This is a genomic window from Mesoflavibacter sp. CH_XMU1404-2 (assembly GCF_037029465.1).
Lineage (GTDB): Bacteria > Bacteroidota > Bacteroidia > Flavobacteriales > Flavobacteriaceae > Mesoflavibacter.
Genome location: NZ_JAYMEM010000005.1, coordinates 115,344 through 230,686, shown reverse-complemented (window position 1 = coordinate 230,686; position 115,343 = coordinate 115,344). Strand labels below are relative to the sequence as shown.

Annotated in this window: 107 protein-coding genes and 4 tRNA genes (2 of these 111 cut by a window edge); 81 read left to right on the top strand and 30 right to left on the bottom strand. The window is 30.6% G+C overall.

The genetic code is table 11. The features are described from left to right. Both WA327_RS04440 and WA327_RS04435 read left to right on the top strand, forming a co-directional pair. Positions 1-873 carry the 3' portion of a TolC family protein gene (locus WA327_RS04440; protein WP_336066902.1) on the top strand. Its footprint begins 576 nt before the window's first position, so the window shows 873 of its 1,449 coding nt (coding positions 577-1,449); its start codon lies off the left edge, out of view; the stop codon is at positions 871-873. Between the two features lie 72 nt (positions 874-945). Then, positions 946-1,857 carry an ABC transporter ATP-binding protein gene (locus WA327_RS04435; protein WP_336066972.1) on the top strand — a complete coding sequence of 304 codons (912 nt, stop codon included), beginning with the start codon at positions 946-948 and terminating at the stop codon, positions 1,855-1,857. Here the strand turns inward: WA327_RS04435 and WA327_RS04430 are convergent. After that, a complete protein-coding gene (locus WA327_RS04430) occupies positions 1,836-2,846 on the bottom strand; it encodes a WYL domain-containing protein (RefSeq protein ID WP_336066900.1) in 1,011 nt (336 codons plus the stop codon). The genes WA327_RS04435 and WA327_RS04430 overlap by 22 nt on opposite strands. A 94-nt stretch (positions 2,847-2,940) precedes the next feature. Here WA327_RS04430 and WA327_RS04425 point away from each other — a divergent pair, with 94 nt between their 5' ends. The 6 genes from WA327_RS04425 to WA327_RS04400 all read left to right on the top strand — a co-directional run bounded on the left by WA327_RS04425 (position 2,941) and on the right by WA327_RS04400 (position 8,199). After that, complete coding sequence (locus WA327_RS04425) at positions 2,941-3,552, top strand: hypothetical protein (protein ID WP_336066898.1); 612 nt, start codon at positions 2,941-2,943, stop codon at positions 3,550-3,552. A 420-nt stretch (positions 3,553-3,972) separates the two neighbouring features. Further along, positions 3,973-4,521 carry a hypothetical protein gene (locus tag WA327_RS04420; protein ID WP_336066896.1) on the top strand — a complete coding sequence of 183 codons (549 nt, stop codon included), beginning with the start codon at positions 3,973-3,975 and terminating at the stop codon, positions 4,519-4,521. Between the two features lie 147 nt (positions 4,522-4,668). Further along, a tRNA-Pro gene (locus WA327_RS04415) sits at positions 4,669-4,741 on the top strand. A 9-nt stretch (positions 4,742-4,750) separates the two neighbouring features. Continuing rightward, positions 4,751-4,835: transfer RNA gene (locus tag WA327_RS04410), tRNA-Tyr, on the top strand. Positions 4,836-5,523: 688 nt separating this feature from the next. Further along, positions 5,524-6,624: a slipin family protein gene (locus tag WA327_RS04405; protein WP_336066894.1), complete on the top strand. Its 1,101-nt coding sequence runs from the start codon at positions 5,524-5,526 to the stop codon at positions 6,622-6,624. A 174-nt stretch (positions 6,625-6,798) separates the two neighbouring features. Next, positions 6,799-8,199: an RtcB family protein gene (locus WA327_RS04400; RefSeq protein ID WP_336066892.1), complete on the top strand. Its 1,401-nt coding sequence runs from the start codon at positions 6,799-6,801 to the stop codon at positions 8,197-8,199. A gap of 42 nt (positions 8,200-8,241) precedes the next feature. Here the strand turns inward: WA327_RS04400 and WA327_RS04395 are convergent, their stop codons facing one another. From WA327_RS04395 to WA327_RS04380, 4 genes are all read right to left on the bottom strand, one after another. Further along, a complete protein-coding gene (locus tag WA327_RS04395; protein ID WP_336066890.1) occupies positions 8,242-8,700 on the bottom strand; it encodes a 3-oxoacyl-ACP synthase in 459 nt (152 codons plus the stop codon). Continuing rightward, positions 8,681-9,382, bottom strand: a complete 702-nt coding sequence (mtgA, locus tag WA327_RS04390) for a monofunctional biosynthetic peptidoglycan transglycosylase (protein WP_336066888.1) — start codon at positions 9,380-9,382, stop codon at positions 8,681-8,683. The genes WA327_RS04395 and mtgA overlap by 20 nt, the downstream gene beginning before the upstream one ends. A gap of 3 nt (positions 9,383-9,385) precedes the next feature. After that, entirely contained in the window at positions 9,386-10,501 is a 1,116-nt protein-coding gene (locus WA327_RS04385) for an FAD-dependent oxidoreductase (RefSeq protein WP_336066886.1), read from the bottom strand. 70 nt (positions 10,502-10,571) lie between these two features. Then, entirely contained in the window at positions 10,572-13,304 is a 2,733-nt protein-coding gene (locus WA327_RS04380; RefSeq protein WP_336066885.1) for a reprolysin-like metallopeptidase, read from the bottom strand. Between the two features lie 35 nt (positions 13,305-13,339). Between WA327_RS04380 and WA327_RS04375 the strand changes: the two genes are divergently transcribed. Then, positions 13,340-13,915, top strand: coding sequence for a hypothetical protein (locus WA327_RS04375; RefSeq protein ID WP_336066884.1), 576 nt, complete (start codon positions 13,340-13,342; stop codon positions 13,913-13,915). A 31-nt stretch (positions 13,916-13,946) separates the two neighbouring features. Here the strand turns inward: WA327_RS04375 and accC are convergent, their stop codons facing one another. From accC to pdxA, 6 genes are all read right to left on the bottom strand, one after another. Then, entirely contained in the window at positions 13,947-15,299 is a 1,353-nt protein-coding gene (gene accC, locus WA327_RS04370; RefSeq protein WP_336066882.1) for an acetyl-CoA carboxylase biotin carboxylase subunit, read from the bottom strand. A gap of 84 nt (positions 15,300-15,383) precedes the next feature. Continuing rightward, entirely contained in the window at positions 15,384-15,869 is a 486-nt protein-coding gene (gene accB / locus WA327_RS04365) for an acetyl-CoA carboxylase biotin carboxyl carrier protein (RefSeq protein ID WP_336066879.1), read from the bottom strand. A 34-nt stretch (positions 15,870-15,903) separates the two neighbouring features. Then, entirely contained in the window at positions 15,904-16,899 is a 996-nt protein-coding gene (locus WA327_RS04360; protein ID WP_336066877.1) for a beta-ketoacyl-ACP synthase III, read from the bottom strand. A gap of 180 nt (positions 16,900-17,079) precedes the next feature. Further along, entirely contained in the window at positions 17,080-17,280 is a 201-nt protein-coding gene (rpmF, locus tag WA327_RS04355) for a 50S ribosomal protein L32 (protein ID WP_027879374.1), read from the bottom strand. Between the two features lie 9 nt (positions 17,281-17,289). Further along, the gene (locus WA327_RS04350; protein WP_336066870.1) at positions 17,290-17,829 is read right to left on the bottom strand and encodes a DUF177 domain-containing protein; all 540 of its coding nucleotides are present in this window, start codon (positions 17,827-17,829) and stop codon (positions 17,290-17,292) included. Between the two features lie 73 nt (positions 17,830-17,902). Further along, positions 17,903-18,949 carry a 4-hydroxythreonine-4-phosphate dehydrogenase PdxA gene (gene pdxA / locus WA327_RS04345; protein ID WP_336066868.1) on the bottom strand — a complete coding sequence of 349 codons (1,047 nt, stop codon included), beginning with the start codon at positions 18,947-18,949 and terminating at the stop codon, positions 17,903-17,905. Between the two features lie 68 nt (positions 18,950-19,017). Here pdxA and WA327_RS04340 point away from each other — a divergent pair, with 68 nt between their 5' ends. Then, positions 19,018-19,608, top strand: coding sequence for a riboflavin synthase (locus WA327_RS04340; protein ID WP_336066866.1), 591 nt, complete (start codon positions 19,018-19,020; stop codon positions 19,606-19,608). Here WA327_RS04340 and WA327_RS04335 read toward each other — a convergent pair. From WA327_RS04335 to mce, 3 genes are all read right to left on the bottom strand, one after another. Beyond that, positions 19,597-19,767 carry a PID-CTERM protein-sorting domain-containing protein gene (locus WA327_RS04335; RefSeq protein WP_336066864.1) on the bottom strand — a complete coding sequence of 57 codons (171 nt, stop codon included), beginning with the start codon at positions 19,765-19,767 and terminating at the stop codon, positions 19,597-19,599. The genes WA327_RS04340 and WA327_RS04335 overlap by 12 nt on opposite strands. 242 nt (positions 19,768-20,009) lie before the next feature. Then, positions 20,010-20,083: transfer RNA gene (locus tag WA327_RS04330), tRNA-Ile, on the bottom strand. 56 nt (positions 20,084-20,139) lie between these two features. Then, complete coding sequence (gene mce / locus WA327_RS04325; protein WP_336066862.1) at positions 20,140-20,541, bottom strand: methylmalonyl-CoA epimerase; 402 nt, start codon at positions 20,539-20,541, stop codon at positions 20,140-20,142. Positions 20,542-20,624: 83 nt separating this feature from the next. Between mce and rbfA the strand changes: the two genes are divergently transcribed. Both rbfA and WA327_RS04315 read left to right on the top strand, forming a co-directional pair. After that, positions 20,625-21,020 carry a 30S ribosome-binding factor RbfA gene (gene rbfA, locus WA327_RS04320; protein WP_336066860.1) on the top strand — a complete coding sequence of 132 codons (396 nt, stop codon included), beginning with the start codon at positions 20,625-20,627 and terminating at the stop codon, positions 21,018-21,020. Beyond that, on the top strand, positions 21,021-22,226 hold the full coding sequence (locus WA327_RS04315) for an FtsX-like permease family protein (RefSeq protein WP_336066858.1): 1,206 nt from the start codon (positions 21,021-21,023) through the stop codon (positions 22,224-22,226). It begins immediately after the preceding gene. 6 nt (positions 22,227-22,232) lie between these two features. Here WA327_RS04315 and dusB read toward each other — a convergent pair whose 3' ends face one another. Next, positions 22,233-23,228 (bottom strand): tRNA dihydrouridine synthase DusB, encoded by a 996-nt coding sequence (dusB, locus tag WA327_RS04310; protein WP_336066856.1) that lies wholly within the window; start codon positions 23,226-23,228, stop codon positions 22,233-22,235. A 67-nt stretch (positions 23,229-23,295) separates the two neighbouring features. Between dusB and WA327_RS04305 the strand changes: the two genes are divergently transcribed. Then, positions 23,296-23,835, top strand: a complete 540-nt coding sequence (locus WA327_RS04305; RefSeq protein ID WP_336066854.1) for a hypothetical protein — start codon at positions 23,296-23,298, stop codon at positions 23,833-23,835. Between the two features lie 158 nt (positions 23,836-23,993). Here WA327_RS04305 and WA327_RS04300 read toward each other — a convergent pair whose 3' ends face one another. Beyond that, positions 23,994-25,220, bottom strand: a complete 1,227-nt coding sequence (locus WA327_RS04300) for a M28 family peptidase (RefSeq protein WP_336066852.1) — start codon at positions 25,218-25,220, stop codon at positions 23,994-23,996. A 61-nt stretch (positions 25,221-25,281) separates the two neighbouring features. On the opposite strand from WA327_RS04300, the gene WA327_RS04295 reads away from it, so the two are divergent. Continuing rightward, complete coding sequence (locus WA327_RS04295) at positions 25,282-26,403, top strand: hypothetical protein (RefSeq protein ID WP_336066850.1); 1,122 nt, start codon at positions 25,282-25,284, stop codon at positions 26,401-26,403. A gap of 49 nt (positions 26,404-26,452) precedes the next feature. On the opposite strand, the gene WA327_RS04290 is transcribed toward WA327_RS04295, so the two are convergent. Next, positions 26,453-28,855, bottom strand: a complete 2,403-nt coding sequence (locus WA327_RS04290; protein ID WP_336066848.1) for an outer membrane beta-barrel family protein — start codon at positions 28,853-28,855, stop codon at positions 26,453-26,455. A 158-nt stretch (positions 28,856-29,013) separates the two neighbouring features. Between WA327_RS04290 and lepA the strand changes: the two genes are divergently transcribed. After that, positions 29,014-30,810, top strand: coding sequence for a translation elongation factor 4 (gene lepA, locus WA327_RS04285; RefSeq protein WP_336066847.1), 1,797 nt, complete (start codon positions 29,014-29,016; stop codon positions 30,808-30,810). A 56-nt stretch (positions 30,811-30,866) separates the two neighbouring features. Here lepA and WA327_RS04280 read toward each other — a convergent pair whose 3' ends face one another. After that, entirely contained in the window at positions 30,867-32,720 is a 1,854-nt protein-coding gene (locus WA327_RS04280; RefSeq protein ID WP_336066845.1) for a cation:proton antiporter, read from the bottom strand. A gap of 215 nt (positions 32,721-32,935) precedes the next feature. Between WA327_RS04280 and WA327_RS04275 the strand changes: the two genes are divergently transcribed. From WA327_RS04275 to WA327_RS04240, 8 genes are all read left to right on the top strand, one after another. Next, positions 32,936-33,796, top strand: a complete 861-nt coding sequence (locus WA327_RS04275) for an MBL fold metallo-hydrolase (protein WP_336066843.1) — start codon at positions 32,936-32,938, stop codon at positions 33,794-33,796. 24 nt (positions 33,797-33,820) lie between these two features. Continuing rightward, positions 33,821-35,434, top strand: a complete 1,614-nt coding sequence (locus WA327_RS04270) for a S8 family peptidase (protein WP_336066842.1) — start codon at positions 33,821-33,823, stop codon at positions 35,432-35,434. Between the two features lie 72 nt (positions 35,435-35,506). Continuing rightward, positions 35,507-37,330, top strand: coding sequence for a M1 family metallopeptidase (locus tag WA327_RS04265; protein ID WP_336066840.1), 1,824 nt, complete (start codon positions 35,507-35,509; stop codon positions 37,328-37,330). A 101-nt stretch (positions 37,331-37,431) separates the two neighbouring features. Further along, entirely contained in the window at positions 37,432-37,938 is a 507-nt protein-coding gene (locus WA327_RS04260; protein ID WP_336066838.1) for a hypothetical protein, read from the top strand. Between the two features lie 84 nt (positions 37,939-38,022). Then, complete coding sequence (locus WA327_RS04255) at positions 38,023-38,820, top strand: LexA family transcriptional regulator (RefSeq protein ID WP_336066836.1); 798 nt, start codon at positions 38,023-38,025, stop codon at positions 38,818-38,820. A gap of 4 nt (positions 38,821-38,824) precedes the next feature. After that, a complete protein-coding gene (rnpA, locus tag WA327_RS04250; protein ID WP_336066835.1) occupies positions 38,825-39,211 on the top strand; it encodes a ribonuclease P protein component in 387 nt (128 codons plus the stop codon). After that, positions 39,195-40,829, top strand: a complete 1,635-nt coding sequence (locus WA327_RS04245; protein WP_336066834.1) for a S41 family peptidase — start codon at positions 39,195-39,197, stop codon at positions 40,827-40,829. Before rnpA ends, WA327_RS04245 begins: the two co-directional genes overlap by 17 nt. 44 nt (positions 40,830-40,873) lie before the next feature. After that, complete coding sequence (locus tag WA327_RS04240) at positions 40,874-41,725, top strand: OmpA family protein (protein WP_336066833.1); 852 nt, start codon at positions 40,874-40,876, stop codon at positions 41,723-41,725. Positions 41,726-42,003: 278 nt separating this feature from the next. Here WA327_RS04240 and WA327_RS04235 read toward each other — a convergent pair whose 3' ends face one another. Genes WA327_RS04235 through rpiB form a run of 3 tightly spaced genes read right to left on the bottom strand, consistent with a single transcriptional unit; the run spans position 42,004 to position 43,825 of the window. After that, positions 42,004-42,468, bottom strand: coding sequence for a GNAT family N-acetyltransferase (locus WA327_RS04235; RefSeq protein ID WP_336066832.1), 465 nt, complete (start codon positions 42,466-42,468; stop codon positions 42,004-42,006). A gap of 6 nt (positions 42,469-42,474) precedes the next feature. After that, the gene (locus tag WA327_RS04230; protein WP_336066831.1) at positions 42,475-43,389 is read right to left on the bottom strand and encodes a cation diffusion facilitator family transporter; all 915 of its coding nucleotides are present in this window, start codon (positions 43,387-43,389) and stop codon (positions 42,475-42,477) included. Positions 43,390-43,393: 4 nt separating this feature from the next. Beyond that, positions 43,394-43,825 carry a ribose 5-phosphate isomerase B gene (gene rpiB / locus WA327_RS04225; protein WP_336066830.1) on the bottom strand — a complete coding sequence of 144 codons (432 nt, stop codon included), beginning with the start codon at positions 43,823-43,825 and terminating at the stop codon, positions 43,394-43,396. Between the two features lie 695 nt (positions 43,826-44,520). Between rpiB and WA327_RS04220 the strand changes: the two genes are divergently transcribed. The 4 genes from WA327_RS04220 to WA327_RS04205 all read left to right on the top strand — a co-directional run bounded on the left by WA327_RS04220 (position 44,521) and on the right by WA327_RS04205 (position 48,835). Next, positions 44,521-46,764 (top strand): RNB domain-containing ribonuclease, encoded by a 2,244-nt coding sequence (locus tag WA327_RS04220; RefSeq protein ID WP_336066829.1) that lies wholly within the window; start codon positions 44,521-44,523, stop codon positions 46,762-46,764. Positions 46,765-46,888: 124 nt separating this feature from the next. Further along, positions 46,889-47,182 carry a heavy metal-binding domain-containing protein gene (locus WA327_RS04215; RefSeq protein ID WP_336066828.1) on the top strand — a complete coding sequence of 98 codons (294 nt, stop codon included), beginning with the start codon at positions 46,889-46,891 and terminating at the stop codon, positions 47,180-47,182. Between the two features lie 142 nt (positions 47,183-47,324). Continuing rightward, positions 47,325-47,999, top strand: a complete 675-nt coding sequence (locus WA327_RS04210; protein WP_336066827.1) for a head GIN domain-containing protein — start codon at positions 47,325-47,327, stop codon at positions 47,997-47,999. 155 nt (positions 48,000-48,154) lie between these two features. Beyond that, on the top strand, positions 48,155-48,835 hold the full coding sequence (locus WA327_RS04205) for a LysE family transporter (RefSeq protein ID WP_336066826.1): 681 nt from the start codon (positions 48,155-48,157) through the stop codon (positions 48,833-48,835). A gap of 101 nt (positions 48,836-48,936) precedes the next feature. Here WA327_RS04205 and WA327_RS04200 read toward each other — a convergent pair. Together WA327_RS04200 and folB are read right to left on the bottom strand one after the other, a co-directional pair. Beyond that, positions 48,937-49,007: transfer RNA gene (locus WA327_RS04200), tRNA-Cys, on the bottom strand. Positions 49,008-49,051: 44 nt separating this feature from the next. Beyond that, positions 49,052-49,423 (bottom strand): dihydroneopterin aldolase, encoded by a 372-nt coding sequence (folB, locus tag WA327_RS04195; RefSeq protein ID WP_336066971.1) that lies wholly within the window; start codon positions 49,421-49,423, stop codon positions 49,052-49,054. Between the two features lie 155 nt (positions 49,424-49,578). Between folB and WA327_RS04190 the strand changes: the two genes are divergently transcribed. Together WA327_RS04190 and WA327_RS04185 are read left to right on the top strand one after the other, a co-directional pair. Continuing rightward, positions 49,579-51,579 (top strand): glutamine--tRNA ligase/YqeY domain fusion protein, encoded by a 2,001-nt coding sequence (locus tag WA327_RS04190; protein WP_336066825.1) that lies wholly within the window; start codon positions 49,579-49,581, stop codon positions 51,577-51,579. Between the two features lie 140 nt (positions 51,580-51,719). Then, positions 51,720-51,929, top strand: coding sequence for a hypothetical protein (locus WA327_RS04185; protein ID WP_336066824.1), 210 nt, complete (start codon positions 51,720-51,722; stop codon positions 51,927-51,929). 44 nt (positions 51,930-51,973) lie between these two features. On the opposite strand, the gene WA327_RS04180 is transcribed toward WA327_RS04185, so the two are convergent. Continuing rightward, complete coding sequence (locus WA327_RS04180; protein WP_336066823.1) at positions 51,974-52,900, bottom strand: SPFH domain-containing protein; 927 nt, start codon at positions 52,898-52,900, stop codon at positions 51,974-51,976. A 75-nt stretch (positions 52,901-52,975) separates the two neighbouring features. On the opposite strand from WA327_RS04180, the gene WA327_RS04175 reads away from it, so the two are divergent. After that, positions 52,976-53,656 carry a hypothetical protein gene (locus WA327_RS04175; RefSeq protein WP_336066822.1) on the top strand — a complete coding sequence of 227 codons (681 nt, stop codon included), beginning with the start codon at positions 52,976-52,978 and terminating at the stop codon, positions 53,654-53,656. A gap of 75 nt (positions 53,657-53,731) precedes the next feature. Here WA327_RS04175 and gltX read toward each other — a convergent pair whose 3' ends face one another. Then, a complete protein-coding gene (gene gltX / locus WA327_RS04170; RefSeq protein WP_336066821.1) occupies positions 53,732-55,243 on the bottom strand; it encodes a glutamate--tRNA ligase in 1,512 nt (503 codons plus the stop codon). A gap of 131 nt (positions 55,244-55,374) precedes the next feature. Between gltX and WA327_RS04165 the strand changes: the two genes are divergently transcribed. The 6 genes from WA327_RS04165 (at position 55,375) to WA327_RS04140 (ending at position 64,731) form a co-directional block, all read left to right on the top strand. Further along, positions 55,375-58,854, top strand: a complete 3,480-nt coding sequence (locus WA327_RS04165) for a DUF4175 family protein (RefSeq protein WP_336066820.1) — start codon at positions 55,375-55,377, stop codon at positions 58,852-58,854. Beyond that, positions 58,847-59,266, top strand: coding sequence for an rRNA maturation RNase YbeY (gene ybeY, locus WA327_RS04160; RefSeq protein WP_336066818.1), 420 nt, complete (start codon positions 58,847-58,849; stop codon positions 59,264-59,266). Before WA327_RS04165 ends, ybeY begins: the two co-directional genes overlap by 8 nt. 71 nt (positions 59,267-59,337) lie before the next feature. Continuing rightward, positions 59,338-61,209, top strand: a complete 1,872-nt coding sequence (gene mnmG / locus WA327_RS04155) for a tRNA uridine-5-carboxymethylaminomethyl(34) synthesis enzyme MnmG (RefSeq protein WP_336066817.1) — start codon at positions 59,338-59,340, stop codon at positions 61,207-61,209. A gap of 76 nt (positions 61,210-61,285) precedes the next feature. After that, positions 61,286-62,137 carry a class I SAM-dependent methyltransferase gene (locus tag WA327_RS04150; protein ID WP_336066815.1) on the top strand — a complete coding sequence of 284 codons (852 nt, stop codon included), beginning with the start codon at positions 61,286-61,288 and terminating at the stop codon, positions 62,135-62,137. Between the two features lie 232 nt (positions 62,138-62,369). Then, complete coding sequence (locus WA327_RS04145; RefSeq protein WP_336066813.1) at positions 62,370-62,882, top strand: OmpH family outer membrane protein; 513 nt, start codon at positions 62,370-62,372, stop codon at positions 62,880-62,882. 130 nt (positions 62,883-63,012) lie between these two features. Beyond that, entirely contained in the window at positions 63,013-64,731 is a 1,719-nt protein-coding gene (locus tag WA327_RS04140) for a hypothetical protein (protein WP_336066812.1), read from the top strand. Between the two features lies 1 nt (position 64,732). Here the strand turns inward: WA327_RS04140 and WA327_RS04135 are convergent, their stop codons facing one another. Together WA327_RS04135 and WA327_RS04130 are read right to left on the bottom strand one after the other, a co-directional pair. Beyond that, complete coding sequence (locus tag WA327_RS04135) at positions 64,733-65,128, bottom strand: DoxX family membrane protein (protein WP_336066810.1); 396 nt, start codon at positions 65,126-65,128, stop codon at positions 64,733-64,735. 55 nt (positions 65,129-65,183) lie between these two features. Beyond that, positions 65,184-66,338, bottom strand: coding sequence for a DNA polymerase III subunit delta' (locus WA327_RS04130; RefSeq protein ID WP_336066808.1), 1,155 nt, complete (start codon positions 66,336-66,338; stop codon positions 65,184-65,186). A 122-nt stretch (positions 66,339-66,460) separates the two neighbouring features. On the opposite strand from WA327_RS04130, the gene WA327_RS04125 reads away from it, so the two are divergent. Genes WA327_RS04125 through WA327_RS04110 form a run of 4 tightly spaced genes read left to right on the top strand, consistent with a single transcriptional unit; the run spans position 66,461 to position 71,874 of the window. Then, entirely contained in the window at positions 66,461-68,035 is a 1,575-nt protein-coding gene (locus WA327_RS04125) for an SPOR domain-containing protein (protein ID WP_336066807.1), read from the top strand. 17 nt (positions 68,036-68,052) lie between these two features. After that, positions 68,053-69,240 (top strand): phosphoglycerate kinase, encoded by a 1,188-nt coding sequence (locus WA327_RS04120; protein WP_336066805.1) that lies wholly within the window; start codon positions 68,053-68,055, stop codon positions 69,238-69,240. Between the two features lie 38 nt (positions 69,241-69,278). After that, positions 69,279-70,868, top strand: coding sequence for a LysM peptidoglycan-binding domain-containing protein (locus tag WA327_RS04115; protein ID WP_336066803.1), 1,590 nt, complete (start codon positions 69,279-69,281; stop codon positions 70,866-70,868). Between the two features lie 28 nt (positions 70,869-70,896). Next, the gene (locus WA327_RS04110; protein WP_336066802.1) at positions 70,897-71,874 is read left to right on the top strand and encodes a DUF4837 family protein; all 978 of its coding nucleotides are present in this window, start codon (positions 70,897-70,899) and stop codon (positions 71,872-71,874) included. Positions 71,875-71,944: 70 nt separating this feature from the next. Here the strand turns inward: WA327_RS04110 and WA327_RS04105 are convergent, their stop codons facing one another. Next, positions 71,945-72,124: a twin-arginine translocase TatA/TatE family subunit gene (locus WA327_RS04105; protein ID WP_336066801.1), complete on the bottom strand. Its 180-nt coding sequence runs from the start codon at positions 72,122-72,124 to the stop codon at positions 71,945-71,947. A gap of 119 nt (positions 72,125-72,243) precedes the next feature. Here WA327_RS04105 and WA327_RS04100 point away from each other — a divergent pair, with 119 nt between their 5' ends. The 39 genes from WA327_RS04100 (at position 72,244) to WA327_RS03910 (ending at position 112,197) form a co-directional block, all read left to right on the top strand. Next, on the top strand, positions 72,244-73,113 hold the full coding sequence (locus WA327_RS04100; protein ID WP_336066800.1) for a M23 family metallopeptidase: 870 nt from the start codon (positions 72,244-72,246) through the stop codon (positions 73,111-73,113). Beyond that, positions 73,113-74,615: a GH3 auxin-responsive promoter family protein gene (locus tag WA327_RS04095; protein ID WP_336066799.1), complete on the top strand. Its 1,503-nt coding sequence runs from the start codon at positions 73,113-73,115 to the stop codon at positions 74,613-74,615. Before WA327_RS04100 ends, WA327_RS04095 begins: the two co-directional genes overlap by 1 nt. A 28-nt stretch (positions 74,616-74,643) precedes the next feature. Continuing rightward, complete coding sequence (locus WA327_RS04090; RefSeq protein WP_336066797.1) at positions 74,644-76,332, top strand: DUF6909 family protein; 1,689 nt, start codon at positions 74,644-74,646, stop codon at positions 76,330-76,332. A gap of 9 nt (positions 76,333-76,341) precedes the next feature. After that, on the top strand, positions 76,342-77,400 hold the full coding sequence (locus WA327_RS04085; protein WP_336066796.1) for a hypothetical protein: 1,059 nt from the start codon (positions 76,342-76,344) through the stop codon (positions 77,398-77,400). Continuing rightward, positions 77,390-78,406, top strand: a complete 1,017-nt coding sequence (gene rfbB, locus WA327_RS04080; protein WP_336066795.1) for a dTDP-glucose 4,6-dehydratase — start codon at positions 77,390-77,392, stop codon at positions 78,404-78,406. Before WA327_RS04085 ends, rfbB begins: the two co-directional genes overlap by 11 nt. Beyond that, the gene (gene rfbA, locus WA327_RS04075) at positions 78,406-79,272 is read left to right on the top strand and encodes a glucose-1-phosphate thymidylyltransferase RfbA (protein ID WP_336066792.1); all 867 of its coding nucleotides are present in this window, start codon (positions 78,406-78,408) and stop codon (positions 79,270-79,272) included. Before rfbB ends, rfbA begins: the two co-directional genes overlap by 1 nt. Beyond that, positions 79,272-79,817 (top strand): dTDP-4-dehydrorhamnose 3,5-epimerase, encoded by a 546-nt coding sequence (rfbC, locus tag WA327_RS04070; protein ID WP_336066790.1) that lies wholly within the window; start codon positions 79,272-79,274, stop codon positions 79,815-79,817. The genes rfbA and rfbC overlap by 1 nt, the downstream gene beginning before the upstream one ends. Next, a complete protein-coding gene (gene rfbD, locus WA327_RS04065) occupies positions 79,814-80,674 on the top strand; it encodes a dTDP-4-dehydrorhamnose reductase (RefSeq protein ID WP_336066788.1) in 861 nt (286 codons plus the stop codon). The genes rfbC and rfbD overlap by 4 nt, the downstream gene beginning before the upstream one ends. A gap of 12 nt (positions 80,675-80,686) precedes the next feature. After that, a complete protein-coding gene (locus tag WA327_RS04060; RefSeq protein ID WP_336066786.1) occupies positions 80,687-81,955 on the top strand; it encodes a nucleotide sugar dehydrogenase in 1,269 nt (422 codons plus the stop codon). Between the two features lie 2 nt (positions 81,956-81,957). Then, positions 81,958-82,965: an SDR family oxidoreductase gene (locus tag WA327_RS04055; protein WP_407942437.1), complete on the top strand. Its 1,008-nt coding sequence runs from the start codon at positions 81,958-81,960 to the stop codon at positions 82,963-82,965. Beyond that, positions 82,958-83,767, top strand: coding sequence for a 3'(2'),5'-bisphosphate nucleotidase CysQ (cysQ, locus tag WA327_RS04050; protein WP_336066782.1), 810 nt, complete (start codon positions 82,958-82,960; stop codon positions 83,765-83,767). Before WA327_RS04055 ends, cysQ begins: the two co-directional genes overlap by 8 nt. Further along, positions 83,767-84,192, top strand: coding sequence for a DUF2061 domain-containing protein (locus WA327_RS04045; RefSeq protein ID WP_336066779.1), 426 nt, complete (start codon positions 83,767-83,769; stop codon positions 84,190-84,192). The genes cysQ and WA327_RS04045 overlap by 1 nt, the downstream gene beginning before the upstream one ends. Before the next feature lie 7 nt (positions 84,193-84,199). Next, positions 84,200-84,802, top strand: a complete 603-nt coding sequence (gene cysC, locus WA327_RS04040; RefSeq protein ID WP_336066969.1) for an adenylyl-sulfate kinase — start codon at positions 84,200-84,202, stop codon at positions 84,800-84,802. Further along, complete coding sequence (gene cysD, locus WA327_RS04035) at positions 84,795-85,700, top strand: sulfate adenylyltransferase subunit CysD (protein WP_336066776.1); 906 nt, start codon at positions 84,795-84,797, stop codon at positions 85,698-85,700. The genes cysC and cysD overlap by 8 nt, the downstream gene beginning before the upstream one ends. 15 nt (positions 85,701-85,715) lie before the next feature. Next, a complete protein-coding gene (gene cysN / locus WA327_RS04030) occupies positions 85,716-86,969 on the top strand; it encodes a sulfate adenylyltransferase subunit CysN (protein WP_336066774.1) in 1,254 nt (417 codons plus the stop codon). A 31-nt stretch (positions 86,970-87,000) separates the two neighbouring features. Continuing rightward, the gene (locus WA327_RS04025; protein ID WP_336066772.1) at positions 87,001-87,552 is read left to right on the top strand and encodes a hypothetical protein; all 552 of its coding nucleotides are present in this window, start codon (positions 87,001-87,003) and stop codon (positions 87,550-87,552) included. 47 nt (positions 87,553-87,599) lie between these two features. Then, positions 87,600-88,529: a lysylphosphatidylglycerol synthase transmembrane domain-containing protein gene (locus WA327_RS04020; RefSeq protein WP_336066769.1), complete on the top strand. Its 930-nt coding sequence runs from the start codon at positions 87,600-87,602 to the stop codon at positions 88,527-88,529. Positions 88,530-88,556: 27 nt separating this feature from the next. Further along, the gene (locus WA327_RS04015; RefSeq protein WP_336066767.1) at positions 88,557-89,282 is read left to right on the top strand and encodes a glycosyltransferase; all 726 of its coding nucleotides are present in this window, start codon (positions 88,557-88,559) and stop codon (positions 89,280-89,282) included. A 557-nt stretch (positions 89,283-89,839) separates the two neighbouring features. Then, positions 89,840-91,093 (top strand): DUF6056 family protein, encoded by a 1,254-nt coding sequence (locus tag WA327_RS04010; protein ID WP_407942435.1) that lies wholly within the window; start codon positions 89,840-89,842, stop codon positions 91,091-91,093. Between the two features lie 2 nt (positions 91,094-91,095). Then, complete coding sequence (locus tag WA327_RS04005) at positions 91,096-92,139, top strand: hypothetical protein (protein ID WP_336066761.1); 1,044 nt, start codon at positions 91,096-91,098, stop codon at positions 92,137-92,139. 3 nt (positions 92,140-92,142) lie between these two features. Beyond that, positions 92,143-93,438, top strand: a complete 1,296-nt coding sequence (locus WA327_RS04000; protein WP_336066758.1) for a flippase — start codon at positions 92,143-92,145, stop codon at positions 93,436-93,438. Positions 93,439-93,443: 5 nt separating this feature from the next. Beyond that, positions 93,444-93,998 carry an acyltransferase gene (locus WA327_RS03995; RefSeq protein ID WP_336066755.1) on the top strand — a complete coding sequence of 185 codons (555 nt, stop codon included), beginning with the start codon at positions 93,444-93,446 and terminating at the stop codon, positions 93,996-93,998. After that, a complete protein-coding gene (locus WA327_RS03990; protein WP_336066753.1) occupies positions 93,991-94,875 on the top strand; it encodes a sulfotransferase domain-containing protein in 885 nt (294 codons plus the stop codon). The genes WA327_RS03995 and WA327_RS03990 overlap by 8 nt, the downstream gene beginning before the upstream one ends. Beyond that, positions 94,866-95,786 carry a sulfotransferase gene (locus WA327_RS03985; RefSeq protein WP_336066750.1) on the top strand — a complete coding sequence of 307 codons (921 nt, stop codon included), beginning with the start codon at positions 94,866-94,868 and terminating at the stop codon, positions 95,784-95,786. Before WA327_RS03990 ends, WA327_RS03985 begins: the two co-directional genes overlap by 10 nt. Beyond that, complete coding sequence (locus WA327_RS03980; RefSeq protein ID WP_336066748.1) at positions 95,777-96,769, top strand: glycosyltransferase; 993 nt, start codon at positions 95,777-95,779, stop codon at positions 96,767-96,769. The genes WA327_RS03985 and WA327_RS03980 overlap by 10 nt, the downstream gene beginning before the upstream one ends. Beyond that, positions 96,762-97,808, top strand: coding sequence for a polysaccharide deacetylase family protein (locus WA327_RS03975; protein ID WP_336066745.1), 1,047 nt, complete (start codon positions 96,762-96,764; stop codon positions 97,806-97,808). The genes WA327_RS03980 and WA327_RS03975 overlap by 8 nt, the downstream gene beginning before the upstream one ends. Before the next feature lie 10 nt (positions 97,809-97,818). Then, entirely contained in the window at positions 97,819-98,664 is an 846-nt protein-coding gene (locus WA327_RS03970) for a sulfotransferase (RefSeq protein ID WP_336066743.1), read from the top strand. Between the two features lie 19 nt (positions 98,665-98,683). Beyond that, positions 98,684-99,778: a glycosyltransferase gene (locus WA327_RS03965; RefSeq protein ID WP_336066741.1), complete on the top strand. Its 1,095-nt coding sequence runs from the start codon at positions 98,684-98,686 to the stop codon at positions 99,776-99,778. A 6-nt stretch (positions 99,779-99,784) separates the two neighbouring features. Further along, positions 99,785-101,038 (top strand): hypothetical protein, encoded by a 1,254-nt coding sequence (locus tag WA327_RS03960; RefSeq protein ID WP_336066739.1) that lies wholly within the window; start codon positions 99,785-99,787, stop codon positions 101,036-101,038. Further along, the gene (locus WA327_RS03955) at positions 101,038-102,147 is read left to right on the top strand and encodes a DUF1972 domain-containing protein (protein ID WP_336066737.1); all 1,110 of its coding nucleotides are present in this window, start codon (positions 101,038-101,040) and stop codon (positions 102,145-102,147) included. Before WA327_RS03960 ends, WA327_RS03955 begins: the two co-directional genes overlap by 1 nt. Beyond that, positions 102,119-103,342: an O-antigen ligase family protein gene (locus WA327_RS03950; RefSeq protein ID WP_336066735.1), complete on the top strand. Its 1,224-nt coding sequence runs from the start codon at positions 102,119-102,121 to the stop codon at positions 103,340-103,342. Before WA327_RS03955 ends, WA327_RS03950 begins: the two co-directional genes overlap by 29 nt. Positions 103,343-103,464: 122 nt before the next feature. After that, positions 103,465-104,823 carry an exopolysaccharide biosynthesis polyprenyl glycosylphosphotransferase gene (locus tag WA327_RS03945; protein WP_336066732.1) on the top strand — a complete coding sequence of 453 codons (1,359 nt, stop codon included), beginning with the start codon at positions 103,465-103,467 and terminating at the stop codon, positions 104,821-104,823. Between the two features lie 13 nt (positions 104,824-104,836). Continuing rightward, entirely contained in the window at positions 104,837-105,412 is a 576-nt protein-coding gene (locus tag WA327_RS03940; protein WP_336066729.1) for a sugar transferase, read from the top strand. After that, positions 105,402-106,541, top strand: coding sequence for an aminotransferase class I/II-fold pyridoxal phosphate-dependent enzyme (locus tag WA327_RS03935; protein WP_336066726.1), 1,140 nt, complete (start codon positions 105,402-105,404; stop codon positions 106,539-106,541). The genes WA327_RS03940 and WA327_RS03935 overlap by 11 nt, the downstream gene beginning before the upstream one ends. After that, on the top strand, positions 106,541-107,572 hold the full coding sequence (locus tag WA327_RS03930) for a polysaccharide biosynthesis protein (protein WP_336066724.1): 1,032 nt from the start codon (positions 106,541-106,543) through the stop codon (positions 107,570-107,572). The genes WA327_RS03935 and WA327_RS03930 overlap by 1 nt, the downstream gene beginning before the upstream one ends. A 142-nt stretch (positions 107,573-107,714) precedes the next feature. Beyond that, complete coding sequence (locus WA327_RS03925; protein WP_336066721.1) at positions 107,715-109,013, top strand: UDP-glucose/GDP-mannose dehydrogenase family protein; 1,299 nt, start codon at positions 107,715-107,717, stop codon at positions 109,011-109,013. After that, on the top strand, positions 109,013-110,002 hold the full coding sequence (locus WA327_RS03920; RefSeq protein ID WP_336066719.1) for a UDP-glucuronic acid decarboxylase family protein: 990 nt from the start codon (positions 109,013-109,015) through the stop codon (positions 110,000-110,002). The genes WA327_RS03925 and WA327_RS03920 overlap by 1 nt, the downstream gene beginning before the upstream one ends. Positions 110,003-110,005: 3 nt before the next feature. Further along, on the top strand, positions 110,006-111,418 hold the full coding sequence (locus WA327_RS03915; RefSeq protein ID WP_336066717.1) for an exopolysaccharide biosynthesis polyprenyl glycosylphosphotransferase: 1,413 nt from the start codon (positions 110,006-110,008) through the stop codon (positions 111,416-111,418). After that, positions 111,418-112,197, top strand: a complete 780-nt coding sequence (locus tag WA327_RS03910) for a glycosyltransferase family 2 protein (protein ID WP_336066715.1) — start codon at positions 111,418-111,420, stop codon at positions 112,195-112,197. The genes WA327_RS03915 and WA327_RS03910 overlap by 1 nt, the downstream gene beginning before the upstream one ends. Here the strand turns inward: WA327_RS03910 and WA327_RS03905 are convergent. Beyond that, positions 112,181-113,488, bottom strand: a complete 1,308-nt coding sequence (locus WA327_RS03905) for a phenylacetate--CoA ligase family protein (protein WP_336066713.1) — start codon at positions 113,486-113,488, stop codon at positions 112,181-112,183. The genes WA327_RS03910 and WA327_RS03905 overlap by 17 nt on opposite strands. 287 nt (positions 113,489-113,775) lie before the next feature. Between WA327_RS03905 and purD the strand changes: the two genes are divergently transcribed. Next, complete coding sequence (gene purD, locus WA327_RS03900; protein ID WP_336066711.1) at positions 113,776-115,050, top strand: phosphoribosylamine--glycine ligase; 1,275 nt, start codon at positions 113,776-113,778, stop codon at positions 115,048-115,050. Here the strand turns inward: purD and WA327_RS03895 are convergent. Beyond that, positions 115,045-115,272 carry a DUF6341 family protein gene (locus WA327_RS03895; RefSeq protein ID WP_336066708.1) on the bottom strand — a complete coding sequence of 76 codons (228 nt, stop codon included), beginning with the start codon at positions 115,270-115,272 and terminating at the stop codon, positions 115,045-115,047. The two genes, purD and WA327_RS03895, sit on opposite strands and share 6 nt — an antisense overlap. A 38-nt stretch (positions 115,273-115,310) precedes the next feature. On the opposite strand from WA327_RS03895, the gene WA327_RS03890 reads away from it, so the two are divergent. Continuing rightward, positions 115,311-115,343 carry the start of a DUF6427 family protein gene (locus tag WA327_RS03890; RefSeq protein ID WP_336066706.1) on the top strand. It continues 891 nt past the right edge of the window, so the window shows 33 of its 924 coding nt (coding positions 1-33); the start codon lies at positions 115,311-115,313; its stop codon lies off the right edge, out of view.

Genomic DNA, 115,343 nt, shown 5'->3' with positions numbered 1-115,343 from the left:
AGTGCTTATTATGAGCTTTTAGCTTTAGATAATCAATTAACCATCATTCAGCAAAATTTAGAAATTCAGCAGAATGCGTTAAAGATGATTAAACTTCAAAAAGAAGCAGCAAGAGCTACAGAATTGGCAGTAAAACGTTTTGAAGCCGATGTGTATAAAAACCAAAGCAATAAGTTTCAAATTGAACAAAAAATTGTAGAAACCGAAAATCTGATAAACTTTTTGGTAGGTCGTTATCCACAACCCGTAAAACGTCATTCAGAAGCATTTTTAGAACGAAAAATAGACACTATTTTTACTGGTATCCCATCACAATTATTAACCAATCGCCCAGATATTAAACAGGCAGAACTTGAGCTTTCAGCTTCAAAATTAAACGTGAAAGTGGCTAGAGCTAATTTTTACCCATCAATTGGCATCAAAGCTGGTGTTGGTTTAGAAGCATTTAAAACTAAATTTATAACCGAAACACCACAATCTTTAGCCTATAATTTAGTTGGAGATCTTGTTTCGCCATTAATAAACAGAAACGCTATAAAAGCAGAATATGCTAACGCAAACAACAAACAATTGCAAGCTGTTTTTGAATATGAAAAAACAATTTTAAATGCTTTTTTAGAAGTATCTAATCACCTATCTGAAGTTAAAAACCTCAACGAAAGCTACTTACTAAAAGAAAAACAAGTAGACGATTTAACAAAATCTATAGACCTTTCTATACAACTATTTAAATCTGCAAGAGCAGAATATACCGAAGTTTTGCAAACACAACGCGAAGCTTTAGACTCTAAAATAGAAATTGTAGAAACTAAAAGGGATCAATTATTAGCAAACGTTAAGTTGTACCAAGCCTTAGGTGGCGGATGGAATTAGTCCATTATTAGTAAGTGTAAAAACCGCTTAAAAATTATTTTGAGCGGTTTTTTTTATGCTATTTTTGCACCTATGCTAAACGTACAAAACCTAACATTTTCCTATAAAAAAACACCTGTTTTAAAAGATGTTTCTTTTAAAGTTAAAGCTGGTGAAAACCTTGCTATTATTGGCGAAAGTGGCTCAGGAAAAAGTACGTTATTAAATCTTATTTATGGCGAATTTGATTTAAACCAAGGACACATTTTTTGGAAAGACACCGAAATTTTAGGCCCAAAATATAACTTAGTGGTTGGTTACGAATTTATGAAGTATGTCCATCAAGAATTCGATTTAATGCCATACATAACCGTTGCCGAAAATATTGCAAAACATCTGTCTAGGTTTTATCCTGAAGAACGAGAAGAACGTACCAACGAACTATTAAACGTTGTAGAATTAGAAGCTTTTGCAAACGTAAAAGTAAAAACGCTATCTGGCGGACAAAAACAACGTGTAGCACTAGCTAGAGCATTAGCAAAACAACCCGAAATTATCTTATTGGATGAGCCTTTTAGCCACATAGATAATTTTAAAAAACAAAGCTTAAGACGTAATGTGTTTAAGTATTTAAAAGACAAAAATATTGCTTGTATTGTAGCAACACATGACAAAGAAGACGTATTGGGATTTGCCGATAATATGATTGTTTTAGAAGACCAAAAGATTTTAGAATATGGTAAACCTGAACAGCTATACACTAATCCTAAAACACCATTAATTGCTTCTTTTTTTGGAGAATTTAATGTTATTAATAATCAGATTATTTATTCTAATCAATTAAAAGTTGTTGAACATTCTGAATTAAAAGCAACAGTAATTACAAGTTATTTCAAAGGAAGCCACTATTTAATTGAAGCTAATTTAAATGGCGACAAAGTGTTTTATGAGCATCATACTTCAATAGAAAAAGGACAAGAGATTTACTTATCAATTTCGGAATAATTTTTAACCGATTGTTTTAGTTTCTTCAAAATGCGATCTCTTAATTTTTTTGGTTTTAAAACTTCAATACTATCACCAAAGCCTAAAATAAGGCGCTCTAATTCAAAATTATGCTGAACAAAAATATTGAAAATTGTTCCATCTTTTCTGGTTTCAATGGTTCGTTGTGATGGATGAAACGGTTTAGTAACCACATAAGGTGCATTTTTTTTATCAACCCAAAATTGAATACGTTGCGCTCTAGAGTTTGATACCGTAACGCCAACCACATCTTTATAAAAGTTATCACCTTCAATTTGTAAATCAACATAATCTACGTCGTCTTCAACATCAATGTTTATTATTCTATCTAAAGCCAAAGTGATCATTTTTTGTTTATGAGATGCCAATAAAAACCAGCGATTATTATATTCTTTTAACAACTGCGGATGCACTTGCATAACACTAGCTTTTCTAGCAGAAAATGATTGATAGGTCACACTAATCACTTTTTTAGATTGTATGGCATTATAGATTACATCAATAAATTCTAAACCCTTTAGCTGTTCGTTTTTATCTAAATGAATAATAGCGCGATTGTCCTTTTGCGATGCATAAACCGAATCTTCCAAACGCTGTAAAACGCCATCCATTTCTTTAAATAACGAGAAGTCTTTAAATTGCCTTAGCACTTGTATGGCTTCGTTCATCACCTTAATATCTTTGTCGGTTACCGGTATGTTAACAATGCTGTAATCTGGATCTTCGTATTTATAAAATTTACGATTGTAAACCACTATTGGCGCATTATAGCCTAATTTATCACTACGCATCATTTGTATATCTAATTGCACAGTACGTTTACTAACATCTACATCTTTACCTTCATACTCGTATAGCGCATCAGAACAAGCAGTAATTAAGTTTTCAAGTGTCCATTCTCGATAGTTATTTTGAAGACATTTATCAATGGTTTTATATCTAATTAATGCATTTTTATTTACAGCCATTTTAAGTGGAATTTTAACCTAAAATATTAACATTTAATTTAATGCGCAAAAAGATTGCGTATTAAAATGAAAACTTTGCTTCAAATATTAAAAAATGGAAACTTTAAAACGAAAAATATTTGATGTGTTAACTGGAAAAATCACAGTTTCAGAATTTGAAAATTGGTTATACAATTGCGAAGAAATCTTAGAAAATTTGGACTCTAATTCTTTTTATTTTGATGTAATTGAAGTCAATTATAAATCAAATAAGTGGAAACAATTATTAACAAATATTTTCAAAGAATATATAAGCGAAGAACAAATTGAAGTATTTAGGATTGAAAACATTTGTGAAAAGATAATAAGCAGCAAAACTTTTGATGAAACACATCTAATTTTAAAAGAAGAATTTAACGGTTTTAATTTTGATACAAATTTTTCAATACTATGGAAATTGTACTTTTTGTATGACATCTTTGATCTTGTAAAGGAAGGATTTGAACAAGAAGGAGAACTTGAAGCTGAAGCTAAGTTTTACGCCGAAGAAACGCTTAATATTTTTGAAAAATCTGATGATTTTGAGATATTAAAAATAATGTTAGAACAAGAATTACCTTCTTTTAAACCTATCAAAATTGAGTCTAAAAAAGTTATAAAACCAATAATCAAACCTAAAAAAATAACGCTAAAACAAAAAATTCTTGCTTTTTTCAAAAAAAGTTAATACTACGTATTAAGAGTTGTAATTTCTTGAAATTCAAAAAATAAATTTTGAAAATTGAAAAATAAATCTAAATCTTTGCATCGCAATTGACTAACAAACAGCAGTCAAAATATTTAAAATTAAAAATTAGAACACATGAGTTTATTTATAACATATCAACCAGAACCAAAAGGACTTTTACCTTTTGTGGTGCTTCGTGATTATTGTAGATAAACTTTTGTACATTCATACAAAATGAAAAATCCGAAGCAAATTTTTAACTGTTTCGGATTTTTTGTTTTTCAGCCATTAGCAAGTCTGCTAAAACATTTCCCCGAAACATTAAAATAAAAACAGAATGTCATGCTGAGCTTGACGAAGCATCTCATTTTAATTGATTAAAAAAATAACACTGAATTTAATTCAGAAAAACATAAAACAATGGACACGAATTTGTTAAACAACTACGTGCTTAAAGCTATAGATGCCTATCCATACGAATTAGAAGAAACCGTAGAAAACCTAAACTACGCTTTGTCTTACGAAAGTAACAACGCTTACGCTTTGTATTTAATGGGACAATTACAAGCAGAACAGTTAGGCGACTATGAAACAGCCAAGCACTATTTTGCAGAAGCTTTAGCTAATAAAATGGATTTTCATAAGGTGTATGATAAATACATTTTAGTATTAATCTGGAACGACGATTATCAAGAAGCTCAAAATTTAATAGACTTTGCGCTAACCGTTAAAGGCATAGATAAAGGATTAATCTGGTATTATCAAGGTATGCTTTTAGAGTATCAAACAGCATATAAAAAAGCCATAAAAGCATTAAAAACAGCAAAAGCATTTGGTTACAATAGAGATTTTATAAGTCATATAGATAATGAAACATCTAGGATTAAAGACAAAATAAAACCCAAAAAGAAAAAAGGCTCAAAGAAGAAAAAGAGCAAAAAAGACAAGAAAAAGAAGAAGAAAAAATAAATTTTTAAACTACGCAGAAACATTGCGCAATAGCGTAAAATATTTGCAGAGTAGATAACAAAAAGTCTTTTGGAGTCAGACTTTAAAAAAGCAGTGCTTCACCAGTCGCAGGAACTGGTGAAGCTTAATAAAAGTTCTTAAACATAACTGAGAGGATAACGATGGTTGGTTTACTCGCTTTGGAAGCGAGAGGTTGTAGGTTCGAATCCTATCTCTCAGACAAAAACAAGGAAGCATTGAGCAATTGGTTGGCTCGTCAGACTGTAAATCTGATTTCTTAAATGAACGTGTAGGTTCGAATCCTACTGCTTCCACATCAAGCAAGTCTTGTTAAGTGTTTCTGTATAGCACTATTGTATAAATCCTTGCAGTTTCGCATTAGGTTTTTAGGTTATTTGACCAAATAAATAATCCATCTATGTACACAGGTTCGAATCCTGTCTTCTCTAACGGGAAGTAGCTTAGCGGTTAAGCAATAGATTCAAATTGTAGGTTCGAATCCTACCAAGATCTAACGGTCTTGTGGCGGAATTGGTAAACGCGCTGTATTTAGGTTACAGTTTTGAAAATGGACTTTAATCCATCTTTTTTGATCAAGAAGGTCACTTGTAAAAATCGACCACCAGTGTTGCCATCACATAAAAAATGGCTCTAAAAAAACAAAGTAAAAGTGGACTGGCTCAAGCAAAAATTTGCTAAAGCAGTCTAGACAACACCTTGAAATACTAATGTATTTAAAGTCACTTTGGGTAATCTTTTAAAGATTCATTTTTAGACAAAATTGTTGAAATATTTTCAGTAAAGACTGTTTAAAAATCATCTACTAAACATTATCTAAAAAGATATAAAACCATAGTATTTCCGTAGTTAGAAAGATGGTTAACTTTTTTTTGTTTTAACTAAGAATAGATCATTTTCAGCTTATGCTTGAAAACCCTATTATAAATGTATAACCGTTCTGATTTAAAAAATAAAACCATCAGAACACAATAATTAGAAATCATGAAAAGAGTAAGAATTCATGCAGGTAACGTAGGTTTAGTATTTAAAAACGGTGATTACGCACGTGTAATTACACAAGGTAACCATTGGCTAGGTTTTAACGAAAGCGTTATAACATACAGCTTAACAACTGTTTTTAATGCGCCTAAAGCATTGGAAATCTTACTAGAAGACCAAGCTTTAGCCAACATGTTACACGTAGTAAACGTAGAAGATAACCAAATGGTTTTAGTCTACACAAACAACAACTTTAAACAAGTGTTAACGGCTGGTCAATACACATTTTGGAATACGTTAGTAGACTATAAATTTGTTACTGTAGATTTAAGTAAAATCGAAATCACAGAAAACATTAGCAAGTCTTTATATACCAATATGCAATTAAGACAATATATACGCTCTTTTGAAGTCGCAGCTTACGAAAAAGCCATTATGATTGTTGATGATAAGTTTGATAAAATCTTAGATCACGGTACGTACCATTTCTGGAGAAACAATCAAACAATAAAAATCGCAAAAGCAGATTTACGTCAGTTACAATTAGAAGTGTCAGGTCAAGAGTTGTTAACCAAAGACAAAGCAGCGGTGCGTATTAACTTTTACGCACAGTACAAAGTAATCGATATCGAAACCGCATTAATGCAAAATAAAGATTACGAAAAACAATTGTACACAAGCTTGCAATTAGCCTTAAGAGCTTATGTTGGTGCTTATACCTTAGACGAATTGTTAGAGCAAAAAGACCAAATAGCAAAAGCAGTTCTAGAAGACGTAAAAGCACAAGCCAGCAAGTTAGGCGTAAACGTATTACATGCTGGTATGCGAGATGTAATTTTACCTGGCGACATGAAAGACATCATGAACCAAGTATTAATCGCACAAAAAAAAGCACAAGCCAACGTTATTACAAGACGCGAAGAAACAGCCTCTACGCGTAGCTTGTTAAATACTGCAAAATTAATGGAAGACAACAGCATGTTGTTTAAATTAAAAGAAATGGAATACGTAGAGAAAATTGCCGATAAAATTGGCGAAATCACCGTAGCCGGAAACGGAAACGTGATCGAACAATTAAAGGATATTTTTTCAGTAAACAAGTGATTTTAGAATTCTCACAGGTTTTTATACCTGTGAGAATTAAAATAATTTCACTACGCAAAAACATTGCGCAACATACTATAATATTTGTAATGTCATTCAGAACGAAAGCAAAGAATCTTATTAAATAGAAAGATAAAAGTAAAAAACATTACCACTTACGTGGGAAATAAAACAATGGAAACAAACACAAAAATAACAGGAAAAGACTTAATCAATTTAGGTTACAGACAAGGCAAATGGATGAAAGACGCATTGTTTTACATTAACAAAAACCAATTACAAGGTGATGCTTTACAAAGTTATTTAGAGCAATACAAGTTACCAGATCCATTACCACTACATAGTAAACCTTTAGACTTTTCAATTAATATAAAAGCAGAAAACGAGTTAGAAGAAGATAACGTTTCTAAAGTTATTAACTCGATGCAAACCTTAATGAAAACACCAACTTTAGTCAATGGTGCTATTATGCCAGATGCTTGCCCAACGGGACCAGACGGAACCATTCCTGTTGGTGGTGTTGCAGTAGCAAAAAACGCTATTCATCCTGGTATGCATAGTGCAGATATTTGTTGCTCGGTGATGTTGACAGACTTTGGAAAAGCAGATCCTAAAGCCATTTTAGACGCAGCTCATGCCAATACACATTTTGGTCCTGGCGGACGCGATAGAAATACGCAATTTAGATTTCCGAAGGAATTATTGGAAGCATTTGAAAACAATGGCTTACTTAACGATAAACAAATGATCCAAGCCGCAAGAGCGCATTTAGGAACTCAAGGCGATGGTAATCATTTCTTGTTTGTTGGTACATCTAAAAAAACAGGAAACACTATGTTGGTAACGCATCACGGATCACGTGGTCCTGGTGCTAGATTATTTACTAAAGGGATGAAAATTGCCGAACGTTTTAGAAAAATCTTATCACCAGAAACTTTAAAACAAAATGCATGGATTCCTTTTGATACAGAAGAAGGAAAAGACTATTGGCAAGCGTTACAAACCATAAGACAATGGACAAAAGCCAATCATGAGGTAATTCATAATTCGGTTGCAGAAACTTTAGAAATCAACATTGAAAACCGTTACTGGAACGAGCATAACTTTGTATTTAAAGATGGCGATTTATTTTATCATGCTAAAGGTGCAACACCTTTGGATGCTAAGTTTATGCCAGATATTACAGGTCCACGATTAATCCCTTTAAACATGTCTGAACCAGTATTGATTGTTGAAGGTGCTACGACCAAAACCAATTTAGGTTTTGCACCGCATGGTGCTGGTAGAAACGTAAGCCGTACACAGCATAGAAACAGCAAAACGGGAAGTATTATGCAGATTTTTAAAGAAGAAACACGCGGATTAGATGTTCGGTTTTTCTCTAAAGAAATTGATATTACCGAGTTGCCAAGCGCATATAAAAATGCACAAACCGTTAGAAACCAAATGGATGAATACGGTTTAGGAAATGTCATTGACGAAGTACTACCTTACGGTTGTATTATGGCTGGCGATTGGCAAAAAAATGCACCTTGGCGTGTAAAAAGAGAGAAAAGAAGAAAAAATAAATCTTAGAAAGGAAAAAAGTGGACTGACTTATGTTGGTCTGCTTTTTATTTATAAAATCTTTGTGATTCTAAAGGACATATTTCTAAACACAACCTCATCACCAATCGATTTCCCTAAAAGTAATTGACCAATTGGTGTATTTGCAGAAATGGCGTAAAACGTTTCATTTTCAACCTTAAGTTCACCAGCACTAATGCTTATAAAGTAATTAGATTGTGAAGTAAAAACGACACTGCCTAAACCAATTTTTTTAGAGGTTGATTCGATATTAATTTTAGACAGAATTTGTTTTGTTTTTTCAATTTCGGCTAATTGATGTCCTGCTTTTTCACGTTCTAATTGCAACATGGCGCGTCCTGTTTCGTGCTTATCACCTGCACTACTTTTGGTTTCACTTTGCAGACTTTGTTTTATATCTTCAATAACCGCCAAAACATTTTGTAAACGCGTGTCTAAACTTTGGTTACAAAGTTCTAATAATTGGGTTTTAATGCTTCGGTTTTTCATCGTCTTTCTTAGGAAATTTTAATGGTCCATAAAAACTCATTTGTTTGATAATCCATTGTTTTCTGTTAGAAATATAAGGCGTTGCAGGTTGTGCTTTATATCGTCTAGGGTTAGGTAATATAGCTGCAATTGCTGTGGCTTGATTGATATTTAATCTTTTTGCCGAAGTCCCAAACCAATGCTTTGCTGCTGCTTCAGCACCGTAAACGCCATTACCCATTTCGATACTGTTAAGATACACTTCTAAAATTCGCTCTTTAGACCACAATTTTTCGATTAAAAAGGTAAAATACGTTTCTAAACCTTTGCGTAACCAACTTCTGTTTGGCCATAAAAACACATTTTTTGCAGTTTGTTGACTTATGGTACTTGCCCCTTTAATGCGTTTTGATTTTTTATTGTTTTCGTAAGCTTTTTCAATCGCTTCAATATCAAACCCATTATGGGTTAAAAACTTTTGATCTTCACTGCAAATCACAGCTTTTTGAAGGTGAATAGAAATATCTTCAATATTAATCCATTCATGTTTAAATGTTGAATTTTTCTCGGTATTTTCAAAAGAACGAATAGCCATTAATGGTGTGTAATATACTGGAACGTAACGATAAATTACAACCCATAGCACAGTTAAAATCACAAACCAAACACAACATTTAAGTAAAAACCGAAAGACTCTTTTCATTGCTTAATTTTGAGTTAATTCTGCTAATTCTTTACCAATTAAACTACCAATAGCCACGCCCATTCCGACAAGTCTAACACCACAAAACACTTTGTTAGACAGTTGTTTTACTATAGCCTTTTTTTGTTTACCAACACCCATAATTCCTGACCAACGATGGTCTATTTCAAAATTAGTATCTGGTAAAATGGTTGTTTTTAAAAGTGTTTCTAATTTGTTTTGAATGAGTTTTGTTTGGGCAAATTCGGTAGTTTCTTCAGTTTTAAAATCGAGGTTGCGTCCGCCACCAAAGAGGATACGATTATCAATATTTCTGAAATAATAATAGCCTTGATCTAAATGAAATGTACCTTGTATATGTAAGTTTTTTATGGGTTTTGTAATAAGTACTTGGGCACGTGCTGGCTTAACTTCTGGAATGTTCAATTGTGAAGCAAAACCGTTAGTGGCAATCATTAATTTTGAGGTTGAAAAATCGAACTGATTGGTTTTTACTTTAACTGAACCTTGATCTTCTGAAAAACTTTCAACAGTAATACTATTTAAAATTTTAATACCTTTAGATTGTACTTTTTGAAGAAGTGCTTCCATCATTTTTCCAGTATCTATTTGACCTTCATAAGCATTAAAAATGTATTGATTTTTGATGTTCTTAAAATTGAATGTGTTGTCTTTTATGCTGAACACATCAGCATTAAAAATTGGCTTTAATAGGTTGTTAATGTTGTCTTTTTCCGATAGGCAATTTTCAAATAAATCATCATTTTCAGTAAACAACTCGTAGCCACCAAAAGCTTGATAATTTATCGTTGAATCACCCAGAGTTTGACGTAGTAATTGTAAGCCTTCAACTCTTTTTTTTACTAATTCTATAACTTCTATTTCGGTATGTGTATTTAAATCGTCTAAGATTTCACTTAAACTACCAAAACAAGCAAATCCTGCATTTTTAGTGCTTGCGCCTTGAGGCAATAGCCCTTTTTCTAAAATTAGAATATTAGCTTTTGGATAAATTTCTTTTAAATACAAAGCGCAATTTAAACCAACAATACCACTGCCAACAATAGTGAAATCTAAGTTGGCTAACCATGATTTTATTTCCCAATAGCTAAAGTTCATTTAAAAACTAATATAAAAGAAAAACTCCGAAATTGCTTTCGGAGTTTTGTTATTATTTGAAAATTATTATTTATTCAACAATAATTTTTTTAGTGATTGTTTTACCTCCGTTATTAACTTTTAATAAGTACATTCCTGATTGTACACTTCCTAAGTTAATTGTCTCATTAAATTGTCCAGAAACATTGTAGTCTTGACTTAAAACAGCTCTTCCTCTAACATCATAAACCTCTAGCTTAACATCTTTAGCATTGTTAAATTTAATAGTAAACTGACCATTGTTTGGGTTAGGGAAAATACTTAATCCTGAAAGACTAAATTCTTCAGTGCTTAAGTTTGTTATTGTAGTTGAACATAAATCTATCGACCAACTATTAAGAGTACCTGTATCACCATTGTAAAAATCAGCCATAGCAATTTGCCAATCTCCTAATTGATCAAGACCATTAAAAACACTTAGTGGTGCTGCAGGAGCGTATGTTCCTTGTGTTGGTGTTGCACAGTTTATAGGAGCAGCATTATCATCAAAAGTAACATTTATATCACCATATTGGGTATCATTACAAGATCTAGCCCAAACATTAGTAAATTCAGATCCGTTTGGATCTGAAACCTGAATTACTAAATCTCCAATCCAAGAATGTGTTACATCTACGGACACTAAAATTTCATCTACATTACCTGGGTCAGGAATATTAATTGTATTAAAGATAGGAGCCCCTTGTGTGTTTGCTGCAGGACCATCAGGAATAGGTATGTTAACGTTTCCAGAACTATAAGTTATACATGTTGTATTAATTGAAGCATTGACTTGAATGTCTTCAGAGTTTATATTAAAAAATATATTTCCAGCACCTTCAACCATTACTCTAGAATAAGGACCAAAAACATTTGGTACTATAATATCATGAGAACCGTCATTTGGCACATTTGAAGCTAACACTGTATCAAAGTTTTGTCCGCCATCTGTAGATAATAAAATATTCACATTTGCTGTATCAACACCATTTGATGTTGTTCCTGCAACATTCCAAGTAATTGTTCGGGTCTCTCCTGTTAACCAAGTTATACCTTGTGTATTTTGAGATGTTACAACAAAAGGACCTGCAGCTGCATTCACGGTTGCTGTCATTGCATCTACAGCTGTTTGGCCACCGACTGGATCATTATCTCTAACTGTCAGTCTGTAGTTTATACTTCGATTAACAGAAGCAAGTTTTTCCCAAGTTGTAGATATACCTCCATTGGATAAAATATCCTCCATTCTAGGAATGTACCTTGTTGGGTTATCTGTACCCTCAAATGACCTTACTAAAGGTCCTGAAGTATTTGTTTCTTCGGGAAGTCCGGCTGCACCTAAATCATATTGCTCCCATGTGTATGTGTGTGAGTTTGTTCCATCAATATCCGTTGAACTACCTGTAAGTCTATACGGTGTTAATGCAGGAATAGTATAATTAGCTCCCGCATTTGCTGTAGGAGCAGAATTACCTGTTGCTGTTTGTGATGCACAAGTGCTATTTCCTACAGTGATATTTGCCCACATCATTTCTAAGCTTTTTTGATGAAAATATGCATCACTATTTAATTGCACATTTTGAGGAGCACAAATACCTGCATATGCCATTATTGTTGTTCCGCTCCCAGGCTCATATGCACTTGATGCTGTTCGGTTTGATCCAGAACAATTACCTGTACTACCATTAAAAGTATGAGTTGATCCATATTGGTGTCCCATTTCATGAGCAACATAATCTACATCATAAGGATCTCCTACTGGTGCGGGAGAACCTGTAATACCTCTAGCTTTATTACTCGTACAAGGAGAATTTAATTGCGCTAAACCTCCACCACCTGTAGAAAATGTATGACCAATATCATAATTAGAAAAACCAATATTTGAATCTATTACTGTTTGACTTTCATTAATTAATGCACCTGCATTATCATTAGAAAAGCTATCTGAATTTATAAAAATAATACTCTCATTATTAGCCACTAAAGTCATGGTCACAGATAAATCTCTTTCATAAATAAAATTATTGCGATTAATAGTAACAACCATAGCTGCTAGTACAGCTGCTTTTCTTGCAGCAACACTATCTCCTGCTGTCAAACCTGCTGCCGACCAATGAAATTGAGCATATTCAATTGTACAAGCTAAAGCTAATCTAAATTCTCTCATCATACCATCATTTGCATTAAACATAGTATTAACAGAAGAGCTTTTTCCTTCAATACTAACCTCATCATCTTCAAAATCACAAGTCCAAGCAGTATCTAATCTTGGTAAATCTTTTTTAGCATAAACTATATATTGACCTGCATCTTTAGTATACGGGTCTATAAACTCTAATCCTTTACCAGATACAAAGGACATTGTATGAAGTCCTTGAGGCGTTATACTAAATCTCATTGTGTTAGTAGGGTTATCTATACTTTTACCTACGTAGGTTCTAATATTAGAATATTTTTGTTGAAGTGTTTCTTCCATTACAGAAGCCTCCATTACGCTGTAAGTTTCGAATGTATTATCTGAAGTAGGAAAAGAGACTAACTTTTCAGATGCATTAATATCATTCTTTCTATTTGGCGCATCAACTAAATAGGTTTTTAAAGCCTCTAAATTTAATTTATAAAACTGGGCTTTGGTTGGTTCTGTTTTTCTAAAGTTTAATTGCTTACGAGAAGCATTTTCTTTAGAAGACTCAGTCCAAAAGGAACGACCTTCTTGAGCAAAGATATTTAATGTAAATATCATTAAAACAGCAATTAAGATGTTTTTAAAGTAGTTTTTTCTCATAATTTTTTTAGTTAATTTATTAATTTGTTAAAATTATGAGTATCTTTCTTTTAATCCAAGAAAAGAACGTTAAATATTATATACTTAAAGTGAATAAATTTTCCCTAATCTTTATAGTTCTAATAGCCTGTAAAACTGGTAACACCTCTTCTAAAAGTGAGCTTTTAAATAACGGCAACTTATTTGAATGTCCAAAAGATGGAATTTGTACCATTGATATATTAAAAAACAAACTAATAAAATTAAAAAAAGATAAGTTTGATAAACCTTACATAGACTTAGAAGAAAGTTCTACTACAAATTTATTAAAATTCAGTTATAAAAGACATCCTATTAAAGATGTTGCAGACAGTAACTATGAAGAAGTTATTTATATTGAAATTAAAAAAAACGAAGAAAATATCTCTCTTAAAAACGAAGAGTTATCAACCGTAAATGCAATTTTTGGACGATTGTGTTTTTGTAGAGGAAGTTCTGGTTACTTCCCTATTCAAGAAGGAAATTTAAATGTTAAAAAGGTTTCAAAAAACACTTATAAAATTGATTTTAGTTTTAAAATAAACGAAGTCCCACAAGTAATAACATTTTTTAGTGACACTTTTAACTTATAAAAAAAGCGACTTAAAATAAGTCGCTTTTCTTTTAATCTTCTTTTGGTTTTTCCATTTTGAAGTCTTCCATAAATTTAGTGGTATAATTACCAGATAAATAATCTGGGTGATCCATTAATTGTCTATGGAATGGAATAGTTGTTTTAATTCCTTCTATGACAAACTCATCTAAGGCACGTTTCATTTTATTAATTGCCTCTTCACGTGTTTGTGCAGTGGTAATTAACTTTGCTATCATAGAATCGTAGTTTGGCGGAATACTATAACCAGCATATACATGTGTATCTAAACGTACACCGTGTCCTCCTGGAGCATGAAGCGTAGTGATTTTTCCTGGTGAAGGTCTAAAATCATTATAAGGATCTTCTGCATTAATACGACACTCAATAGAATGTAAATTAGGTGTATAGTTTTTACCAGAGATTGGCACACCTGCTGCAACTAATATTTGCTCACGGATTAAGTCAAAATCTATTACTTGTTCCGTAATAGGATGTTCTACTTGTATACGGGTATTCATCTCCATAAAGTAGAAATTTCTATGTTTATCTACAAGAAATTCTACAGTTCCAGCTCCTTCATATTTAATAAATTCTGCTGCTTTAACTGCTGCATCACCCATTTTTTTACGTAAAGCGTCTGTCATAAATGGAGAAGGCACTTCTTCTGTTAACTTTTGGTGACGACGTTGTACAGAGCAATCTCTTTCTGATAAGTGACACGCTTTACCTGTACTATCTCCTACAACTTGTATTTCGATATGTCTTGGCTCTTCGATAAGCTTTTCCATATACATATCGTCATTTCCAAATGCAGCTTTAGATTCTTGTCTAGCTGAGTCCCAAGCATCTTTTAAGTTTTCTTCTTTCCAAACGGCGCGCATTCCTTTTCCTCCTCCACCTGCAGAAGCTTTTAGCATAACAGGATAACCTGTTTCTTTTGCTATTTTTTTACACTCTTCAAAGCTTTCGATAATACCATCACTACCAGGTACACAAGGTACTCCTGCTGCTTTCATTGTCGCTTTTGCAGAAGCTTTGTCTCCCATTTTATTAATCATTTCTTCAGAAGCACCAATAAATTTAATATCGTGTTCTTCACAAATTTTAGAAAATTTTGCGTTCTCTGAAAGGAAACCGTATCCTGGATGTATAGCGTCTGCATTTGTAATTTCTGCAGCAGCTATAATATTTGACATTTTAAGATAAGACTCACTACTTGGTGCTGGTCCTATACAAACAGCTTCGTCAGCAAACTTAACGTGTAAGCTATCTTCATCTGCTTTAGAATATACAGCAACAGTTTTTATGCCCATTTCTTTACAGGTTCTTATAACACGTAGTGCTATTTCACCTCTATTGGCAACTAATATTTTTTTAAACATCTTTATTGAATTAGATAATTAGACAATAGGATTATTGATAGTTCAAATTTTAATATGAAATTTGAACAGATCTAATAATCTAAATTAAGATGGGTCTACTAAGAAAAGTGGCTGATCAAATTCTACTGGAGAAGCATCGTCTACTAAAATTTTAACGATTTTACCTGAAACTTCAGATTCTATCTCGTTAAATAATTTCATTGCTTCAATGATACATAACACATCTCCTTCTGCGATAGATTGACCTACCTCAACAAATAATGGTTTGTCTGGAGATGGTTTTCTGTAAAATGTTCCTATTATAGGAGATTTTATTGTAATATATTTTGAATCTTCGGCTGGTGCAGCAGGAGCTTCTGTTGCAACTGGTGCAGGAGCTGCAGCTGGAGCAGCTTGCATTTGAGGTTGTACTGGCATTTGTGCTTGCATTGGCACTTGTTGTACAATTGTAGTTTCAGTATCTGATCCAGTTTTGATTGTTATTTTAACATCATCTGTTTCTAATTTAACTTCACTTGCGCCAGATTTTGCTACAAATTTAATTAAGTTTTGAATGTCTTTTAAATCCATAATTATTAAGTTATTAATTTAAGTTTTAGTTAGTTTAAGAGTTATAAGCCCATTTTAAGTATATCGAGCCCCATGTAAATCCACCACCAAAAGCGGCAAAAATTAAGTTATCACCTTTTTTTAGCTGTTTTTCAAAGTCATATAATAACAATGGTAATGTTGCTGATGTAGTGTTACCGTATCTGTAAATATTTTTAAGGACTTTACTTTCCTCAAGATTCATTCTGTTAGCAGTAGCATCAATAATACGTAAGTTTGCTTGATGCGGTACTAGCCATGAAACATCTTCATGAGACAGGTTATTACGTTGCATGATTTTTTCGCAAACGTCTGCCATATTTGCTACAGCAAATTTAAATACTGTACGTCCTTCTTGATGTACAAAATGTTGTTTGTTATCTATTGTTTCTTGTGAAGTTGGTAATATAGATCCACCTGCTTCAATTTTTAAGAATTCTCTTCCAGACCCATCACTTCTTAAGTATTCATCTTGAAATCCTAAGCCTTCTGTATTTGGTTCTAATAAAACAGCTCCTGCTCCGTCACCAAAAATGATGCATGTAGCACGATCTGTGTAATCTATTATAGAAGACATTTTATCTGCTCCTATTAATAGAACTTTTTTATAACGACCAGACTCTATATAACTTGTTGCGGTTGATAAACCGTAAAGAAAACTAGAGCACGCTGCTTGCAAATCGTATGCAAAAGCATTTGTAGCTCCAATTTTTGTAGCTGTATATACAGCTGTAGATGCTACTGGCATATCTGGTGTAGCTGTTGCTACGATTACTAAGTCTATTTCTTTGGGATCTAGATTTCTTTTTTCTAGTAAATCTTGTGCGGCTTTTATGGCAAGGTAAGAGGTACCTTCTCCTTCTTCTTTTAGAATTCTACGTTCTTTAATACCTGTTCTGGTGGTAATCCATTCGTCGTTTGTATCTACCATTGTCTCTAAGACTTTATTTGATAATACAAACTCTGGCACGTAAGCACCAACAGCAGTTATTGCAGCAGTAATCTTGCTCATATTTTTTATATAATTTTGGTCATAAAAGACCCAAAACGGGACAAAAATGACATAAATTAAGCTAAATTAGTCATTTTTGAACTAATTTGACGCAAAGTAAAACGTTTTTAACGTAAAGAAAAGCGTTTCATAAAAAAAACGCTCACAAGTGAGCGTTTTCTTATATGCATGCATAATAAATTATGCTACGTTTTCTTCTACTGAGTTGTCTATTAATACTTGACCTCTGTAATATAATTTTCCTTCACTCCAGTGAGCTCTGTGATATAAGTGAGCTTCACCTGTTGTTGGGCAAGTTGCAATTTGTGGCGCAGTTGCTTTGTAATGCGTTCTTCTCTTATCTCTTCTAGTTTTCGAGATTTTTCTCTTAGGATGTGCCATTTTATATTATTATTTATCCGTTAATAGTTTTTTTAATGTATTCCAACGAGGATCAATCTCGTCTTCTTTTTCTTTTTTATCTTTTAATTTTGGACTTAATTCTTCTAGTTTTTTGAGTATTTCTGAGTCTAATGTTCCATCTTCTACTCCAGGATGCACTAACTTACTTGGTATTGCTAACACAATCGTTTCGTAAATATACTGTTGTATGTTAATTTCATACTCACCATGTAGTACTATTAATATATCAATGTTTTCATCATTATATTCTTCTCCAAACTTTACAACTAAATCAAATGTGTTTGATATGGGTTGGTCGTAAGGCTCGTTAGTAACATCACAGTTAACATTTACGGTTCCTGAAACTTCAAAATGTAACTCTAATAAAGTAGATTTTTTGTTTAATGTAACATCTACATTTATATTGCTAGAGTTAAACTCTTCATAGTCAAAATGATCAAAGAACGTTTGGTCTATTTTATAATCAAAATGATGTTTTCCTTCTTTTAAACCTACAAACTGGATTGTAAATTCTTTTAATTGCTTCATTCTCACATCTATTTTGAGCCTGCAAATATATAAAAATCTTCTTTAATTTAAAGACTTATAAACATTTTTTTGTTTATATCTTTTTTTTAGAAAAAGGCAGAGGATTTTTGCTTATTTCTGCATACTCATTTCGGTTATTAAATATTTTAATTGCTGTAAAAATAGCTTCTTTAAAAGAGCCTATGTCTGCTTGCCCTTTTCCTGCTATTTCAAAAGCGGTGCCATGATCTGGAGATGTTCTAACCTTGTTTAATCCTGCGGTATAATTAACACCTTGACCAAACGAAAGTGTTTTAAATGGTATCAAACCTTGATCATGATATGATGCAATTATCGCATCAAAATTTTTATAATTATTTGATCCAAAAAAACTATCTGCAGCGTAAGGACCAAAGACTAACTTTCCTTTTTCTTTAATCTTTTTTAATGCTGGACGTAAAATTTTATCGTCTTCATTTCCTATAACACCATTATCTCCTGTATGTGGATTAATACCTAAAACAGCAATTTTTGGCTTATTGATTTTAAAATCTTTAATTAAAGACTCGTGTACTGTATTAACCTTATCCTCAATTAACCTTGTGGTTATATGCTTTGCTATATCTTTTACAGGAACGTGATCTGTTAGTAAACCAACTCTTAACCCACCATTTACCATAAACATAAGACTGTTTCCTTCTAACTCTTGATTTAAATAATCTGTATGACCAGGAAATTTAAATGTCTCTGACTGAATACTACTTTTATTAATTGGCGCCGTTACAAGCACATCAATTTCTTCATTTTTTAAAGCAGTAGTAGCTTGTTGTAAAGATTTTATTGCATACTCACCAATAGTTTTGTCTTCTTTTCCAAAAGAGATATTTACATTTTCTTTCCAACAGTTAAGCACATTTACTCTACCAATAATAGCTTGGTTAATATGGTTAATTCCGTTAAGGTTAATATCTATTTTGTAATGTTTTTTTACAAAACTCATTGTTTTAATGGAAGCAAAAATTATTGGAGTACAAAAATCTAACATTCTTGAGTCTTCAAAAATCTTAAGAACGATTTCTGAACCAATTCCGTTTAAATCTCCAATCGAAATTCCTAGTTTAATATTTTCTTCTTTCTTCATTAATAAAACTAACTATTGTTTGTAATTTTACCTGCGACAAATTTAACCAAATAATAACGATTACGTTTATGTTTACAGGAATTATTGAAACACTTGGCAAAGTAACCAATCTAGTTACTGATAAAGATAATTTACATATCACTATTGAAAGTGAAATTACTCATGAGTTAAAAATAGATCAAAGTGTTGCCCATAATGGTGTTTGCTTGACTGTTGTTGCTATTGACAATAACCAATATACAGTAACCGCTATTAAAGAAACCCTTGACAAAACAAATATCGGTGATTTAAATATTGATGCTATTGTAAACCTTGAACGTGCTATGAAATTAGGCGAAAGACTAGACGGTCATATTGTGCAAGGTCACGTAGATCAAACTGCAACTTGTACAAGCATAAAAGAAACAGAAGGAAGCTGGCTTTTTACTTTTGAATACGATCCAAAATTAAATAATGTAACTATTGAAAAAGGATCTATTACAGTAAATGGTGTAAGTTTAACCGTTGTAAATTCTCAAAAAAACAGTTTTAGCGTAGCAATTATACCTTATACTTATGAGCATACAAACTTTAAAACCTTTAAAGTTGGAACTACCGTAAACTTAGAGTTTGATGTTATAGGAAAGTATGTAAAGCGTCTAACAGAACTAAGCGCTTAAGCTTTGTTTGTGTTTTATAACCTTATATATCCCGTAAAAAAGAGCAGCAGCAATTAAAAACACAATACCACTATCTATGGGTAAACCAGGTGGTGGTGTTGGTGGTGGTGGTGGCGGAACATTACCTCCATCTACTATATTAATTAGGTTAAAAAACATAAATAACATTTGGGCTATTATTTTTTATTGAACTTGAGAGAAATTCGGTTGTAAATGTATGAAAAAAAGACTGCTAACAAAATTTTTTGAACAGTTTTTACTTAAATTATATCTTTTAAGCGCAAATTTTATCGTTGAAATACAGATTTAACAATAAAATAATACCATTTTTGTTAATAACTTAATATGTAAAGTAAAAAAAGCCTCACAAATTGTGAGGCTTTTGCAATTTCTAATTAAAGTGGTCCCACCTGGGCTCGAACCAGGGACTTTCTGATTATGAGTCAGATACTCTAACCAACTGAGTTATAGGACCCGAAATTGGAGTGCAATATTACTACTATTTTTAAAATACTGCAAACCTTTTTTTAATTACTTAATATCTTGGCAAAGCTCTATTAAAACTCCGTTAGTTGTTTTTGGGTGTAAAAAGGCTACTAACTTATTGTCTGCGCCTTTTTTAGGTGTTTGGTTTAAAACTGTAAAACCTTCGTCTTTTAAGCGCTGTATTTCTTTTTCAATGTCATCAACCGCAAAAGCAATATGATGTATTCCTTCGCCTTTTTTCTCTATAAACTTTGCTATTGGACTATCTGGTTTTGTCGCTTCTAAAAGTTCTATTTTGTTAGGTCCAACTTCAAAAAAAGAAGTACTTACACCTTCACTTTCAACAGCTTCAACTTTATAATGTGACTTACCAAAAAGTTGTGCAAACAGCTTATTAGATTCTTCTAAACTCTTCACAGCTATACCAATATGTTCTATTTTTTCCATTATTTAATGTATTTTAGGTCTAATTTTTGCTTAAATATGTCTTAAAAGTAATATATTCTTGTAATAACAACTATTTTTGTAGCATGGAAGAAAGTCAAAGACAAAAAAAAATAGCTTCGGTACTTCAACGAGATTTGGTAGATGTACTACAAGGTGCTGCTACTAAAGGCGGGTTAAGAGGTGTAATTATATCGGTATCTAAAGTAAAAGTAACAGCAGATTTAACAGATGCTAAAGTATATTTAAGCATTTTCCCTAACGATAAAGGTAAAGAGTTACTTGAAGGCATTAAGGCAAACACACCCTTTATTAGACATGAAATTGCGCAACGCACAAAAAATCAATTACGTCGTATGCCTCAATTAATGTTTTATATAGACGACTCTTTAGAATATATTGACAACATTGAAAAGTCTTTAAAAGGCGAAGACAATCCTATTGAAAATCCAGATTTATTAGGCAAACGAAAAAAATCTTAGTTGAATTTTCCGCTGTACATAGTCAAACGTTATTTACGCTCTAAAAGCAGCAATAATGCTATAAACTTTATAACCATTATTGCAATGGTTGGTATTGTATTAGGCTCTGCATCTTTATTTATTGTACTTTCTGGTTTTGCGGGTTTACGCGAATTTACTTTAGAATTTACCTCTATAATCGATCCTGATTTAAAAGCAGAAACAACCTTAGGAAAATCGTTTACACTATCTCAACAACAAGCTGAAGATTTAAAAAATATTGAAGGTATTGCTAGTTTTTCAAAAATTATTGAAGAACGTGTTATTGCTTCTTTTGATGGCAATAATCATCCTGCTTATGTAAAAGGTGTTGATCAAAATTTTAGTGAAATTACTAAGATAGAATCGGTTATTCCTATAGGAAGTTGGATCTATCCAGACACGCCACAATCTGTTGTTGGTTGGACCATTTCTACTCACTTAAATGTAGGAGCTAACGACTATGGAAAAAGCATGACACTTTCTGTTCCAAAACCAGGAAAAGGTCAAATCACTTCTCAAAGTCAGGCTATAAACCAAGTAAAAGTAGTTAATGTTGGTATTTATGATATTAATGAAGAATTAAACAATAAATACATTTTTACATCTTTAGAAACTGCAAAAGAGCTACTAAGTTACGACGATAACCAAATTACAAGTATCGAGTTTAAACTGAAGGAAAATACAGATGAAGACACTGTAAAAAATAAAATAGCTTCTGTTTTAGGACCAACTATTTTGGTAAAAAACAAAGACCAATTAAACGATGCTATTTACAAAATGCTTAATACCGAAAATCTGGCGGTTTATCTTATATTCACTTTAGTGTTAATCATTGCGCTTTTCAACATTATAGGTACAATTATAATGGCTATTTTAGATAAGAGAAAAACGCTAAATACATTATATAACTTAGGTGCAAGCGTAAAAGATATTAGAAAAATATTTTTCTATCAAGGTATTTTAATGACGATAATTGGCGGAGTTATCGGACTAATCATTGGTTATGTTTTAGTACAATTACAATTGTCTTTTAAACTAATTATGATAACACCTGTTTTACCTTATCCTGTAGCTTTACAATTTAAAAACTTTGTTATTGTAATGCTAACCTTAATGGTTTTAGGTATCATAGCTTCTAGGATTGCTGCTTCAAGAATAAATAGAGATTTGGTAAAGACGAGTTAGTGTTATTTACTCAGTAAACACGTAATCACTAAACTGTTCTTCTACTTCATCAAAAGCTGCAAAAACATCTTTAGAGTCATCACTAGTTACCATTTTTGTTCTATATTCTTTAAAATGAGGAATGCTTTTAAAGTAATTGGTATAATGACGTCTGGTTTCTAAAACGCCTAAGGTTTCACCTTTCCAATCTATAGCCATTTGCAAGTGTCTTCTTGCTGCATCAACACGCTCTTGCATTGTTATTGGTCGGTAATGTTCTCCGGTTTCAAAAAAGTGTTTTACTTGTTTAAAAAACCACGGGTTACCAATTGTTGCACGACCAATCATACATCCGTCTAAACCGTATTGGTCTCGCATTTCCATTGCGCGTTCTGGCGTGTTTACATCTCCATTTCCAAAAACAGGAATATGCATACGCGGATTATTTTTTACCTCTGCAATTGGTTTCCAATCTGCGTTACCTTTATACATTTGCGCGCGTGTGCGACCATGTATAGCAATTGCTTTACAACCTACATCTTGTAAACGTTCTGCAACCTCAACAATTTTAATCGAGTCATGATCCCAACCTAAACGTGTTTTTACTGTAATTGGTATGTTAGTACGTTTAACCATTTCGGCAGTTAGTTGTTCCATTAGACAAACATCTTTCAGGATTCCTGCACCAGCACCTTTACTAACCACCTTTTTTACTGGACAACCAAAGTTAATGTCAATAATATCTGGTTTAGACTCAGAAACTATATCAATGGTTTGTAACATACTATCCATATTGGCTCCAAAAATTTGAATACCAACAGGACGTTCTTTTTCATAAATATCAAGTTTGATAACGCTTTTAGCTGCATTACGTATTAAACCTTCGCTAGATACAAATTCAGTATACACCACATCTGCACCTTGCTCTTTACATAATTTTCTAAAAGGCGGATCGCTAACGTCTTCCATTGGAGCTAACAACAACGGAAATTCTGGAAGTTCTATGTTACCTATTTTTACCACGTGACAATTTTTTGGTAAAATTACTGTTTTTTAGGTAATTCTAAATAAAAGAGATAAATTAGTATTTATGAATAAAGCTATTGCAATAATTGTATTATGTTTTTTAATTATAGGTTGCGGAACACCTAAAGAAAGTTTAAAATTAAAAACAGTTAAAACAAAAGATTTTACCATCGAATACCCAGATACATGGATAAAAAGTGTCTCAGGATTTGGTAGTATAAATTTAATTCCTAAAAAAATTAAAAAAACTGTGAATGAATTAAATTATCTATCAATTAATAACAATATAATTTTTCTAGAAAAGAGTGATGAAGTTGAAAACAAATTGATAGAATTTAGTGAATATACCTATAAATGGCAAAAGAACAAAGTTTTCAAAATATCTAAAATCAATAGTAATTCATTATTTTTATACAAAATTGAATCAGTTTTTGAAACTAATTTTGATAAAAAAACATACAAAAAGATTGAATATTTTTACACTTTCAAAAATAAAAAATATATTAATTATATAAGTTTTCAAATGCAAGAAGACTTATATAACAAATATATTCATCAAGCTTTGTTTATTATTAATTCTTTAAAATTAAAAAATATTAAGTAAATATTCCTTTTAAATCTTTAGCAAAGATCATCAACCTAGTTTTAATAATCTCTTTAAGTATCTATATATCTATTAGATTAAAATAAAACAGTTAAAATATTATATATTTTGACTATTCTATTGTTGTAAATTACATGTTTAAAAGCTATAACGCTTGGTTAAAACTGTATCTCCTTCTCTACCATTTCGCCATTTCTATCAACAACTACTATTGTTTTATCGCCTTCTTTAAAGGTTGAAAGTACTTTCATATAACTCATCATATCCGTTACGCTACTATCTCCCATTTTAACTACAATATCTCCTTTTTCTAAACCTGCTTTTTGTGCTGGCTTATCTTCGCTTATACCATCAATACGCATACCTTCACCATCGAATAAATAATCTGGTATAACACCTAAACCAACTTTAAATCGTGGCGTTTCTTCACTTTCGTTTTTAGTTTTTCTAAAGGCAAGTTTTCCGTTATCGTTTAGATCTGTAATAACTTCAAAAATATAATTTGAAATCGTGCTCATTCCATCGTAATTCAACTTATCAAAATCGTCTGAAGGTTTGTGATAATCTTCATGCTGACCTGTAAAAAAGTGAAGTACTGGCACATCTACATTATAAAAACTTGTGTGGTCACTTGGTCCAACGCCAGATTCATTCTGTACTAATTTAAACTTCTGATTGTGTGCTTTTAATGTTTGCTTAAAAATTGGTGACGTACCAACGCCATAAACCGCCAACGTACTATCTGCTTTTAAGCGTCCAACCATATCCATATTTATCATATAGTTAGCTTTGTCATTACTAACTGTTGGGTTTTTAGCATAATAATTTGAACCTAATAAGCCCATTTCTTCACCAGAAAAGGTAATAAACAGATAATTGTTTCCTTTGTTTGTATCCTTTAGTTTTTTAGCTAAATCTAACAATACGCCTACACCACTTGCATTATCATCTGCTCCGTTATGGATTTCTTTGGTGTCACCTCGGTACAAGCTTCCTTCTGCACCATAACCTAAATGGTCGTAGTGTGCGCCAATAATAACTGTGTGTTCTGCTTGATTATCTATAAAACCAACTACGTTTGTCCCTGTAATTGTACTGTCTCCATCCTTAACCGTGTAACTTACTTTTTGGTGTGGATTTGTTTTTGGTTTAAATGAAAACTCTTGAAAATAACCGTTTGTTCCTTTTGGTTGTAATCCTAAATCTTCAAAACGTTGTGCAATGTATTTTGCGGCTTTTTGCTCGCCTTCAGATCCTGTTTGTCTTCCTTCTAAGCTATCATTAGACAAAAACATCACATCGTCTTTAATGGTCACTTGCTTTGGCGTTTCTTTTTTACAGGCAACAAAAACCAATAAAAAAACCAGTAGTTTTATAAATTTCATAATGAGAAAGTGTTAATTTTGTTCAAAATTAGGCATTTTTAGCCAGTTATTAAAGATTATTATGAAGACGAAATTATTCGGAATTTTACTACTTACACTATCTGTTTTCTCTTGTAAAGAAGACAAAAAATCAACTTCAGAAACTGAAAATTCTGCGACAACCGAAACGGTAAAAGCAACTGATAATCCTCTTATTTTTGCTGAAGAAAAACATTTTAAAAACTTACGTCAAGTCACTTTTGGTGGCGATAATGCAGAAGCGTATTGGAGTTTTAATGACAGCTTGTTGGTGTTTCAATCTAACAACAAAAAATGGGGCGTAAATTGTGATCAAATGTTTTTATTACATGCTAATGAAACTTTAAACGATAGCATCGCACCACCAATGTTAAGTACAGGTATGGGACGCACAACTTGCTCATACTTTTTACCAGACAATAAACATATTATTTACGCATCTACGCATTTAGGTGATAAAGAATGTCCTGACACGCCATTACGTAAAAACGGAAAATACATTTGGCCTGTTTACGATACGTTTGACATTTTTGTAGCTGATTTAGATGGCAATATTGTTAGCCAATTAACTAACGAGCCAGGATATGACGCAGAACCAACGGTATCTCCTAAAGGTGATAAAATTGTATTTACCTCTACTAGAAGTGGCGATTTAGAATTATATACCATGAATATTGATGGTACTGATGTAAAACAAATTACTGACGAATTAGGTTACGATGGTGGTGCGTTTTTCTCGCCAGACGGTACAAAAATTATTTTCCGTTCTTCAAGACCAAAAACCGAAAAAGAAATTAAAGAATATAAAGACTTATTAGCCGAAGGTTTAGTAGAGCCAACCGATATGGAACTTTACATTTGTAATGCAGACGGTAGTGATTTACGCCAATTAACAGATTTAGGAAATGCAAATTGGAGTCCGTTTTTTCATCCTAGCGGAAAGAAAGTATTATTCTCTTCTAACTTTGAAGCAGAACGCGGATTTCCTTTCAACTTATATTTAATAGATATTGATGGGAAAAACTTAGAGCGCGTAACACATAGTGAAACTTTTGATGCTTTCCCTGTGTTTTCTAACGACGGTAAACATTTAATTTTCTCTTCTAACAGAAATAATGGTGGCGGACATGACACTAACTTATTTATTGCAGAATGGCAAGATTAAGTTTTAAAACCCTTTTATAAATAAAAACCTGAGTAGTACTCAGGTTTTTTTATTTTAATCGGTCTCTTTCTTTTTTGTCTTTGATACGTTCATTGGTTTGTAAAGAGGTGTTACCAAACTTATAACTAAAACCTAATTTAACGTATCTGTTATCTTGGTTATGAAAGTTATAATTATTTTGTCTACCATATTTAGTCCTAACCGCAAAATCTTGTTTATTAAATAAATCTGCAAATGCTAAGGATAATGTTGCTTTATCATTAAAAAGCTTTTTACTAAATGATAAATCAGAAATTAAACGACCATCAACCGTTTGAAAACCTTGTAAATTTTTACTTGTATAGATAACAGTAAAGTTAGCCGATAAGCTTTTGTCTTTTAAGAGAGAAAAATCATTACTAAACACAGAATAGTTACTCCATTGATCTTGTTTAACTAATTGATTGTCTAGAAAAGCTTCTTCTGAAATATTGTAAAAAGACGTTACAAAATATACAGACCAACTATTTGAAATATCAAAATAAGTGATAAAATCTAAACCTAAATCGGTTGATTTACCAATGTTAGTTGGTTGATAGATTAAGATGTTGTTAGCATTGTCTTGAATTGGAATTTCATGTATTTGATCTGAAATATCTTTATAATAAAACTCAAAAGTATATCTACTTTTTATAGATGTTCCCAAAACAAATTTATCAGTAAATGTTGGTTGTAAATATGGATTACCTGTGGCTATCGTATTATCATTTAAAAAGAAATTAAATGGGTTTAAATCTTGGTAATCTGGTCTATTAATACTTCGTTTGTAATTAGTGTAAATATTTACATTTTCAGAAGTTTGCCAACTTAAATTAAGCGTTGGAAACCATTCTAAATAATCTTGTTTGTTTAACACGTTTGTGCTTACAGATTTCCCTTCAATATTGGTTTGCTCTGCTCTTAATCCTCCAGAGAAACTCCATTTTTCCCAATCAATTTGGTAATCTAAATAGGCAGCAAAAATAGACTCATCATAATTATAAGCATCAGAATATTGCGCATTAAAAGTTGTTAGTCCTGTATTGGGATCAATATCAAATTGAGTAATATCGCTTTCGGTATTAATCACAGATGTTTTTACTCCTGTAGATAAAGAAGAGTTATCACTTAAAGGTGTGTTATAATCTATTTGTGATGTTAAAATATCAGTAGTTTGATTGTTATCTGTTGTAAAAGTAGTATTGTAATTAGAACCACTATTAGTGAAATAATATTGAGAGTTTACTTGCTGATGTCTTTCATAATCATACTTAGTCATATGCACATTAATTGCTAAAGAACTTTCATTTTTAAACTTTTGAACAAAGTCTAAATCTACTCCAAGATTATATTTATCGTCGCTTGAATTATTATTTACATTAAAATTATAATCGTCTGTTCCTTGTAAGTCATTAACTGTTGTATTACCCTTTGTTAAATAATCAAAATATGGTAAATACAGAAAATTTGAAGTTAGACTAAGCGTACTTCTTTCACTTAAAAAGTAATCAAAGTTTAAGTTTGCGTTATGTGTTTTGGAAGTTGTATTTCTGTTTAAAGTAGAATACCAATTCTCTGAAATAGTGTTGTTATTATCTAAATAGTTTATTTCATTAATATTATCTCTGTTAATCTTACTGTGGTTATAGTTATAGTTAAGATTAATATTAATTTTATTGGTTTTATAAAACTGATTAATTCCTGCATTATATCTAGGAAAAACACCTTGTGTGAAATTAGAAAACATATTACCACGATAACCAGTAATTAAGTTTTTACTCATTACAATATTTATAACAACGCCGCTTTCCGCATCGTACTTAGCAGAAGGATTTGTAATAACCTCAACTTTTTTAATGCTGTTAGCTGGCGAGTTTTCTAATAGCTGTGTAACTTCTGAAGCTGATAATTGCACTTTTCTATCGTTTATAAAAACGGTTGGCGTACTGTTTTTAACCGATATATTGCCACCTAAAACCAAAACACCAGGCGTACTACGTAATACTTCCAACATAGTACCTTCAACCAAAGAAGTATTGGCTACATTAAATGTTAATCGATCCACGTCTTTTTTTAAGGTTGGTTTGTTAGCGGTAACTACAACTTCATCTAGAGTTCCTGTGCTTTCTTTTAAAACAATATTTTTTACAGAAGTTGCTGTTGTAATCGTAATGTTTTCAGAATAACTTTCAAACCCTAAAAATGAAGCTTGTAAAATATAAGCCTTAAAGTTTAACCCCGTAATTGTAAACTTACCAGACTCGTCAGTACTTGCGCCTTTTAAGATAGAATTATCTAATGCATCGGTTGCTATAACATTAACAAATGATAGTGGTTGATTGTTTTGATCTAATACTTGTCCAGAAATAGTTGCCTCCTGTCCAATTGCATAAAAAGACAGTAAATAAATTACAATGTAGGCTAAGTATTTCATTTAAAAATTAATAGAAGGTGCAAGATAATAATTGTTAATTACTTTTTGTTGTGGGAAAAACCTCAATTTTCAATCATTTAGCATATAAATAAATATATTTAAATCCTTAATAATTACATTATATTTGCAACGTCTTTTTTAATGAAGATATTTTGACTATGAAGAACATTAGAAACTTTTGCATTATTGCACATATTGACCACGGTAAAAGTACACTTGCAGATAGGTTACTTGATTACACTGGTTCTGTTACCGAACGCGAAAAACAAGATCAGCTTTTGGATAACATGGATCTTGAGCGTGAACGTGGTATTACTATAAAATCTCATGCCATTCAAATGGATTACGTGTATGAAGGTGAGCAATACGTATTAAACCTTATTGATACACCTGGTCACGTAGATTTTTCTTATGAAGTTTCTCGTTCTATTGCTGCTTGTGAAGGTGCTTTGCTAATCGTAGATGCTGCTCAAAGTATACAAGCACAAACTATTTCTAACCTATACTTAGCGTTAGAAAATGACTTAGAAATTATTCCTGTTTTAAATAAAGTAGATTTACCAAGTGCTAATCCAGAAGAGGTTACCGATGATATTGTAGATTTATTAGGTTGTGATCCAGAAGAAGTAATTCACGCCAGTGGAAAAACAGGTTTTGGTGTTGATAATATTTTAAAGGCAATTATAGAGCGTATTCCTGCTCCAAAAGGTAATGAAGACGAGCCTTTACAAGCCTTAATTTTTGACTCTGTTTACAACCCTTTTAGAGGTGTAGAAACTTACTTTAGAGTTATTAATGGTTCTATTAAAAAGAATCAACAAATTAAGTTTATCGCAACAGGAAAAACTTACGGTGCTGATGAGGTTGGTACTTTAAAACTAAAACAGTTACCAAAAAAAGAAATAAAAGCTGGTGATGTAGGTTACGTTATAACTGGTATTAAAGAGGCAAAAGAAGTAAAAGTAGGAGATACAATTACCGATGCTGCTAACCCAACTAAAAATGCAATTGGCGGTTTTGAGGACGTAAAACCAATGGTATTTGCGGGTATTTATCCTGTAGATACCGAAGATTATGAAGAGCTTCGTGCCTCTATGGAAAAACTTCAGCTTAACGATGCATCATTAGTGTTTCAGCCAGAAAGTTCGGCTGCATTAGGATTTGGTTTCCGTTGTGGATTCTTAGGAATGTTACACATGGAGATTATCCAAGAACGTCTGGAACGCGAGTTTAACATGACCGTTATTACAACCGTACCAAACGTTAGTTACCATGCGTTTACCAATAAAAATCCAGATGAAATTATTATCGTTAATAACCCATCTGATTTACCAGAACCTTCAACTTTAAATCGTGTTGAAGAACCATATATCAAAGCAACAATAATTACCAAAGCAGATTTTGTAGGTAATGTGATGAGTTTGTGTATCGAAAAACGTGGGCAAATCACCAACCAAACTTACTTAACTACCGAGCGTGTTGAACTTAGTTTTGATATGCCTTTAGCCGAAATTGTTTTTGACTTTTACGATCGTTTAAAAACCGTATCTAAAGGTTATGCCTCTTTTGACTATCATCCAATTGGTATGAGAGCTTCAAAATTAGTACGTGTAGATATATTACTTAACGCACAAAATGTAGATGCACTTTCAGCACTAATACACGCAGATAATGCTTATTATATTGGTAAAAAGATGTGTGAAAAGTTAAAAGAATTAATCCCTCGTCAACAGTTTGATATTCCAATTCAAGCTGCTATTGGAGCAAAAATTATTGCTAGAGAAACTATTAAAGCATTACGTAAAGATGTAACCGCTAAATGTTACGGTGGAGATATTTCGCGTAAGCGTAAACTTTTAGAAAAGCAGAAAAAAGGTAAAAAACGTATGCGTCAAGTGGGTAATGTAGAAATACCTCAACAGGCGTTTATGGCGGTTTTAAAATTAAATGACTAAAACTTAAACCTTATACATACAAAAAAACCTTCAGCATTAACTGAAGGTTTTTTGTTTTATGAGCTTTGTACTGTCTCTACTTTTTCGACATCTAATGGTTTTCCTAGGTAGACTAAATGATAACCTTTTTCTACATCTGTAATTTCGGTGTTGTAAGATGAAATGATATGTAGCTCTCCTTCATTATCTTTAATAAATAATGGGATGATGTCCTTATCGTTATTAGTTGTCTTAATTAAGTCGTCTAAATGTTCTTTATCAATTATTTCAATTTCTTGAATGCTAGGGTATTTTCTAGTCACTTCTGACAAAGAATTAAAATCATCTGTATGAGAAAATAAACCTTCTTTTGGGCTATTATTTTTATCTGCCATTTCTGAAGAAGACACTAATCTAAAAGCTCCGTTTTCTCCAAATTGTTTTCCAAATTTGTTAATGGCGTATTTATTAATGTCGCTGTTTCCTGTTAATGCCATTAAATAACCAACGTCATTTAATTCAATATTATCAATTAGCGTTTGAGAATAAATATCGGTATTGATGGCTTCTAAGCCTAACTCTTTAGCCTTATTTATATTGTTTTGGTTACTATCAATAAGTACAACATGTCTTCCGTTAGATTCTAAATAATGTCCGATTAATCTAGACACTTTTGATGCGCCAACGATTAAAATTCCACCAGATTTTGTTAAAAATACACCAACTAACTTAGCAAATAACCGAGCTGTAGTTGCGTTTAAAAGTACTGTTCCTAATACGATTACAAAGACTAATGGTGTAATATATTCTGCTCCTGCAACACCATTTCTAGCTAATTTTAAACCAAAAAGTGAAGCAATACCTGCAGCTACAATACCTCGTGGACCAACCCAACTGATAAATAGTTTTTCATTCAGTTTCAATTTAGAACCTTGTGTACTTAAAAATACGCCTAAAGGTCTTACCGCAAAGACAACAATTGCGAATAAAATAGCCGTTTTCCAATTGTAAATTAATAACAGGTCGCTGTAATTAATATTAGCTGCTAAAAGAATAAATAATATTGAAATTAATAATACACTTAAAGATTCTTTAAAGTATAATAAGTCTTTTAAGTAAGGTGATTTTGAATTACCTAAAACCATACCCATAACCACAACTGCTAATAATCCAGACTCATGTGCAAATGCATCTGATAGCACAAAAACACCTAAAACTGCTGCTAAAGCAAATACGTTAAGTAAATAATGTGGCACCCATTTTTTATTGATAATAAAGTTCATGGCGTGCGCAAAAGTAAACCCAAATGTAGCACCAAAAAGCACAATTTTACCAAACTCTATTAATGCGGTTTTTGTAAACTCTCCACCAGCATCAACACTAATAAATTCAAAAACTAATACGGCAACTAAAGCTCCTATTGGGTCTATTAAAATACCTTCCCATTTTAAGACTGCAGATACGTCTTTTTTAAGTGGAATATTCCTTAAAATAGGCGTAATTACTGTTGGACCAGTAACTATAATTAATCCAGAAAATAGAAAAGAAATTTCCCAACTTAACCCAAAAATATAATGAGCAGCAATACCTGCTCCAAAAAATGTTACAATAGATCCGATAGAAATTAGCTTAGTAATTACAGGACCTACGTTTTTTATTTCAGCCATTTTTAAGGTTAATCCTCCTTCAAATAAAATAATACTAATGGCTAAAGACACGAAGTAGAATAAGCTTTCTCCAGGAAATAAGCCTTCTCTTTCATTCCAAATTGGTTCTATCCATTTAGAACCATCATCTGTTATAAATTCTGCAGCAATTGGACCAACCAGTAATCCTATTAAAATTAAGGGTAAAATTGCTGGGATTTTAAACTTCCATGCTACCCATTGTGCTAATATTCCTAAAATGATTATTCCTGCTAATTCTAACATTTAAACTTGTTTTGCGTGAAAATAGTAATTCTAAAATTTATGCTATAAATTTTAACCCAAATTTAGTCAAATACATAAAAAATTACATTTTCTAATTCTAAGTCAATTTAACAAATAATTTAATTATTCTATTTTTCTTAATAATTCCCTAATAAGACTTAAGCTTTCTTCTATAATTATTAATTTGCAGCAACTTATTAAATCATCTTTCTTTTATGAAATTATATCCCATACAAGCTGGAAATTTTAAATTAGATGGCGGTGCTATGTTTGGTGTAGTCCCAAAATCTTTATGGACCAGAACCAATCCTGCAGATAGTAATAATATGATAGATATTGCTGCGCGTTGTTTATTAATTGAAGACGGTAATCGATTAATTTTAATCGACACAGGAATGGGTAACAAGCAAAGCGAAAAATTCTTTGGCTATTACCACCTTTGGGGCGATGATAGTTTAGAAAAATCTTTAAAAACAGCAGGTTTTTCTACAGATGATGTCACAGATGTATTTATGACACATCTTCATTTTGACCATTGTGGCGGAAGCATAAACTATAATAAAGACCGTACTAAATTAGAACCAGCCTTTAAAAATGCACACTTTTGGAGCAATAAAGACCATTGGAAATGGGCAACACAACCTAACCGTCGTGAAGTTGCTTCATTTTTAAAAGAAAATATTTTACCAATGGAAGAAAGCGGTCACTTAAAATTTACAAGTATTCCGCATGATGATATTTTAAAAAATTCAGAACTTGGCTTTGACATCTTTTTTGCAGATGGACACACAGACAAGCAAATGATACCAATGATCAATTACAAAGGAAAAACCATTTGCTTTATGGCAGATTTACTTCCTACCGTAGGACATCTGCCTTTACCTTTTGTAATGGGTTATGATACAAGACCATTACTAACGTTAGACGAAAAAGAAAAATTCTTAAACCTAGCGGCAGATAATAATTATTACTTATTTTTGGAACACGATGCACACAACGAAATTATAACCGTACAACATACCGAAAAAGGCGTACGATTAAAAGACACTTACACGTGCAACGATATATTTAATTAACAAAACAAACACAAAGACAAAGCAATGACAATTAATTACAAGCCATTAATGCTGTCTGCATTTGCAGCAGTTGTGCTTTCAAGCTGTGGTGGTAATGCACCTATTCTTTCAACACCAATTGAAAATATTGACAATACGCCAATTAAAGAAGCGCCTTTAACAGAAGCAGAAGCGCACAATTGGGGACATTTAGATTTAGTAAAAGACACCATTCCTGGGATGAGTGTTGATAAGGCTTACGCCGAAATTATTAAAGGAAAAAAAGGACAACAAATTATTGTTGCTGTAATCGATTCTGGAATTGACATCGAACACGAAGATTTAGACGGAGTAATCTGGACAAACACAGACGAAATACCAGGAAACGGCATTGATGACGATAAAAATGGTTATGTAGACGATATTCATGGATGGAACTTTTTAGGTGACGCTTACAACGAAAGGTTAGAAATGACACGTATTGCTGCTAGCGGTAACCCAAGTATATCAAGATACGCAGAAGCAGTAGCACAATTAGAAAAAGACTACCAACAAGCACTTTCTGGTAAGCAACGTTACGATCAAATTTATGCTCAAGTTTCTGGAGCGCACGATGTGTTAACTAAACATTTTGGTAAAGAAGATTACACTGCAGAAGAAGTTAAAGCTATCAATACAGAAGATCAAGAATTAAAAGATGCTGTTGGTGTTGCTAACTTTATCTACGGAAATGGTTTAACGTCTATGAAAGAAGCTAAAGAGCAAATAAAAGGTGGTGTAGAGTATTTTACAGATCAAGTAAACTATAACTTAAATAAAGACTTTAACGGTCGTACCACTGGTGATAACCCAGATGATTTTGATGATAAACCAGGTTACGGAAACAACAACGTAATGCCTTCTGTTAAATCTGAAAGTCACGGTACTCACGTTGCTGGTATTATCGCTGCAGAGCGTAATAATGGTTTAGGCGCTAACGGTGTTGCAAACAATGTTAAAATTATGGCTTTAAGAGCTGTACCAAATGGTGACGAGTATGATAAAGATATTGCAAAAGCTATTAGATATGCTGTAGATAACGGCGCAAAAGTGATAAACGGTAGTTTTGGAAAAAGCTATTCTCCGCATTCTGACTGGGTAAGAGATGCTATTAAATATGCAAGTGATAATAACGTCATCTTTGTTCACGCAGCAGGTAACGACAGTAAAAATGTTGATGAAAAGCCAAACTTTCCAGATGATAATGTAGATTTCGTTGAAATTTCAGATACATACATTCGTGTTGGTGCTTTAGCGCCAAGTTATGGTACAAAAATGATTGCTAGTTTCTCTAACTACGGTCTTAAAAATGTAGATGTATTTGCTCCTGGAGCAAAAGTGTATTCTACAACTCCAGAAAACGAATATGATACTAAAGGAGGAACAAGTATGGCTGCTCCTGCAGTTGCTGGTGTTGCTGCTTTAGTTTGGTCGCAATACCCTAAATTAAAAGCATCTCAAGTAAAACAAATTATTATGGATTCTGGTTTACCAGTAACTTCAAAAGTAATTGTTGGTGGTGATGCAAACAACATTAAAACGTTATCAGAAATTAGTAAATCTGCAAAAATAGTTAATGCTTACAATGCTTTAATTATGGCATCACAAGTTGCTAATTAACACATAACAAAATACAAAAAGCCTCAACCCAAAACTGTTGAGGCTTTTTTATTTAAACTAAACTTTAAAAGAATGAAAAAATTATTGCTTCTTACCGTTGCTTTCGGTTTTTTAACAGCTTGTAGTTCGACAAAACAAGCGGCTTCAACTTCAGAAAGTTCAACTGAAAAAAATTCGACATATTGGCAACAACATGTGGATTATAAAATGGATATTGATATGGATGTAAACAACTATCAATACAAAGGGAAACAAACGTTGGTGTATACAAATAATTCGCCAGACGTTTTAAATAAAGTATTTTATCATTTGTACTTTAACGCATTTCAACCAGGAAGCGAAATGGATGTACGTTCTCGTAACATCGAAGATCCAGATTCTAGAGTTGGTGATCGTATAAGTAAATTAAAACCTAACGAGATTGGTTATATCAACGTAAATAGCCTAAAACAAGACGGTAAAAAAATTAATTACGAAACGGTTGGTACTGTTTTAGAAGTAGAGTTAGCTCAACCTATTCAACCAGGACAAAGTGTGACGTTTACAATGGATTTTGATGCACAAGTACCAATTCAAATTCGTCGTTCTGGTCGTGATAATGCAGAAGGCGTTGCGCTTTCTATGACGCAATGGTATCCTAAGTTAGCCGAATATGATTTTGAAGGTTGGCATGCAGATCCTTACATAGGACGCGAGTTTCATGGTGTTTGGGGAGATTTTGAAGTTAACTTAACCATAGATAAAGATTACGTTATTGGTGGTACTGGTTACTTACAAGGCGAACCTGAAATTAAAGGCAACAAAAAAACTATGCAATTTTTAGCACCTAATGTGCATGACTTTACTTGGGCTGCAGATCCGGATTATATCCATGATTCGATGCAAGTTCCAAATGGTCCAATGCTTCATTTTTATTACAAAAAAGATTTACCAGCAGATAACTTAAAATATTGGAAAGACTTACAACCAAAAACTGTTGAGTTAATGCAATATTTTTCTGAAAACGTAGGTAAATATCCGTACGATCAATATTCTGTTATTCAAGGTGGTGATGGCGGTATGGAATACGCAATGTGTACTTTAATTACAGGTAAACGTAGCTTTGGTAGTTTAGTTGGTGTAACAGCGCATGAGTTAGCACATACTTGGTTTCAATTTTTATTAGCGACAAACGAAGCTAGACACGAATGGATGGACGAAGGTTTTACTAGTTACATCAGTGATCACGCTATGAATGTTGTGATGAACGAAGGAAAAGAAATTCCTAACGCAAATGCTTATAGAGGTTACATTTATTTAGCAAAATCTGGTAAAGAAAAACCACAAACTACACATGCAGATCGTTACGAAACCAACATGGCTTATGGTATAACAGCCTACAATAAAGGTTCTGTATTTTTATCTCAATTAGGTTACATTATTGGTGAAGACAATCTTAAAAAAACACTTAAAAAGTACTTTGACGATTTTGCATTTAAACATCCAACACCTATTGATATTATTAGAACTGCCGAAAAAGTTTCAGGTTTAGAATTAGATTGGTATTTAATAGATTGGACACAAACTACCAATACCATAGATTATGCGGTAACTTCTACAGAAGAAAATAATAGCATAACAACAGTAAATTTAGAGCGTAAAGGCTTAATGCCAATGCCATTAGATATTGAAGTAGAATATACAGATGGAACATCTGAATGGTATAATATTCCTTTAAGAATTATGAGAGGCGAAAAACCTTTAGCTTCAAACGTAAAAATATTAAACGATTGGGCTTGGGCATATCCAACCTATAGTTTTAGTATAAACAAGCCAAAAAGCGCAATAAAAAGCATTACAATAGATCCAAAACAACTAATGGCAGATGTTGATAAAACCAACAATACATTAGAGTAATACTGTCTATTTAAACGAAAATAAAAGCTTCAACAATTGTTGAGGCTTTTTTTATTCTTAATCCTTTATATTTGAAAAGCTATTCAATAAAACTCAAAAAAATGAAACATTTAGCCTACATATTAATTCTAGTATTAGCCTTTAGTTGTAAAGAAGATCAAAAAGAAAAAGTAGATACCAAAGTAGAAAGCACAACACATAAAGAAACTACTACAAAAAACACTGAAAAAGATACTGAAACTACCACAGATTTACCTTTTCTAATAGATATTAAAAGCTTAGAAAAAGATACGTCTGCTAATCCAATTGAAGTGTTTAAAACAAAAGCGACAAACGTTGCAACCGAAGTTGTTAAACTAAATAAAGACAATATTAAAGATGCTTTAACTAAAGCAAAAGACTTTAAAAATGTTGTCATTACTGTAGATAATCACACTATTATAAAATTAGATGTCAACGACTGTAAACCTTCTGGTGCTTGGAGCGCTTGCATGCCAAAAGCCGAAGGTTATATTAAAAAAGGAGATTTAGTATATCAAAACGATTATGCTAACAATATTATTGGCTTACCAGATGGTCAGGAACGTTTAATGTTTTTATTTGATTAGTTAGGTTTCAATAACTCTACAAATGTTTGAATTTTTATATCTTAGCTTAAATTATAAGTCTTCAAGACCTTTCTTTTAAGAAACATGCAGCAAATAGACCAAAAAATAACCGCTATAATCAATCATTTTCAGCTTAATAATTATGCGTTTTCTAAACGTATTGGTGTTACCGGAACAACCATAGATAGTATTGTTAACGGTAGACCTCAACCAGATGGAACTCGTAAAAAAACCAAACCTGGTTACGATGTATTAAGTGCGATTATAGATCAGTTTAACATCAATCCAGACTATCTTTTTGGTAAAAGTGATGTGATGTTAAAGCAAGATGTGGCTAAAATTCAAACATATTCTGGAGTACCTCAAGTGGTTGCTGTTAATCAAAATGATGAAGAAAATGTAGTCTACGTTCCTGTAAAAGCAAGAGCTGGTTATTTAGATGGTTACGGTGATAGTGAGTATATTGAGACTTTACCGTCTTTCCATATGCCTCAACTTACAAACGGAACCTATAGATGTTTTGAAGTGCAAGGCAACTCGATGGTACGTACTTTTTTTGATGGCGATTTAGTGTTTGGAAAATATGTAGAAGATTTAGCCGATATTAAAGATGGTCGTGTATACGTTATTGTTAGTAAAAACGATGGTATTGTTTTAAAACGTGTTATCAATCGTATTGAAGAACGTGGTAAACTTATCTTAAAAAGTGATAATAAAGATGGTAACTATCCAACATATACCATAGACGCAGAAGATATTATGGAAGTATGGTATGTGACCATGTTTGCTTCCAAACAAATGCCAGAACCAATAGATGTTTACGACCGTTTACACGAACTTGAAAGTAAATTAACCGAACTTCAAGAAGCATTAAAAAACTAAATTAATGCGCTACACTTACAATAAAGACGAAAAACTTAAAAGCCAAAAAGCAATTGAGCAATTATTTGCCGAAGGAAAATCTGTTTCGGCATATCCTTTGCGTATGGTGTATTTAGATAACCAATCTCAATTAAAAGTTGGTGTATCTGTAAGTAAACGAAATTTTAAATTAGCGGTACATCGTAATCGTTTAAAACGTTTGCTTCGTGAAGGTTACAGACTTAATAAAAATCTGTTAATAGACAATAAATTAGACCATTACACGCTAATGATTTTATATATTAGTAAAGAAATGCCAGATTTTAAGATTATTGACAAAAAAATGAAGGCATTACTAACTAAATTTAATGATCAAGTTTCTAATATAGAGAAGAATGAAAAAGATATTTAAAAAACGCATTTTAATTCCTGTTTTTGCGTTAACTATTTTTATAACCGGGAGCGCCTTTAAAAGTGATTTTTTCGAAATAGCTAAACAAATCGAAATTTTCACCACGCTTTTTAAAGAGCTTAATATGAATTATGTAGACGAGACTAATCCTGGCGATTTAATGGATAATGCCATTAAAAATATGCTTAACGATTTAGATCCGTATACCAAATTTTATAACGAGCAAGATGTAGAAGCAGAGCGTATACGTCGTACAGGAGATTATACCGGAGTTGGTGCAAAAATTAGAACTTTAAAAGATAAATTGGTTGTTGTAGAACCTTATAAAGATTATCCTGCAGATAAAGCTGGTCTTAAAGCTGGTGACGAAATTATAGAAGTAGACGGTATCAAAGTAGATGGTTATGAAGATGATGCCTCTAACCTATTAAAAGGCGCTCCAAATTCAACATTAAATGTTACTTATGTACGTCAAGGAAAAACGAATACGACTACCTTAACGCGTTCTGAAATAGAAATTAATGCTGTACCTCATTTTTCTATGATTAATGAAACTACAGGCTACATTGTGCTTCAAAAATTTAATGCAAAAGCATCTATGCAAACCGAGTATGCATTAAAAGATTTAAAGGCGCAAGGCGCAAAAAGTATCATATTAGATTTACGTAATAATCCTGGTGGATTACTTCGCGAAGCTATTAATATTGTTAACCTTTTTGTACCAAAAGGACAATTAGTGGTAACGACAAAATCTAAGGTTAAAAAATACAATAAAACCTATTATACAAAAAACGAACCTGTAGATACAGAAATACCTGTTGTGGTATTAATTAACGGTCGTAGTGCTTCTGCTTCCGAGATTGTTTCTGGTGCATTACAAGACTTAGATAGAGCTGTAATTGTTGGCGCACGTAGTTTTGGTAAAGGCTTAGTACAACGACCAAAAAAACTAACTTACGGTACACAACTAAAAGTTACAATTTCTAGATATTACACACCTTCAGGGCGTTGTATACAGTCTTTAGATTATTGGAATCGTGACGAAAATGGAAATGCTGTTAGAATTAAACAAGAAAATTATCATGAGTTTAAAACCAAAAACGGACGAAAAGTCTATGATGGTGGCGGTGTTTTTCCTGATGAAGCTTTAGAAACTACCAAAAATTCAGCAATAACAGATGCTATTTTAAACAGTCAAGCCATTTTTGATTTTGCAACACAATATTATTACAATCATCAAATTGAAGATATTAATAGTTTTCAGTTTTCTGATGCCGATTTTAATGCTTTCAAAACACATTTAAAAAACTCTAGTTTTGAGTTTGAAACTGAAACTGAAGCAGCACTTAAAAAAGCGTTTGAAGTCTCTAAAACCGAAAATTTAAATGAAGATATTCAAAAAGAATACAATGCTTTATTACAGCATTTAAATCAAACAAAAATACAAGCTGTAGACCAAAACAAAACGCAATTAGTTAATCTGTTAACCGATGAGATTGTAAAACGTTACGTATACAGAGAAGGACTTTATGACTACTATAAAGTAAACAATCAAGAAATCAAAACAGCAACGCAAATACTGGCTAACCCAAACAAATACAACAGATATCTAAACTAAAATCTCGTAAAAAATTGTTATATTTAGAGGTTAATCCATTAAAAATGAAGTATTTTTTAATCATCTTTTTATTAATAAACACATCTGTCTTATCGCAAAGCGAATTAAAGCACGATGTGTATTTTAATACCGACGAATACGATGTACCATTAACTGAAGAAAACAGACTTCTGCTTTTTATTTCTTCATTAGATACCGTTGCTATAGAAAAAATTTCAATTTATGGATTTTGTGATGATCGTGGTACCAACGATTATAATTTAGAACTCTCTCAAAACCGTGCAGATGCTATAAAAATGATGTTTTCGGATTACGGAATTGATCAAAATCTAATAACAAATGTTAATGGTAAAGGCGAAATTTTATTAAAAGTCTTAAATGAAGATGAAGTTAGTAAAATAAGAGGTTTAAACCGTAAAGTTGAAATTATAGTAAAACCTAAAAAGGATAGTAAAAAAGAAGAAAAAGTAGCCGAAACACCTAAAGAAAATAAAAAAATAACTACCAAAGATATTGCTGACGGTACTGTTAAAAAAGGTGACAAAATTAGGCTAGATAAAATTTACTTTAAAACAAACTACAGTTATATAACTTCAGATTCTAAGAAAACTTTAGAAGAATTAGCTAAAATTTTAGTCGAAAAAAAGAACGTTTATTTTACCATTCAAGGTCATGTTTGTTGTACACAAAATAGCCGAGACGCTATTGATAAAAAAACTCAAAAACGTAATTTATCTGTAGCTAGAGCTAAATATATTTATGATTATTTAGCTAGAAAAGGTGTAGATAAAAAACGAATGAAATACGTTGGTTTACGTCGTAAATTTCCGCTTGGTGGCGACCCAAAATACGATAGACGTGTTGAAATATTAATTACATATATTTCAAAAGAATAACGTTTTTTGAAAAAATAATTTAAAAAAGAGTCTTTTTATAGGCTCTTTTTTTTTGAATCTTCAATAATTAAAGATTTTTACATTGTTTTTAGTCGATAAAAAACAACCGATAATCTACGATAATGTTTTTAATCTAAGATTAAGGCTTTTAATCAAAAAATTTTTATCGTACTAAGATGAGATAGTACATTTGCAGCCCGTTAAAAAAAATTTAATTAAGATATATTTCTAAGTAAAGTTGAGTTAGTTTAGTTTTTAACTTTATTTACAAAACCGCATTATGCCAAATGCGGTTTTTTATTATCATAAACCATAGCAATATGTGGTATCCCATCTTCTAGGTACTGCTCTCCTACTTCAAAAAAGTTTAAATTATTATAAAAACGCTTTAAATAGCATTGCGCAGATATTTTAATTTTTGTCTGATTATATTCAGCTTTTATGGCTTGTATAGAAGCTTCCATAATATCATAACCATACTTGTGCTTGCGTTGGTTATCTTTTACTACTACTCTACCAATACTAGCTAATTCAAAGTAATCACCAGGTTTAAAAATTCGCGTATAAGCGACTAAAATTTCATCTTTAAAACCTAAAACATGTAGTGCTTTTTGATCCTTACCGTCTATATCTTGATACACACAATCTTGCTCTACTACAAAGACTTCACTTCGTAATTGCAGCAAATCATACAATTCTTTTGTTGTTAATTGATCAAAGGATTTTACTGTAATAGTTAGCATAAAATTTTAGTCTTGAACGATGATATCCTTAGGATCTTCTTTTTTATATTCTGGCTGAATATTAACGTGATTAATATCAAATTCGTCATGTAATAACTGCTCTATTTTCTGCAAAATAGCATCAAATTGAGTGATAGTCATATCGCTATCTAAATCTAAATGTGCTTCAAGATGAAGTTCTTCATCATTTAAATTCCAGATATGCACATGGTGTAATTTTTTAATATAATCTAAGCTATTAACACGCTTTACAACATCTTCTACATTAATATGTGAAGGTGTAAATAACATAAGCATTTTGGTTGAGGTTTTTAACAAATCGTAACCAACCCAAATAAGATATAAGCCTATTAAAAACGTTAATACACTATCTACCCAAAATAATTGGTAATACTTCATTAATAAACCACCAATTAAAACAGCTACACTTGCTAACATATCTGTTAATAAGTGTAAGTAAGCCGATTTTATATTGATATTACTTTCAGAATCTTTTTTAAGTAATAATACACTCAATCCATTAAAAATTATTGCTAAAAGTGATAACCAAATCACAAGATTTGACTCAATAGTTTCAGGATTTTTAAAGCGCTTTACGGCTTCAATCATTAATATAATAGCTATTATTATTAACGTAGAAGCATTTATAAAAGCTGCTAATATTTCGGCACGTTTGTACCCAAAAGTCTTACTATTAGACGCTTTTTTTCTTGAAAGTTTTGATGCAAAATAACTAACAATTAAAGAAATAACATCTGTAAAATTGTGTAAAGCATCACTAAGTAATGATAAACTACCAGATACAAAGCCACCAACAATTTGTGCGGCGGTAATACCTATGTTTAAAAGGATAGATATTAAAAGTTTTTTTCCTCTTAAATCATGTGCATGATCATGATTATGTGAATGGTGATGACCCATGTTATTAACACATTGGTATTTTATCTACTCTATTTTGGTGTCTTCCACCTTCAAACTTTGTATCTAAAAATGTATCTACCATTGCTATTGCTTGCTGTAAAGACGTATAACGCGCAGGAATACAAATAATATTAGCATTGTTGTGTAAACGGGTAAGTTCTGTAATTTCTTTAGTCCAACAAACGCCAGCTCTTACTTTTTGATGCTTGTTTGCAGTCATTGCAACTCCATTAGCACTTCCACAAATTAAAATACCAAAATCTGCAGCTTCTTCAGTAACATCTTTTGCTACTGGATGAACAAAATCTGGATAATCTACACTATCTGATGCATCTGTACCATAATTAACAACTGTAATACCTTTATCTTCTAAATGCTTTTTGATGGCAAATTTATATTCTGTACCAGCGTGATCGTTACCTATTGAAATTTTCATAATAATTGATGTTGTGTTGTTTAAAGTGCTTCAAAGTTACTAATTGCTTACCATTATTAATAATCTTTATATAGTAACTTATCCATAAATGCGTAAAAAAGTTAATAACTCTAATAATTGTTAATTTCTCTATTTTAAGTATTGATTAGTTGTTAATATCTTCTTATTCTTTTTTAAAACTTTTATTTGGATTATTAGCTAAAATTTACAATCCGTAACGTTTAGTTAACAACCAAATTAGTTAACCTTAATTTTTTGTAAACTTATAAGCACTAAAATGTCAATTTTCAACGCCAATTTTATAAGTATTTATTAAAAATCTTTAGTTAATTTAGGTTATAAACAGTTGTTAATAATATAGTAATTAAGCTTTAAAATCAGAGACTTAATAAGCTAATAAGTTGTTAATAGAAGAAGTCTAACGTAATTTCAAATAAAAACTAAAAAAAGTTATACCGCTATTAACAAGCTATAATAATCATCATTATTTTTTTAAAATTTTAAAAGAAAAGAAATGATATATAATATAAATGTGAATAACGTTTGAAGTCTTTAATTTAACGCTTCCTTAATTCTATTTTAAATTTAAAAATGTAGTTTTGTAAAAACTTAATGACTTTCTCTTCCCACTAATTAAGTTAATTATAAACCGAATTTCACTTAACTTTAGAAATTCAATACATTAAAAAATATAAATGTCAAGAAAGAAAAAGAAAAGGAAACCTAGTCATAATAAGATTTCCAACTTAACTAATACTATTCTAAATATACTTAGAAAAGAACGTAATAAAACCTTTAACTACAAGCAGATAGCAGCTAAATTAGGCGTAAATGATGCTAGTAGCCGTAACCAGATTATAAAAAAACTAGCCCAACTTAAAGCAAAGCAAGAGATTGAAGAAGTAGAACGTGGTAAGTTTAAAGCAGTTGTTACTACCGAGTATCATACTGGTATTTTTGATGCTTCTTCAAGAGGAGCAGGATACGTGATTTGTGATGATTTTGATGAAGATATCTTTATTGCCTCTAACAATGTTAATAAAGCGTTAGATGGTGACGAAGTAGAACTTTACGTCTTTAAACGTCGTAAACGCGGTAAATTAGAAGGCGAAATCACACAAATTATTAAGCGTGCAAAAACGCAATATGTTGGTGTTATACAAATACACGAAAAGAATAATTTTGCATTTGTAGTCACAGATTCTAACAAAATGACTACAGATATTTTTGTGCCTATTAACAAAATTAATAAAGCCGAAGATGGTGATAAAGTTTTAGTTGAGTTAGTAGATTGGCCAGAAAAAGCAGATTCACCAAACGGTCGTGTAAAAGAAGTCCTTGGTAAACCAGGAGAACACAATACAGAAATCCATGCTATTTTAGCCGAATATGGGTTACCGTACGAATTCCCAAAAGAAGTCGAAGATTTTGCAAATCAAATAGATACCTCTATTAAGCCAGAAGAAATAAAAAAACGTCGCGATATGCGTAAAGATTTAACCTTTACCATAGATCCTAAAGACGCTAAAGATTTTGATGATGCATTATCCTTTAAAGTTTTAGAAAATGGCTTATTTGAGATAGGAATACACATTGCAGACGTATCTCATTATTTAGAAGAAGGTACCATTTTAGATGATGAAGCTTACGAGCGTGCAACATCTGTTTATTTAGTAGATAGAGTAGTGCCAATGCTTCCTGAAATATTAAGTAATGGCGCATGTTCTTTACGTCCACATGAAGAAAAATATACCTTTTCAGCAGTATTTAAATTAAATGAAAAAGCCGAAATAAAAGATCAATGGTTTGGAAGAACCGTAACCTATAGTGATGCAAGATTTGCTTATGAAGAAGCGCAAGCTGTTATAGAAAATAACACAGATTTTGTTATTTCTAATAATACAGAAATCTCATCCATAAAAACAGAAATTCCAGAAGACGTTTCACTTACCGGTAAAACATACAATACACAACCAGAAATAGCCCAAGCAATTTTAGTTTTAGACCGATTAGCAAAAAAAATGCGTAGCAAACGTATGCGTTCTGGAGCAATTAGTTTTGATAAAGTTGAAGTAAGATTTACTTTAGATGAACAAGCAAATCCAACAGGTGTTCATTTTAAAACCAGTAAAGATGCTAACAAGTTAATAGAAGAATTTATGCTATTAGCCAATCGTAAAGTATCAGAGTTTGTTTCTAAAATGAAACCATCAAAAACCTTTGTTTATCGTGTTCATGACGAGCCAGACGAAAGTAAACTAGCTGCTTTACAAGGCGTTGTAGCTAGATTTGGTCATAAATTAAACTTTAAAAGTCGCGATAGTATTTCATCTTCATTAAATAAATTATTAGAAGATGTTCAAGGTCAAAAAGAGCAAAATTTAGTAGATACTTTAGCAATTCGTACTATGGCTAAAGCCGAATATACCACGCATAACATTGGTCATTACGGATTAGCTTTTGATTATTATAGCCATTTTACATCGCCAATTAGACGTTATCCAGACGTTATGGCGCATCGTTTATTACAACGTTATTTAGATGGAGAAAAAAGTGCAAACGAAGAGATTTATGAAGAAAAATGTATGCACTCAAGTAACATGGAATATTTAGCCACAAAAGCCGAACGTGATAGCATAAAATACATGCAAATTAAGTTTATGCAAGATCATCAAGATGAAGAATTTGTAGGCGTAATTTCTGGTGTAACCGATTGGGGAATTTATGTCGAGATTATTGCTAATAAATGCGAAGGAATGGTCCGTATTAGAGACATAAAAGACGATTATTACGAGTTTGATCAAGACCAATTTGCACTTGTTGGACGCGAAACAAAAAACATGTACCAATTAGGAGACGAAGTTGTTGTAAAAGTAAAACAAGCAGATTTAGTAAAACGTCATTTAGATTTTGATTTAGTTGGTAAACACGAAGCGTAAATAATTATAATTGTCAAACTGAGTTTATCGAAGTGAATTTTATTGTCATTCAGAGCGTAGCGAAGAATCTATTTTATTTGTAACATTTTATAAATTTAAAGGACTAATCAATAAAATATAAACCATGATTTTAACCACAACAAATACTATAGAAGGCTTTAAAATAATAGAATATAAAGGTATTGTAACAGGTACTTCTGTAGAATTAAAAACAAAATTTTCTTTTAAAACTGAAAAAAATAAACAAATCACTAACGATGTTATTTCAGAAGCAAAAGAACATGCTTTTCAAGAGTTACAAACTAATGCAAAAAACTTAAATGCAAATGCTGTTGTAGGTATTAGTGTAGATTTTGAAACGGTTAATGCTTCCTATTTTTATGTTTCGGTTGTTGGTACAGCTGTAAATGTTGCATAATTACTTTTCAGTTCTGATGATTTTTGAATTATAAATTAGTTGTCATTCAGAGTAAAGCGATGAATCTTTTTTTATATAATTAAATAAAACTGTAACATTCAATAAAAAATAGACTCTTAATACAAACAAAACCTTCAATATTATGAAATATTTACTGTCTATTTTAGCTTTAGTTTTTAGCTTTAATACCTTTGCACAAAATCCAAAAAGTCAACATGTAGGCGACTTTACAACGGTTAAAGTTTTTGATTTAATAAAAGTAAGTCTGGTAAAATCTGACGAAAATAAAGTGATTATTACTGGTGAAGATGTAGACGATGTAGAAGTAATAATTAAGAACAATATGTTAAAAATACGTATGGACATAGACCGTATTTTTGATGGTACAAAAACCTTTGTTGCTGTTCATTATAAAGACATAAATGTTATAGATGCTAACGAAGGTTCTACAATTGTTGGTAACGAGCTAATCTCTCAAAATACTATCGAATTACGTGCTCAAGAAGGCGCGAAAATTATTGCTGGTTTAGATGTAGATACCGTAAATGTTAGAGCTGTAACTGGCGGAATTATTGAAACTAGAGGTAAAGCTAACACTCAAAATATTACATTAAATACTGGTGGTATTTACGAAGGAAGAGACTTTCAAACAAAAAATACAAACATAAAAGTACGTGCTGCTGGAGAAGCAGAAGTAACTGCAAGCGATACTGTAGATGCACGTATTACGGCTGGTGGAGATATTGATATCTACGGAAATCCTAGAACCGTTACTAAAAAAAATACATTTGGCGGATCTATTACGGTTAAAGATTAATAACTTAATTACAGTTATGTCAGGTTGAGCGCAGTCCAAACCTAAAAAAATATAAAGCTTCAGTTTTAAATTGAAGCTTTTTTTATTTCTGTTAATAAGCGTTCTAAAAACAATAAATAATTTCTTTACTTTGTAAGACAATTCAGTTTTACAACATGTTTGACGATATTCTTACTGCAATTCCTTTTGGTATTATACTTTCTTTTACCATAGGACCAGTATTTTTTGTTCTGTTAGAAACTGCTGCCACCAAAGGGTTTAAAAGCGCATTAATCTTTGATTCTGGCGTAATTTTAGCCGATATTTTATTTATAGTTGTAGCTTTCTTTAGTACCGATAAATTATTGGGTAAAATTGAAAAAGATCCTAACTTTTTAATTTTTGGAGGTGTTTTATTGGTTATATATGGCTTTATTTCTTTTATAAAAACCTCAAAATCTTTTAGAGAAATAGTAAGAGAATATCATAAAGTAGAAATTAAAAAAGGTTACGGTAAATTATTTTTAAAAGGCTTTTTGCTCAACTTTATAAACATTGGTGTATTGTTAGGTTGGGTAGCTTTTATAGTTATTGCTAACTCAATAACCACGTCTAAAAATGGTGTAATTGTCTTTATTAGTACCATGTTAGTAACTTATTTTTTAGCAGATTTAGTAAAAATTACTGCAGCAAAAGCTTTAAAAAATAAGCTCACACCAAGACTTATTTACAAGACAAAAAAGATTGTAGCATTAGTAATATTAGGCTTTGGTGTATTATTGTTAGTACAAGGTTTCTTCCCAAAAGAAAAAGAATTACTTAAAGAAAAAATAGAACAGATTAACCCTTTGGATTAGAATTGTCATTCCGCACTTGATGCGTAATCCAAAAACATTCAATCTTATTTCCTAAAAATTAGAAACAAAAAAAGAGCTACTTAAAAAGTAACTCTTTATTGAGGCATCTAGCGGATTCGAACCGCTGTACAAGGTTTTGCAGACCTCTGCCTAGCCACTCGGCCAAGATGCCAGTTATAATTGGACAGCAAATGTAAAAAAAATAAACTTTTTACACTATTTCTTGAAGTTTTTTCTTTTGTCACTCATCACAATAGTAACTTGCTCTACATCGCCACCAATAGGAGGATTTATTTTACTAACACTAACAGTTGCTTTTTTAATTATTTGATCTTCAGTAAAAATTCGGTTTAAAATACGTCGTGCTACATGCTCTAAAAGTGCACTTGGTGTTTTCATTTCTTCTAAAATAATTCTATTTAAAAACACGTAATCAACCGTATCACTTAGCTTATCGGTTGCTGCGCTATGTTGTAAATTGGCTGTAATTTCTAAATCTACACGATAATCACTACCAATAGCAGTTTCTTCTTTTAAACAACCATGGTTAGCATGTACGCGTATATTTTCAACTTTAATTTTCCCCATTTTCCTTAAAATTTCAGCAAAAATACCTAAAAATAAAATGTGCTTCATTTTTAAAGTCAAGAACAATTCATTTCAACTAAAAAATAACTAATTTTACGTTTTATTATTAAAGCTGATTAATAGCTGTAATCACTTAAAAAATAAACAAATATTACATGTCTGAAGAAACAAAATCACTCAATTTTATTGAGCATATTATAGAAGAAGATTTAGCTAATGGTTTAGAAAAAGATAAGCTACGCTTTCGTTTTCCGCCAGAACCAAATGGCTATTTACATATTGGTCATACCAAAGCTATTGGTATTAGTTTTGGTTTAGGACTAAAGTACAATGCGCCTGTTAATCTTAGATTTGACGATACAAATCCTGCAAAAGAAGAGCAAGAATATGTAGATGCGATTAAAAAAGATGTGGCTTGGTTAGGTTATCAATGGGAAAACGAGCTGTATTCTTCAGATTATTTTCAACAATTATACGATTGGGCTGTACAATTGATCAAAGACGGAAAGGCTTATGTAGATAGTCAATCTTCTGAAGCGATGGCAGAACAAAAAGGAACACCAACGCAACCTGGTGTAGATGGTCCTTATCGTAACCGATCTGTAGAAGAAAATTTAGACCTTTTTGAGCGCATGAAAAATGGCGAATTCAACGAAGGTGAACATATTTTACGTGCAAAAATAGACATGCAACATCCTAATATGTTAATGCGAGATCCTATTATGTATCGTATTTTAAAGAAACATCATCATCGTACAGCAAACGATTGGTGCATTTATCCAATGTACGATTGGACGCATGGCGAAAGTGATTATATAGAGCAAATTAGTCACAGTTTATGTTCTTTAGAATTTAAACCTCATAGAGAGCTTTACGATTGGTTTAAAGAGCAAGTTTATGACTATTCTAAGGAAACGTATCCAATGCAACCAAAACAACGCGAATTTGCGCGTTTAAATCTATCTTACACCATTATGAGTAAGCGTAAGTTGCTTAAATTGGTAGAAGAGAAGGTAGTTTCTGGTTGGGATGATCCGCGTATGCCAACTATTTCTGGGTTACGTCGTAGAGGTTATACACCAAATTCAATTAGACAATTTATAGAAAAAGTTGGTGTTGCAAAGCGTGAAAATGTGATTGATGTGGCACTTTTAGAATTTTGTGTTCGTGAGGATTTAAACAAAACTGCACCACGTGTTATGGCGGTTTTAGATCCTTTAAAGGTAGTAATTACTAACTATCCAGACGATAAAGAAGAATGGTTAGAAGCAGAAAATAATCCAGAAGACGATAGTGCTGGATTTAGAAAAGTACCTTTTTCAAAAGAAATTTATATCGAAAAAGACGACTTTAAAGAAGAAGCAGGAAGTAAGTTTTTTAGATTGAAATTAGGTGGCGAAGTGCGTTTAAAAAATGCCTACATCATTAAAGCTGAAAGCGTTGTAAAAGATGCTGAAGGCAATATTACCGAAGTACATTGTACTTACGATACAGATACCTCTAAAAAAGTAAAAGGAACACTACATTGGGTTTCTATAAAACATGCGGTAAAAGCTGAAGTTAGAGAATACGATAGATTGTTTATGGATGAAGCGCCAGACAGTCATGATGGTAAAGATTTTATGGAATTTTTAAATCCAAATTCTTTAAACATCATCAATGCTTTTGTTGAGCCAAGTTTAAAAGAAGCTAAAGTAGGAGAGCAGTTTCAGTTTCAACGTTTAGGGTATTTTAATGTTGATGACGATTCTAAATCTAACGCTTTAGTATTTAATAAAACCGTTGGTTTACGTGATAGTTGGGCAAAACAAGCACCAAAACAAAATCCAAATCAGTCTCAAAAGCAAACCAATAATCGTCCTGCAATAGAGCAAATAAAGTCTTTTGGTAAAAAGTACGATAGAATGCCAGACGATGCCAGAGCAAAAGCAAAAGCAGAGATTTTAGAATTAGCCAAAGACGTATCTTATGAAGATGTAGAGCCACTTTTTAATACTTCTGTTAAGAAAAGCGGTACACGTATTATCACTATGATTACGCTAGGTGTTTTACTTAAAAATGGCTTAGAAAAAAATGAAGCAATTAATGAGTTTATCAACAAAGCATTAGAAGACAAAAACAAGTTGTTAGTTGAAGAAGCACAACAATTAGCTTAAAATAACAATAGATTTATTAGCCGCTAAGTCTAACTTAGCGGTTTTTTTATGTCTAAATTTTAACAACCATTTAGTATATAATCTTTTGATTTATAAGTGATTTGAATTATTTTAAATGTATAACTTAAATCAAAAATAAAATGGACGCAATACAAGAATTATTAAGTAAGATTACAGCTAAAACAAGAGAAATAGAAGATAATTATCCAGAGTTACAAAAATATTTAGACGAGCAACGTATTACATTACCAAAGGATAATAACGAAACACATATTGATAAATCTTCTTTAGAAGATTATCTAAATTCTTTACAGAGTTTGATAGATAATTATGAAAAAGAAAATAAATAAAAAAAGCCTCTTTTAAGAGGCTATTTGTGTTTATTAGGTAAGTTTTATTCTTCTTCTTTTTTACGTTTAGCTTCTTTCATAGCTTCACCAATTTGGTTACTTGCGGTAAAACTTGCAACCATTTCGTTTAGCATATTACTTCCAGCTTGTGGCGCATTTGGTAATAAGATTAGATTACTATTAGTTTCTTCACCTAAAGATTGAAGCGTATCATAATGTTGTGTTACAACAATTAAAGCAGAAGCTTCTTGACTATTAATTCCAACACGGTTTAAAACTTCTACAGACTCTTCTAATCCACGAGCAATCTCGCGTCTTTGATCTGCAATACCTTGACCTTGTAAACGTTTACTTTCAGCTTCAGCTTTAGCTTTTTCAACAATTAAGATACGTTGCGCATCACCTTCAAATTGAGCAGCAGTTTTTTCTCTATCTGCAGCGTTAATACGGTTCATTGCTGCTTTTACTTGTGCATCTGGATCAATGTCTGTAACTAATGTTTTAATAATATCAAAACCATATTCTAACATAGCATCATTTAATTCGGCTTTCACCGCTAATGCAATATCATCTTTTTTAACAAATACGTCGTCTAATTTCATTTTAGGTACTTCTGCACGTACTACATCAAATACATAACTTGTTATTTGTTCGTGCGGATAATCTAACTTATAAAATGCATCGTACACTTTTTGGCTTAACACACGGTATTGTACAGATACTTTAAGTCTAACAAATACATCGTCTAAAGTTTTAGTTTCTATAATTACATCTAATTGCTGAATTTTTAAACTTAAGCGTCCTGCAATTTTATCTATTAAAGGAATTTTTATGTGAAGACCAGATTGTCTTATACTATGAAATTTTCCGAAACGTTCTATAATTACAGCAGTTTGTTGTTTGACAACAAAAAATGCTGATATTAAAACAATAAGTCCTAAGACTATAAAAGGTATTAGTGTTAAATTCATTGGTAATGGTTTTTGATTAAAAATTGTCGATTACTAAATTACGTTATATTTGCTCACAAATTGAATAATTTCAACATGAAAACAAATAACTTCATCTTATTAGTAGCATTTTGTATAGGTTTTGTTACAATAAATTACGCACAACGTAAAAATTACAACATAAAAAATGGATTTGCTATTGGTGGTGGATTGACTCAATTTGATATTATTACCGATAATTTTGAAACCAAAAGCGATACAGGTTGGTTAATACATATGTCTGCAACGGTAGATATTCCTCATAAATGGTACAACGTAAGTTATGGTATGCAATTATCTGAAAATAAGATGAGTGTAAACGGATTTGCATCTGCTTTAAGCAGCAATTTTGAGCCTATAGATTACAAAATTTTAACTGCTCAAGTGGCTTTTTTAATGCATGCTAAATTAGCAGGACCATATTTAACTTTAGATTTTGGACCAGTTTTACAGTACAATAGTGATTTAGAATTTGATGATGAAGGTCAAGAAGAATGGATTATAGCAGAGTTTGATAGTTTACTGGCTAAAGATTTTGTAGATATTACTAATTTTAATGTGAATGGCGCTATTGGATTAACCGCAGGTTTTGAAAACTTTAAAGTAAGAGGACAATATATCTATGGGTTTACCAATATTTTAGGTGATTTAAACGATTCTAATGCTGCTAATTTTACTAATAAAAAATTTAAAGGAAATCAAAGTATGTTAACTGTAGCTTTATTGATAACTTTTTAAAGTTTAAAAGAAATAAATTAATAAAAAAAGCCTCTAAATATTAGAGGCTTTTTTTGTTTATGGTTGATTAATATTTTAATCTATTTTTTCAATTAAATTATCAATACGTTTAACAGTTTCGTTTTTACCAATCATGTATATGATGTCAAAAACATCAGGTCCTTGTAATGCACCAACTAAGGCTAAACGTAGTGGCATCATCACTTTACCAAAACCAATGTCGTTTGACGTAATCCAACCTTTTACATCATTTTGAAGTGTTTCTACTTCAAAATTTTCAATGTTATTTATGATAGATTTTACGTCGGTCATTATAGATTTTGTATCGTCTTTAATAGCTTTTTTAAAAGCTTTTTCGTCATATTCTGTTGGAGCCACAAAGAAGAAATTACTTAAATCCCAAAAGTCGTTTACAAACGTAGCACGTTCTTTAATTAACCCAACAACCATTGATATGTAATTAACATCTATGTCTTTTAATGAATCATGATTTTGTTTAAACGCTTCAGCTAAATCATCATTACTTTGATCTTGCATGTAATGGTGATTAAACCATTTAATTTTATCTGGATCAAAACGTGCTCCGGCTTTATTCACTTTAGATAAATCAAATGCTTCTATAAGTTCTTCTAAACTAAAAATTTCTTGTTCCGTACCAGGATTCCATCCTAAAAAGGCTAAAAAGTTAACAACTGCTTCAGCAAAATAACCATCTTCTTTATAACCTCTGGATACATCACCTTCTGGAGACTTATATTCTAAAGGAAATACAGGAAATCCTAATTTATCACCATCACGTTTGCTTAATTTTCCTTTTCCTGTTGGTTTTAGGATTAACGGTAAATGTGCAAATTCTGGTGCTTCCCAACCAAATGCATCGTATAATTGATAGTGTAAAGCAAGACTTGGCAGCCATTCTTCACCTCTAATAACGTGCGTAATTTCCATTAAATGGTCATCAACAATATTTGCTAGGTGATAGGTTGGCATTCCGTCTGCTTTAAACAAAACTTTATCATCTAAAATATTGGTATCAATTTTTATATCACCACGAATAATATCTTTAAGATGAAGTGTTTGATCTTGCGGACTTTTAAATCTAATCACATAATCTTCACCAGCATCTAACTTAGCTTGCACGTCTTCCGCGCTAAGCGATAAAGAATTACTTAATTTTTCTCTGTTATGCCAATTGTAGATAAACGTTTTTCCTTTAGCTTCATGATCTTTTCTGTGTGCATCAAGTGCTTCAGCAGTATCAAATGCGTAGTAAGCATGACCACTTTTTATTAATTGATCTGCATATTGTTTGTATAAGTATTTACGTTCGCTTTGTCTATATGGACCAAATTTTTCATTTTTGTTTGGACCTTCGTCAAAAGGAATATTACACCAATTTAAACTATCTATAATGTATTGTTCTGCACCTTCTACATAACGGTTTTGGTCTGTATCTTCTATACGTAACACAAAAGTACCGTTGTGTTTTTTTGCAAATAAATAATTAAATAATGCGGTACGTACGCCGCCAATATGTAAAGGTCCTGTAGGACTTGGTGCAAAACGCACTCTAACTTGTTTTGACATTTCTTTTGGTTTGAAAGTGCAAAGATAGAATAGAGTAGAAGAAACACAAAGAACTATTTTAAAACAAGTTTTAAGAGCCTTTAACAGACATAAAAAAATAAAAACTGTATTTTAGTAAGTTAAATAAAAAAATGGCTTTGAATAACTTCAATATCATACAAACCAAATTAGAACAATTTATTAGAAAATATTACACTAATGAGCTGATAAAAGGAGCTATCCTGTTTTTTAGTATTGGCTTGTTATACCTTATTATTACGTTACTTATTGAATATTTTCTGTGGTTAAATTCTGGTTTGCGTACGGTTTTATTTTGGCTGTTTATTGCTGTTGAGGTTGGTTTATTTATCAAATTTATTGCATTGCCAATAGCTAAGTTATTTAAACTTCAAAAAGGCATTAACTACAAACAAGCATCTGCAATTATAGGTAATCATTTTCCTGAAGTTAATGATAAGTTATTGAATGTACTTCAACTAAAAGAGACTAATGATAATAGCGAATTACTTTTAGCCAGCATCGATCAAAAAGCTGAAGAATTAAGCCCAGTTCCCTTCAATTTTGCGATTAATTTTAAACACAACACTAAATATTTAAAATACGCAGTTATCCCAATAGCTATTTTATTATTAAGTTTTATTTTAGGTAAAACTAATTGGTTTACAGATAGTTATAAAAGAGTAGTTAATTATCAAACTGCTTATGAGCCGCCAGCACCTTTTAGTTTTTTTGTGATAAATGAAAGCCTGCAAACCGAAGAAAACAAAACCTTCAGGCTATTTGTACAAACCGAAGGAGATGTTGTTCCAGAAGATGCACAAATCAATTTTAACGATCAGTCATACTTTTTACAACAACGTCAACCAGGTACTTTTGAGTATGTTTTTGAGCAACCAAAACAAGACATTACTTTTAATTTATCTGCTAATGGTGTTAACTCAAAACCATATACGTTACATGTTGTAGAAGTGCCAACGTTGTTAAATTTTCAGATGGTTTTAAATTATCCAAACTACACCAACAAACGTAACGAAGTTTTAAAAGGTATTGGTAATGCAGTTGTACCACAAGGTACACAAATTACTTGGCAACTTAATACAAAAGCAACAGATCAAGTCGATTTAATTAGTAAAGATACTTTAACGTTTACGACAGAAGAAAACGGTGTTTTTAATACCTCTAAACGCGTCTATAATAATTTAGACTACAACATTAGCACAAGTAATAAAAACCTTAAAAATTACGAGAATTTAGCGTATAGTATTTCGGTTATCAAAGATCAATATCCAGAACTTAAAATTGAATCTAAAACAGATAGTTTAGACCAACAAACCTTGTATTTTAAAGGTCAAGTAAGTGACGATTATGGTTTATCTAAATTACAGTTAGTCTATTATCCTTCAGAAAACGAAACCAATAAAATTGTAAAAAATATACCTATTTCATCTTCTAATTTTGATGAATTTTTAACTGCTTTCCCAAATAATTTAGATGTAGAAGCCGGTATTTCATACGAGCTGTATTTTGAAGTTTTTGATAACGATGCGGTAAATAAAAACAAAAGCACAAAAAGTTCTGTGTTTACATACAGAAAGCGTACAAAAGATGAAGAAGAACAAAAGCAGCTTAACGAACAAAACGAAACTATAAAAGATCTTAATAAATCTCTTGAAAATTTTGAAAAACAAGAAGAACAACTTAAAGAGATTTCAAAAACTCAAAAAGAAAAATCAGAACTAAATTATAATGATAAAAAGAAGCTAGAAAATTTCTTGAAGCGTCAAAAGCAACAAGAAGAAATGATGAAGCAATTCAATAAAAAGCTTCAAAATAATTTAGAAGAATTTCAAAAGGAAAATCAAAAAGAAGATCCGTTTAAAGAAAAATTGCAAGAGCGTTTAAAAGAGAATGAAGCGCAATTAAAAAAAGATGAAAAGCTACTTGAAGAATTAGAAAAGCTTAAAGAAAAATTTAAAAAGGAAGAGTTTACAGAGAAGTTAGATAATCTTGCAAAACAGGCTAAAAACCAAAAGCGTAGCATGGAACAATTATTAGAATTGACCAAGCGTTACTACGTGTCTAAAAAAATGGAAAAAATTAGCGACGAGCTTGATAAATTAGCCAAAGAACAAGATAAATTAGCTAATGAAGATCCAGAAAAAAACACAAAAGAGAAACAAGACGAACTAAATAAAAAGTTTGAAGACATCCAGAAACAATTAGAAGATTTAGAAAAAGAAAATAAGCAATTAAAATCTCCAATGGATGTTCCACGAAATAAAAATGCAGAAGAGAATATTAAAGAAGAACAACAAAAAGCAAGTGAAGATTTAGAAAAAAAGGAACAATCTACAGACGAAAAACAAAAACAAGACAAACAAAATTCTGCAAAGCAAAAGCAAAAAAATGCAGCTCAGAAAATGAAGCAAATGAGCATGAGTATGCAAATGCAAATGTCTGCATCTGGCAAACAACAAATGCAAGAGGATATTGAAATGTTACGTCAGATTATTGATAATCTAGTTGTATTTTCATTTGATGAAGAAGACTTAATGAACAAGTTTAAAAGCATAGAGGTTAACCATAATGAGTATGCTAAATACTTAAAAAAGCAATACGATTTACGCACACATTTTGAGCACGTAGATGATAGTTTATTTGCTATTTCTTTACGTCAACCCGATTTTTCAGAACAAATCAACAAAGAAATTAATGATGTATATTTTAATATTGATAAAGCGTTAGCGCAGCTATCAGAAAATCAATTATATCAAGGCGCATCTTCGCAACAATATGCTTTAACTTCGGCTAATAATTTAGCTAATTTTTTAAGTGCCGCTTTAGATAATATGCAAATGCAAATGGGCATGCCGTCACCAGGTCAAGGAGAAGGCGATATGCCACTTCCAGATATCATTATAAGTCAAGAAGAATTAGCTAAAAAGATGGAAGATGCCATGAAGAAAGGCGAGAAAGGTAAAGACGGACAACAAGGTCAGCAAGGCGAACAAAAACCTGGTGAAGAAGGACAAAATGAAGGTGACCAAAAAGGAAAGAAAGATGGTGAGAAAGGAAAGGATGGAGAAAAAGGAAATAAAGGTGAAGAAGGTAAAAATGGCAAAGAAGGAGGAAAAGATGGAGACGGACAAGGACAAGGTGGAAGCCAACAAGGCGATGGTGATTTTAATGAGCAAATGAATGCCGAATTATTTAAAATCTATCAAGAACAACAATTGTTACGTCAGCAATTAGAACAACGTTTAGAGAAAGATGGTTTAAGAGGAAATGGTGATGCCAAAAAACTTTTAAACGATATGGAAGATGTTGAATTAAAGTTAATCAACGAAGGGTTTACTAATGAAACTTTGACAAAGATGCTTGATATTAAACATCAGTTATTAAAGTTAGAAAACGCAACTTTCCAACAAGGTCAAGATACAAAACGCGAATCTCAAACTAATACCAAAACATTTTCTAATTCAACTAATAATCAATTAGAAATAGCAAAACAATATTTTAATACCACCGAAATATTGAATAAACAAAGCTTACCTTTGCAGCAAATTTATAAGCAAAAAGCGCAAGAATATTTCAAACAAAAAAATGATTAGTTTTAATTACGAAACCGATTTTCAACTTTCAAATGAAGCTAAAATTTCAAGTTGGATAACAAAAATTATAGAGCATCATAATTGCAAACAAGACGAGATTAGTTATGTGTTTTGTGATGATGAATATTTACACCGATTAAATGTTCAGTATTTAAATCACGATACCTTAACAGATATTATAAGTTTTGACTATTCAATGGGTAAAACTATTTCTGGTGATATTTTCATTTCAGTAGAAAGAGTAGAAGATAACGCTAAAGATTTTGAAGTAGATTTTAGTACAGAATTACACCGTGTTATCATACACGGTATTTTGCATTATTGTGGTTTCAAAGATAAGACTGAAGATGATTCAAAACTGATGCGCGCTAAAGAAGACGAAGCTCTTTTGATATTAAAAGAAATGTCATAGTTTGTTGTATATTTGCACGCCAAATTTAAGTCGAATTTTAAAAACGTTCCACGTGGAACAATCAAAATAATATGTTTAACGAAGTTTACGATGTAATAGTTGTTGGAGCAGGACATGCTGGTAGCGAAGCTGCAGCTGCAGCTGCTAATATGGGTAGCAAAACCTTATTAGTGACTATGAATTTGCAAAACATTGCTCAAATGTCTTGTAATCCTGCTATGGGTGGAATTGCTAAAGGGCAAATTGTAAGAGAGATTGATGCGCTTGGCGGTTACTCTGGTATTGTTAGTGATACGTCTGCTATTCAATTTAAAATGTTGAACAAATCCAAAGGACCTGCAATGTGGAGTCCAAGAGTGCAAAGTGATCGTATGCGCTTTGCGGAAGATTGGAGATTGATGTTAGAAAACACACCTAACTTAGATTTTTATCAAGAAATGGTTAGAGGTCTTTTAGTTAATAGTGGAAAGGTTGAAGGTGTAGTTACATCTCTTGGAATTGAGATTAAAGCAAAGTCAGTTGTGTTGACTAACGGAACTTTTTTAAATGGCTTAATTCATATTGGTGATAAAAATTTTGGTGGTGGTAGAGCAGGAGAAAAAGCAGCAACAGGTATAACAGAACAGTTGGTAGATTTAGGTTTTGAATCTGGTAGAATGAAAACAGGAACACCTCCAAGAGTTGATGGACGATCTTTAGATTTTTCTAAAATGGTAGAACAACCTGGTGATATAAATCCTGATAAATTTTCTTATTTAGATATCACAAAACCATTAACAAAACAACGTAGTTGTCACCTTGCTTATACAAGTGAAAAAGTACATGATTTACTTCGTGAAGGTTTTGATCGTTCACCAATGTTTAATGGTCGTATAAAAAGTTTAGGACCTAGATATTGTCCTTCTATTGAAGATAAAATTAACCGTTTTGCTGATAAAGATAGGCATCAATTATTTGTAGAACCTGAAGGTTGGAATACGGTTGAATACTATATAAATGGTTTTTCTACTTCTTTACCAGAAGATGTTCAATTTAATGCATTACGTTCTGTTGAAGGTTTTGAAAATGTGAAATTTTTTAGACCTGGTTATGCTATAGAATATGATTATTTTCCTCCTACACAATTAAAGCACACTTTAGAAACTAAGTTAGTAGAAGGGTTATATTTTGCAGGTCAAATTAACGGGACAACGGGTTATGAAGAAGCAGCATCTCAAGGTTTAATGGCGGGTATAAATGCAGCTTTAAAAGTTCAAGAAAGAGATGAATTTATCTTAAAAAGAGACGAAGCTTATATAGGTGTTTTAATAGACGATTTAATTACAAAAGGTACAAAAGAGCCGTATCGTATGTTTACTTCTCGAGCAGAATATAGAACATTATTACGTCAAGATAATGCTGATTTAAGATTAACACCAAAAGGATTTGAGCTTGGTTTAGCTTCCGAAAAACGTTTAAAACGTATGGAAGAAAAACACGAACAAGCAGAAAAGTTTGTAGAATTTTTCCAAAATACTAGTGTAACTACAAGTGAAATAAATCCGATTTTAGAGTCTAAGAATTCTTCATTAATGAAACAGCAAGATAAGATGTTTAAGATTTTTGCTAGACCAAATATTGATATTGAAGACATGAAAAAAATCGAGTCTGTTTCAAATTACATTGAAGAAAATAATCTAGATAATGAGATTATAGAACAGACAGAAATACAAGTAAAATACTCTGGATATATAGCCAAAGAAAAAAACAATGCAGATAAATTAACGCGTCTAGAAAATATCAGAATTCCTGATAATTTTGATTACTCAAAACTTAAATCAATGAGTATGGAAGCTAGAGAGAAATTAAATAAAATTCAACCTGTAACCATCTCTCAAGCATCAAGAGTAAGTGGTGTTTCTCCTGCAGATATTTCTGTTTTATTGGTGTATTTAGGAAGATAAATTTTAAACGTTCCACGTGGAACGTTTACTTTTTTATCCGTTTCAATTCTTCTTTTTTTGATTAGACTTTTAATTTATGAGTAACAAACAAACACAATTACATATAAAAGATCATTCCGTTTCTGGTGAAATGTTTCAACTAAAAGAGAACAAAACTTATGGTTTTCTAGAAACGTTTCCGCAACCAAAAGCTAGTCAACTTTCAGAATATTATAAAACGGAAGATTATATTTCTCACACAGATGCAAAACGAAATTGGTTTGAAAAAGCATATCATTTAGTTAGACGTTTTTCTTTAAAGCAAAAACAAAAACTAATCAATGGTTTTAAAACCGAAACAAAAACACTATTAGATGTAGGTTGCGGGACAGGAGATTTTTTAAAAACAGCTAAAGAAAATAATTGGACAGTTTCAGGAATCGAACCAAATGCAGATGCAAGATCAATAGCAAATCAAAAAACGGAAAATGCAGTTTTAGATATCGAAAAGTTAAATAATTTTGAATCTAATAGTTTTGATGTAATTACACTTTGGCATGTTTTAGAACATCTTCCAGATTTAGAACAACAAATTTCAACATTTAAAAAACTTTTAAAACCAAATGGTAGGTTAGTGGTTGCTGTACCAAACTATAAAAGTTTTGATGCAAACTATTATAAACAGTTTTGGGCAGCTTATGATGTGCCTAGACATTTATGGCATTTTGATCAACAATCAATTTCCAAATTATTCGCTTCTATTAATATGGAAATAGAACAAACCAAGCCAATGCTATTTGATGCGTTTTATGTTAGCTTACTTTCTGAAAAATATAAATCAGGAAGTAAAAATATTTTTAAAGCGTTTTACAACGGATTACGCTCTAATCTCAAAGCAAATCGAACAAGTGAGTGTTCTTCGTTAATTTACGTGCTTAAAAACAGCTAAAACTTATTTTTAGAAAGCATAACATTAAATTTTAACTCAAAACAACAGATAACCTTGCCTTTTTTAGAAAGTGTCTTAAATCGTCTTATTTAAAGCTGTTTTTAATAGTTAACAATTATTTTAATATTCATTTAAAATAGATTTTAATTATTTATACAATATTCACATAAAATGTGTTTATCACTTTTTAATTTTTATACATTTGCGCAAATTCATAAAAACAAAACATAAGATGAAAAAAATACTAGCTGTTTTATCGATTGCAATTTTTATTACTTCTTGTCAAAAACAAAAAATAGGATATGTTGACAATGGGAAGGTGATTAACGAAATGCAAGAAAAAGTTGATTTAGAAAAAAAATACGAAACAAAGCTTAATGCATTTAATGCAAGAAAGGATAGTATTGGAAGAGCTTTTCAAATGGAAGCACAAAAATTTCAAATGGAATCTCAAAAAATGAGCCAATCAAAAGCTCAAGAAGAATATGATAGATTAGGTCAAAAACAGCAAATGTTGCAACAACAATTTCAAATGGAGCAACAACAAATTTCTAAACCTTACCAAGAAGAAATGGACTCTTTGATTACAAAAGTAAAAGACTATGTAAAAGACTATGGTAAAGCTAATGGTTTTGATGTTATTTTAGGAACAGTCGAAGCTTCTCCTAGCGTAATGTTTGCTAAAGATGAGTATGATTTAACTGAAACAATCATCAAAGATTTAGACAGTAACTATAAAAAGTAACAAAACACATTACTTGTTAAAAAGCGTTAGACTTCGGTTTAACGCTTTTTTTTATTTATAAACTGTTATTTGTCAGTAGTTTTCAGACTTTTACTTATATTTATCCTGCTATTAATCATTTATAAAGACTATGAGAAAATTGCTAACGCATTTAATCATCTTCTTTGCTTTTTTTTACCAGGGTTTTACCCAAGTTGCAACTTCATTTAAAACTAATAAAACGTTTTATATTTATGGAGATGCTTTAGTTATTGGTAACAATAGTTTAAGCAAAGATGTTATAAAACCTTTTAACGAATTATCAATCGCGAATGATGATATTCCTATGAGTTTTGTAGATATCGATAACGATAATTCTACTTTTAACTCTAGTTCTTCAATACTTCAATTACCTGATAATCAAAACAATATAGTGTTTGCTGCGCTATATTGGACAGCAACTTATAGTTATATAAAAGGTGAAAGACGATCACAAAACGGACAGTTTTTTTTCTCAGGTAAAAGGCAAAAAGACCGTTCTTTAATTAGTAAAGTGAAGTTAAAATTACCAAATAAAGACTATCAAACAGTTAAAGGAAATTTGATTTTTGATGGATATAAAAAAAGCGGATTTCATCTTAATTCTCCATACGCTTGTTATGCAGATATTACTAATTTATTACAAAATTCTGAAGTGAAAAATGGCGAAATTACCGTTGCAAATATCCATGCTACAGAAGGTTTTGTAGCTGGCGGAAGCTCTGCTGGTTGGATGCTTTATATTGTTTACGAAGCACCAACAGAAAAGCCAAAATATATTACAACATTTAACGGTTTTGCGCATGTTGGTACAGAGCCAGTCGTTATAAATTTAAAAGATTTTAAATCTCCAGAAGAAGGTAATATTACTACAAATTTAACTTTGGCAACGCTTGAAGGTGATTCTGATATTACTGAAGACGAGTGTATTATCGCAAACCCAAACCTTAAAACCGCTATACGATTAAGTACTGATCAAAGGGAAGAAAAAAACTTTTTCAATAGCAGCGTTTATAATAAAATTAAACGTTTTCCTAATAGTAAAAATACTTTAGGATTTGATATCGCGCGGTTAACTGTACCCAATAATAAAGAAACAGTTATAGATAATAATACAGATAATGTAGAGCTACTTTTTAATACCAAAGAAGACCGATTTTATCTGTTTTTTGCAGCGTTTGAAACTGAGATTAGTCAATCATTTTTTAATGAAATTGAAACTAATTTACCAGAAAAGGCAATTGTTATAAAATCAAATAAAATAGAAGAAAAAAAGCCGAAAATTATAGAGGAAAAAATAGAAATTCAATCTAAAACAGATATTAAAGCAACTGCAATTAATAATGAAATTAAAGTTGAAAAATTAGCGCTTAAGCAACCAGAAATTATAGAAGAAAAGCCAATTGAAAATCCTATAAGTACTGAAATAGCTACGTCAAAAATTCAACAAGAACAGCTTAAACAAAGCAATGTTATTATAAGCTCTTCAACATATGTAGAAGCCTTAAAAATCAAAGAAAACCCTTTAGAAACTCAGCAATTTAAACTGATCTTAGAAAAAAACGCAGCTGAGATTGAAGGTGCAAAAAAAGGATATTATGTGATTACAAAGTTTTTCTCTTCACCAGAAAACGCTTTTAACTGGCAAAAAGATTTAAAAGAAAAAGGAATTAGAAGTGACTTTTTAATAGACGAAAACAACAAGTTGTATTACGTTTATATCTTTCATACAGAAAATTTTTATGATGCTTACATGCAACATAAATCATTTTTAGAAGAAGATATTTTTAAAGACAATTGGGTTTTTAAAGTCAATATGACAGACTTTTAATTTACTGTAAAATATACAAAGCAAAAATCGTCGGAATTAAGTAAATAACTATGGTTCTTGCACCATCATAATCTTTAGCAACGCGTTGTCCAAATAATAATAAAAGCAACGTAATAGCGCTTAAAATAGCCGCATAAAAACCTAAAGTAGCATTATCATTAACAATAAGTTGATAAATACCTAAAATAGCTAAAATACCAGCAACTGTCTCTATAACCAAAATAATAGCAACGTTAATTTCTACCATTTTTCCCATAAAAGTTTTAGAAAAATGTTCTTTTAACCAGCCAATATTTCCTTTCCAATCTAAAATTTTATCTAATCCAGATTGTAAAAAAGTGATGGCTAAAAAAAGTAATAAAATTATTTCGGTAATGTGATCTAAAATAGAAGTCATAGTTAATTAGTTTATTCCAAAGATATTAAAATTTAAAAGCAAATTTTATCTAAAACTAGTCTTGTTTAGCGTGCAAAAGTCTAGTTAGTTTTATAGATAAATCTGTAAGTATGATTTTAGAATTTCCGTTACGTTCTATGTGATAAATTGCATCTTGCAACTCATTAGAAATATCTAAAATATTGTTATTATGTACAAAAGGAGCAAACTTGGCCAAGTCAAAACTTTCAGCTTTAGCTTCAAAAAACACCAAATCATCTGCACCATAATTAAGTAATAAAGCTTGTCTAAAAAAGTCTAAGCAGAAGTTTAAAAATTGCTTTTGAGTTTCGCGACCTGTCTTTGCAATTTCTTCGCTCCAGCCAATTAAATCGTGTATTGCGGTTTTATTACCTTTCGCTTTAAAAGCAGATCTTACCCAAAACACAAACCATTTTTCAAACTGAGTATCTTCGCTGTCATGATAGACTAAATCGCAAGCTTTGTTGTAGTTACCTTCAGCTTGATGAGCAATTTTAGTAGCATCAGCCTCATTAATATCAAACTGTTTTATCAGTCCGTTTTTAATATCTTCTTCTGCTAATGGCGGAAAATGTATAATTTGACAACGCGATCTAATGGTGTTTATAATTTGCTCTTCATCTTCTGCAATAAGTAAAAAAATGGTTTTATTTGGTGGCTCTTCAATTAACTTAAGAAGTTTGTTTGCTGCTTGTGTATTAAGCTTTTCTGCCATCCAAATAAGCATTATTTTGTAACCACCTTCGTAAGCTTTAAGGCTAAGAGATTTTACAATATCTTGCGCTTCGTCTACACCAATTTGTCCTTGTTTGTTGTCTACACCTAAAAGTCTGTACCAGTCAAATAAATTTCCGTAAGGTTGTTGGGTTAGTAATTGCCTCCATTCTTCTAAAAAAGCACTACTAACAGGATGTTTTTTTATTTTATCATTTGTTGTTACTGGGAAAGCAAAATGTAAATCTGGATGCGAAAAGTTTTTAAACTTTAAGTTGCACGCTTGGTTCACTCCATCATTTTCTGCGTTTGTATTTCCGCACAAAATGTACTGCGCATAGGCAATAGCCATAGGCAAAGTACCAGAACCTTCTGGGCCTACAAACAGTTGTGCATGTGGTATACGACCATGATCTGCACTGGTTGTTAGGTGTTTTTTTATATGTTGAAGTCCTAAAATATCACTAAAAAGCATAAAGCAAATATAGTTTTCTTCTAAAATAAAAGCGAATATCTTAGCGCTTGATTTTAATAATTAGCCTCTTTTGTATCACTCTAAATGTCTATATTTGGAAATTACTTAATCATTAGTTTCAAATGAAATTTCTATCTATAATTTTTATAGCTTTTTTAGGTATAAATACTGCAATAGCTCAAGACGCTACTGTTGCTGTAGATAGTACACTTTTAAGTGGTGTTACTTTTAAATCTGTCAATGAGTTTTACATCTTTGGTGACGCAACGGTTATTGGTAATAATCTTTTAAGCGAAGACAGTAAAAAACCATTTAACAATAAGCAGGAAGATAATGACAATATCAAAATGAAATACGTTGATATTGATGACAATCCTGAAACATTTTGTTCTAGCCAAGCTAAGTTAGTATTACCTGAAGATTTTAAAAAAATAGTTTACGCAGGGTTATATTGGACAGCTACTTACGCTTATGAAAAAGGAGTAAGAAAACCTGTAAATAATGATTTTATTTATAGCGGAAATGGAGAGCGATCACCAATAATTAATCAAGTTAAATTTAAGCTTCCAAATCAAGAGTATCAGAATGTAGTAGGAGAAGTTATTTATGATGGCTCTAAAGATGAAATACATTCAATTAATTCTCCATACGTATGTTATGCAGATGTCACAAAATTACTTCAAGACACTAAAGAACAAACAGGTAATTATACTATAGCAAATGTTAAAGCTACAGAAGGCTATTTATCTGGCGGAAGTGCAGCAGGTTGGATGCTTTATGTTATTTATCAAACACCAACAGATAACCCAAAATACATATCAACTTATAATGGTTTTGCACACGTTAATGATAAACCAATAGATATTAAATTTAAAAATTTTAAATCTATAGATTATGGTAACGTAAAGACATCTTTGGTTGTGTCGGCTTTAGAAGGAGATAATAATATAGATTTGGATGAGTGTGCTATTATTAAAGCTAATAGCAAACAATTTCAATCATTAGGTAATGCAGTAAGAGACCAACAAAACTTCTTTAATAGCACTATAACTAATAATGCTAGTGTAAATACAGAACGTTTTCCTAATAGCGAAAACACTTTAGGTTTTGATATAGCTCAGTTACAAATACCTAATTATAATAACCAAATAATTAGTAATGATATAAGCGAAACAACTATGAGATTAAAAACAAAATCTGATCGGTTTTACTTATATTTCACAGCATTTCAAACCGAAATAGCGCAAACGCTTTTTGACGACGTTGTACAAGAAACAAAGCCTATAAGCAAAAACGCTAAAATAGAACCAGAAGTAGTTAGGTCAAATCCATCTACAATATCAAATGCAGATCCAAAAGAAACTAGTAGAACAGCTTATCTTTACAATAAAAAAGGTTTAAACTCTAATGCCTTTAGATATTTAAAAGGAAAAAAATCTACTCCAGTTGTTGGTATAGAAGGTGGTTACTACGTAATAACAAATACGTTTTTAGAACAAGAAAGAGCTAACAATTGGAAAGACAGCTTGATTAAAAAAGGCTTTGATGCAGATGTTTTTGTAAACTCAAAAAACAACTGGAATTACGTTTACGTGCTTAGAAGTGATTCTGCAGAAGAAGCTTTTAAGCTAATGGAAGAATTAAAAACAAATTATAGATACAGAGACACTTGGATTTTTAAAGCCAATCTCGATTAACAACAAAATTAAAACTAATGAAAACGCTTAACGATTTCAATTTTAACAACAAAAAGGCATTAATTAGAGTAGATTTTAATGTGCCTTTAGATGCCAATTTTAATGTAACAGACGCAACACGTATTCAAGCTGCAAAACCAACAATAATCAAGATTTTAGAAGATGGAGGTAGCTGTGTTTTAATGTCGCACTTAGGTCGACCAAAAGGCGTGCAAGATGAGTTTTCTCTTAAACACATTGTATCTAAAGTAGAAGATATTATTGGTGTAGAAACTCAGTTTGTAAACAATTGTGTTGGTGAAGAAGCAGAGCAGGCAGTAGCTAATTTAGAGCCAGGAAAAATTCTAATTTTAGAAAATTTACGTTTTCACGAAGAAGAAACTAAAGGCGATAAAGACTTTGCAGAGCAATTATCTAAATTAGGTGATATTTACGTAAACGACGCTTTTGGTACAGCGCATCGTGCACATGCATCTACAACAGTAGTAGCACAGTTTTTTCCAGAAAACAAATGCTTTGGCTATCTTTTAGAGCAAGAAATTAAAAGTATAGAAAAAGTAATGAATACTGGCGAAAAACCTGTATTGGCAGTACTTGGTGGAGCTAAAGTGTCTTCAAAAATTACGATTATAGAAAATATTTTAGATAAAGTAGACCATTTAATTATCGGTGGTGGTATGGCATTTACTTTTATAAAAGCTCAAGGCGGAAGTATTGGTAACTCAATCTGCGAAGATGATAAGATGCCTCTTGCTTTAGACATTTTAAAACAAGCCGAAGCTAAAAATGTAAAAGTACATATTCCTGTAGATGTTGTTGCTGCAGACGACTTTAGCAACGATGCAAACACTCAAATATGTGATATTAATAGTATTCCAGATGGTTGGGAAGGTGTAGATGCTGGACCAAAATCTTTAGAGCAATTTAAAGACGTTGTTTTAGAGTCTAAAACTATTTTATGGAACGGACCTTTAGGTGTTTTTGAAATGGAAAAATTTGCAAACGGTACCATAGAATTAGGAAACTTTATTGCAGAGGCTACTAAAAAAGGTGCTTTTTCACTTGTTGGTGGTGGCGACTCTGTTGCTGCAGTAAAACAGTTTGGTTTTGAAGATAAAGTAAGCTATGTAAGTACTGGTGGTGGCGCAATGTTAGAAAGTTTAGAAGGTAAAACTTTACCAGGTATTGCAGCTATTTTAGAATAAATTATTAATAATTAACGTTAAGCAATAAAACGCTTTTTATGTCTGTAAAAAAATCATTTTTAATAGTTTCAATTTTATCACTTTGTAGTGGTTGGCTAATAGCGCAAGATTCTTTGCTAACAAGCACTACTAGGTTAAAACAAGACCAGTTAATTTCTGGAGAAAGTTATGAAATAGATACAATTATAGATGGTCAGACGTATTATAAAAAGTCAATTAAAGCAATTTCTGCAGAAATTCCGGAAGAACTTTTAGATAACGAATACGCTGCAGAAATTGATAAAAAATGGTTAGAAGAGTTGTATAGTACAACACTTTTTGATACCATCTACAGAGATGTTAAAGGGCTTAATTATAAAGCGGTTTACTATCCAGAGTTAACTACAGACACACTAAAAGCAAGACTTAAAAGGTTAAATGCAAAAACACCTTTTAATGTAGAATATAATCCTGCATTAGAAAGTGTGATAAAAATGTTTTTAAAGAACAGGCATCAGTCTTTTGAGCGTTTAATGGGATTAAGTAATTACTATTTCCCGATGTTTGAACGCGAGTTTGACAATTACGATATTCCTTTAGAGATGAAATATCTTGCAATTGTTGAGTCTGCTTTAAAACCACGTGCAAAGTCTCGTGTTGGCGCTACAGGATTATGGCAATTTATGTTTGCAACTGGTAAACAGTACGGTTTAGATGTAAGTAGTTATGTAGATGAACGTAGTGACCCAATAAAATCTACAGAATCTGCTGCAAAATACTTAGCAAAACTCTACGAATTGTTTGGCGATTGGGACTTAGCGTTAGCGGCTTACAATTCAGGACCAGGTAATGTAAGTAAAGCCATTAGACGTTCTGGTGGATATCAAAATTATTGGAATATTCGTCCACATCTTCCACGTGAAACAGCAGGATATGTACCAGCTTTTTTAGCTACTATGTATATTTTTGAATATGCAGAAGAGCATGGTTTCATTCAGCATAAACCCGAATTTAATTATATAGATACAGATACGATTCGCGTTAAGCAAATGATTACTTTAGATCAGGTATCAGAGTTTACAGGTGTTAAAATAGAAACGCTTCAGTTTTTAAATCCTTCATATAAATTGGATATTATTCCGCATATCGAAGGAAAAAACTACACATTACGTCTACCAAGAAACATTATTGGCGCTTTTGTAAATAACGAAGATCAAATGTATGCTTACGCTAAAGCGGAATTTGATAAGCGCGAAAAACCATTACCTCAATTTTTTGAAGCAGATACAAAAACTAGATATCGAGTTAAACAAGGTGATTATTTAGGAAAAATTGCCCGAAAGTATGGCGTACGAGTTAGTCAAATTAAACAATGGAATGGCTTACGAAGTAATAATTTAAAGATTGGACAACGCTTAACAATTTACCCGCGTAATGGTGCAGCAATAAAGCAAACAACAGCTTCAAATTCAAATAGTTCAAACCTTAAAAACTACAAAGGAAAAACGTATACCGTTCAAAAAGGAGATAGTTTGTGGAGTATTTCTCAAAAATTTTCTGGAATTTCTGTTGAAAATATTAAAGATTGGAACGGTATTAGTGGTACTAATTTAAAACCAGGTATGACATTAAAATTGTCAAAAGGCTAAATTTCAATTTAAAAAACAGTGTTACAACATGAAAAAAATAATTTTATTGGTCTTAGCAGCTACACTAACAATTGCGTGTAATGAGAAGAATAAAAAAGAACAAAGATATATCCAAGACTCTTCAGGTGTTTTAAATAATCTTTCGGTAGTTATAGATAATGATTTATGGAAAGGTAAAGTAGGAGACGCTGTTAGAGATGTAGTCACTACAAACGTTCCTGGATTACCGCAAAACGAGCCCATGTTTGATGTAAATCAAATTCCACCTCAAGTTTTTAAAGATTTTGCCACAAAAAACAGAACCGTTTTAAGAGTTAATAAAGGAAAAGATGCTGGTTTAAAAATTGCAAATAATGTATATGCTAAACCGCAGAAAGTGGTGTTTGTAACAGGACAAAACAACGACCAAATTATCGAAATTTTAAAAGCTAATAAGGATAAAATAATTAGTGCTTTTAAAGCGCAAGAAGTAAAATGGCGTCAAGATCAAATTAAAAAATCGGTATTAAACACTGATGAAGTAGAGGAAAAATTAGGCGTAACGATTACTTTTCCTTCTATTTATAGATTTGCCAAAAAAGACGATAACTTTTTCTGGATAAGAAAAAACTTAAGTACAGGAACAAATAACGTTATGTTATATACTATTCCTTATGACTCCATCAATAAAGAAGGAGACATCATAGAGCAAGTTATTAAACATAGAGACAGTTTAGGTAAAAAGTACATACCAGGACCTTTAGATGGTAGTTATATGAAGACAGAAGAGGCATACTCACCATTTTTATTCAATACAACTATTGATAATAAACCAACTTATGAGGTAAGAAGTACTTGGGATATTGAAGGTACTTTTAATGCTGGTCCTTTTGTAAATTATATGATTGAGGATAAACCAAACAACAGATATATAGTTGCAGAAGGATTTACTTTTGCACCATCTGTAAACAAAAGAGACTTTGTTTTAGAACTTGAGGCGATTATAAAGTCGCTTAAAGTCAAATAAAATTTAGATATAAAACACAAAAAAACCAATGCTAATGCATTGGTTTTTTTATTATAAGATTGAGTGAAAACTACTTGTTTTCCTCTTTGTTTTCTTCTTTACTAGCGTCTTTAAATTCTTTAATTCCACTTCCTAGACCGCGCATTAATTCTGGTATTTTTTTACCTCCAAATAAAAGTAAAACTAAAACCACAATTATGGCAACTTGCCAAGGTCCTACCATACCTAAAAATATACTATTAGAAATCATAACTTTTTAATTTAGGCTACAAAGTTAATAATTAAACTTTAATAATAACGTTTTAATGCTAACTTTAGCATTTACTAAAAGCCCTTAACGTAATATTTTAATTACTTTTGTTTTTTACTATGGCAAAAAGCGAAAAAAAATCAAAAAAAATAAAGAAGAAACTACTGCATAAGTATCGTTTAGTCATTTTAAATGAAGATACTTTTGAAGAACGTTTATCTTTAAACTTAAACCGATTAAATGTATTTGTTTTAGGTACATTATCGGCTATATTTTTAATCACTTTCACCACAATTTTAATAGCCTTTACTCCATTAAAAGAATATATTCCAGGCTATTCTTCAACATCGTTAAAAAAGAAAGCGGTTGCCTTAAGTTTTAAAACAGATTCTTTACAACGCGTTATAGATTTTAACGAAAAATATTTTGCTTCCATAAAACAAGTTTTACAAGGAGAAGTTAGTGTCGCAGATTTTGATAAAGATTCCATTATCCAAGCAGTAAAGCAAGAAGTTAGTGAGGTAGATTTATCACCAATAAAAGAAGATTCTTTATTAAGAGAAAAAGTAGATAAAGAAGATAAATATAGCTTATTTGAAACTGCAACATCAAAAGCCAATTTTGTGCTTTTTCCGCCAGTTAGTGGTACTATTAGCGAGCCTTATGATGTGAAAAGTAAACATTATGCAGTAGATATTGTTGTTGAAGAAAACACGCCCATAAAATCAACTGCAGACGGAACGGTTATTTTTGCAGAATGGACAGCACAAACAGGTTATGTTATTTTAATAGAACACAGCTCTGGATTAATTTCTGTATACAAACACAATGCATCATTAACAAAATCTCAAGGCGATTTAGTTAAAGCTGGTGAGGTTATTGCAACAGCAGGAAATACAGGTGAATTAACTACTGGTCCACATCTTCATTTTGAACTTTGGAGCGATGGTTATCCTGTAAACCCAACTAATTTTATAGATTTTAAATAATGCCTTCATTTAAATCCATATTAGCAAAACCATTTGCAAAACGTATCTATAAAAAGGTTCAAAAATGGGCAAATAATCCCATAGAAACTCAAGAAAAAGTCTTCAAAAACCTTATTACAGAAGCAACCGAAACCGCATTTGGTAAAGATCACGATTTTATAAGCATCAACACTTATGAAGACTTTGTAAAACGTGTTCCAATTAGAGATTACGAAGATTTAAAACCCTACGTAGATCGTGTAGTTAAAGGTGAAGAAGATGTACTTTGGAAAGGCAAACCATTATACTTTGCAAAAACATCTGGTACAACATCTGGCGCAAAATACATTCCGCTTACCAAAGAAAGTATGCCAACACACGTAAACGCTGCAAGAAACGCCATTTTAATGTACATACACGAAACAGGAAATGCAGATTTTGTTAACGGAAAAATGATTTTCTTACAAGGTAGTCCAGTACTTCAAGAAAAAAACGGAGTGCAATTAGGTAGATTGTCTGGTATTGTAGCGCATTATGTACCAAAATACCTTCAAAAAAACCGTATGCCGTCTTGGGAAACCAACTGTATTGAAGATTGGGAAACCAAAGTAGATGCTATTGTAGAAGAAACCTTACCAGAAAATATGACCGTTATATCTGGTATACCGTCATGGGTACAAATGTATTTTGAAAAACTGCAACAAAAGACAGGCAAAAAGGTTGGAGATGTGTTTAAAAATTTTAATCTATTCATTTTTGGAGGTGTGAATTATGAGCCTTATCGCGCTAAATTTGAAAATCTAATAGGAAGAAAAGTAGATAGTATAGAATTATATCCTGCAAGCGAAGGTTTTTTTGCATTTCAAGATAAACAAGATGAAAAAGGCATGCTGCTACAATTAGACTCAGGTATGTTTTATGAGTTTGTAAAAGCAGAAGATTTTTTCAACGAAAACCAAAAAAGAATCACTTTAAAAGATGTTGAGGTTGGTGTAAATTACGTTATGATAATATCAACAACCGCAGGACTTTGGGCTTATAATATTGGCGATACCATTCAGTTTACAAGCACACAACCTTACAGAGTTATTGTTTCTGGAAGGATTAAACACTTTATTTCAGCATTTGGAGAACATGTAATTGGTAAAGAAGTAGAACAGGCAATGAAAGATGCTACAGCAGAATCAACGATTAGAATAAATGAATTCACCGTAGCACCGCAAATTAATCCAGATTCAGGATTACCATATCACGAATGGTTTATAGAATTTGAAAATGAACCCGACAATCTTTCCGCTTTAGCGCAAAAATTAGACACTTCTTTGCAATCACAAAACAGTTACTATTTTGATTTAATTGAAGGAAAGGTACTTCAACCTTTAAAAATCACTAAAGTTGAAAAAAACGGATTTCAAAATTACATGAAATCCATTGGTAAATTAGGCGGTCAAAACAAAATACCAAGATTGTCTAATGACCGAAATATAGCCGATGCATTAAAGCCCTTTTTATTGGTTAAATAATATTATATTTGTCCAACAAAACTAGATAATGAGTATAGAAAAACCACATGAAAGAACTAGAGCTCAAGAAAGCTCAAGCGCAATTGAACGCATGTATATTACGATGCGCCATTTGTTTAATCGTGGGTTTTATAAACCAATGGGTGTTTCTGGAGAAACATTAAGAGAAGCTTTATTGGTTTTACGACCAGAAATTTATGGGTCTATTGCAGAAGAAAAGGCTGAATTAGAAGGATTACTTTACGTTATAGATCGTTTACCATACGGAATAGAACAATGTAGATTTATCAATTTAACAAGTGATGAAGGTTACAAAGATTCACATTTTGAAGTTATAATTCCGCCAAAAAGACGTCGTAATTGTTACCGTATTGATGATGAGCAGATGAATATTGAAATCACAAGAGGAAGATCTGAGATTTATGATATTTTAACTCATCTTACATTTATGTTTGTTGAGTCTCACAAAATAAGTAAACGCGTACTTATTGATGAAAACGGAGCAACAACAAGAGACTGGCAAAAATTAGAACAAGCTGTTTTACAGACTAAAAAGCTTACCCAAAAAGAACGCGAAATAGCAATAACGCATACAGCAAACATTTTAGGAAGAACATTTAAAGAGCTTACTAAAGTTTATAGCGCTTTTGCATTACCTAATAAACCAGAACGCTTACTTCACATCGTCTATTGGTTAGGTAAATTAGCTATAGATGAAGTTGTAAATAACAATAAAAGAACTGTTACGTTTAGTCCTGTTTTACGAGAGCGTTTAGGGCATCATTTACATGGAGAAATTTGGTCTAATAGAATTAAAGAAACCTTACAAAAACATGGACTTTTAGAAAGACCAATTCATATCATTAGTGCGAATTTACATAGCGTAATGAATACGCTTTTTGCTCCAATAGCACTAAAAGCAGAAACATCTAAAAACGACATTTTTAAAGTTTACGAAAGCTTAAGTCAGAGTAATAATACAACACTGCGCAATAAAGTAAACCAAAAAGCGTTACAGCAAGGAATGATTTTTATTGAAGATGAATCAGGTACAAACATAGATGTACAAATTTTTGATACTTCAAAAATAGATCTTTCTAAAACAGATTTAAACTTGCCAAAACCAACCAAAAATACAGAAGCACCTGTGCTATTTGTCATGGACTATGCGTTTGGAGAACAAGCGTATGAGACTATTGATGAGTTTTTAAAACCATTTGATAATAATGGAGATAAAGTGTTTTTAAACATTGAGTCTGTATCAATAATGGGTAAAGCAGGAATTTTAGAAGGTGGCAAAGGAGACATTATGATACCTTCTGCCCATATCTTTGAAGGTACAGCAGATAACTATCCATTTGAAAACGAATTATCAAAAACAGATTTAGAAGGACAAGGAGTAGATGTTTATGAAGGATCTATGATAACAGTTCTTGGTACGTCACTTCAAAATAAAGATATACTTAAATTCTTTTTTAATTCAACCTGGAATGTTATTGGGTTAGAAATGGAAGGTGCACATTATCAAAAAGCAATCCAAGCAGCATCTAAAGTTAGACGAAGCATTAACCCAGATGTTAAAGTTAGATATGCATATTACGCAAGTGATAACCCATTAGAGACAGGAAGTACCTTAGCATCAGGAGGACTTGGTACCTCAGGAGTAAAACCAACCTATTTAATAACACGTAAGATATTACAACAAATATTTGCTTAATTAATAGCTATGAGTAAAGAATTACCAAACAATCAAAAACAAAACGAAGAAGTAGACTTAATAGTGTTTTTTAACCTAATAGGAAATGCTATTAGTAAAGTTTTAGACTTTTTCAAGAGTATTTTCAATACTATATTTTCTTCAATTATTTATGCTTTAAAAACACTTTTTAAAAGTTGGAAAATAGTTTTAGGTATATTAATTATTTCTTTCATTTTGGGCTTTGCAATCGAAAAGTCTAAACCAACTGTTTATAGTACAGAAATGTTAGTAGAACCTTACTTTAATTCTAAATATCAATTAGTAACTAACATTAATTACTTTAATGCATTAATTAAAAACAAAGAAAAGGAAACTCTAAAGCGTATTTTTGAAGTTGATGAAGAAGTTATTAACTCTATAGAAGGTTTTGAAATTGAGCCAGGACCAGAGTCTGAAAATGATAGACTATTACAATATGAAGAGTTTATTAATCAGTTAGACTCTGTGAGAGCACAAGAGTATTCTTATGAAGAGTTCTTAGAAAACAGAAGTGTTTATGCAGGAAGATATTTTTTAATAAAAGCATACGCATACAAATCTGATGTTTTCAAAGATTTAGAAGGAGGTATTTTAGAATCTTTTACTAACGATTATACTAGTAAAGAAATGAAAAGAAGAGATACTTTAATTGAAATTCAGAAGCAAAATCTTTACGAACAATTAGAACAAGTAGACTCTTTAAAGCAATTTTACATCGAAGTTGTTAAGACAGAAGCAAATAATAAAAAACAAAATGTAACTCTTGGAGAGTTTACAATAACTTCAAATGATAATTCAAAAACAAGGGAGTTTGATTTATTAAAAGAAGAGCAGCGTATAAGAAATGAAATTAAAAAATTGGAGGAAGAAAAAATAGAACAAGATGTTATTTTCGAAGTAATTTCTAGTTTTCAAAGGGTTGGAAATAACTCTTCTACAATATTTGAGAAATATTATGTAATACTACCTGTCTTAGCTTTTGTTTTATTAGTTTTATTTTTCTTTACTAAAAAGATTATAACATTTACCTTAAATTATGAAGAATAAATCTATTCTTATTACTGGAGGAGCGGGTTTTATAGGTTCAAACTTTGTTCCTTATTTTATAGAAGCTAATCCTAATACTAAGGTTGTTAATATAGACAAGCTCACCTATGCAGGAGAGCTTTCTAATTTAAAAGAAGTTGAGAACAATCCTGATTATACATTTGTAGAAGGTGATATCTGTGATAGAAAATTAATTGAGTCTCTGTTTGATAAACATCAATTTGATGGCGTTATTCATTTTGCAGCAGAGTCACACGTAGATAACTCAATAAAAAACCCTGGCGCTTTTATAGATACTAATATAACAGGTACTTTTAATTTAATAGATGTTGCAAAATCCTTTTGGATGGATGCGCCGTTTAAGTATAAAGAAGGTTGCGAAAACAACAAGTTTCATCATATATCAACAGATGAGGTTTACGGTACATTAGGAGAAACAGGATTGTTTACAGAAAGTACGCCATATGCACCAAATAGTCCGTATAGCGCTTCAAAAGCATCATCTGATTTTATAGTTAGAAGTTACTTTCATACTTACGGAATGAATGTTGTAACCACAAATTGTTCTAACAATTACGGTCCAAAACAGCATGATGAGAAGCTTATACCAACCATTATCAGAAAAGCACTTTCAAGAGAAAACATTCCTATTTATGGTGATGGAAAAAATATTAGAGATTGGTTGTATGTTTTAGATCATTGTAAAGGTATTGATTTAGTATTTCAAACAGGAAAAGCAGGAGAAACTTATAATATTGGAGGAAGAAACGAAAGGAATAACCTTTACATTGTAGATGCTATTTGTTCTATTTTGGATGAAATAAAGCCTTCAGACAAATCATATAAAGATCAAATCACGTTTGTAACAGACAGACCAGGTCATGATTTTAGATATGCAATAGATGCTTCTAAAATTGAAAATGAATTAGGGTGGAAAGCAGACGAAAACTTTGAAACAGGTATTAAAAAAACTATAGATTGGTACCTCAAAAAATATACTGAATAATGAAAGGAATTATACTAGCAGGAGGATCAGGAACAAGACTTCATCCATTAACAAAAGTTTTAAGTAAGCAGTTAATGCCTATTTATGACAAACCAATGATTTATTATCCACTTTCAACATTAATGCAAGCGGGAATAAGTGAAATTTTAATCATATCAACACCAGAGCATCTTCCTCTTTTTAAACAATTATTAGGAGACGGAAGTCACTTAGGTTGTAAATTTGAATATGCCGTACAAGATGCGCCAAACGGGTTAGCAGAAGCATTTATTATTGGAGAAGAATTTATCGGAGAAGACAAAGTAGCCTTAATATTAGGAGATAATATTTTTTACGGAACAGGACTTGCAGATTTATTAAAAGCAAATAATAATCCTGAAGGAGGCATTGTTTACGCTTATCACGTCACAGATCCAGAACGTTATGGCGTAGTTAATTTTGATAAAGAAGGAAAAGCACTTTCTATTGAAGAAAAGCCAGAAAACCCTAAATCAAATTACGCGGTTCCTGGAATATATTTCTATGATAATGAGGTAGTAAATATTGCTAAAAATATAAAACCAAGTCATAGAGGCGAATTAGAAATTACTGATGTTAATAAAGCTTATCTAGAACAAGGAAAGCTGCAAGTAAGTATACTAGATAAAGGTACCGCATGGTTAGACACAGGTACTTTTAAATCTTTAATGCAAGCCTCTCAATTTGTTCAAGTTATTGAAGAAAGACAAGGATTAAAAATAGGCGCAATAGAAGAAGCAGCTTATATTAGTGGCTTTATATCTAAACAACAACTAATAGACCTTGCAACACCACTTTTAAAGAGCGGCTATGGTAAACACTTAATTAGCTTAGTAAAAGAAGAATAATGGTTGCATTAGAAACAAAATTAAAAGACTGTTACATTTTAGAGCCTACTGTTTTTGGTGATTCTAGAGGTTATTTTTTTGAAAGTTACAATAAGCAAACTTTTGATAACCTAATTAATCAAAATGTAAATTTTGTTCAAGATAATGAGTCTTTTTCTTCACGTGGTGTGTTAAGAGGATTACATAGTCAAAAAGGTGAGTTTGCTCAAGCTAAGTTAGTAAGAGTAACGCAAGGCGAAGTGCTAGATGTAGCTGTAGATTTTAGAAAAGATTCGCCAACATATTTGCAACACGTATCAGTAAAATTATCTTCAGAAAACAAGAAGCAACTATTTGTTCCAAGAGGATTTTTACACGGTTTCGTAGTTTTAAGTGAAACAGCAGTTTTCAACTATAAATGTGATAATTTATATAACAAAGAAGCCGAAGAAGGAATTATATATAATGACTCAGATTTAAACATAGACTGGTTGTTAAATGAAGACCAATTGATGATATCAGAAAAAGATAAAGTACTACCAACAATAAAGCAATTTTCTCAATGATAAAAGTTTTAGTAACAGGAGGAAAAGGGCAATTAGCTCAATGTATACAATCAATATCTAACGATTACCCTTCGTTAGATTTTGTGTTTTTAGGAAGTAATGATTTAGATATTTCTAATATAAATGAAGTCGAAAATTATTTTAGTGAAAATAATTTTGATTATTGTATTAATTGCGCAGCTTATACAGCAGTAGATAAAGCTGAAGAAGAGCAAGAATTAGCAAAAAAAGTTAATGTTACAGGCGCTAAAAACCTAGCAATAACTTGTAAAAATAAAGACGTAGTACTAATACATATTTCTACAGATTTTGTTTTTGATGGAGAAGCAAAAACACCTTATAGAGAAGATGATTCTACAAATCCAATTTCCGTTTATGGACAAACAAAACGAGATGGAGAATTAGAAATCTCATCCAATTTATCGCAACATTTCATTATTCGTACCTCATGGTTGTATTCTGAGTTTGCTGGTAATTTTGTAAAAACCATGTTGAGGTTATCAAAAGAAAGAGAAGAATTGAGTGTAGTTGATGATCAAACAGGTTGCCCTACCTACGCAAAAGATTTAGCTGAAATTATTTTAAAAATTATAGACAGTCAATCTAAACAGTTTGGAATATACCATTATTCAAACCAAGGGGAAATCACATGGTATAATTTTGCAAAAGAGATATTTAAGCAATCACAATCTGAAATAAAACTACATAAAACCGACTCAAAAACATTTAAAACACTTGCAACTAGACCAAAATACAGTGTTTTAAATACTAGTAAAATACATTCACTTTTAAATTTAGAGCCAGTAAAATGGGAGAAAAGTTTAGAAAAGTGTTTAAAAGAAATTACTTTTGAGTAAAATATTGATTAAATGGAGTTTAAAATAGCTGTATTAGGTTTAGGTTACGTAGGCTTACCACTTGCTGTAGAGTTTTCTAAAAAGTATAGTGTAATTGGTTTTGATATAAATACAGCTAGAGTATCTGAGTTAAACAAAGGTGTTGACAGTACATTAGAAGTTGATGAAGACGAGCTTAAATTTGTTTTAAACAAGGAAAAAAATGGTTTAAAAATAACCGATAAAAAAGAAGATTTAGAAAGTTGTAATATATACATTGTAACGGTTCCTACACCTGTAGATATAAACAATAGACCATTATTAGATCCATTAATTAAGTCTTCTAAAACCATTGGAAAGTTTTTAAAAAATGGAGATATCATAATTTATGAATCTACAGTTTATCCAGGTGTTACAGAAGAAGTTTGTGCTCCTATTTTAGAAGAAGTTAGTGGTCTTATTTTTAACCAAGACTTTACATGTGGATATTCTCCTGAAAGAATCAATCCTGGAGACAAAAAACATACAATTACAAAAATTAAAAAAGTAACTTCAGGTTCTACTCCAAAAACAGCTGAAATAGTAAACAACCTGTACGCCTCTATTATTACAGCAGGAACACATTTAGCTCCTTCTATAAAAACAGCGGAAGCAGCAAAAGTTATTGAAAATGCACAAAGAGATATAAATATTGCTTTTGTAAACGAGCTTGCTAAGATCTTTAATAAATTAGAAATCGATACACAAGCAGTACTTGAAGCAGCTTCTACAAAGTGGAATTTTCTTCCCTTTAAACCAGGTTTAGTTGGTGGACATTGTATAGGCGTAGACCCTTATTATTTGGCTCAAAAAGCGCAAGAAGTAGGCTATCATCCAGAGATAATTTTGGCAGGAAGACGTCTTAATGATTCTATGGGAGAATTTGTAGCATCAGATTTTGTAAAACTTATGCTTAGCAAAGGTATTGAAGTAAAAAATGCGAAAGTTTTAATGCTTGGAATAACTTTTAAAGAGAACTGTCCAGACATTAGAAATACAAAAGCAATAGATGTATATAAAAGCTTAAAATCGTATAATATAGATGTTGATGTTTATGATCCATGGGCAGATACAAGAGAAGTTAAAGAAGAATACAAAATTAGTTTAGTTTCTGATATTACAGATAAGTATGACGGTATCATTCACGTAGTATCGCATAATGAGTTTAACAAGTTAGATTTAGCAAAATTTAAAAAAGAAAAAGCTGTAGTTTATGATGTAAAAGGGACGTTAAATGTTTCCTTAATTGATAAACGTCTTTAATGATGTACAACACTAATTTTCATAATAAAGAATTAAAAAATCTCACCTTTTTAGTAACAGGAGGCGCAGGTTTTATTGGCTCAAATCTAGTAGAATATTTACTTAAAAATCAGGCGAAAAGAGTTGTTATTTTAGATAATCTTGCAACAGGAAAACTTTCTAATATTAGCACTTTTATCAAACAATCTAATTGTGAGTTTATAGAAGGAGACATAAGAGAATTAGACACCTGTAAAAAGGCAATGCAAGACGTAGATTACGTCTTACACCAAGCTGCTTTAGGTTCTGTACCACGATCAATTAATGACCCAATAACCTCTAACGCAGTTAACATTTCAGGTTTTTTAAACATATTAGTAGCAGCTAAAGAGTCTTCAACAGTAAAACGAGTGGTGTATGCCGCATCGTCAAGCACTTATGGAGATAGCAAACAATTACCAAAAGTAGAAGACAACATAGGTAAACCATTATCACCATATGCAGTTACTAAATACGTTAATGAACTGTATGCAGACGTTTTTTATAAAACCTATGGTTTAGAAACTATTGGCTTAAGATATTTTAATGTTTTTGGGCAAAGACAAGACCCAAACGGAGCTTACGCTGCAGTGATCCCAAAATTTATAGGACGTTTTTTAAATAATGAAGAGGTTATTATCAACGGAGACGGAAAACATTCAAGAGATTTTACATACATAGAAAATGTAGTCCAAGCCAATATAAAAGCAGCTTTAACAGATCACCCAAATGCAGTTAATCAAGTATATAATGTTGCTTTTGGAGATAACACTAATTTAAATGAATTAGTTGAAGCTATTAAAAACGGACTTTCAGCCTTAAATATTTCAACGTCTTCCAAAGTAACTAACGGACCAGAAAGACAAGGAGATGTAAAGCATTCTTTAGCAGATATCTCTAAAGCCAAAACAAATTTTGAATACAATCCTGAGTTTTCCTTTTCAGAAGGGATAAAACACACGATAAAATATTATATAAATAACAATGAGTAAAAATAGTATTTCAGACAACTTAAAAACAGCAATACAAGCATCATTAAATGCAGGAAAAGCAATTATGGATGTTTATGACTCAGACTTTGCTGTAGAAGTAAAAGACGACAAATCACCCTTAACTGAAGCTGATAAAAGAGCTAATGACATTATCAATTCGTTTTTAATTCCTACAGAAATACCAATTATTTCAGAAGAAAATAAACAAACAGAATACAATGAAAGAAAACACTGGAATCAATGCTGGATTGTAGACCCAGTAGATGGTACCAAAGAGTTTATAAAACGAAATGGTGAGTTTACTGTAAACATAGCATTAGCCGAAGGTGGTATTCCAAAATTAGGCGTAATTTACGTACCTGCAATTAAAACCATCTATTTTGCTGATGTAGAAAATAAATTAGCTTTTAAATCAGAATTAAATGCTCATAATGTTTCAGTAGAAGAAGTAAAGGGTTTAGCTCAAAAGTTAACACCAAAAAACAATAATTCGTCATTAGTTGAAGTCGTTGGAAGTCGTTCTCATATGAGTCAAGAGACTCTTGATTATGTAGACGATTTAAAGCAAAAAGGAAAAGAGGTACAAATAGTATCAAAAGGAAGTTCTTTAAAGTTTTGTTTAGTAGCCGAAGGTAAAGCAGATGTTTACCCGCGATTTGCACCAACTATGGAATGGGATACTGCAGCAGGACAAGCTATATGTAATGCTGTTGGAATAAAAGTTACTTCTAATGAAACAAAAGATATTTTAAAATATAATAAAGAAAATTTGTTAAACCCTTGGTTTTTGGTTTCTAAATAATGGCTGACGTTTCGTATAAAAGACATATCGCAAAAACGATAACATGGAGAATAGTAGGTACAATAGACACTATTATTCTTTCTTGGATCATATCAGGTAATCCATTTACAGGTCTAAAAATTGGATTTGCAGAGGTTATTACAAAAATGGTATTATACTATCTTCATGAAAGAGCATGGTTTAAAATCAACCTATCAAAAGATGGTAAAATATTAGAAAGCCGCAAAAGACATATCGCAAAGACAATTACATGGCGATTTATAGGAACATTAGATACAATGATTTTAGCTTGGATTATATCTGGTGATCCATTAACAGGACTAAAAATTGGATTTGCAGAAGTCATAACAAAAATGATATTATATTATCTGCATGAGAGAACATGGTATAAGATAAATTATGGATTAAATGAAAGAAGAAAATAACATAGACATTAGTAACCATATAATTAAACATAATTATCAAGTTACTAAATCAGATAGAAATAAGCTAAATAATCATAATTCCTTTTTAATGTGGTTTACTGGATTATCTGGCTCAGGAAAATCAACAATAGCCAATCTAGTAGAACTAGAATTACATAAAAAAGGAATAAAAACCTATGTTCTTGATGGTGATAATATTAGAAAAGGAATAAATAAGGATTTAACCTTTGCACCAGAAGATAGAACCGAAAACATTAGAAGAATTGCTGAAATAGCAAATTTAATGATAGATGCAGGTTTAGTAGTATTAGCTGCATTTGTGTCACCTTACAAAAAAGACCGAGAAAACGTCAAGAATATCGTTAAAAACAGTAATTTTGTCGAGGTTTTTGTTAATACCAGTGTTGAAGAATGTGAGCGTAGAGACGTTAAAGGTCTTTACAAAAAAGCAAGAGCAGGCGAAATCAAAAACATGACAGGTATTTCAGCACCTTACGAAGCACCAGATCATGCTGATGTAGAAATCAAAACAGAAGAAGAAACTGTAGAAGAAGCAGTTGTAAAAATATTAGAATATCTAACACCAAAACTAAAACTCGAAAATGAGTAAGTATTATTTAAATTATTTAGATGAATTAGAAAGTGAAGCTATTTATGTTTTACGAGAAGTTTGGGCACAATTTCAAAATCCTGTAATATTATTTTCTGGAGGAAAAGACTCAATAGTTGTAACACATTTGGCAAGAAAAGCATTTTACCCAAGTAAAATACCTTTCTCATTAATGCATGTGGATACAGGTCACAACTTTCCTGAGACGATAAAGTTTAGAGATGATTTAATAAAAGAATTAGGCGCAAATCTTATTGTTGGATCTGTACAAGAATCTATTGATCAAGGAAGAGTCGCAGAAGAAAAAGGTAAAAATGCTACACGTAACGCACTTCAAATTACAACACTTTTAGATGCAATAGAGGCTAATAAAGTAGACTGTGCAATTGGTGGTGGAAGACGTGATGAAGAAAAAGCAAGAGCAAAAGAGCGTTTCTTCTCTCATCGTGATGATTTTGGACAATGGGATCCAAAAAATCAACGACCAGAATTATGGAATATATTTAACGGTAAGCATTTTGAAGGCGAGCACTTTAGAGCATTTCCAATAAGTAATTGGACAGAAATGGATGTGTGGAATTATATCAAAAGAGAAAACATCTCAATACCATCATTATATTTTGCACACGAAAGAGAAGTTGTTTGGAGAAGTAATTCATGGATACCGAAATCTGAATTTTTAGTTTTAGATGAAAATGAAGAAGTAGTAACCAAAAAAATTAGATTTAGAACATTAGGAGATATCACAATCACAGGAGGAATAGAATCTGACGCAGATACAGTAGAAAAAATTGCTACAGAAGTAGCTGCTATGCGACAAACCGAAAGAGGTAATAGAAGCGATGATAAGCGTTCAGAATCAGCAATGGAAGACAGAAAAAGAGAAGGATATTTTTAAAAAAGAAAACGAAGCATGTTAGACAATAATCAATTATTAAGATTTACAACAGCAGGAAGCGTAGACGACGGAAAAAGTACATTAATAGGTCGTTTATTATATGATTCAAAATCTATTTTTGAAGATCAATTAGAAGCGATTGAAACTACAAGTAAGAAAAAAGGACATGATGGTGTAGACCTAGCGTTATTTACAGACGGTTTAAGAGACGAAAGAGAACAAGGTATAACAATAGATGTTGCTTATAGATATTTTACAACACCAAAGCGTAAATTCATCATAGCAGATACACCAGGACATATTCAGTACACACGTAATATGGTAACAGGTGCATCAACAGCAAACGTTGCAACAATATTAGTAGATGCAAGACATGGTGTTATTGAGCAAACTAAAAGACATGCTTTTATAGCGTCTTTACTACAAATTCCTCACATAATTGTGTGTATAAACAAGATGGATTTGGTAGATTTTTCTGAAGAAGTGTATAATAATATTGTATCTCAATTTGAAGAAATCTCATCAAAAATGCTTGTTAAAGACGTTAGATTTATTCCTATGAGCGCTCTTTTAGGAGATAACGTGGTTAATAAATCTGAAAACATGAAATGGTATCAAGGTGCACCAATGCTTCATACTTTAGAGACCATGCACATTAGTAGTGATATCAATAAAGTAGATGCTCGTTTTCCTGTACAAACAGTATTAAGACCTCAAAGCGAAGATTTTAGAGACTATCGAGGTTACGCAGGTCGTGTAGCAAGTGGTATTTTTAGACCAGGCGATGAGATTACAGTAATGCCTTCAGGTTTTACATCTAAAATAAAAACTATAGACACGTTAGATGGTGCTTTAGAAGAAGCATTTGCACCAATGTCTATATCAATGACCTTAGAAGACGATATAGATATTAGTCGTGGCGATATGATTGTACGATCTAATAATAAACCAGAAGCTTCACAAGATATAGAAGTTATGCTGTGTTGGTTAAACAATAGTCCAGCTAAGCCAAGATCTAAATACACTATAAAACACACTTCTAATGATCAAAAAGCAATGATAAAAGAAGTTGTTTATAAAATAGATATTAATACTTTAGAAAGAATAAATGATGATGTAGAATTAAAAATGAATGATATTTCTAAAGTTAAAATAAGAACAACAAAACCATTAATGATCGATTCTTACAGAGAAAACAGAACTACTGGAAGTATCATTTTAGTAGATGATGCAACTAACGAGACTGTAGCTGCAGGAATGATTGTTTAATAAACAATGTTTAATTATTAAAACCAAAAAAATGAAAAACTTATTAGTTGTAGCATTAGTAGTGATTACAGTCTTTGCCTGTAAGGATGACAAGAAACCAGAAAGTGTTAATGAAACAACGACTAAGGAGGTATCAAATACTGAAGAAAAAAAAGAAGATAATGTTGTAATGACATTAAATGTTGTTGTACCAAAAGACGATACATTTGTTGTTCAGTTTACAGAAGATATGGCCTTCCAGTTTGAAGCAAAGGATAAAATAAAAGTTGATGTTAAAGGATCTGATAAGCCACAAGATTTAGTTTTTAAATTACCAAATAAGGTAATACCAACAAAATTTATGCTTAAGGTTGGTAGAAATAACTATAAGGATGTTTCAATAAATAAGCTAACAATTAACAGTGATGATCGTGTTTTTGAAATAAGTAAAGAAAACTTTTATCAGTTTTTCAATCCTAATAAATACATAGATTATAACAGGGAAGAAAAAACATTTACCTCTAAAGAAATAGATGGTAGATATATTCCAACATTTATTTCTAGACCAGTACTAATACAAAGACTAGAGGAAATAGTATATTAACTTTGAAGCAGTTTTTTAAAAAACATCTAAAGCTAATATTACCATTAATGTTAGCTATATTTTTTGGTTGGTTAACCTTTTCTAAGTTACCAATTTCAAAAATTATTCCCTACTTTAAATCTGCAAATTATTTTTATATATGCTTAGGTATTTTATTTGGTATTTTAAGCCATTTATCTAGAGCTTACCGTTGGCAGTTTATGCTTAAGCCTCTGGGATATTCTGTAAGAATAGAAAATAGTATAATGGCTGTTTTTATAGGGTATTTAGCAAATTTTGGCGTGCCAAGATCTGGAGAAGTTTTAAGAGCGGCAGTAATTAAAAACTACGAAGATATTCCTTTTGAAAAAGGTTTTGGAACCATAGTAACAGAAAGAATATTTGATTTAGTTATAATACTTTTAATCTGTGTTTTTACACTATTTTTTCAATTTGATTTTATATATAGTCTGCTTTTAGAAAAATTTAATCCAACTAAAATAATTTTAGCGTTTAGCTTTTTGATTATAGTATTTATATTTTTCTTTTTTTATATAAAAAAATCAAAAAATAAGTTTGCTATTAAAATAAAAGACTTTGTTAATGGTCTTTTAGAAGGTATTACAAGTGTCTTTAAAATGAAAAATAAATGGGCTTTTATTTTTCATACGCTTTTTATTTGGTTTATGTATATTATGATGTTCTACGTAACTTCATTCTCAGTAAGCGAGCTTAATAATGCTTCATTTGCATCTATAATTGTTGCGTTTATAGCCGCTAGTTTTACGATAGCTGCAACTAATGGAGGTATATTTTTCTATCCCGCAGCAGTATTATCTGCGTTATCTTTATTTGGACTTGCCGAAGAGCCAAGTTATGCTTTTGGTTGGATTATATGGACATCTCAAACATTAATGATTATTTTTATAGGTATAATTTCATTTATATTATTACCAATATTTAACAAAAGACAGTATAAACAAATTAAAAACAATTAAATTGTTTTTAATTTAATAAAATAATAAATGAAAATAACCATTATTATTCCCTGTTATAACGAGGAGAAAAGACTAAACATACCAGTTTTTTTAGACTATTCAAAAAACAATCCAGATATTGACTTTTTATTTGTAAACGATGGAAGTACAGATCGTACAGCTCAAATACTTATAGATTTTTGTAAAACCGTCCCTAGTTTTACTTTTTTAGATTTAGAGCAAAACAAAGGTAAGGCAGGAGCTATTAGAGAAGGTGTCTTGTCTTTAAAAGAAAACAATCCTTACGATTTTATAGGTTATTTTGACGCAGATTTAGCAACACCTCTTTTTGAAATAAATAATTTTATAGAACAGATAGAAAAAAGAAAAGGAATGCTTTTTATAATGGGTACACGTTTTGCTAGAATGGGAGCAAGTATTAACAGAAAAGCATCTAGACATTACATAGGAAGAATTTTTGCAACTTTAGTGAGTATTATTTTAAAAATTCCAGTTTATGATACCCAATGCGGAGCAAAAATCATACACAAAAGTGTTGTATTTGATATTTTTAGAGAGCCTTTAATAACAAAATGGCTTTTTGATGTAGAGCTTTTAGCAAGACTAGAGAAACTTTTGGGGTATAAACAAGCAAAACAAGTTATATTAGAAGTACCACTACAACAATGGGATGAAATTGCAGGAAGTAAATTGAAACCAATAGATTTTTTAAAAGCACCTATAGAACTTTTAAGAATATGGAAAAACTATTAAGCTATTAATACTTATTTAATATGAACTTTAATAAACTACTTTCTATTTTATACCTATTAATTTTGGTGTTTTGCTTATCGCTAATTTCTTATATATCTTACTACTTATATGCTTCTACAATAGATGGTAATTTCAATAGCTTTTACAAGACAGCTATACAAAGTCTAAAGTTAAACTATAATGTTTTAAATGGGCGTTGGGCACAAGGTTTAACTAATGATTTTAGATTCCATACCAATAGATTTTTAATAACTACTTTAAATAATACTTTTTTTCTATCTTCTATTTTCTATTTTGTTAAGCAATTTTTTAAAAAAAATTCTATAATAATAACAGCAGTAATTTATTTTACATTTCTTATTAATGCGCACAACCTATATCAAATTACACATTTATTAAATACGTCCTTATCATACACTTTTGGTATATCTTTAATGTTTATATTTTTTGCTTTATACTTTAGAAATAAAAGAATAAAGGATAAATATACAAAGCCAGCAATAGTAGTAAGTTTTATTATATTATTTTTTATCACAGGTTTAGTTGAACATTTGTTTATGATAATGTTATTGATTTTAGGTTTTTTTGTGTTTGAAGATGTGCTTAGATCATTAAAATACAAAAAAAACAAAATTAATGTTTTAAACATTTTATATCTTTTTACAGCGTTATTAGGAAGTGTTTTGGTAGTTTTTTCTACAGGAAGTATTAAAAGAAGACAACAAACATCTAATAGATTAGAAACAACGGAATACTCAGGAACATTTGATATAAATAGATTTTTAGAATCGTTAGGAGATAAAATTCTGGATTTATTAAACTTTAACTCATTTTTGTTTTTAATATTTATGATAGTTTTACTGTCTGTACTTAAACAAAATAAAAACTTAATTTTTTCTAAAACAGATCAAAAACCAAAAGCAATACTTTTTTTAGCATTTGCTTTTGTTTTAACAATAACACCTATTACTGTTGGTTTTATAGCCTCTAATGGTAAAGTAGGTATGCCTAAAGCTTATAACCTAACAGCTATATTGTTTTTAGTTTTTTTATCAGCGTTGGCTTATATTATAAATGTCTATGTAACTTTTAAAGTTAGAAAAAAGATGTTTTATTTAATAATAAGTTTACCGTTTGTTTTTTATACTTTTTCATATTTTATGCCAGAAAATAACCTTTACAGACAACAGGATCAAGTGTTTTCTGGAAACTTAAGAGCATCATATGAAGAAGAATATGCAAGAAGACAATATTTAATAGAAACAAATATGCTTTATAAGGAAAAAGTCATACCTAAGCTTTCTATGAAGTATAACAATAAAGTTTACGCTGCACATAAGTACCCTAAAATGAATAGATATTATTCTAGAGCATTTAACAATGGTATACCAATTTATACAGATGATAATTTACCAAGTCCTTTAGAATACACGTCATTATTTCTTGTAAAAAACAATAAATTAAAACCTGTTTTCTCACAGAATGGTTACAATGTGTATTATAATCTAAAATTACATACACTAGTTATTAAACATAACAAAACACTGTTTAATCAACCTTTAACAAATTTTACAATTGAGATAAAAAGTAAAAAAGACACAACAGAATCTATTACTGTTAATTTGAATGATAGATATAAGAAAAAAACACTTTACTATAGCGAGAATCCTAAATTTGTAGCAACTGTTTTACCAAGAGATGTTAAACAAATATCAATTAAAGAATTTGAAGGTTTTAACATAGATATAGAAACCAATTCACTTCAAGAAAAGATAACTTATAGTTTTCCTTATGGTAATATAATGAGATAATAATGATACGTACATACATATATTTATTTATTATAATTGTTTTGTTATCATGTGATACAAAACAAACACTTACTTTTCCTAAAACAGATAATATTCAAGATATTGAAGTAAGTAATTCTAAAGTTAACCAGGAAATAGAAAATGATTTTAGAGTCATAGTCGTAGGTGAGTTTACAGAGGATATGCATATCAATTTATATTATAGTAAAAATAGTTTAGAGCCTTTTTCTAAAAATAAATTTATAATGTATCCCCCTAAAAAGAATCAGAAAGCAGCTTATTTTAGATTTAAAAATGGAGAGTTACCATATAATTTAAATTTTTTTCCATGGAGAAACAAAAATTATAGAGAAGGAAAAATTATACTTCAAAAAATAATTTTAAAGTATAAAGGAAAAACAAAAGAGATAGAGTCTGATAAATTGTTAGAGTATTTTTCCATTAATCAGTATTTGGATTATAAAGAAAATCAAATAATCCCATTAAAAACAGAAGAAAGAAAATTTAATCCTGAAATAGTAGGAAATAATAGGTTTGTTTTTGAATTGAGTGAATTTTTAGGAGTAGAACATTCTTCAAAAAAGGAACCAATTACAGCTAAATCAGTTTCATTAAAAAACAAATTAAAAGTTACTTTCAATATAAAACTCAAAAAAGATGATCAGTTGTCTTTGTATTACCTTAAAAAAAACAAAATATACAACGCAAAAAACTCACAATCCAAAGTCGTTAAAGGTCAAGAAATATTTCAGAATATTGAGTTTATAATAGATACTAAAACAGGCATGCCTACTAATTTAAGGTTGGATTATGCTTCTAAACTAGAACAAGAAATTACTATTAAAAAAATTGTTATACAAAACAGTGATACTTTAATTACCATTAACCAAAATCAAGTTAAGGACTACTTTAACTCACCAGACCAGTGGAATGTAGATATTAATACAGAAAGAGCAATTTTTGGAGTAAAAAAGAATAACAACAGAATAGACCCAAAGTTATTAGGTAACAACAAATTACGTAACAAATTAAAAACCTTAAAATAAGTTTTGAAACAAAAGCTTTTGTCCATATTAAAATCTACTACATTTAAAAGTAGTGCAATAGTTTTTTTACTACGTGTTTTAGGTATGGCACTAGCCTATGCGTCTATAATTATAATATCTAGACTTTTTGGAGCAGAGACATATGGTCGTTTTGCATTATTACTTACTACTGCCCAATTTTTACTATTAATTTTTTCGTTAGGGTTACCTTTTGCAATGGTAAAACTAACCTCAGATGTTAATTTTTTTAAAAACAACACACCTCAAAATACTTATTTACTTAATGCTTTAAAAGCAGTTGTTATATCTGGTTTGATAGGTGCTATAATAATATACTTTTCTTCAAAGCCACTTGCACTTTACTTATTTAAAGATGAAATGCTATTACCTTATCTTAAAGCATTGTCTTACTTTTTTGTTTTTTTAGTTTTACACAAGTTTTTAGTTGAGTTTATTAAAGGTAAAAAATATTTTTCAAGTTACGCACTATTACTTTATGTCATGCCTTATGTGCTCTTTTTTGTCGTTTTTGGTGTGATGTATTACAACAATTTAAATACGCAAGAAGAAAGTGTTTATATAGCTTATTTACTGCCTTTTTTATTGCTAACAATAATAACGGTGTTTTATGTTCCTTTAAAAAGAATAAAAAGTCGTAACGTACATAACTACAAATCACTTTTTTTACTTTCTTTTCCTATGCTATTTAGCGCAGCATTTATTTTTATTTCAAATTGGACAGATGTTTTTATGTTAGGTGCAATGGTAAGCAAAACAGATGTTGGAATTTATAATGCAGCTTATAAAGTAGCAAGCATAGGGCTAATAGTTATTACATCTATTAATACAATTTTAGCACCTAAAATCTCAACGCTTTATAGTCTAAATAAACTAGAACTTATTGAAGTAGAAGTACAAAAAGCAACAAAAATAATTACGCTTTTAACAATACCATTAGTATTAATTATTGTACTTTTTAGTAATCAAATATTATCAATTTTTGGACCCGAATTTATTCAAGGCAAAACAGTATTAATAATTGTAGCAATAGGATTACTTTTTAATGCTCTATCTGGAAGTGTTGGTCAAGTTTTAAACATGACTAAGCACCAAAATGAGTTAAAACGCTTTACAATAATAAGTGTAGTAGTTAATATTGTGTTGAACTATATATTAATTAAAAACTTTGGAATTGTTGGAGCTGCTATTGCTAGCTTAGTTTCAAATGTTTTATTAAACTTAATGTGCGTAATTTTTATAAAAAAAGAATTTAATTTTTACGCCTTTTTTAAATTGTAATATTTATGTTGAAGTTAATTACAAAATTAAATAGAAAGTGGTTTACTTTAGTCAACAAAATTATTTATGCTTCAATTCTTAAAGTTGAGGGTAAAACTACTATTGAAAAAAGAGTAAACTTAAGACCTTTTTTTGAAGCTAATACAGCTCTAAAAATAACTTTAAAAAATAATACACACTTAAAGCATGATATTTTAATACAAGGATCTGGAGATTTAATTTTAGGAGAAAACTCTTATATAGGATCTTATTCTGTTATAGGTGTAAATGAAAAAGTAGAAATTGGTAAAAATGTGATGATTGCTAATTGTGTTTCTATAAGAGATACTGACCATAATTTTATCGATTTAAATAACGATATGATTAATCAAGGTATAAAAACAGAACCTGTTTACATAAAAGATAATGTTTGGTTAGGACATGGTGTTGTAATAACTAAAGGAGTTACAATTAATTCTGGAGCAATAGTAGCCGCAAATGCAGTTGTAACTAAAGATGTACCAGAAAATGCAATTGTTGGTGGTATACCGGCTAAAGTAATTAAGTATAGAGATGAGTAAACCTATAGATTTTATATGTGTTGGTACACAAAAAGCAGGCACTACAACCTTACATGATGTATTAAAACATCATCCTAATATATATTTACCAGAACGAAAAGAAGCTCATTTTTTTGATATTGACCAGCGTTTTAATAAAGGATTAGATTGGTGGCTACAAACCTTTTTTAAAGGTGATAAAAACAACAAGAAAATAGGTGTATTTACACCAGAGTATTTGTTTTTTAAAAATATACCAGAAAGAATAAAAGAGGTTTTAGGTACGGATTTAAAAATTATTATTGTACTGCGTCAACCAGCTAGAAGAGCATATTCTCATTATCTAATGAGCAAAAGAAGAGGTTTTGAAAATTTAGATTTTAAGACGGCTTTAAAAGAAGAGTATTCTAGACTAAAAGAAGATACATATTATAACAAAAATCATTTTAGTTATATAAGTAGAGGATTGTATTATGATCAAATAAAAAGATACATTGATGTGTTTGGAAGAGAAAATGTTAAAGTATTTATTTTTGAAAACAACATAATTAACAATATTGATGATACCTTAAAACAGTTGCAAGATTTTGTAGCTGTTCCTTACCAAAAATTAGATGCTTCAAAAAAAAGTAATGAAGCTTCAGAGCCAAAATCTAAACTAATTAGAAACCTAATTTTTAATAAGAATAACCCAATTAAAAAATTATTTGGTTTGCTACCAATTTCAGAAAACTTTAAGTTTAAAGTTGCGTCAAAAATTAATAACATAAATCAAAAACCAGCTAAGGACAAAAAATTATTACCAGAAGAAGTACAAAGTATTACCAATACTTACTTTAAAGAAGATATAGAAAAAACAGAACAGTTGTTAAACATAGATTTATCTATATGGAAATAAAAAAGCCTAACATAAATCTTTTTATTGTCGGAGCTGCAAAGTCTGGCACAACATCATTATATAATTATTTAGCTCAGCATCCAGATATTTATTTTCCAAATGTAAAAGAGCCTAATTACTATTCAGATGCAGAGGCGCATAATCCTTCGGCTTACATAAAACCTAAAAAAGGTAAGTTTTATCATAATAAAATTATTAAAGATGCTAATGTTTACTATTCTTTGTATGATGAGGTAGGTAATCAAAAAATAGTAGCAGATGCATCACCTTCATATTTATGGGATAAATTAGCTGCAAATCGTATTTGTAAAGACTTTCCGGAAGCAAAAGTGATTATGATTTTACGTAATCCTATACAACGTGCTTTTTCTCATTTTTTAATGGATTTAAAAGACGGAAATCAATCGGAAACAAATTTTAAACAAGCTATTTTAAACGATGTTAAAATTGAACCTAAAATATGGGGTAAAGCACATTTATATATAGATATAGGCCAGTATTACAATCAAGTCAAAACCTATTTTGATACTTTTGGTAAAAGTCAAGTAAAAGTAATTATTTATGAAGATTTTATAAAAGATACAGCAAATCACCTTAAAGAGATTTGCCAATTTTTAAATATCGACGCTAATTACATAGATAATATTGATTATAACAAAGTACACAATCCATATGTTGTGCCAAAGAGTAAGCTGTCTAAACTGTTGTTAAAATATAAAAATAAAGTAGGATTATTAAAAGTACTATTGCCAAATCCTATTAAGGTCTACTTAAATGAAAAAGTGTTTTTTAAACAAGAAAAAAAACCAACCTTACAATTAGAAGATAAAGAGTACTTACAAGGTATATTTTTAGAAGATATTAATAAGCTAGAACAGTTATTAAATAAAGATTTACAACAATGGAAATAGGTAACAATAATAACATAGATAATGTTAGTATAGTTATTGTTAATTATAATTGTTGGAATTATACAATAGACTGTATATCTAGCTTATTAAAGTCTACTTATAATAACTTTAATCTTTTTATAGTAGACAACTCATCTACAGATAATAGTGTCTTAAAGCTAAAAGAATGGAGTCAAAACCAACAATTATCCCATAAAGTTATATCTGCAAAAGAACAAGATGTACATAAACATTTAAAAACAAATCTACCTTTAATAACTATCGTAGAAAGTAAATTAAACAATGGTTTTGGGGCAGGAAACAATATTGTGTTAAAACCGCTAACACACAGTTTAAACAATTCTTATGTATGGTTGTTAAACCCAGATACAGAAGTAGAAAAAAATGTATTAAAAGACCTTGTTAGTTTAGCTAAGGGAAAGAAAAAAACAATAGTAGGTAACATTATTCATTACTATAATAAAAGGGAAGAAGTAATGTACTGTGGCGGATTTAAGGTAAAGCGATTTATCCACGGAGTTATAGATATAAAAAAAGAAGAAGATATTGATAAGTTAGATGCAATAGCAGGTGCATCACTTTTTACAAATATCAATACATTTAAAAATTTAGGTGTTTTACCAGAGGATTATTTTATGTATTGGGAAGAAACAGATTTTTGTAAACATGCAAAAAACAATAATTATAATTTTATAGTTAATACAAGATCTAAAGTTTTTGATCATGTTGGAGCCACATCAAAGAGTAATTTTTTAAGAGAGTATTTATATTTATTAAACGGATTAAAGTTTTATAAAAAATACTACTTAATGTATCTTCCAATAATATTAATCTCAACATTGGCAAAATATATAAAAGCTCTATTTGTTGAAGATAAAATTAAACAAAGTGCAATATATTTTGCTCATATTGATTTTTTCAAAATAGTATTTGGAAAAAAAGTAAACGTATTAAAGAGAATACAATCACAAAAAAATGAATAAAGACTTTGTTATTAACGTTTTAAAGTATCTGCCCATAAATATTTTTTTTAAAAAACTTTATGCAGGAGAAGGCTCTATTTTATTTATGCATAAAGTAGTAGTAAAACATGATAATAAAGACAGAATAAACTTGATGAAAGCTAATGAGATAGAGGTTTTTTACTTAGAGAAAATGCTGGTTTATCTTAAAAAGAAATATGACCTAATATCCTTAGATCAAATAAATGAGAGGTTAAAAAACAAATCAAAATTTAAAAAAAAGTTTATTGTAATAACTTTTGATGATGGTTATAAAGACAACCTAACATTAGCTTATCCAATATTTAAAAAGCATAATATACCTTTTACAATTTATATTACTAATTGTTATCCAAATCATACAGGTAAATTATGGTGGTATATGCTAGAAGACATCTTATTAGAGAATGATTATGTTAAATTTTTCTATCAAGAAAAGTTATTAGGGTTTGATACAAAAAATAAAAAACAAAAAAACATAAGTTTTATAAAGATTAGAGAACTAATGATTAATGCTACAGAAAAAGAACAAGATCTAATTTTTAATTATCTAGAAAAACATTATAATAAAACCCTAAAAGATTATGTAAAAAAAGAATCTTTGACTTGGGAAGAAATAAAAAAACTTTCAAAAGATTCATTAGTAACAATTGGTTGTCATACACAAAATCATTTGGCTCTAAATACGCTATCAGAAGCAGAACAGATAGAAGAAATTTTAACTTCAAAAACAGAAATTGAAGCTAAGATAGATAAGGTGTCAAATCATTTTGCTTATCCTTTTGGTACATCAAATGAGATTAATGAAAAAGAGGTAAATAATCTTAAGCAAACTAAAGTTTTTAAAACAGCTACAACTACAAGAATGGGAAATATATTTAACAAACATATTAACCATTTACACACGTTACCAAGAATTCAAGTTTTAGGAACACAACAAGACCTATCTATTTTAGATTTGTATCTTTGCGGAGCTATTCCGGCAATTAAAAATAGGTTTAAAAGAATAGTTACTTTATAAATTTGCTTTGATGACATTATCCCCTAATTTTTTTATTGTTGGTACGCCAAAATCAGGTACAACATCTTTGTTTCACTATCTGCAAGAGCATCCAGAGGTTTTTATACCGTCACTTAAAGAGCCTCATTTTTTTTCTTCACCTGAAGTAAAAAACACCTACTACAAAACAAAAATAGTAGATAATAAAGAAGAATATTTAAAACTATATGAATCAGATAAAGAATATAAAGTTGTTGGAGATTTAAGTTCGTCTTACTTATTTAACAAGCATACTGCCTCTAGAATAAGTGATTTTAATCCAAAATCCAAAATAATCATTGTCTTAAGAAACCCTGTAGAAAGAGCGGTTTCTCATTACTTAATGGATGTTAGTTTAGGGTACATAAATGTGTCTTTAAAAGAGGTTTTAACTAATAAAGAAAAATATAAAAAGTTTTATCAAGAGTACGTTGAGATTGGTTTTTATGATAAACAAATTGAAGAGTACAAAAGCAATTTTCCAGATTCTCAGCTATTAATAATTCTTAGTGAATCTCTTCAAAAAGATACAGATAATACCTTACAGAACATATTTAGATATTTAAATATTTCAACAGAATTCTCATTGTCTTCAAAAGTAGAGCATAATAAATACAGAGAAGCAAGATTTCCTTTCTTAAAAAAAATTCTAAACTCTGATATTATAAAGAGTCTTTTTCCAAATAGTATTAAAGAAAAACTTAAGCCAATTATTTACAATCAAAAAGCAGAAAAGCCTAAATTAGAAGCAGAAAAGGAAATGCTTAAAAAGATTTATAAAAACAGCATAATCAATACCGAAAATATGATTTCTAAAGATTTATCATCTTGGAAATAAACTTTACTATATTTTTTCAATGAAAAGGATTTTAATGATTGGTCGGGCAACATTGTTTTCACATCCTGGCGGCGATACAATGCAGATTACAAAAACATCAGAGTTTTTAAATAAAACCAATGTTGTTAATGTAGATATCAAAACCGTAGGAGAGAAAATAGAGTATAATAAGTACGATTTAATACATCTTTTTAATATTTGTAGACCAGCAGATTTATTAGGAACAATAAAAGAAAGCAAAAAACCTTATGTTGTATCAACTATTTTTGTAGACTTTTCAGAAGCCGAAAAAAATCACCCAAAATTTTACAGAAGATTATTAATAAAGCTTTTAAAAAACAACAATTTAGAATATCTTAAAGCTATTGCAAGAATTTTAAAAGGGCATGATAAACTAACCAATATAAGCTACCTTTATAATGGTCAAAAAAAATCAATACAAAAAATAATAAAAGGGGCAAAGGTTCTTTTACCAAACTCTGAGAGTGAATATAATAGGCTTTTAAAAGCTTATAACACCAAACAAAGGTATATGGTAATACCTAACGCTATAGATATTAGTGTTTTTTCTAAAAACCGAACAAACAATAATAAATTTGATAAATTTGAAGGAGCTGTAGTGTGTGTTGGACAAATTACACCAGTAAAAAATCAATTAAACATTATAAAAGCATTAAACAATACTAAATACGATGTTTTTATAATTGGCTCTGCAGCATCAAATTCAAAATCTTATTATGATAATTGTAAGCAAGTTGCTTGTAAAAACATTCATTTTATTTCGCATCAATCTCAAGAAGATTTGGTAGAGATTTTTAGAAGAGCAAAAGTACATGTACTAGCAAGTTGGTTTGAAACAACTGGTTTAGCTTCTTTAGAAGCAGCATATTCTGGATGCAATATTGTAATTTCAAAAAAAGGAGATCAGCAAGAGTATTTTAAAAAAGATGCTTATTATTGCGAACCAGAAAGTCTAGAGACAATAAAGAAAGCGGTAGACAATGCTTATTCAAATTCGTTTAATAACAATTTAAAAAGTAGAATAGAAAAAGATTATAATTGGAATAAAACGGCAGAAAAGACTTTAGAAGCTTATAAACTAGCATTAGATTAAAGATTAATGGATAATTTAAGTTTAAAAATAAATAAGACAAAGCTTAACAAATATGTTTTAGCTGTTTTTATATTATCTGTTTTTTGGGTAAAATCTTTTGAGTTTTCGTTCTTACTAACTTTGTTACTAACAATTTTTTATCTCCCAAAAATTAAAATAACAAAGCCATTAATAGAAGTATTACTTCTTTTATCATTAATTATTATAGTAGCTATCCCTAATACTTTTGTGTATAAATCTTCTGCTTTTGATATTTTAAAAGGATTATTATATTACTTAAAACCAATCTTAATGATATTGTTAGGATATATGGTTATCTTAAGGATAAAAGATTGGTCTTTCTTTTTTAAATTGATTATATATCTTTCGCTTTTTTTTGCATCAATACATATTATTATAGCTATAGATTGGTTTTTTAGTGATGAGCCAATTACTGTATTAAGATATAGGTCAGGTAAAGGAAGTTTAATAGAAATTCTTGGTTTTGTTTTTTTTATAGCTAGAAAAAAGATAGGTATAACATTTTCTAAATCAAGAAGAAGATTTATTTTTTTGCTTTTAGCTTCCTCTGCATTACTTTATTTTTCTAGAACACAAATAATTGGTATTGTTATATTATTATTATCTGTTTATGGGTTTACTAAACTATCAACAAAGTCAATAATGGTAATATCAGGACTTGTATTGTCTTTAATTATATTTTTTGCGATTTTAAACAATACAGATTTAGAAAGAGGAGCACCAGGTGTAGAAGGGTTTTTGTACAAGGTAAAGATAGCTCCTCAAGAGGTTTTCTCTTCAGAAATAAATATTGAAGATCATTCAGATTTATGGGACAAGTGGAGAAGCTATGAAGCCAAAAAAGCTTTTGAACAAACTTTTGATAAAGGTTTGCCTGCAATTGTTATAGGTAATGGTTTAGGCGCCAAAGTAGATTTAGAAATAGACTATTTAATATCTGGTATACCTGAAAAAGAAATACCAATACTTCATAATGGGTACGCCTTTTTAATTTTTAAATCAGGTCTTTTAGGGCTTTTCTTTTACTTATTATTTCTTCTAAGATTGTATATAAAAACCTATTTTGACAATAATGATAATTTAAAATTAAACTTGATAAGAAAATTTATTTCTGGTTTTGGATTCTATCTATTATTTTCAACTCTAATTATTAGTGGTTTATATAATATTAATGGTATTTTATCTTTGTTTTTAGGATGTTTACTTGGTTTAGAAAAACTAACAAAAGAAATTAGTTAATGAAAATAGCAATATTAGGCACTAGAGGTGTACCAAATTATCATGGAGGTTTTGAGCAATTTGCTGAGTTTTTTTCGGTTTATCTAGCAAATAAAGGTCATGAAGTTTATGTGTATAACTCGTCAAATCATCCATATCAAGATAAAAGTTTTAAAGGTGTAAATATTATTCACTGTAAAGATCCAGAAGACAAAATTGGTACAGTGGGACAATTTATATATGATTATAATTGTATACTAAACTCTAAAAAACAAAACTTTGATGTTATTTTACAATTAGGCTATACAAGTAATTCTATTTGGCATTGGTTGTTGCCAAAAAAACCAGTCATTATAACAAATATGGATGGTTTAGAGTGGAAACGATCTAAATATTCTAAAAAAGTCCAAAAGTTTTTAAAATATGCAGAAAAATTAGCGGTTAAATCAAGTGACTTTTTAATTTCAGATTCTATAGGAATACAAGATTACTTGAAACAAGAGTATAATGTAAATTCAGAATACATTGCTTACGGTGCAGAGATATTTACTCAGTCAGATGTAAAATTTATAAAAGAGTTTGATGTTGAGGCTAATGGTTATAATATGTTAATTGCTAGGCTAGAACCTGAAAATAACATAGAAACTATTTTAGAAGGAGTACAAAGATCTAATTCTAATTTACCATTTTTAGTAGTTGGAAAATATGATAATAAATTTGGAATATACTTAAAAGAAAAATTTAAAAACTCAAAAAATATTAGGTTTTTAGGAGGAATATATGATCTTGAGAAACTAAATAACCTTAGATATTATTCTAATTTATATTTTCACGGACATTCAGTAGGAGGTACCAATCCTTCTTTACTAGAAGCTATGGCATCAAATTGTTTAATAATTGCAAATGACAACGTATTTAACAAATCTATCCTAAAAGACAACGCTTTTTATTTTAAAGATGCAGATGATGTTGCTAAGCATTTAACCTCTTTAAATAAAGAAAGCTATAAAGATAAAGTTGAAAAATGCAAAGAATTAATTTTAAATAAGTTTGATTGGAAATATATTAATGATTTATATTTAAAATTTATAATTAAATGCTATGAAGACTATCAAAAAAATAATAAATAATGAAAATTTATTTGTTTATCTTCTAGCTCTAATCCTTTCTACTTTATTTATTGGTTATGCACCAAGTAGTATTGGTACAGGTATTTTTATTTTTTTATCTCTAGTATACTTCATAATTAATAAAACCAAAATAGTTTTTTCAAAACCATTAATCCTATTAATTGTATTATATGCGTTTCTTGCTTTAACTTATTTTTGGACAATAGATATACCGCTTACAAAAAGAGGAATATCTAGACTCATTACTATGGCTTTGATACCTTTAGCCTTTCATTTTATACCATTATTTAAAAAAAATCAAGTAATTAAGGTTGTAAAATATTTTTCAATATCAAATGTTTTATATGCCTTGTTCTTTTTGTTATATGCTACATATTCTTTTATACTAACAAAAGATAAAGATGTCTTTTTTTATCATAGTTTAGTTAAGGTTTTAGACTTAAATGCTATATATGCTTCTGTTTTTTTCTCTACAAGTTTAATGTATTTTTTGTTTAAAAAGCAAAAGTCAATTTTTGATAAGTTTTCAATATTAATATTATCTCTTTCAGTCATATTACTATCTTCAAAACTCATTATTTTAACAGACACCTTATTTGTTTTGACTGTTTTTATAATATCAAAAAATAAAATCAATATTAAAAAAAGTAAACTAATAATTGTATCAGTGATTGGAATTGTAATTCTGTTTTTTGCTTTAAGTAAACTTTATGAAAGATTTGAAACAGAAAGTAAGTTTACTAAAATTGAAGAGGTTTTAACCAAAGAAAAATTTAATAAGGTTTATATGTGGACAGGTACTTCTTTTAGACTATTTCAATTAAGATTATTAAAAGAACAAATAGAAGAAGATAATATTTTTTGGAAAGGTTTTGGCTTGTTTGCTTCCAGAGTAGACTTAGAGAAAAAGCATAAATCTTATAACACTTACAAAGGGTTTTATACTTATAATTATCATAACCAATATGCACAAATAATGGCAGAATCTGGAATTATTGGTTTTTTGATATTAATAATCTTTTTGTTTTTAAATTTTAAAAATGCTTATTTATCATTAAATTATACTTTTATCTATATTAGTTTTATATTAATTGTTACATTCTTTACAGAATCTTTTTTATGGGTCCAAAGAGGACTAATCTTTACTACAATTTTTACAAGTCTATTTAACAGAACTAAATTTACAACTGATTAATTAATCATTTTTAGTAAAAAGTATTATTTTAGTTAGTATCAAAATACAATTTCTCGTATATAAATTTGCTATATTTGTTTAGCTAAAGCAATAATTAGTAACCAAAGACAACCCAACCTACTTTGAAAATTCAAAATATAAACTTTTCAAGCAAAATAACAGCTTTAACAGTTGCGTTTGATATTACTGTTATAGTTTTTGGTATATTTTTGGCAAATGTCACTTGCTCTAAGCTGCTATTGTTTTTAGTATATATTGTATTTTGTTGGTTTATTATTTCAATAAAGAATAGGTTTTATAACCTACCAAGACATATTGATTCAAAAAAATTAAGAATAATAAAATTGATGATTAATCAATTTTTTAATTTTTCTATCTTAATTTATGCATTTCTAGGTTTTTTTAAGCAAATATCTTTTAGCTCATTAAATATTTTTTATTACATCATAGGAAGCTTTACAATAATATTTATTTTTAAAATATTGATGTATTTTTTTATTACTAAGTCTAGATATAAATATCATAAAGATTCCAAAAGAATAGTAATAATAGGTAACAACAGTAAAATAAATAAACTAGTAGACTTTTTTGATGAAAGAGCAGGTTATGGGTTTGATTTGGTCAAACAATTTAACCCTAATCACCCAGATTTTAGTCTTAAAGATAGTTTGAGGTTTATTTCAAATAATAAAATTGATAAAATTTACTTTTCTGTTGCAGAGTTGTCCAATAGTCAAATAAATAACTTAATTAGATTTTCAGATAATAACCTAAAAGAGTTAATGTTTGTCCCAGATAGCAAAGAAGTTTATGCAAAAAAGCTTAGTTATCAATTCTATGACTATATTCCTGTTTTATACATTAGAAAAATACCTTTAGACGATGTATTAAACAGAACGATAAAGAGAATATTTGATGTTTGTTTTTCATCGCTAGTAATAATTTTTCTGCTATCTTGGTTAATACCAATTATTGCTATTTTTATAAAATTTGAGTCTAAAGGTCCAATTTTCTTTAAGCAGTTAAGAAATGGTAAAGGTCACTCAAAATTTATGTGTTATAAGTTTAGATCTATGACAATAAATGAATTTTCTCATACTAAACAAGCTACAAAAAACGATGCTAGAGTAACTAAGATTGGTAAGTTTTTAAGAAAAAGTAGTATAGATGAGTTGCCTCAGTTTTTTAATGTGTTCTTAGGGCAAATGTCAGTAGTAGGACCACGACCACATATGGTTTCTCATACAGATATGTATGCGAAAAAGGTTGATAAATTTAGAGTAAGACAATTAGTTAAACCAGGAATTACAGGCTTAGCACAAATTAGAGGATACAGAGGAGAAATTGAAAAACACCAAGATATTGTTAATAGAGTTAGGTTAGATATATTCTACATAGAAAATTGGTCTTTTATTTTAGATCTAAAAATTATTATTAAAACTACATTAAATGCTATAAGAGGAGAGGAAAAGGCATATTAGATTTTAATACGAAATGAAAAGCAGCAAAAAAAATTATATAAAAATAAAGTCTATATTAGATTTTTTAGTTGCTTTAATGTTTTTACTATTTCTCTGGTGGCTTCTTTTAATCCTAATTATTTTAGCAAGTATAGATACTACTTCGTTTGGAGTTTTTTTTCAAGAAAGAATAGGCTACAAGAAAGAAAAATTTATAATCTACAAGATTAAAACGTATAGGAAAAACAATACAGTATCCTGGTTTGGAAAACTTTTAAGAAAATCTAAATTAGATGAAACACCTCAAATAATAAATATCTTAAAAGGAGAAATGAGTTTTGTTGGTCCAAGACCAGATATAACTGGTTTTGCAGATAATTTAGAAGGAGAAGCAGCTATTGTATTAACAGTTAAGCCCGGTGTTACTGGACCAGCATCAATCCTATTTAAAAATGAAGAGTACCTGCTACAACATCAAAAAGATACTGAAGCATATAATAAAGAAGTAATCTGGCCCAAAAAGGTTGAGTTAAATATTAAGTATGTAAAAGAGCTTAGTTTTAAAAATGACATTTATTATTTAATTAAAACTTTTTTAAATGAAAGATAAAATTTGGTTGTCTCCACCTCACAAAGCTGTAAATGAGGAAAAATATATAAAAAATGCGTTAGATAGTAATTGGATAGCTCCAGTTGGACCTCAATTGGTAGAATTTGAAAATAAACTTGAATTGTATTTATCGGGTAAAAATTATTTTACAGCATTAAATTCAGGTACCTCTGCTATTCATATAGCTTTAAAAATGTTAAATGTTGGTGTAGAAGATGAGGTTTTATGTCAAAGTTTTAGTTTTTGTGCAACAGCTAATCCTATTACATATTTAGGGGCTAACCCTATTTTTATAGATAGTGAAGAAGATACTTGGAATATGTCCCCTGTTTTTTTAGAAGAAGCAATAAAAAGTAGAATAGGAAACTATAAAAAACCTAAAGCTATAATATTTGCAAATATTTATGGTATGCCAGCTAAAATTGAAGAGATTTTAGAAGTTGCAAATAAATATAAAATACCAGTAATAGAAGACGCTGCAGAAGCATTAGGTTCCAAGTATAAAAAAACTAAGTGTGGTTCTTTTGGAAATTATTCAATAGTGTCTTTTAACGGTAATAAAATTATTACAACTTCCGGCGGTGGTGCCATTATCACTAGGGATAAAAAAAGTAAAGAGAAAGCACTTTACTTAGCAACTCAAGCAAAAGAAAAAGCATTTTTTTATGAGCATAAAGAAGTAGGTTATAATTATAGGCTAAGTAATATTTCTGCTGCAATTGGTATCGCTCAATTAGAATTAATTAAAGAAAGAGTTAAACAAAGAAGAGAAAATCATAACTTTTATAGTAAAGCTTTTAAGAATAACATTAATATAAAAGTATTTGATGAACCAAATGAAAATTACTTTTCAAATCATTGGCTAACCTGTATATTAATTAATTCAAAAACTAATATTACTGTTAATGAGGCTTTAGTTTTTTTAAATTCTAAAAATATTGAAGCAAGAGCTTTATGGAAGCCTCTACATTTGCAGCCTGTTTTTAAAAATAATCTTTACTTTGGAGAAAGTGTATGTGAAAATTTATTTAAAAAAGGTTTATGTTTACCTTCTGGTTCAAGTTTAAAAGATGAAGAAAAAACTTACATAGCCAACCAAGTTAATACGTTATTAAAAGACAATCTTTAATGTTTGATAATAAAATTATATTAATAACAGGTGCTGCAGGCACAATAGGAAGTGCAATTACACACAAAATAATCAGTCTAAACCCTAAAAAGATTATTCTTTTAGATAACTCAGAAACGGCATTATTTTATTTACAACAAAGTCTTAATAACAAAATCTCAGAAAAAATAAATGTAAATTTTATTTTAGAAAATATTAATAACAAAAAAGCTTTAAAAGAAATCTTAAAAAAAAATAAGATTGACTTTTTATTTCATGCAGCAGCATACAAACATGTTCCTGTAATAGAAAAAAATCCAATAGCCGGAGTATTAAATAATACAATTGCTACAAAAAATTTAGCAGATTTAGCAGTGAAATATAAAGTGTCTCATTTTGTATTTTTTTCAACGGATAAAGCTGTTAACCCATCAAGTGTTATGGGAGCAACAAAATTGATGGCTGAGAAGTATATAGACTTTATTGCCTCAAAAAAGTTATCAAAAACATCATTTTTGACTATAAGGTTCGGAAACATCATTAATTCTAATGGGTCTGTGATACCTCTTTTTAAAAAACAATTAGAAAAAAACAAAACGATTTTATTAACTAATAAAGAAGCGTCTAGATATATAATTACCATTGATAAAGTAATAACTCTTTTGTTAGAAAGCATTAAAATATTTAAAAACGGTGATTTATTTTTATTTGATATGGGTAAAGCGATTACGGTACAACAAATGCTTAATCAAGCAATTAATGAATTGAATTTAAAAAATGAAGAAGTAGTAATTAAAGTTGTTGGATTAAGACCCGGAGAAAAACTTCATGAGGAGTTATTAGAAGAGAGTTCAAAATTATTACGAACTCAGCATTCTGAAATATTCAAAATAAAAACAAAACAAAATCTCTCTCAAAAAAAGATAAAAAAAGTATTTAAAATATTGTTGAATAATATTAAGAGCAATAAAGAAGAAGAGGTGATTAAAACTCTTAAGTCTTTTTTAAAAAACTATAAGAGCTTAAATTCAAAATTTCAAAGTTTAGATTAAAAGCATAATTAAAACGTAGACTTTAGTTGCAAAATTTTATATTTGTAGATACAGAGAATTATTCTTAATTAACCCAATTTTTATTCTAAATAAGCAAAATAAAATTAGCTTTTTATAAGGCTTAAAATTTAGAAATATATATATGAAAATAGCAGTAATAGGTACAGGTTACGTAGGTTTAGTAACAGGAACATGTTTAGCCGAAACAGGTAACGAAGTATTATGCATAGACATAGACTCAGATAAAGTACAAAAAATGCAAAATGGTGAGGTGCCTATTTACGAACCTCATTTAGATGTACTTTTCGAAAGAAATATAAAAGCAAACCGTTTAAAGTTTTCTACTAGTTTAGAAGAAGGTTTAGAGCATGGAGATATCATTTTCCTTGCATTACCAACACCAGAAGATGAAGACGGCTCAGCAGACCTAAAATATATTTTAGGCGTAGCAGACGATATAGGAAAACTAATCAAAGATTATAAAGTAATAGTTGATAAAAGTACCGTACCTGTTGGGACTTCAGATAAAGTTAAAGAGACAATCGCAAAACACGCAAAAGTAGAATTTGACGTAGTTTCAAACCCAGAGTTTTTAAGAGAAGGATTTGCTGTAGACGATTTTTTAAAACCAGAACGTATTGTTGTAGGATCAAGTAGCGAGCGCGCAACAAAACTGATGGAAAAACTATATAAACCATACGTTAGATCTGGCAATCCAATTATCATAATGGATGAAAAATCTGCCGAGCTTACTAAATACGCCTCAAACTCGTTTTTAGCAGCTAAAATTACGTTTATGAATGAGATAGCCAATTTCTGTGAAAAAGTTGGTGCAGACGTAGATAAGGTGCGTATTGGTATGGGTACTGACTCGCGTATCGGTAAACGATTCTTATTTCCAGGTATTGGTTATGGCGGATCATGTTTCCCAAAGGATGTAAAAGCCTTACACAAATCAGGTTTGGATAATAATTACAACTTCAAAATTTTAGATGCTGTAATCAATGTTAACGCCAGACAAAAACTGGTATTAATTCCTAAAATAGAAAACCATTTCAACAATGATTTAAAAGGAAAAAATATTGCTATTTGGGGATTGGCCTTTAAACCAGAAACAGACGATATTCGTGAGGCGCCTTCATTATATATGATTGACCAACTTTTATCTCAAGGATGTAATATCAAAGCTTTTGATCCAGAAGCGATGCCAAATGTAAAGCGCAAATTAGGAGACAAAATTACTTTTGCAGATAACATGTATGATACTTTAGAAAATGCAGATGCTTTAGTTATTTCTACAGAATGGAGTATTTTTAGAACACCTAATTTTTCAAAAATGAAAGACTTAATGAAAGGTCACACTATTTTTGATGGTCGTAATTTATACGAAGTTAATGAAGTACAAAACGAAGGTTTTAAATACATTTCAATAGGAAGATAATGAGTCAAAAAAGAGTTTTAATTACAGGTGCAGCTGGTTTTTTAGGATCTCATCTATGCGATAAATTTGTTAGCGAAGGCTACTATGTTATAGGTATGGATAACTTTATTACTGGCGATTCTAAAAACATAGCACATCTTACCGGAAACTCTAATTTCAAGTTTGTAGAGCACGATGTAACCAATTACATCAATATAGAAGGTGATTTAGATTATATTCTTCATTTTGCTTCACCTGCAAGTCCTATAGATTATTTAAAAATTCCTATTCAAACCTTAAAAGTTGGTAGTTTAGGTACGCATAACTGTTTAGGATTAGCACGTTCTAAAGGTGCAAGAATGCTTATTGCTTCTACATCAGAAGTGTATGGTGATCCATTAGTTCATCCTCAAACAGAAGATTATTATGGCAATGTAAACACCATTGGTCCAAGAGGTGTTTATGACGAAGCTAAACGTTTTCAAGAAGCCATTACTATGGCGTATCACAGATTTCATGGTTTAGAAACCAGAATAGTTCGTATTTTTAATACTTATGGACCACGTATGCGACTTAATGACGGTCGTGTTATACCAGCATTTATGGGACAAGCGTTACGTGGTGAGGATTTAACAGTTTTTGGTGATGGTTCTCAAACACGTTCGTTTTGTTACGTGTCTGACCAAGTAGATGGTATTTATAGATTGCTTTTAAGTGATTATGCAAACCCAGTAAACATTGGTAATCCTCATGAAATTTCAATTAAAGATTTTGCTGAAGAAATTATCCAATTAACAGGTACAGATCAAAAAGTAATTTATAAAGATTTACCAGTTGACGACCCTATGCAGCGCCAACCAGACATTACTAGAGCAAAAGACATTTTAGGTTGGGAACCAAAAGTAGGTAGATCAGAAGGAATGAAAAAAACTTTCGAATATTTTAAAAGTCTTACTGAAGACGAGCTTTATAAAAGTGAACACAAAGATTTTACTAATTACCATAAATAATTTATGGAGTTTAAACGCGGAAGATACTCTTGGTTGTTAAGACCGTTTTTAGTGCTTTTTGACATTTTTGTCATCAATATTTTCGCGTTTTATGTATTCAATTTTAATGAAGAAAATCTTTACTTTTTCTCATCAGCTTTATTAAATAATAAGCACTTACTGTATATATTTTATTCGACTATTGCTTGGTTAATTTCAACGTCTTTAATCAACTTTTATGAGGTATACAGGTATACCTCTGTTTTAAATATAATTTCACTAATAATTAAACAATTTTTTGTTTTTGCAGTCATTGTATTTGCTTTCATAGGGATATTTAGAAGTATAGATATTCAGGCTTTTACTACATTAACGTATCTTCTTTATAGTTTTGCTTGTATAGCCTCTGTCAAATTAATCAGCTTTTATGTTTTAAAAACTTTTAGAAGTTATTTAAAAGGAAACGTAAGGCGCGTAGTAATAATAGGTAAAAGTGAAGGTGCTTTAGAGCTAAAACAGCTATTTAACCTGAAAAAAGAGTTAGGATACCAGCTAAAAGGAATGTTTGCTAACACTAAAAATGAAAACGAATTTACAGGTAACATAGAAGATAGCTTTCAATTTTTAAATGAAAATTCTGGTATTGACGAGATTTATTGTTCGATTGACGAGCTTACAGAAAATCAAGTTAATAAATACGTTAAATACGCCAATTTGCACCATTGCAATATCAAGTTTATTCCCAAAACCAATAAATTAATAACAAAGCGATTAAAAACCGATTATTACAATTATCTACCTGTCTTGTCCATGCAGGAAGTCGCTTTAAATAATAGTTTTAATAAATTGGTTAAGCGTACTTTTGATGTTTTGTTTTCGTTATTTATAATAGTTTTTATTTTATCATGGTTAACGCCGCTATTATTCATTTTAATAAAACTAGAATCTAAAGGACCTTTATTTTATAAGCACAAACGTAACGGGATTAACTATAAAGAGTTTGATTGCTATAAATTTAGATCCTTAAGAGAAACTAAAGAAGTTAAAGGAACTTACGTCACTCAAGATGATAACAGATTAACCACAATTGGTAAGTTTTTAAGGAAAACAAGCATAGACGAGATACCTCAATTTTATAACGTTTTAAAAGGAGATATGAGCGTTGTAGGACCAAGACCACATATGTTGTCTTACACAGAAGATTATTCGAAAAAAATAGATAAATATAACTTCATTTTTAGACACAATGTAAAACCAGGAGTAACCGGTTTAGCGCAAATAAAAGGGTATAGAGGAGAAGTTAAAAATGATGAAGACATTATAAACCGTGTTAAATACGATAACTTTTATATCGAAAATTGGTCACTAGTTTTAGATTTAAAAATCATTTTTCAGACTACAATTAATATCTTTAAGGGACAAAAACAAGCCTATTAATGCAACCTTTAGTGTCCATTATTACTCCAATGTATAATTCAGAAAAATTTATTCTGAAAACTATTAATAGCGTTGTAAATCAAACCTATTCTAATTGGGAATTGTTGCTTATAGACGATGGTTCAACAGATAATACCATTCAAATTGTTGAAGGTTTTAAGCAGAAATACACTAACATCAAACTACTTCAAAACCAAACTAATTTAGGTGCTTCAAAATCCCGAAACAAAGGAATACTCGAAGCAAAAGGAGATTACATCGCGTTTTTAGACGCAGATGATTTATGGAAACCCAATAAGCTAGACCTACAAATACAATTTATGCAAACTCATAATTGCTACGTTAGTTTTTCTAGTTACGAGCAAATAGATGAGAGCGGTAAACCATTATATAAACTAGTACAAGCCTTACCAAAACTTACCTATAACAAATACCTAAAAACAAACTATATTGGCAACTTAACTGGAATGTACAATGCCAAAACTTTAGGCAAAATAACAAGTCCAGATTTAAGAAAAAGACAAGATTGGTTATTATGGTTAGCTGCAATTAAAAAGTCAGGCAAACCAGCGTTAGGCATGCAGGAATCTTTAGCGTATTATCGTGTTAGAGATAATTCTATCTCTTCTAACAAGATAGAAATGCTTAAGTACAATTACCTAGTCTATAAAAAAGGCTTAGGGTTTAGCACTATAAAATCACTTTACAGAATGCTTATTTTTCTATGGGAACAATTTATGGTAAAATCTAAGCTGATTGTTTCTATAAAGAAGAAATAAACTGCTTCAGCTTTCCACTTTTTTGACGGTATAATACCTCTTTTTGTTCAAAAACTAGCTTAAGATTTGGCTCTAGGTATTTATCAACCGCGTGTTGTACTGCTTGTTTTTGCTCATTGGTTAATTCGTTTTTAGCAACGTAACTAATTAAAAACGTGTCCAATTGAGTTTGCTCGATAACAAATTCTTTAACATTGGCTTCTTTATCCATCACGGTTTTAGTGACGTAATAAAAAGTCAATCCTGCTGAGGTTTTTCCACTAGGTAATTTAATAATATCACTAGTTCTACCCGTTAAATGTTCTAAAATGGGTTGTTGTAAAGTACTCGCTGTAGATAAACTTCCAATGTCACCAAGTTCGTAACGTATAAACGGATGCGCACGATTAAATAAATCAGTAATTACTACTTTTCCTGTCTCTCCGTAGGGTAACGGTTGGTTGTTCTCGTCTAAAATTTCAACATACAAATGGTTGCTATTAACTAACCATTGGTTGTTTTTGTTTTTAAAAGCGATTAAACCTAATTCTGCAGCGCCATATTCGTTAACAATTGGAATATTAAATTGTCTTTCAAGCAATTGTTTGTCAGTTTCAAAAAGCATCTCAGACGTTACAATACATACGTTTAACGTTGGACAAATATCTTTTAAAACAATGTTTTTTCGCTCTAAAAACTTCGCAAACTGTACAATACTACTGGTATAACCGTTAATGTAATCAAATTTAGTATGCTTAAACTTTTTCAATACAAGTTCTAAAGCGTCATCACTCAAATCAAAAACTGAAAACCGATAACGATTACCCAACCAATCTTTTAAACGCTCTTTGTAATACCCTTTTTGGTCTAGCGGAATTCCATAAAAACGTGCCTGTTTAGACGTGTTTAAATCAATATCATACCAAGCATAACGTTGCATAAACGTAGCCCAAGTCATTGCATGTGCAAAATTGTCTTTAGCAAAGCTAAAAGGCGTACCCGAAGAGCCAGAAGTTTTATGTTGATGTACCGTTTTTTCGGTGTATTTGTTAGATAAACGGTCTTTTAAAGGCTGCTGTAAATTGGCTTTGGTTAACACAGGTAGTTCGTTCCAATTATTGGTATCAATACCTTTGCATAACTCTTGATAAAATGGCGTGTTTTCTAAGTGAAATTGGACGATGCTTCGTAATTGTCTGCTTAAAAAATTGGCGTATGCTTTCTCGTCATAACTTTCAATTAAGCGCAACGTTTTTTTAGCTTCCTTTATCGGGAAACCTTTAAGACGTAAAGACCATTCAAATCGTTTCAAAAGGTTGAATTTTATATTGTAAATATATTACACTTTATAATGAAATTCGTCAGTTTGAGTGAATTTTCACGATTAGAAAGAGTGAAAATTTGTATCGAAAACAAGAATTTTAACTAAAATAGATCTCGATACAATTTCTCATATTTCAAAATTACTCAAATAGACAATATTTGATAAATTTCAATTACAAATTGAAAGCGAATTTAAATATTAAAACTATCTGATTAAATCCTAACAGAATTCTTTTAAATAATTATTTTTGTGCCAAACAACACAACAAACAACTCATGAATATTTTAGTATTAGGTTCTGGCGGAAGAGAACATACAATAACTTGGAAATTAGCGCAAAGCGAAAAATGTGGTAACCTTTTTGTAGCACCAGGAAACTCTGGAACAGCAAAAATTGCTAAAAATGTACCAGTTTCGGTAACCGATTTTCCTGCCATAAAAGGCGTGGTACTAAACAACAATATAGAAATGGTTATTGTTGGACCAGAAGATCCTTTAGTGCAAGGTGTTCATGACTACTTTTTAGCAGACGAAGAACTTAAAAACGTCGCTGTAATCGGACCTCAAAAAGCAGCAGCAACCTTAGAAGGTAGTAAAGAGTTTGCAAAAGAATTTTTATTTAGACACAATATTCCTACTGCAGCATACCAAAGTTTTAACGCGCAAAATGTAGAAGACGGTTATGCGTTTTTAGAGACTTTAAATCCGCCGTATGTATTAAAAGCAGACGGATTAGCAGCTGGTAAAGGTGTTGTAATTTTAAATGATTTAGAGGAAGCTAAAGCCGAACTAAAAAGTATGCTTGTAGACGCTAAATTCGGTGATGCGAGTACCAAAGTAGTTATCGAAGAGTTTTTAGACGGAATAGAATTAAGTTGTTTTGTGTTAACCGATGGTAAAAACTATAAAATACTTCCAACAGCAAAAGATTACAAGCGTATTGGCGAAGGTGATACAGGTTTAAACACTGGCGGAATGGGAGCAGTATCTCCAGTACCTTTTGCAGACCAAGCGTTTTTAGATAAAATTGAAAACCAAATTGTAAAACCAACCATTGAAGGTTTACAAAAAGATAATTTACCATACAAAGGGTTTGTGTTTATTGGCTTAATAAAAGTTGGTGACGATCCAAAAGTAATTGAATATAACGTGCGTATGGGCGATCCAGAAACAGAAGTAGTTTTACCAAGACTTAAAAACGACTTTGTTGTTTTAATGGATGCTATAGCAAATCAAACATTAGATAAAGTTACTTTAGAAGTAGATCAAAGAGCAGCAACAACAATCATGTTAGTGTCTGGAGGATATCCTGAAGCTTACGAAAAAGGAAAAGAAATTTTTGGAGTAGAAAAGCCTATGGATTCTATTTTATTCCATGCTGGTGCACAAGAAAAAGACGGTAAAATAGTAACGTCTGGCGGACGTGTTATGGCGGTTACAAGTTACGGAGAAACTTACCAAGAGGCCATAAAAAAATCTTACCAAACTATAGAAAATAATCTAGAGTTTGATAAGATGTATTATAGAAAAGATATTGGTTTCGACTTATAAATAAGAATGAGACGAGATACTTTTATCTTCTTCGTTGTTGTTATTAAACTTTTTTAATTGACCCATCCAATAGATAAATGCGACTAAACCAACTAGCATGAACAACCAGTTCATAAAATTAGCTGCCCACCAGTTTTCTAATTCTAGTGTTCTTAAAGCATCTAATGGCGCAAATAAAACGTTAACAAATAAATCTTGTATTGCGTAAAAAAAATCTTTCATGATTGTATATTTATACAGCAAAAATACAAAAAGAGTTAATGATTACAACAATTTTTAGTAAATCCAAACCA

Coding starts and splice junctions, on each gene's coding strand:
- WA327_RS04045 (WP_336066779.1), top strand. CDS start 83,767: ATGGCTGACGTTTCGTATAAAAGACATATCGCAAAAACGATAACATGG.
- WA327_RS03965 (WP_336066741.1), top strand. CDS start 98,684: ATGAAAAGGATTTTAATGATTGGTCGGGCAACATTGTTTTCACATCCT.
- WA327_RS04335 (WP_336066864.1), bottom strand. CDS start 19,767: ATGTTTTTTAACCTAATTAATATAGTAGATGGAGGTAATGTTCCGCCA.
- WA327_RS04165 (WP_336066820.1), top strand. CDS start 55,375: ATGGCTTTGAATAACTTCAATATCATACAAACCAAATTAGAACAATTT.
- WA327_RS04145 (WP_336066813.1), top strand. CDS start 62,370: ATGAAAAAAATACTAGCTGTTTTATCGATTGCAATTTTTATTACTTCT.
- WA327_RS04015 (WP_336066767.1), top strand. CDS start 88,557: ATGAAAATAACCATTATTATTCCCTGTTATAACGAGGAGAAAAGACTA.
- WA327_RS04205 (WP_336066826.1), top strand. CDS start 48,155: ATGTTTGACGATATTCTTACTGCAATTCCTTTTGGTATTATACTTTCT.
- WA327_RS04125 (WP_336066807.1), top strand. CDS start 66,461: ATGAAATTTCTATCTATAATTTTTATAGCTTTTTTAGGTATAAATACT.
- WA327_RS04025 (WP_336066772.1), top strand. CDS start 87,001: ATGAAAAACTTATTAGTTGTAGCATTAGTAGTGATTACAGTCTTTGCC.
- WA327_RS04120 (WP_336066805.1), top strand. CDS start 68,053: ATGAAAACGCTTAACGATTTCAATTTTAACAACAAAAAGGCATTAATT.
- WA327_RS03950 (WP_336066735.1), top strand. CDS start 102,119: ATGAAGACTATCAAAAAAATAATAAATAATGAAAATTTATTTGTTTAT.
- WA327_RS04420 (WP_336066896.1), top strand. CDS start 3,973: ATGGACACGAATTTGTTAAACAACTACGTGCTTAAAGCTATAGATGCC.
- WA327_RS03970 (WP_336066743.1), top strand. CDS start 97,819: ATGACATTATCCCCTAATTTTTTTATTGTTGGTACGCCAAAATCAGGT.
- WA327_RS04150 (WP_336066815.1), top strand. CDS start 61,286: ATGAGTAACAAACAAACACAATTACATATAAAAGATCATTCCGTTTCT.
- WA327_RS04240 (WP_336066833.1), top strand. CDS start 40,874: ATGAAGTATTTTTTAATCATCTTTTTATTAATAAACACATCTGTCTTA.
- WA327_RS03910 (WP_336066715.1), top strand. CDS start 111,418: ATGCAACCTTTAGTGTCCATTATTACTCCAATGTATAATTCAGAAAAA.
- WA327_RS04140 (WP_336066812.1), top strand. CDS start 63,013: ATGAGAAAATTGCTAACGCATTTAATCATCTTCTTTGCTTTTTTTTAC.
- WA327_RS03920 (WP_336066719.1), top strand. CDS start 109,013: ATGAGTCAAAAAAGAGTTTTAATTACAGGTGCAGCTGGTTTTTTAGGA.
- WA327_RS04380 (WP_336066885.1), bottom strand. CDS start 13,304: ATGAGAAAAAACTACTTTAAAAACATCTTAATTGCTGTTTTAATGATA.
- WA327_RS04130 (WP_336066808.1), bottom strand. CDS start 66,338: ATGCTTTTTAGTGATATTTTAGGACTTCAACATATAAAAAAACACCTA.
- rpiB (WP_336066830.1), bottom strand. CDS start 43,825: ATGAAAATTTCAATAGGTAACGATCACGCTGGTACAGAATATAAATTT.
- WA327_RS04295 (WP_336066850.1), top strand. CDS start 25,282: ATGAAGACGAAATTATTCGGAATTTTACTACTTACACTATCTGTTTTC.
- WA327_RS04115 (WP_336066803.1), top strand. CDS start 69,279: ATGTCTGTAAAAAAATCATTTTTAATAGTTTCAATTTTATCACTTTGT.
- rbfA (WP_336066860.1), top strand. CDS start 20,625: ATGGAAGAAAGTCAAAGACAAAAAAAAATAGCTTCGGTACTTCAACGA.
- WA327_RS04020 (WP_336066769.1), top strand. CDS start 87,600: ATGTTAGCTATATTTTTTGGTTGGTTAACCTTTTCTAAGTTACCAATT.
- WA327_RS03930 (WP_336066724.1), top strand. CDS start 106,541: ATGTTTGATAATAAAATTATATTAATAACAGGTGCTGCAGGCACAATA.
- cysD (WP_336066776.1), top strand. CDS start 84,795: ATGAGTAAGTATTATTTAAATTATTTAGATGAATTAGAAAGTGAAGCT.
- WA327_RS04055 (WP_407942437.1), top strand. CDS start 81,958: ATGTACAACACTAATTTTCATAATAAAGAATTAAAAAATCTCACCTTT.
- WA327_RS04210 (WP_336066827.1), top strand. CDS start 47,325: ATGAAATATTTACTGTCTATTTTAGCTTTAGTTTTTAGCTTTAATACC.
- gltX (WP_336066821.1), bottom strand. CDS start 55,243: ATGTCAAAACAAGTTAGAGTGCGTTTTGCACCAAGTCCTACAGGACCT.
- mnmG (WP_336066817.1), top strand. CDS start 59,338: ATGTTTAACGAAGTTTACGATGTAATAGTTGTTGGAGCAGGACATGCT.
- WA327_RS04375 (WP_336066884.1), top strand. CDS start 13,340: ATGAGTATCTTTCTTTTAATCCAAGAAAAGAACGTTAAATATTATATA.
- rfbC (WP_336066790.1), top strand. CDS start 79,272: ATGGTTGCATTAGAAACAAAATTAAAAGACTGTTACATTTTAGAGCCT.
- WA327_RS04300 (WP_336066852.1), bottom strand. CDS start 25,220: ATGAAATTTATAAAACTACTGGTTTTTTTATTGGTTTTTGTTGCCTGT.
- mce (WP_336066862.1), bottom strand. CDS start 20,541: ATGGAAAAAATAGAACATATTGGTATAGCTGTGAAGAGTTTAGAAGAA.
- lepA (WP_336066847.1), top strand. CDS start 29,014: ATGAAGAACATTAGAAACTTTTGCATTATTGCACATATTGACCACGGT.
- accC (WP_336066882.1), bottom strand. CDS start 15,299: ATGTTTAAAAAAATATTAGTTGCCAATAGAGGTGAAATAGCACTACGT.
- WA327_RS04235 (WP_336066832.1), bottom strand. CDS start 42,468: ATGCTAACTATTACAGTAAAATCCTTTGATCAATTAACAACAAAAGAA.
- pdxA (WP_336066868.1), bottom strand. CDS start 18,949: ATGAAGAAAGAAGAAAATATTAAACTAGGAATTTCGATTGGAGATTTA.
- WA327_RS04255 (WP_336066836.1), top strand. CDS start 38,023: ATGCAGCAAATAGACCAAAAAATAACCGCTATAATCAATCATTTTCAG.
- WA327_RS04435 (WP_336066972.1), top strand. CDS start 946: ATGCTAAACGTACAAAACCTAACATTTTCCTATAAAAAAACACCTGTT.
- WA327_RS04190 (WP_336066825.1), top strand. CDS start 49,579: ATGTCTGAAGAAACAAAATCACTCAATTTTATTGAGCATATTATAGAA.
- WA327_RS04095 (WP_336066799.1), top strand. CDS start 73,113: ATGCCTTCATTTAAATCCATATTAGCAAAACCATTTGCAAAACGTATC.
- WA327_RS04085 (WP_336066796.1), top strand. CDS start 76,342: ATGAGTAAAGAATTACCAAACAATCAAAAACAAAACGAAGAAGTAGAC.
- WA327_RS04230 (WP_336066831.1), bottom strand. CDS start 43,389: ATGGGTCATCACCATTCACATAATCATGATCATGCACATGATTTAAGA.
- WA327_RS04270 (WP_336066842.1), top strand. CDS start 33,821: ATGACAATTAATTACAAGCCATTAATGCTGTCTGCATTTGCAGCAGTT.
- WA327_RS04350 (WP_336066870.1), bottom strand. CDS start 17,829: ATGAAGCAATTAAAAGAATTTACAATCCAGTTTGTAGGTTTAAAAGAA.
- WA327_RS04275 (WP_336066843.1), top strand. CDS start 32,936: ATGAAATTATATCCCATACAAGCTGGAAATTTTAAATTAGATGGCGGT.
- rfbB (WP_336066795.1), top strand. CDS start 77,390: ATGAAGAATAAATCTATTCTTATTACTGGAGGAGCGGGTTTTATAGGT.
- WA327_RS04425 (WP_336066898.1), top strand. CDS start 2,941: ATGGAAACTTTAAAACGAAAAATATTTGATGTGTTAACTGGAAAAATC.
- ybeY (WP_336066818.1), top strand. CDS start 58,847: ATGATTAGTTTTAATTACGAAACCGATTTTCAACTTTCAAATGAAGCT.
- WA327_RS04405 (WP_336066894.1), top strand. CDS start 5,524: ATGAAAAGAGTAAGAATTCATGCAGGTAACGTAGGTTTAGTATTTAAA.
- WA327_RS04385 (WP_336066886.1), bottom strand. CDS start 10,501: ATGAACTTTAGCTATTGGGAAATAAAATCATGGTTAGCCAACTTAGAT.
- WA327_RS04245 (WP_336066834.1), top strand. CDS start 39,195: ATGAAAAAGATATTTAAAAAACGCATTTTAATTCCTGTTTTTGCGTTA.
- WA327_RS04010 (WP_407942435.1), top strand. CDS start 89,840: ATGATAATGTTATTGATTTTAGGTTTTTTTGTGTTTGAAGATGTGCTT.
- WA327_RS04090 (WP_336066797.1), top strand. CDS start 74,644: ATGAGTATAGAAAAACCACATGAAAGAACTAGAGCTCAAGAAAGCTCA.
- WA327_RS04135 (WP_336066810.1), bottom strand. CDS start 65,128: ATGACTTCTATTTTAGATCACATTACCGAAATAATTTTATTACTTTTT.
- WA327_RS04400 (WP_336066892.1), top strand. CDS start 6,799: ATGGAAACAAACACAAAAATAACAGGAAAAGACTTAATCAATTTAGGT.
- WA327_RS04185 (WP_336066824.1), top strand. CDS start 51,720: ATGGACGCAATACAAGAATTATTAAGTAAGATTACAGCTAAAACAAGA.
- accB (WP_336066879.1), bottom strand. CDS start 15,869: ATGGATTTAAAAGACATTCAAAACTTAATTAAATTTGTAGCAAAATCT.
- WA327_RS04265 (WP_336066840.1), top strand. CDS start 35,507: ATGAAAAAATTATTGCTTCTTACCGTTGCTTTCGGTTTTTTAACAGCT.
- WA327_RS04260 (WP_336066838.1), top strand. CDS start 37,432: ATGAAACATTTAGCCTACATATTAATTCTAGTATTAGCCTTTAGTTGT.
- cysN (WP_336066774.1), top strand. CDS start 85,716: ATGTTAGACAATAATCAATTATTAAGATTTACAACAGCAGGAAGCGTA.
- WA327_RS04110 (WP_336066802.1), top strand. CDS start 70,897: ATGAAAAAAATAATTTTATTGGTCTTAGCAGCTACACTAACAATTGCG.
- WA327_RS04340 (WP_336066866.1), top strand. CDS start 19,018: ATGTTTACAGGAATTATTGAAACACTTGGCAAAGTAACCAATCTAGTT.
- WA327_RS04360 (WP_336066877.1), bottom strand. CDS start 16,899: ATGAGCAAGATTACTGCTGCAATAACTGCTGTTGGTGCTTACGTGCCA.
- WA327_RS03925 (WP_336066721.1), top strand. CDS start 107,715: ATGAAAATAGCAGTAATAGGTACAGGTTACGTAGGTTTAGTAACAGGA.
- WA327_RS04100 (WP_336066800.1), top strand. CDS start 72,244: ATGGCAAAAAGCGAAAAAAAATCAAAAAAAATAAAGAAGAAACTACTG.
- cysQ (WP_336066782.1), top strand. CDS start 82,958: ATGAGTAAAAATAGTATTTCAGACAACTTAAAAACAGCAATACAAGCA.
- WA327_RS04395 (WP_336066890.1), bottom strand. CDS start 8,700: ATGAAAAACCGAAGCATTAAAACCCAATTATTAGAACTTTGTAACCAA.
- purD (WP_336066711.1), top strand. CDS start 113,776: ATGAATATTTTAGTATTAGGTTCTGGCGGAAGAGAACATACAATAACT.
- WA327_RS04280 (WP_336066845.1), bottom strand. CDS start 32,720: ATGTTAGAATTAGCAGGAATAATCATTTTAGGAATATTAGCACAATGG.
- WA327_RS03975 (WP_336066745.1), top strand. CDS start 96,762: ATGAATAAAGACTTTGTTATTAACGTTTTAAAGTATCTGCCCATAAAT.
- WA327_RS04430 (WP_336066900.1), bottom strand. CDS start 2,846: ATGGCTGTAAATAAAAATGCATTAATTAGATATAAAACCATTGATAAA.
- WA327_RS03895 (WP_336066708.1), bottom strand. CDS start 115,272: ATGAAAGATTTTTTTTACGCAATACAAGATTTATTTGTTAACGTTTTA.
- WA327_RS03935 (WP_336066726.1), top strand. CDS start 105,402: ATGAAAGATAAAATTTGGTTGTCTCCACCTCACAAAGCTGTAAATGAG.
- rfbA (WP_336066792.1), top strand. CDS start 78,406: ATGAAAGGAATTATACTAGCAGGAGGATCAGGAACAAGACTTCATCCA.
- WA327_RS04005 (WP_336066761.1), top strand. CDS start 91,096: ATGATACGTACATACATATATTTATTTATTATAATTGTTTTGTTATCA.
- WA327_RS03980 (WP_336066748.1), top strand. CDS start 95,777: ATGGAAATAGGTAACAATAATAACATAGATAATGTTAGTATAGTTATT.
- WA327_RS04105 (WP_336066801.1), bottom strand. CDS start 72,124: ATGATTTCTAATAGTATATTTTTAGGTATGGTAGGACCTTGGCAAGTT.
- WA327_RS04215 (WP_336066828.1), top strand. CDS start 46,889: ATGATTTTAACCACAACAAATACTATAGAAGGCTTTAAAATAATAGAA.
- mtgA (WP_336066888.1), bottom strand. CDS start 9,382: ATGAAAAGAGTCTTTCGGTTTTTACTTAAATGTTGTGTTTGGTTTGTG.
- rfbD (WP_336066788.1), top strand. CDS start 79,814: ATGATAAAAGTTTTAGTAACAGGAGGAAAAGGGCAATTAGCTCAATGT.
- WA327_RS03985 (WP_336066750.1), top strand. CDS start 94,866: ATGGAAATAAAAAAGCCTAACATAAATCTTTTTATTGTCGGAGCTGCA.
- WA327_RS03940 (WP_336066729.1), top strand. CDS start 104,837: ATGAAAAGCAGCAAAAAAAATTATATAAAAATAAAGTCTATATTAGAT.
- folB (WP_336066971.1), bottom strand. CDS start 49,423: ATGGGGAAAATTAAAGTTGAAAATATACGCGTACATGCTAACCATGGT.
- rpmF (WP_027879374.1), bottom strand. CDS start 17,280: ATGGCACATCCTAAGAGAAAAATCTCGAAAACTAGAAGAGATAAGAGA.
- WA327_RS04220 (WP_336066829.1), top strand. CDS start 44,521: ATGTCAAGAAAGAAAAAGAAAAGGAAACCTAGTCATAATAAGATTTCC.
- WA327_RS03960 (WP_336066739.1), top strand. CDS start 99,785: ATGGATAATTTAAGTTTAAAAATAAATAAGACAAAGCTTAACAAATAT.
- WA327_RS04290 (WP_336066848.1), bottom strand. CDS start 28,855: ATGAAATACTTAGCCTACATTGTAATTTATTTACTGTCTTTTTATGCA.
- rnpA (WP_336066835.1), top strand. CDS start 38,825: ATGCGCTACACTTACAATAAAGACGAAAAACTTAAAAGCCAAAAAGCA.
- WA327_RS03995 (WP_336066755.1), top strand. CDS start 93,444: ATGTTGAAGTTAATTACAAAATTAAATAGAAAGTGGTTTACTTTAGTC.
- WA327_RS04060 (WP_336066786.1), top strand. CDS start 80,687: ATGGAGTTTAAAATAGCTGTATTAGGTTTAGGTTACGTAGGCTTACCA.
- WA327_RS03955 (WP_336066737.1), top strand. CDS start 101,038: ATGAAAATAGCAATATTAGGCACTAGAGGTGTACCAAATTATCATGGA.
- WA327_RS04175 (WP_336066822.1), top strand. CDS start 52,976: ATGAAAACAAATAACTTCATCTTATTAGTAGCATTTTGTATAGGTTTT.
- WA327_RS03990 (WP_336066753.1), top strand. CDS start 93,991: ATGAGTAAACCTATAGATTTTATATGTGTTGGTACACAAAAAGCAGGC.
- WA327_RS04180 (WP_336066823.1), bottom strand. CDS start 52,900: ATGAATTTAACACTAATACCTTTTATAGTCTTAGGACTTATTGTTTTA.
- WA327_RS03915 (WP_336066717.1), top strand. CDS start 110,006: ATGGAGTTTAAACGCGGAAGATACTCTTGGTTGTTAAGACCGTTTTTA.
- WA327_RS04305 (WP_336066854.1), top strand. CDS start 23,296: ATGAATAAAGCTATTGCAATAATTGTATTATGTTTTTTAATTATAGGT.